This is a genomic window from Arthrobacter sp. SLBN-83 (assembly GCF_006715285.1).
In the GTDB taxonomy this organism is placed as follows: Bacteria; Actinomycetota; Actinomycetes; order Actinomycetales; family Micrococcaceae; genus Arthrobacter.
The window spans coordinates 3,122,081-3,236,945 of the sequence record NZ_VFMX01000001.1 but is presented as its reverse complement, the minus strand read 5'-3'; the positions used below and the strand labels follow the sequence as shown (position 1 = coordinate 3,236,945).

The window sequence follows — 114,865 nt, the reverse complement described above, 5'->3', positions numbered from 1 at the left end:
CCCGTGCTGTGCAGGCGGGACCCGGTATCCCGCAGGCCAACGGCAGTCAGCGCCGCAGCCCGCAGGCTCCGATCCAGCCCCGCACCGGCGCTCCGGCGCAGGCGCAGGGCCAGTCCGGTCAGCGTCTGCAGGCCCCGGCTCCTGCTCCTGCTTCTACCCAGCCCCGTGTCGGTGGCCGGGTTACCGGAGGCACTCAGGGCAGCCAGGGTGTCCAGCCGACTCCACGCAGCGGACGTCGATCGGCACCGGCGGCTCAGGCTCCGAAGGCCCCGGCCCCGAAGCCGTCGCAGCCGGCTCCGGCCCAGCCGCGGCGGACGGCGGATCCGGCTCCGAAGCGCACGGACGGTCCCGTGTCGCGGAGGAAGCCGGCTGAGGACCCGAAGAACTGATCGTTGGTGATGAGGGCGGCGCACTCCGACAAGGGGTGCGCCGCCCTTTGCCTGCCACGGGGGAAAGGATGGAACGGATGAATCTGCGAGGCAAGGCGCGCGACGAGTTTCCGCTGGGCTGGTGGCACTCGGGGCGCTGGTGGCTCGAGGGAGCGCGCGAGCTGGCGGTGAACTGCCTGGCCGCGTTGGCTGCTGTGTTCTTCCTGCGCGAGGCGCTGCGGCTGGTCCGCCATCGCGACAGCCCCGCTGATCTGGCGCGCCGGCGGGTGCCGACGGAGGGTTGGGTGGCCGGGCTCCTGCTCGGGTGCATGGCTTTGGGTAGTTCAACGGCCCTGGCGGCCCTGGCAGCACAGACGGGCTCCTCTGAACGGAGACTGGTCCAGGCTGCGGTCCTCATCGCCATCTTGTGGTGGCTGGCCAACGTGGTCGTTTCAGTAACCGCGCTTGCCGTGCTGGCCAGGTCGCGGGTCCGGCACCGGGACACCTGGGCCGAGATCGATTTCGTCGAGACACATGCGCCAAAGTACGGACGGCCGCCGGAGACGATCGAGGAGTACCGGGCGCTGCGCCTGAAGGGCGGACGGCTGTAGGGCTCATACGGGACTGCCAGCCAGTCAGACACAAGAAGACCCCGTGGACGTGATGTCCACGGGGTCTTCCTTTCCCGTCGGGCGGCAGTCGTACTGCAGCACCGGCCTCAATCCCTCCGGGGGCCCTTGTCGAAGATCCGCGAGATGCGGTCGATTCCCTCGGCGCTGAAGATGTCCGAGACGGCACCGGCGGTCCCGCTGCGCGGCAGCTCCGAGCGCAGGGTGAGCTTGGCGTACCCCCTGGTCGGCCGGGACTCGATGACGTAGACGATCTCGTGCGAAACGAAGGCCGAAGTGGCCGAGTCCGGCTTCTTCTGGTGGGTGAGCACCCGGAAGCCGGCCCGGGTGCCGATGTAGTCGAAGAAGCGTGTGAGTTTCTCCTCCTCGAGCTGCCGCCGCTCCCCCGCGTTGCGGCCGGAGACTTCGATCAGCTGGATGTGCGTGCAGTCCACATCGTCCGTCGGCCGGCGGATGTCGTCGAAATCCCAGGTGGCTCTTGCCGTGCGCAGCTGCTCGTCGCTGGGGTACGCCACCCGCCCCTTGTAGTACCTGATCGGTCCGATGAGCGTCATGCCCGACCTCCTGCATCCTGTCTGGCGCGCGGGCGCATCCCGGGAGAGAAAAGGCAGAGCCCCGCGGACGCGTGGTCCACGGGGCTCCGGTGCTGCAGGTCGATCGGGGCAGTCAAGGGGTCAGCCTCCTCAGCCGCAGTACTTGGTCTTGACGGCCTTGCCCTGCTCGCTGTCGACTGGCACGAGCACGACGTCGTTGACGCCGTTGGAGAAGACGAACTCCATGGTCGACTTGTCCTTGCCGAAGCTGATCGAGCCGGTCTCGGTGGTGCTGCGGCCAGCCTCGGTCCAGTCCACGGAGGACTTGGACTCGTTGATCTTGCCGGTGCCGCGGACGGTGTAGGCGTCCTTGAGCTCGCCCTTCGCCGCGGCCGCCTTCGGGTCGTCGAGGACGGAGTTGATGGAGTGGCAGGCGAGGTCCTGGCGGCTGGCGGTGTCGAAGTAGGTGATCTGGTCACCGTCCACGACGACGATGTCGCCGTTCTGTCCTTCCGAGGTGGCGAAGTACCGCCCGTCCCCGCCGGAGCTGCTGCAGCCGCTGAGCACGAGCGCGGCGCATGCCAGGGCTGCAGCGGTCGCGGCCAGCTTCGTCCGCGTCACGTGTGCGGTCCTGGTGATGTCCATGGTCTTCTCGTCCTTCTGGTCGGTCCTGTCGTCCTGGCTCTGTGTCCAGGCAATGAGTGTTCGGAAGGTCCAGCGTCTCGGCTCCACAGTTCAGAACTGTTTCCCCGAGCCCCCGTTCCCAGGCCATGCCCGGGAGCCGAAGCTGGACTATCCACGCCCGCCTGGACGGACGATCTGCTCAGCCGGGGCTGAGCAGGATTTCCACTCGTATACCTGTTTTCTCTACCAGTATGGCAGACCACGTACCACCTGTACCACCTTGCACATGTCAGTCAGGAGATGACAGGGACAACTCCAGACACAGAGAGCAGCACGCGGATCCCTGCGCGGAGAACGCCTGCAGGACCCCGGCGTCGTGTCCGGTGTGCCACTCGGACCCGTCGGGGCCGGGGGTTACACCGCACGCGGGGAGGAGGTGACCGGGTGTGGAGTAGAGGTGGTGGACGGTGCAGGGGGCAGAAGCAGCTGGCATGTCCCCATTGTCGGACACTGCGCCGCTTTGTGCCGAACCGGCAGCGGACCAGGATCAGTCCGTTCCGGACGTTGTCGGAGCCCTTTTATAGCTTGGTGCCCAGGGGATCGAAAAACAGGACCAAAGGTGATTCCCGGGAGAGAGGCGGCCGGCCGTAGCCGCCATCTTTGTGGGTCGCCTATTCGAATATGTGTTCTAAGGTTGTGTTATGTCCTCCGAAGAGTTCGCCGCTGCACTGCAAGCGCAGTATGCGCGGCGGGCCGGCCCGATCGGGCTGACCGTGGAGGAGCTCGACTTCGAACATTTCCCGGCCAAGAACGGGTATCCCGGAATCCCCGTCAAGGCATGGATCCGGTTCCCGAACTGCGCAGAACTGGTGGACGGCGAGGTCTTCGCCTGGACAGCGAAAGCGGTCGAAGTGACATGGAAGGACGGGCCGGTGACGTACCGGACCTGGGTGTGGAGTTCGGCGGTTACCCGCCGGGAAGAAATGATTAACAGGAATCTTGGAGAGCGGACCCGTGGCAGCAACAGCATCAAATAGCAAACCTCTGGACGCTCCAGTGGAGGTCCGCTTCACGGCGAAGGGGGTTCCCCTGGCCGTCAGGCATGACGGCAGGATCTGGGCCGTGGCCGCGGAACCTGTGCACTGGTTCACCCGTGCCGACTGGTGGAACACCGCCAAGCGGGCACCGGTGGGCAGCGGCGACCTGATCAGCGTCGAACACTGGCAGGTTCAGGTCCGGTTGACGTCCACTTCGGCGCTGCGAACCTTCGAGCTGCGCCGCGACCCTTTGTCCGAGCAGTGGCTGCTGGCCGGGATCAGCGACACCGGGGCTGCCGCGGCCTGAGCCCGCTCCATCTCGTCGACTCATCCCCGAGTGTGACGATTCGACTCGTATCAGATTCCATTCGATTGATCCTCTGACTCATTAGTTGATAGAGTGCCGATAGGCATTCAAAGCACAGCTATCTGAGGCAGGCAGTCATGACAGGACAGGTCACCACCGCTGAACGCGGTGTGGCTTCGTCTGCATCTGCCTCCCCGCGCAGGCCAGTGCAGATCTCGGCGGCAGCTGCAGCCGCGATCGCCGTCCGCCCGATCCCGGTGGAGGCCATCAAGGCCGGAGCCGCCGTGGCGGCCTCGGTGGCCATCCGGCGGGCGGAGGCAGCTGAGGCTGCCAAGCCTGCGCACTTGGGTCGCCGTCGGGCCGCCTAGTCCCCGAGAGTCAGCTCCACGACTGGCGTGAGCCCTTGACCCCGTGCTTGTTGCGGCGGTGGCTGGGCAGCCCGGGCAAAGGGAATTCCTGGCCGCACTCAGGACACGGCACTGGCTGCGGGTGCGCGTAGTTCATGTGGTGGCGCAGGTTGTTCCGGTAGCGGAACGTCCGGGGTTCTTCGCACTTGGGGCACTGGTAGCTGCCGTTCGAGGGCATGAGCGAGTACCCGCCCCCGCGGCGCGGCTCCTGGTCGTCAGCTTCGCCGAGATACCAGAAGCCGATCCGGCTCAGGTTCGTGCCCTGGGAGCCGAACATCCCCTTGACCGACCCGCGCTTTCCGTCGTCGGCGTAGACCACGACCTTGCGGAGGAAGGCCCTGATGATCGACTTCTGCTCCGTCTCGGAGAGCTCGAGGAACTCGGCCCCGCTGATGTCGGGGATCGCCCTCGGTCGCCCCTCGGTCTTCTCCGAGATCCGCATCTCGATCTGGCCCTTGAGGGCCTCCTCCTCACCGATGCGGTTCAGCAGTGCCGACATCGCGCTGGCCGGCGCGGTGTTGATCTGGGCCCGCAGGATCAGGATGGAGTCCCCCAGGGCATCAGCCTGTTCGTGGAGCTCGGACAACTCCGAGCTCGCGCTCCCTTCCGCGGCCTGGTTCAGCCTCTCGGCCTGCAGCTCCATCACCTCGGGGCTGTCGAGCGATCCGGCGACGACGTCGCGGATGAAGCGCTCCAGGGCTTCCCTGTTGATTGCAACGCCGGGGCAGTCAGCGCCGCGCATCCGTCCGTTGCACACGTACGATCCCGACTCACCCATCGACCTGTTGCTGGTCATCTTGGTGCCGCAGCCGGCGCAGTAGACGAGGCCGACCAGGGGAAGGCCTCCGGCGCGGGCCCGGGTCCGCTTGAGCGGTTGGGGCTTCATCAGCAGGCGCAGGGTTTCCCACTCGGCCTCCGTGCAGACCGCCTCATGACTCTTGACCGGACGCCCATCCTTGTCGATGACGATCTTGCGCGTGTCGCGGAAGTCCGGACCTGGGCCGCCGCCGCGTCCATCGGCCTTGGCCGTGAGCGAGTTGTATCCGGCCAGGAGCGGATGGCGCAGTAGCGAGGCGACGGCGCGGTATTGGAACGGCCGGCCCTCGCGGTTGGTCAGACCCTTCTGGTTGAGCTCCCGGACGATCTCGGCGACGGAGAGTCCGTCGAGCCGCCATTCGACGATTCGGCGGACGGTCTTGCTCTCCTCCGGGTGCAGCTTCAGCGTCTTCACGCCGTCGGCGTTGCGCTGCTCGGGCCGCATCCAGCCGTACGGCGCAGGGCCGTTCCAGCCGCCCTTCTGGCGGATGTTCTCGGCGGTGCGCTTCAGCCGCTTGCTCGTGGTCGCCGCCTCGGTCTCCGCCAGGCCGCCGAGGACGGAGATCAGCAGGATGGTGTCGGGCGATCGAGGGGCGAACACGCGGTCATGGGTGTAGATCGTGACGTTGTGGCGGTTGCAGGTGTCGACGATGCGGGCGGTGTCCATCAACCGACGTGCCAGCCGGTCAAGGTCCCGGACGTAGAGCGCCTTGACGTCGCCTTCGGCGAGGACCCCTTCGAGGCGGTCGCGCTCTGGGCGGTGCCGGTCGCGGTAGGCACTGACGACTTCTTCGAAGATGTCGTGCTTGGCGACCGTGTGGTGGTGCTTCCGGCTTTCCGCCATAATCCAGGCACGCTGGTCGACGAGCGACGCGTTGCCCTCGGTGGGATCTTTGGATCTGCGGATATAGGCAACGGCTCGCACCCGTAAAGCATACATTTTTAAGGGTGGTGACCCTCGTGGTCTGTGTATCGGTGTGATGATGGCCTCTGCAAGTGCTGCATTCCGCAAGGCTCGGCTTGGCCGACCACGTGGGTCGGACTCGTCAGCCGCCAAAATATCGCGAAGCGTAGAACGTGCGCCTCGGAACATGGAAGGCATCCTTGTTCCTAACTATCAGCGAGTTTCATCGTTCCTTTGCAGGTCGGGTACCCGGTGCAGCCGAAGAACCGGCCGTAGCGCCCTTTGCGTTCCCTCATCGTGTGTTTCTTGCATTTCGGGCAGACCACGGGGGTGATGTCGTCGCCTGTCGCGGATCGGATCTTGACGACACGATCTCCGACCAACTCGAGGAGGAACGCTGATTCCCTACCGGCGCGCGTCACCAAGAGCGCTGAGCGCTTGGCACGGGTCAGTGCGACATAGAACAGGCGTCGTTCTTCTGCGTGTGGGTAGGAGTCGGGGGCGGCCATGGCCAGTTGCAGGAGAGCATCATCCTCGACAATGCTGGGGAATCCGTTCCTCTCAAGGCCGAGCACAACGACGTAGTCTGCCTCCTTTCCTTTCGAGGCGTGCACGGTGTTGAACTCGATGGTCAGGTTGGCGTATCTGGCTTCCAGCGCCGAGGTGACATCGTCCTTGGACCGGGAGTACCGGCCGAGCAGCAGCACAGTGGCTGGCTCAGTGAGCTCTGAGTCAAGGGTTGTCAGGTGCTGCCGAACGGCCGATCCGTAGTGGCTGCGCTCCCGTACACTGACGGCGCATACGGTCTCGTCAGCCTCCGGCGCTGAAGATCGGACGTTCTTGGAGATTTGATTGGGGTTTTTCATCACGAATCCACCCGCGACATCGCACAGGGACTGCGGGGACCGGAAGGTGCGGTCCAGCCAGATGGTGGACGCTGTCCCGAACCAATTATCGAAGCGGGTCATCACACTGAGGTCTGAGCCCGCGAACCTGTTGATCGACTGCCAGTCATCACCGACCGCGTAAAGGTAGTTTCCAGGAGTCTTCATCAGCGCCCTCACCAGCGCCGCACGGGCAGAGCTGGTGTCCTGCATCTCGTCGACCATGACGAGCCGGTAAGGGCTCATCCAACGGCCCGACTCGACGTGATCGGTTGCGAGATTCAGCATGTCCTCGAAATCGATCTGGCCCGCGGCTCGGAGCTGACGGTCCCATTCGGCGAGGATGACGCCGTACAGGCGTGTGAAGAGCCTGGCCCGCAAGGTTCGGCTGGCCCGCTGCGTCAGCACGTCAGGGGTGAGGCGGTTGCCCTTCGCGTGGGCCATGAACGACCGCATCAGCGTCATCATGGCTGGTTCGGTGATCGGAGGCTCCCCTACCGCCTCCCGGTAGGGGTCTTCCTCGAGTTGGATTCCGTGTCGGCGGAGCTCCTGTTCGAGGTGCTCGAACCCGGACCCGTCCCGGATGGTTGCCGAGGTTGTCTCGATAAGTCTTGTGCTGTATCGAGTGTGGGTCTGACGCCGCCACGCCACACTCTCGGCATACCCGTCAAAATTTGGCGGCGGGTTGCCGTCTGAACCGAGCGCCCAGTGCTCATGCCAGACGTCGATGTCCGGATAGTAGAAGTCCGGCTGATACTGACGGTGGTGCGCGTCCGCAACGTCGTGCGCGTAGGGTCGCTCGTATTCATATCGGACGCCGTTCAGGAAGAGCCAGTTTGCGATCATCACCTCTTCCTGGCTCTTGACGACCTCCCCTGCGAGAGTGCCGAAGCCGTTAATACCTTTGTTCCTGTCCCACGTCTCAGGCTCGTCTTCGTCCCCGAGGTCCGGCAGTTGCCTGCCGAACACGAGCCGGAAAAGGTCCCAGTCACGCCGGAAGGCCGGGTCCCGGTCACGGAGCCCATCAACGATCGCCGCGAGCCGCCCGATCCCGTTGCCATTGGTGATGTCATCGGGGACTGAAGGTTTTCGACCGGTGGCTTCACCGACGACTCGCAGTCCGAAGGCGTGAAAAGTGCTCGACGCTACCGACGCACCGTCATCGCCGAGGCGAGAGACAAGCCGCTCCGAGAGCTCACCGGCTGCCTTCTTGTTGAATGCGAGGGCAAGGATCTCCGTCGGCTGGGCGATGCCACGCCGGATCGCATACCCGGCGCGGGCTACCATCGTCGACGTCTTCCCGGAGCCCGCGGCCGCGATAACACGCACCCGGTTGTCGAAGCAGACCGTCGCCCTCGTCTGCTCTTCCGTCAACGGCGACTTCTCGACCTTGCGGAAGAAGTCGGCAAGGTCGTTTTTCTCCCACTCCAGGAACGCCTCGTTGCGCTGGGCAGCCCACCTTGACAAGTCAGTGGTGCAGCAGGCGTCGACTGCGGCACGCTGGTCCTCACGTTTGCCCTTGGGAAGCCCGGAGAGCCTCGGATCGCTGTCGGCAGCCAGCCACACAGCGACGTCCGGACGGGAGTCCGCGAGCGCGGCGATCGTGTCCTGGTCCGCCCACCGTAGTCGGTCCATCACATCCCGGACCCGGGACCACCACAGGCTGGCCGCCTCGCCCTGCTCCTCAGCCTTTGAGAGCAGGGCGGCGAGATGCCGTCGCTCATCGAGCTCGGAGTGGTACGAAGCGGCAACCTCACGCACCGCGCGACGAGACAGCCCATTGAGCACCGTCTCCGTCCCGTGGACGAGAGTGACGATGAGCTGCCCTGAGCCTTCATCGACTGCGAGTCCGAGGACGTCGATGACATCAGCGTCCACCTCCCGGGGGATTCCGCAGACGCGCAGGCGGCCCTCACGGATCGACAGCACCCATGACCCGGCACCTCTGAACGCGCGTGCCCACCAACCCGGCTTCCACTCCGTCATGCTTCCCCCGACTCACACACGTCTTCAAAAGGAGACTATTTGCCCTCTTTCCACGGTATCAGCGAGGAATTGTGTGTCGTCGAGTGCGTTCACCGCGTTCGTGCTGATCCGCAGGTACTGGACTCGGCGGGCTTGCCCGTCAACCCTTCGATGGCATGGTGGAGGCGGGCCTCCCCATCATGGAAGGATATGGCAGAGGTCTTGGGAGAAGGAACGGGTTGTGAGCACCACACACGAAGAAGTGAAAGCCGACCACGGGGCGCAAAAGAAACGTCCGCTCGTCCGCGTTGAGCCGCAAAGCCACCGTGACGACGGGTCGCCCATCGCAGGTGAAGGTCAGGCGTATGTGACCCGGTCGGGCAAGCTGTTCCACACTCAATGGTGTGGGATCATGGACGGCCACTGGCGCGCCACCAATGGAGGCATCTACTTGACCATGCTTGCGGATGTGGGCCTGCGGGGACGTTGCCCGCAATGCGACCAGGACCCTGAAGAGAAGAAGCGCTCCAAATTGGAGCGTGCGGAGAAGCGGGCAGAGAGGCTGCGACTCAAAGAAGAAGCGAAAGCTGAGCACCGGGCAAAGGAACGGCCGCTCGTTCGCGTTGAGGCGCAAAGCCACCGTGACGACGGGTCACCTGTGGCAGGTTACGGACAGGTGTACGTCACACGAACCGGGAAACTGTTCCACACTCAGTGGTGCTCGATCATGGATGGTCAGTGGCGATCCGGCCAAAGAGGCATCTATGTGACCATGATGGCTGATGTGGGCCCGAGGGGACGCTGCACGCAATGCGACAGGGACCCTGAAGTGATGAAGCGCTCCAAATTCGAGCAGGCAGAATTGCGGCGACTCAACCAGGAACTGGATCAACTGGGCAGGACCATAGCGCGAACCCTCGTGGTGAAGGGACCGGAGGGGGTCAACACATTGGGCCCTCAAGTGATCCGGTTCAGGGAAACCGAGGCAGAGCTGACTGCATTGTCCGGTCGCGTCGGGGGCTCGTACTCATACGAAGCTCCGAACTCGTAGTTACTCCTTCATCGGACGACATCGGCCGGCTGCGAAGCTGGCGCGGACGGTTGCGAGATTCGACCAAGTTTGTCGTGGCTTCGCTGTGCTTCAGCCGGCGATTCCGAGTTTGCCGGCTCGCCCGCCCTTGATGCCATGGTCCTTGCCGTAGCGCCACAGGATGGCGTCGATGATGCGCAGTTCGGAAATGGGTGTCTGGACCGTAGAAAGCTTGTGAATGCGCCCCAATCGTCCAGCAAGTTCGGGGTCTTCCATGAAGAGGTTGTGCCAATTCAGCCATTGGCCTTCAGAGGTGTCTTTGCCCACGACTGCCCCAATTACTTTGTCCCAGATGGGGATGAGATGCGGTCGCTTCCTCGCCATGATCTTGCTGGCTGTGGTGGCCCCGACATCCCAGCGCGTTTTGGGTGTGCGTCTCAGCTCCTGCCAGAGCAGCCATGGGGGGCTGCCCTCCCCGAGAGTGGCTTCTGCTTCGGCGACCGTGAGGTCGCTCATCTTCACGTCGGTGGGTATATCAGCCAGGAGATCTCGTATTTTCCCCGCCAACAGCTCCTCCTGCAGTCCGATGATGGCCTGGGCCGGCACTTTGACGCTGAGCATGGACACGGCGACGGCGTCGCTGTCGGTGATCCTGTCCCTCACCTTCGGGTTGTCGCCGCGGTTCGCCCATTCATCAAAGTAACTGCCGGTACTGAGCAACCCCGTCTTTGTGGACGGTTCAAGGTAGTAGCGCCGGAGCAGTTCGGCTGCGGCTTCGACGTTATCTTCTTTCAGGATGGCTGGTAGTTCCATGAATCCCCCTATGGCTCCAATGCGCGGACTATGACCCTGACTGACCCTGCGACGTCGCTGGGTAGTCAGTCTGTATGGCGAACCTCAATTCCGGGGTGGTTCTCCATGACCCAGGCGGCCATCCGACGGCTCCGTGCCGAGATGAACTCCAGCGTGGCCTCCCGGTACGTTACGTACTCGTCTTTTGTGGCCGGCATCCCGGAACGCTTGAAGTTGTCGAAGGGCAGGTAGAACCGAACCTCTTCGTAGTCGGGTGTCACGAGGTCTTGAAAGTGGAAGAACTCCACAAACTCCTTGAACCCGTCGAAGAGCGCAAAGAAGTCCGCGTACGCGTTGATGACATCGGCCAGAGGGCTCTCCGGCTCTCCTGCGTAATGACGCCGGATGCACTCCAGGGTCAGATCCATCCGGTCGGCGATGAGCGACCTGAACCCCCGGGCCTGGTTCATCGTGGGTCGGTCCTTCTTCCTGACGGGCCAGATCATCGCGCTGCCGATGGTATACGGCGGATTCAGGTAGCGGGACCGCTCGTCTTCGTTCAGCGAGGCGATGGCGTTCGCCAGAGACCTCGTACGTGCCCGGTCGGTGTAGGAGTGCGTGATGGCATCACTGCCGTACCAATGCCTCGCCTCGGAGGGGTCAGTGAAGATGAGGTAGCCGTCCCCACGCTTCGGCGGCGCGGTCGGTTCGAAGACGACGCCGGGTCGCAGCTCCTTGGTCCACAGCAGCTCGTGGTCCGCCCGGAGATTCGGACTGCCACTGTCCGGGTCAGTCCCTGGAGGGGTGTCGGTCATGTAATTGAACGAAGTATCGAAGACGCGCGGCTGTTGCTGCTGCGGGTATTCCGGATCACTCAAGGTTCCCCCAAAGACCAGAGTTATAAGACGAACGAACCGGTGGTTGGGTCCGCAAATGTCTCGGCCATCGGCTCTGTCCCAGACTAGGTGTCACTTCCTGATATTGAAACCCCAAGTGGCCGACTGACTCTCGGCAACGCCCATGTTCCCTGGGGTTCTGATTGTGTGCCCATGCAGCACTGCACTTTCAGGGAATTCTTCCCATGTCCTGTACGTTGCAGGATCGGTAATACCCCCTCAACAGAGAAGAGATGCACCTCCGTGGCAACCGATTACGATGAGCTGCGCACCGACGTCAAGGAATCCCAGGAAAACTCCCTGGAGGCCCTGAAGTCCGCCAAAGCCCCGGATGCGAAATCCGTGGTTCAGGAGCTCGACGAGGCTGACGCCCTGGACGGCCTGACCCCTGGCGGGGAGTTCATTGCCGAAGAGCTGGTCGTCCAGGTCATTCCGCAGGCTGATGATGAGTTCACTTGCTGGTCCTGCTTCCTGGTCCGCCACCGTTCGCAGAAGGCCCGCGAGAAGGACGGCCATGCCTACTGCGTCGAATGCGAAGACTGAGCGGTTTTGGCCGGCTGTCCCGGAGCATATCTGGAACAGCATCCGCGAAGAATTCACCCTGCCGACAGCGGCAGACCTGGAGACGCATTTCCAATCCCTCGGCGACCCGGAGGCCATGCGCCGGGCAGTTCGGGTATTCATCGGCGAGGGAACCTTCTGCCCGGGCTTCCAGCTCAAAGATGGGCTCTTCCACGAAGCGGTGCTGCGCCTCTTTGACCAGGCGATGAGCCTGAAGATTCCTCATAACGTGTTCGCCGCCTGGATGGTCAGCCCACTGCCGGCAGAAACCCGTTCCCGGCCAGTGGACATACTGGGCAGCATGACGCTGCTCCAGAGCTCCTTGGTCGCCTTTGGTGACAGGTACCGGCCGGCCGAAAAGCGTAACTAGCGGCTTGGCTCTGCCGTATCCTAAGTCAGATGGCTTCGTGGAGGGCATGAATAAATGGCTGCACATGTACCCGACCTAGCGGGCATCCTGCCCGCGGTCCAGAATCTGACGAACCTCGCGAAAAGCTTCGAAACGGCGGTTGGCACGGGCTTCCCGAACTGTGACGACGTCGAGGGGGCCCATGCTTCATCATGGGAGCCTGGGCAGGCGGCCGGACTGCAAATTCACTACCGATCGATGCCTGACTCGTTCCCGCAAGCTATCCCCTCGGTGTGGTTCCGAGCGGCCTGGAACGTGGGCACCTGACTCAAGCAGGTTTAAACCGGGAGGCAACCGTCTCACGCATCCTCGCCACCGCAACGTCGCCGGCTGGCTCTTCTACAAGCACTTTGGCCAGCCGTTTCGGCCAGAGTACATGAATGCCATGGGTCGAGAATGCGCCTCCGATCAAGGGCCAGTCGGCTTCAACAAAGCACAGCGCCCCGGTGACCGGAACATCCCCGACGAGGTCTCGCACGACGTCGACCTGTTTGAGCACCCCATCGACCAATTTCGTGCAATCCCGTCGGCCGACGAGGAGCTTCTCGACGCGGGGGCGAAGGATGCCACCCTCGATCTTCAGTTCAGGCCGTCCCTTGTAGCGTTTGGCGTCGATGACCCAGATTCCACTGGAAGTGATGGCTATGTGGTCGATGTTGGCCTTAGATCCGGGGATGCGTCGGTCGTGAAGGACGGCCAGGCCATCGGCGGCTAGGGCATCCAGCCGAGCGCCGAGGCGTTCCTCGCCAATCGCGCCTCGATCCCAGGCCTTGGTGCTTTGGCGTTCGTCGGAGACGGCGACTGCGATGCCGCCGAATGGCCCCCACTTCTCGCGGAGCTTTTCCTCGTCTTTCGCTTGGCGACGCTCATACTCGCGTCGGGCTGACGAGCCAGCGATTCCGGACTCAGTGGACAACGAGTTATCACCAACTCGTTCCAGGTGGGGGGTTGTTTCCGGGGTCTCGGTGGCACACTCCAAGCATCGGACGGTCTTCGTCTCGCTCTCGTAGATCGCTTCCGTCCCGGCCGGAAGAGATGCACCGCACAGCCGACACGCTCCGGCGTACCGGAGCCGCATCTTCTTCATGAGGACACAGGGTGGAGCATCGACACGGACCCAATCTGCTTGTAGATCACGGCGGTTAAAATGCGGATACGTTTACCATGGCTCAATCCTCGCCCACCGCATGTCAATTCCCTGCAAACCGTCCCAGGAGCTGAGTGGAAATCTTGACCGCCGGCCTTCCGGCGAGCTGTGATGACCTCGGGTGAACGCCCCGTAGGTCACTACGTTGTCTGCTGGCTGTCTGTATCCGGGAATTCACGGAGTGTGGCCGCTATGGCTCTGACTGCCGCCGGGTCCTCGGTCCAGTGCCGGGCCGTACGTGTGCAGGCGTGGAAGTTTTTCACTTTCGATGCCTTGGCGGCCTCAGTTAGTTCTGCCCACGCTTCCCGCAGTTCCGCTTGGAGCTCAGGTGACATGGGCGCGCCGGGGACGCGTTCCGCCGCCACGACTGGACTTATGGGTGCCGCGGTTGCGCCTCTTCGCCGAAAAAGACTTCTAAGACCCATTTCTGTTCCCCCTTTCCCCTCTGCCCAGAGTATCAATGTCCTCTCAATGCGTCCGGGACACTACGACCGAGCGCCCAGCCCCATGGCCAAGCGGATAGCAGCAGCCGAACAGACGCGTTATTCCCGTGCGGCGGGCGGCGTTTCCAACGCCGGAAACAACCCCGATCCATGCCCCAGACAAAGAGAAGAACGACAACTAGGAACTCGTTCGTTTGACCTCTTAGTCCAGTCGATGTTCCATGCGCTCTGCTGTACCGTGGCGGCTGAAGGCCTGCCGGTCCCCCATCGGTGGGCCTTCTTTTTCCCTCACTGCGGGGCACGATGGGCGAATTCGTGGCCGAAGTTGCCCCTGAAGTCGCTAAGAGACTGACGAAGCAGCCGCTGGATATCAGTCCGCAGGGGTACGGAGCTTGGCGGCGCTGAATTCCTCGTCAGAGAGTGCACCCTTCGCGTGGAGTTCTGCAAGGAGAGCCAGTTCTGCCGCCAGGGACCTTCTGCCCCGCATTTTGCCAAGTAACATCCGATGCCCGCCCGTGCGGGCTTGGGCTGCCGCTGGTTCCTGCGTCTGCCGTCGTGATGAACCTTTGATGCCAAATGCGATGAGTAGGGTTATCGCGAGGACGCCTAGCGCGATTCCCAAGGGGGCTCGGAACGGCTCCGTTGCGTTTGCCACGACGGCGATAACCACCCCAGCAACTGAAAACGTCCCAGCTATCCGAAGCCACCCTCGGCTGAGGCTGAACGCAAATATGTATTGGCCTGGTTCGGTCGGTACTGCATGTTGGTTCATCTGCCGAGGATAGCCCTACGAATACTCATAGAACATCCCCTGATGTGAACGCGATGAACTGCCGAACGCTGAACTCGTCATAGGCGTCCTTGGTCCACTTCCCGTTCCCATCGGGGGAGTAATTCTTGCGACCCTTCCCAAAATACGAAGTCAAGATCGCGTCGTTGTGAATTCAAGCGTTGCCTGGGTTGTCGAGTTGCTTGCGCAGCCGCTGGACTTCAGCCTCCGCCGCGGCGAGTCGAGCCTCGATCTTCTCCCGATCGAGGTTCGTCGACGGACGCGGTGCCGGCCTCGTCCTCGTCCTCGTAACGAGCCAGCCGATCCGCTGATAGCCAGTGATCCGCCGCACCTGCGTACACGTGAAGCAGTCCCTCTCGGGCTCAGGGCGCGGCCAGCGCAGATCGATCATCTTCCGGATGTGGTCTCGCTCGAAACCCTTTTCAGGCCATCCAGGGTTATCCGCTGCCGCCCAGCTTTCCTCGAAATCACGGCGGATTTCCACGATGCGCTCCTCGGACACCAGCTTGGGCCCGTCCTCGGGCTTCCAATCCACATCAGTGCAGACTTGCTCATAGTGCCCGCAGGAGAGCTTGACCCGCCAGAACGCCGACGAGTGTGGCTTGGGTTTCCGGATCTTCGCCCAGTCCTCGGCGTCCATCCAGTCGTATTCCGGCTCCACAGGGTCCGCCGGGAACTCCGTGACCTTGCGATCGACCCACTCGACGATGTCCCGATACGGCTTCTGAGCAGGTCCGTGGTCAGTCGTACACCAGAACTCCCCGGAGGGAAGCCTGCACTGACTGATGAGGTCGGGGAAGCGGCGATCGTCCGGATACTTGTCCTCTCCGTGCGTGTAGACCTCGTGCGTACATCCGCACTCCAACTCGACGCGCCAGCGAAACATGTTCTTGGCTTCCGGGACGAAGAGCGGCCAGAATACCGGGTCGTAATGCTGACGCAACTGGGCGACACCCTCCTCGAACTCCCGGAGGGCCTCCTTCTGAGGCCGCGCCCGCCCAGGTACTCGCTTCAGCAGTCTTGCGGATTCACGTGTCTGGTCATCGACCGGGGCAGTGTCGGCGGCGCTCACTATTCAATGCTCGTCCACAGCGTCACCCAAGTCTAGGAACAAGACGGACATCATCCCGAAAACGTAGCTTTGAACAAAAGCCAGGTCCTGCGCAGTTCCAGCTGATGGTTTCTCGTTCGGCTAATTGTTGGCACCAATCTGCTAGGAGACAGCAGCCTGGTGTGGACGGATAATGAGCGGCTATGGAACCAAATGCTGAGGTTTCCCGTGGTCCCTGCCCGGGGGAAGAGTGGGCCTACAGGCTGCGTGACGATGCGCGGTCCGAGCGGGTGCACATCGTGGCGGTGCACCAGGAGGGTCGAAGATTCCGGGTCGACATCCGTCACATGCACGGCCATCCACCGGGCAGGGAAGAGAACGTCCCTCGTTCCCGGCTCAAGGTACCGTGGGAAGACGTAGTCCCGTACGATGCCGCAATGGATGGCTGGAGGCGGCTCAAGGCCGAGGCCATCGACGAACATGAGGCGTCGGCCCTTTGGGCGGCCCTTGAGCTGCTTGTACCTTCGGAGGTCGCCGAGCTGTCTGTCGCTTCAAGCGACGATACGTTGACGGTCCACGATCACGTCTCCTTCGAAGCGCTCACCGGACAGACCGTGGCTGCCTTCCAAGCCCGATTTTCCTGGCTGGTTCACGACGGCGAGGTGTTCCTATCGCCGCGTGCGGCGCTGGCTGTCGTGGAGCTGGCCTGTCGCAGGAACCCGGCCCCGGTCCTGGACCTCGTCATGGCCGAGGAAGCGGTGGCTCGAGAAAAATCCAAGCGGGGCGGAACAATTGAAAACTGGGAAACCCGAGAACCGGTAACGACTTCAGCCGAGTTTGAATACGACTATTACCTGCGCCGCCAAAAGCCCGTTCATGAGATCCTCCGCCAATGGTGTGGTTATGGCTCGGTGACGGCCCATGAACGGCTCTTGGCTGCAGAAGCGGAAGTCAATCGCCTCGACGTCCTCCTGGCCTGGGCAGTGGACCACATCCGCAGGACTGACAAGAGCGCCGCAGAATTGATCGAGAGGGAGCACGAGGAGGACCGCATCACCCCTTATACCATCCGCCCGGTTCCCCAACGTCCACTGAAACCTCACGAAATCCCGCGGATTGAAGTCCCCACCCGCCGCGGCTGGTACCGCTGACACGTACCCACTAACCGCAGACGACGTGGACACTGCTTGCGTCTGCGGATCCCGACTCACTTCTGGAGCCAAGCGGGATACAGCACATGAAGACTTCCATCAAGCCATGGCTCGACAAGAGGAACCAGGCCTTCACCGCCGGAGCGAGGAGCGCAGAGCATGTCGACCCGTGGAGACATGCTCTGGGCCGGCAGCCCGAGTTGGGAGCGGCATTAGGCTCCGGTTCGCATGTAAGTGATGGGTACCGTAATAAGGCTTAAGCGGACTGAGCGGTCCGGGTCACTGGTCGAGCGAAGCACGTAGTCTGGTTCGTCCGGATGCTCCAGATTCTCTCGCAGGTTAAGGAAGAGTTTGTGCTCACGAATCGCTGTCTGCGCCTTCGCCATAGCCTCGGACATGTACTTCCTGTCACGGATGAAGATGATCAGGGCTGCTCTGGTGTTCCGCCAGACCACGTAACGGCCCATGAGCTGGTCGATCGCTGCCTGTAGCCCTTTTTCCCCTTCCCAGAGCTTGCACTCGGCGATGAAAGCGTCCCTATCTTTCCATCTCAGGAGGATGTCGCTCTTCCCGATGCCGATGAAGGTCTCGCCCGTGGCGGTACCGTCCCAGTTGGCATTGAGAATGAACAGCAGAAAATCACGGAGTGTCTGCTCGTCGCTTGTCAGCAGCGCGTCGGCTGATTCAGGGAGCCGTTCCAGCGCTGTTGCGAAGGAGCGAATGGTTCCCAGTAATTGCGCCGCTATCTTCTCCTGGAGCTCATATTCGGGTACGCCGCTGGCTGCCGATCGGTCCACGTGGCTAAGGGTCAGCGATGCCGGTCGAAGAGCTATCTCGATTCCACCTTCCACAGGGACCAAGTTAATTCCGGCCCTCCGCATCGATTGTCGAACCATTCGCGAGGCGCGTTGCTTGTGCTCCAGGATGGAGGAGAGCTGGGCTCGCATTCGTTCCTGGTGCTCCATGATCACATTGTTGGCCTTCCCAACAGCCTCGTTGACCTTCTCCACCCACTGCCGCTTCAAGTTGGCTATGGTTTCATCGAATTGCTGCTGGGTGACTTGGTCCAGCCCTTTGCTGGTCAGCGTCAGATGGATTTCATATCGTTCGCCCCGCAAACCAGTGTTTCCGCAGCTGCCGATCACCCCCGGATCGGAGACACGGATCAAAAGATCTGCCGCGCCCGTACATGGAATGGTGAGCTGCACCTGCACGACCCTTTCCCCTGGCGGCGGGATCTCAGCCATCGTGGTCTTAGGCCAGGATGGGGTTGCGTGCATCCTATCGACATGGATTTCAATGGGTAAGGCCGCCCACATCTTGACGATCTCACCAATCACAACGTCGACGTCCGTGTCCTCGAGTGTCTCGTCGTCGACGAGCTCGGCCGTTTTCCTGGCACCGTCTTCCCGGAAACCGAAGTCCGACTCAAACTCTCGTTTCGTGTTGCGAGGAGGCTGTTGCATTAATCTTTGTCTCCAAAAGGGCGCGAGGAAAATCCAAAGGGATAAGGCTGTTGAAGCCCAGCCTACGGCACGCAAGAGCGCCTTCCGCGGCACACCGCTCCGCGTCGAGGACTATGGATGAAGAGGCGACGGGGGCTTCCTTGCACTGACGGCATTCTGTAGTCTCTGGAGCTTCGGACCAACCCCGCGCCTTGAGGAGGACAGAACGCGGCGACCCCTGATGACGTCCAAGGCGGTCTGCATTGGTGGTCTCCGTCCAGACGTTGTGGAGTCGTTGGTACGATCCGTTCATGGTCGATTGGCTGGAGGACCCTCGAAACCTCGAGCTCCTCATGAATGCTTCTGCCGTGGTGCTGAGCGTGCTCGGGATACACCTGACAGCCCGCGGCGCGGCCAGGATATTGTGGGACCTCATCCGGAAGCGGACGGTTGTGTCCCCCGCCGGGATTCCCTCCGGCGCGAGGCTTGGCGACGCATCCATTATCAGGGATACAGTGTCGGCTGAGCTGACAAGCCCCGAGCTCGAGCGCCGATTGGAAATCCTCGAGCAACAGATGCATGACTCGTACAAGCAGATTCAAAACCTGCAGTCCGTCCAGAACCTCATTCGGACAGCGCTGGACGAGCTTCGCAGAAGCCACGCCGAGCTGAGTGCAGACATCACGCGGAAGATCGATCGCGCATCCCAGGAAAGCATCGAGATCAACGCGATCGGGATCCCGTTCGTCGTCGCTGGGATCGTGCTCGGGACATGGCCGTCTCTGTGGATGAATCCTTGGGCCGTGCTGGTCATGATCCTCGTCGCCGCGCTGATCCCGACGGCGATCTGGAGGAGGGACCGGAAGCTCCGGGCCAGGCGAGCGAGCAGTTAGAGGCGGCCACAGCCGGGTTCCCGCCCTTGCCGCGGGAACCGCCGGGCGGCGCGGCGGGGTCGTAGTGGCTCTCCTCGTGAAGAGACATCTTACCCATCCTCTGGTGTGGGGTGGTCTGCCATGCGGCGAGCGCATCGTCAACGTCCAGGCGGGCCTCGTCCGCGAGCGACTGGACACCATGGTCGACCTGTTCTAAGCGTCTCGGGGATGCAAGCGCGGCAGGCCCGTACAGCGGGGCTTTTATCGGATGAAGGTGGCGGCACGGGTCGATTCATAGGTGGAGAAGAGCGATCTGATCAGCACCAATACAGCCCGAACACCTAGGGTTCTGGGGCACGGTGAGTCAGGAAAGATGATCCGTACGAGCCACGCCGGCACTGCACCACCGAGATGTCGTTGGTGGCCTCTAGAGTCTGCCTATGACTCAGTACATCTATGCGACATCTGGCCAGGCCGTGGGCTTCGTTCGAGGCCGATATATCCACTCGCTCCACGGCGCTGCCATCGGTCAACTCCATGGAACCCATGTCCATCGGCTTAGCGGTCAGTACGTCGGAGAGCTCCACGACGACCAAGTCGTGGACAAACATCTCGGCAATTTAGGTAATATCGGCAATCCAGGAAATCCGGGGAACCCTGGCAATCCAGGAAACCCCGGTAATCGAGGCAACCGGGGCTGCCCCTACCCCGATGTCTTCCAAAAGCTCCTTTAGCTGCCGAATGGCAAACCTGTGACATAGCGGCACGCACGCCCGGAATGATGGAACGGTCGAGCGACCGGCACGGGCTTGCTGACGGTCGATGGGTGGTTCGCCTCCGCGATCTCGAGGCTCAACGAGAAGCTCTCCGCGGTTGACCACATCTGATCGCCCGAAGTGTTCGGAGTGCCCGTTGCTGACCACTAGCGCGTGATAAATGCGCACTCACCTCTCGACAGGCTGGTCGTTCTGGCCGAACTCCCGAGCCTCATCTTGCCAGCCCTTCAGGACTTCAAAGTTGTGCAGTACGAGGTTGGGGGCGTAGTCATAGGTCACCAGCAGCCGCGACATCCGCTCGAGCACCTCCTCGTCGTTCAACTGGGCCAACCACGCCGCGATCTGCGGGCTGCTCGGGGACCCGCCCATCTGGCCGATCATGTCGACCAGATCAACCCGTGCCGATGCCGCAACGAGGCGCTGCTTGTGGCGTTCCCCTGCGGACGTCGCCGATCCCACCGAGATCGCTCGACGCTCGTCCCCATGCCCGACGGCGATCTCGTAGCGCGTCGGAAGCGCAGGCTCGGGCGGTTCTGTCCCCGTGATCAGGCGCGGCACCGCCTGCGTGCGGACCCAATGGGCGATCTCATCGAGTTCCTGCGTCAGGACCGGCCACCGGTCCGTGTCTGGTCGGTTGATCCCGACCGTAGGAAACATGGTGACAGGGACCCTGGTGCCCATCGGGGTCTCCGCGATGATGTCGCCAACGCGCAGCGGTTCCTCGGGCCGGGGAGCAAGGTCGCGCACTGAGCGAGGCATCTGGTCGTCCTGGTACATGGCAGCCAGACGCACCGCCGTGATCGCCGGCGTCCTGTGCTTGGCGTGGTTCGTGTGAAGCACAAGCCGGGCCAAAGGGTGTAATTGAGGCTCGTTCCGACGGTGGAATGGCTGCAGGCCGTCGATCCGTCGTACGAGCTCACTGCCGGCACGCAGTGACGGCGGGCCATTGCGTGCTCGCTTCTTCTTCCACTCCTCGAACTTCTCGTAGCTGTCTGACGCGGGCATCTCAACCAGCTTGGCGGCCTTCTCGTCGAGTGGCGCGCCGTCCACGAACTCGACCTCGGCAAAGAGCGTGTGCTCGAGTGCGGCCCGGAGCGCCACGAGCGCGTCGGCAACGAGCAGCGGCACCTTGCGCGGGATCGGATCTACGCGCTCTACAACGGTTCGGCTGAACCTGCCCGCAGGCACCTCGCGCAGGCCGATCACGCCGTCTGGCTGCGTCTGGTAGTCGAAGAGGAGATCCGCGACCTGCCCGATCAGCTCGTCGGCGTGGGAAATTGTCGCGGCGACGCCGAGATGGCGCTCAGGGAGCCAGGTATACGTCTGATCGGTCATGACGATACTCTAGGGGTCGCTGCCCGTAAGCCGGCTTATCGTCACCGTGGGTCACATGATGTGGTCGTGCTCATGAGGGTCGAGCCATTCGCTTAGTTTCCGGGTGAGAGCTGACGACGAATTGTGGAGCGTGTTTCGGCATTGAGCGTGCTATCCGCGGCGACCAGCAGGCCGGTATCATTTTCGTTCGAGCAATCCGGCCACCCGTCACAAACAGCGATCACGAAAGCGCACTGGGATGCGCTGACTGGACGCAGCGTTTTCTCGGAAGAAGGAATCCTGCTGCGCTCGATGCACACGTCCGCCGCTCATCTGCTGCGGGGTGTCTGTGCGATGTATGTCCCTACTTCCACTAACCCCAACCGTCAATGATCTTCTGTTCCTCAGGAGTCGGACGAGGAGCTGCGGGTATGTGCCCGGACCACCATCGATTGACCACACGGACGGGTGCATCGTGCTGGCCCTCCCATCTTCGCGGCGTCCAGAATCGAAATAGGGATTCGTCCGAATTGGGTAAGTCGATCAGCTGAGACCGGATGCTGACCGGCTGCGAGGGAAGGTATAGCCTCTCCGCAATGCTGTCTCCCGCGCAAGCGATCGCGAAGCTATGCGCATTCGCGAGGATCGAACTGTTTAGGTCGATCGCTTCGCTCGTCGTTAGCATCGAACCAGGCTCCAAGGGAGGCTCCAGATCACGTCGGTACATAGCAAGCACAGAATAGGGGCCCAGAGGGAAGGCCAAAATCGGAGCGCCCCACACCCCACCCCCTATCGCGGGATTGGCCATGTACTCATGTAGCTCGATGACAGGCTCATCACAAGTAATTAGCGCCCTTCGAGTCCCATAAAGCGTTACATGGCGTGTCATGAGGATGCCGGCGATATGTGTCGCTGCTTTTGCTGAAGACTCCAGGTCTTCTTTCCGTGGGAGCGGCAGTTGCGACGGATCGGTGCGGAAACGTTCGACATCCGCAACAAGCTTTTCGAGGTCCTCGGAGGCGAACGACTGGTCACCGGCGGACAATTCGCGAGCTAGTTCGCCAGGTCCGCCGATCTCCAGGACCCGGGCCATCTGCTCGGCAATCATTGCACGCCGCCGCAGACGCGCAGAGCGGCTGCGCGTCATCTGCACAGCCAGAAAGAGACATAGCCACTGATGTGCTTCGTCGTCCATGGCCCCCGGGCCGGCAGCATCGATGCGTGCGATCGATGCCGCGGCCTTCCTCTCGACCTCCGAAAGCCACGCTTCCCAATAGACCGGCGACGTCTCATCGTCCGGCTCATCAAGTCGATAGAAGTCAGTCTCCAACGCGGCCTGGGCCGGAGAGAGTTCGTAGGCGTTCCGCCCGCGCAGTAGGTCAACGACTCTTACTCGCCCATCGACAGCCCAGCGATCGATGTAGAACCGGGGGACGAGATGATGGCGTCTTGGCTCCTGCCCCGCCGCTGTCATTGCAGCAGCCCGCGCAGCTGCCGTAGCCCATAGGTCATACGTAAGTTCCGCTCCCATCTCAGGAGCGTATCCAAAGAGGACAGCATTGGCGGAACTGTGTCTGGCCACGCGTCATTCCTTAACCTGCGCAAACCTTCGGAACCGGGACTCCCCATTGCGGAACCAGAGGCTCGTTTCGGTCGAGCCCGACTGCAAGGCTGACTTGATGGCGGCCGTGGTAGCGCCACATGCTCATGCTGTCGCCGTCAGATAAGGCGGAAAGCACAAATGAAAGCCGCGATCTCTCCCTTACTTCGGGAATGTATCTTTCCAACCCCTCGACTTCCGTCGGCAGCGCTGCCCGCTGATCCTCAAAATGCTTTCGAAGCTGATCCTGACACACAGTAGTTCGTTCGTATCTTTCATGAACGCCGCCGAACCGCCCACAGCTCGTTCTTCGTAAGGATATTCATCAAGGCGGCACCATCGGTGCAGTGCCCAACCAGTGCCGGCGCATTCTTCTCATGCCCCGAGCCCACGCTGCTCATGGTGTTGGGCGTTCACGCTTCGCCGGGAGCATCAGCCAACACGAGCCAGCGGAAGCAGCTCGGAGTCCGACTCAACATTCGGCTGGGTCTGCACCATCTTGAAGAATATGTCTGACTGCGCTGCGGTCAGATACTGGAAGCTCTGCGGGGGACGAAGGGTCGTGCCCAGTTCAGACAGGGGGACTGGTTCAAGGAATCGGCCAGCGGTCTCGACAAGGATCCCTGTTCCGTGCTCCCGCTGGTCGTAGTAGTCAAAGAACCTGCTCTTTGAGATCCCACCAACTGCACGGAATGTGGACCAGAGCCTCTTCGGGGACATGGTCTTCTGCCCGCGGACAGCAAACCACCCAAGAAGTGAGCCAACAGGCATGGTGGCATAGATCAGAACGTGGCTGACGTCATCGGCGACGGGCCGCTTGCGGAACTCCACAATCTTCTCGCCGGCGAGAATCGCATTGGCAAACTCCGGCCTGATAGACATCAGGGCTACCCTTCCTGGAGTGTTCTTGCCCACTGAATTCCTCCCTCTGATTTGATTTGGGCGATGGATTGCGGGGACTCTTCCATGACTCCCAGCATTTTGAGGTTTTCGCGCGACACTGGCGCGTCGAGCACTTGGTCAAGCCTGAATTTGACCGCCAGTACTTCCTTTGCGCACATCTTCTGGAGTTCCTCGGCACGGTATACGGTGCGTGCTCCGGCGAAACTCAGCACGTCGGCCAGGACGCTGGTGCGTCGTGTTTCTTCAACGACGCCAACAGCGTGCACAGCCCGCCTTTCGTGCGTCCGGAGAAAGAAAAGAGTGTCGCCCGGCTCCAACGTTTTTATACCCGAGTGGCAGATGTATACCTTACGGATTGCGTTTCCATAGGTCGAATCGAAGAAAGACTGCTGTGGTTCGGACGCAGGGAAGAGCATGCTGTGGAATACCGGAATGATAGGGACGAGGAATGCCCTGTTCACACGTCGCTTTCCAGGGCCGTAGCGCCTGTTGTACTCGAGGGGGTGCTCAGGCGGCTCTTGGTCGACGCTGGGCTCCAGGATCTTGCCAAGCATAATTTGTCCGGACGCCCCCGGTTTGGGCCCCAAATCGAAGAAGCCGAATTCCTTCAGCATCGCGAGCAACGGCTCTTTGTCCAAAGAAGCCTCGATGAAGCAGGTGTCAGCCCGCATCGACCGGATGCGGGCTATGACGGCTTCCAGCAGTGTCTCTCCCAGTTTCTTGCCCTGGTTGGCTTCGGCAATCTTGAATGTACAGATCTTCACGCTGTTTCCGGTCAATCCGGACACTTCCGGTTCCTGACGATCGAGGACCGCCAGGCCACGGATGTCCCTGCCGCCCCCTATGACCAGACAGGCCCGTCTTTCGGCAACCACTTTCTCCCACCAGCTGGAAAAGTCCCCATAATCAGCTCGGAGTGAATCAAAGAACGGTTGGACTGGATCTATGGTGTGAGGCTGGACGTCATCGACAGAATAATGAACTGGCAGCTGCCCCGACAGTGCCGTCAACACCCCTTGGGCGTCATCGAGCATCATCACGCGGTCTTGAAGTCCCGCATGACGGGCATGCGCGTGGAGCTTCCGGTCCTCAGTTATCAGCCAGGTGGCGGCGTTACGTTGCAGTGCAAGAAGCAGCGCGGCGTCCACGCCATCGTTACTGCGGGCCCCAAGATCCGGTGCATAACGTGCCTCATTCAGGAACCCTGTGGTGAGTTCAACACGTCCCAACCGCGGATACTTCTCCAACTGACGGCGCCGGCGGTCCCTTAGGTGGCGATCCTGAATCCGCGAGATGTCGTCAAATTGATTCTCCATGATGGAGATCTTGCCGCCGGTGTCCAGAACAAGGCGATAAACATTCGACGCCGACTGGTGGTTGACGTGATCTGCATCCTCATCACCCTCGATGGCGAGAACAATATTTGTGTCCATCAGGACTCGCAGGTCCCCCATATGCCCCGCGTGGCTTCCCATTTTCTCCCCAAGCTCTCGAATGCGGCAGACCATCCGCGTTGTCCCTGCTGCCTACGCTACCGACCTGAGCTCACGCTGGCCCTTTGCCACGGCGGCGGTGCAGAAAGTGACTCTAGAAGCCGCCGGCGGCCAGCTGGGCCGCCTTAGGGCCGAAGACAAGACCTATGAACTGGCCAAAGCAGCCTCCGAAGCCATGACCCCCGAGGGCTCGAAGGCAATCGCGATCCGGCCTGCCTTCCGCACAAGACCCTGCCACTGGATATTCAAAGTGAGCTACGCATCAGATACTCACTGAGCAGCCTGATAAGACGAGGACCAAGGTGTCGAGTGAAGTCGTCGACAACGCTACGGTCATCAAAGCTGTCCAACACGCCCCCGTACCGCCGGATGACCTGCTCTCGACGAGGCGTCGGAGCGAAGAGCGCACCGTAGAAGGCTCGTTCCGCTCCGCGGGAGGAGCTGTCGCGGCACCGCGCCGGGCGAGGTCGAACAGGTGAATGCGCTCGAAGTCCCTCAGCCGCACCCAGCCGAGCGCGACGTTCGTCTTCGAGAACTGCGCGCTGCATGGCAGGCGGTCCCAAGACCACTCATGAGCACCCAGACTCCGAGGGCGACGGCCGCTGATCACTCGTTCCAGGACGTCTCCGGCGACCGTGTCGACACCAGATAAGCCTGGTATACGAGTGCATCATCATATCTATGGTTAAGAGCAATGACCCGGAGGTGCAGGAAAGCGTAAAGACCATGTGTGCGCGCCCTGCTGACACCGAAATTCTGGCTGATTTGTGGACGGTAGCCAGGATCGGTCCGACCAACTCTGGGGTTCTCGTGGGTACCTGAAGACCTACAAATTCCGATGGCATGTCCTCCAGAATGGGGATACACCAGGGCTAGGCTGGCGGAACAAAGTCGGATTGGGGGATCCCCTGAAGCGCAGAACCGGGTTGTTAGCGGCCAGGAAAACTGCCCATAGGGGCGGGGAAGCCCGGGCCAACCGCCGCTTCGAAGCGTTCCGCGAGGTCCGCCGGCTATTGAACGGTGACCCGGTGGTATCTAGGCGAGGCTCTAGCTGCGCTTTTCGAGCGGACGATACCTGTCACCAAGCATGCGCGCCCCGGCACCGGGGCGCGCATGCTGTACCTTCTCGTCGCCGGAGACAGTCCCTGTCCGGGTCCGCCTAATGAATTCCGGCCGCAGCGGGGGCGTTGGCCTGTGCCGCGGTTCGGGAAGGCAAGGTAGCTGCAGCCAGTATTCCTGCAGCCACCAGCAGCCCAGCCGCGACGGCAAGTGCGCTGCCGTATCCGGCGACCAGTTGGCCTGCCTCGGTGACGGCCGAATGCTGGCTGCTGTTGCTGACCGTTGCAGCAACGCCTGCCAAAACGGCCAGTCCGAGGGCAACGCCGATTTGCTGGGCCGAGTTCAGCAGCGCAGAGGCAATTCCGGCCTCCGTTTCCTTCGTGTAATATACGGCGGCCTGGGTCAGGGCGATAATGCCGAGGCCGAACCCAAGGGCGAGGATGAACATGGCCGGTGCCAGGTACAGCCAGTAGTTCGTGTTTACCTGGATGAAGGAGAACCAGAAGGCAGCCCCGGCACTGAGCAGTGCCCCCGCTGCTGCGATGAGGCGCGCGGCCATCTTCAGCAGCAGCTTAGGCGCGGCCCCTGCCCCGAGCACCAGCCCTGCCGCGAACGGCAGCCAGCTGGCACCGGTCCGCAGAGGGCTGTAATGCTGAACCTGCTGGAGATAAAGGGTGATCACGTAGAAGCTGCCCATGGGACCAATGGCGAGCAGCAGCATGGAGGCGTATGCGCCAGCGCGGCCACGGTCCCGGAACAGCCCCAGTGGGACCAGCGGCGTGCTGCTGCGGGATTGCAGGGCGATAAAGGCAGCCAGCAGCAGGGCTGCAGCGGCTACCAGACCAAGGCCCAGAGGATCCGCGAAACCCTCCTCGCCAAAGCGGGTAATTGCGTACACCAGGGCGACCATGCCGCTGGTTCCCAATACGGCGCCCCTGACATCGAGACTCCCGGCGCGCCGTCCTGCGCTCACCAAGGTCCGGCTGCCCAGGAGCACGAGGATGGCGATGGGTACGTTGATGAAAAAGACCCACCGCCAGCCGAGGGTGTCGGTCAGGACGCCACCAAGAAGCAATCCCACCACAATTCCGAGAGCGGACATCGCGCCGTACAGCGACAGGGCTGCATCACGGGTCTTGCGTTCGGAGAAGGTTGTCGCAATGAGGGCCAGGGCGTTGGGCGCAACCAGTGCTGCTCCCAGTCCCTGAATCGCGCGAGCAGCGATGAGCGTATCGCTGTTGGGACTGAGGCCACCGGCCAGGGAAGCCACAACAAAGAGGGTGAGGCCTGCCTGCAGGATGCGGCGCCGGCCGTAGAGGTCGCCAAGCCGGCCGCCCAGGAGCAGCAGAGCGCCAAATGCGAGGATATATGCATTCACAATCCAGGGCAGATGCACGGCGCTCACCCGGAGTTCCTGCTGGATGCTTGGCAACGCGATGTTCACAATGGAGTCATCGAGCACCAACATCAGCTGGGCGGTCGCGATCACCAGCAGCGGTACCAATCCGCGCTGCTGGCCTGGCTTTCCGGTCATAACATCTCCTCTTAGATTGGCGGGCAGCGGCCCGCAGAAGCTTTGGAAACCCCGAGGGGGCATCACTCTGTTGAATTTGGGGCGTCGCCAACAGGACCCCGCGAAAGTCGAATCCTCCCCGTTGCCGGTTCAGTCCGTTTGTGGTGGACCTGCCGGGGGAATCGTTCGCTGCTGGCTGCACGTGCCCTTCCTCGCGTCTCCTTTTTCGGGAGGGGCGCCGGATTTGAGTGCAACCAGCAGGGGCTCGGGAAGTTGCAGGGGCTCAGTCGCCTACAACTGTGTAATCGGCGGACATGACGGCCTGACGCACAGCGGCTCCGGCGGCCTTACCACCTACAAGGAGGTGGGAAGGGCCGCCGGGAACGAGCTCAATAGCCACAGACTCCACGCCCTCAAGGGCTGAGACGGCCTTCTCAACAGTGCGGGCGCAGTGCCCGCAGGTTAGGCCCTCGAGAGTGAGCTCAGCAGCAGCCGGGGTGAAGGCGGGTGGCGAAAAGGGTTCTGATGAGCAGCAACTGCACGCCGCGCCCGATGGGGCCAGGAGCAGTTGAGTGCGGTTTGCAGATTCAAACATGCCAGTTTCCATTCCTTGACGAAGCATCAATGGCGCTGGGGTTGACGGGCTGTGAGGGGCGGTGCAGGGCACACGCCGGGACATACCATGTCACTGACAACAGTTGAAAGCATACCCCCCAGGGGTATAGGAAGCAAAGTGTGGCCCGGCTGGAACGGCCCTCCGTAACGACGCCAACAGAGGCTCGGTCAGCGTCGCCACAGCGCCAATCTTCGCTTTGTGTCATGGTCCACCGTGTGCACGATGGACAACCTTCGGATGGTCCGCCGGTCAGGCCTCGATGAGAGATGGTTTTACGGATCTTTCGGGTGCCGGCACGATTCCTCAACACACCGGTTATGACGAAGCGCCCGGCTGGCTTTCCCAGCCGGGCGCTTGCCCATTCCTTAGTTCATCGAAGAAGGTCCCCCTGCTTCGGCACATCTGACCCGATGCGGGGGCCAGTCATAAGGACAGTGTCACCGTACTTTCTTCACGGGGAGGATCGTCAGTGCCCCCAACAGGGCGATCCCGGCCGCTACGGCGAGCAGGAGGTCGTAACGGCCACCACCCATGGTAACCAGGGCTGCCGAGACCGCCGGGGCGAGTGTCTGCGGACCTGTCATGGCGATGTTGAATACGCCGAGGTCCTTCGCTGTGTCATCAGGATTCGGAAGGACATCGATGACGAGGGCGAGGTCAACAGCGATGTAGATGCCAAAGCCAATGCCGATGACCAGTTCCGCCCAGTAGAACCCACTGGTGGAGTCGGCCGCAGTGAGCATCCAGGTGCCGATGCCGAAGATTATGGCCGAGGTCCAAATGAAGACTTTCCGCCGCCCTAGCCTGTCGGAGATCCATCCGGCAATCTGGCCGGCCGTAACCAAGGCGAGCGTGTAGATGAGAACGCCGGTTGCCAGTGCGCCGGCCGCATCCTGTTTGGACAGGCCCAGATCCTGCTGTAGGTACAGGAGGCGGAAGGTGACGAACATAAACATCGCCAGGACGACGAGGAAGCGGGAGACCCAGGCGAACGCGAAGTCGGGGTTCTTGCGGGGGTTTACCCAGAAGGTCTTCAGGGCGGTCCGCAACCCGCCTTCTGAGGCAGGGCGGCGCTCCATTGGCCGGTCCGGCAGTACGAAGGCGAAGACAAGGACCAGCACCAGGGCGAGGACGCCGGGGACCAGGAAGAGTAGGAGCATGTTCTGCCCGAAAAGGCTTGCCGAATAGGCTGCGCCGAGGGAGGCTGCCTGGGAAGCAATGCCGATCATGCCGCTTACTTTGCCTCGCTGCCACTGGGGTACCTGGTCTGCCAGGGTCGCCGTATGTGCAGCGACCGCCGCGTTGCCGAGAGCCTGCGCGAAGAACCAGCCGATGCCCAGCACTACGGCATTCGGGGCCGTGGCGATGACGGCCAGGCATGCCAGGAGTCCCAAAGCTCCGGCAACCAGCCAGGGACGGCGGCGGCCGAAACGTCCGACGGTGCGGTCGCTAAGGCGGCCAAAAACGGGGTCGAAGAGGAGGGCTGCGAACGCGCCCATGGAGATGACGGTGCCCAGTGTGGCGGCAACGTCCGGTCCCGGAACCAGAGACTGCACCTTGAGTGTCATGCCGGCGACGATGGGCATAAAAAGGGCAATCATCAGTCCCAGCCGCGCGAGCACCATCGTTGTGATGACACTGGCCTGGGCCTTTTCGACGGGGACGGGAGCGTAGGACAACGAGTTGGGCGCTTCGGGTCCTGCAGCAGAATCAGACACAACCATGGGTCTCATTGCTTTCTATTGGGAGAGGGGAGGCGGGCCAGACGTAGCCCGTGTGATAGGAACCACAGTACCGCAGACCGACCGAGTATGCGGTCGGTTTATCAAATCGTTACTTTTTCGTCGCGCAAAGCTTGTGTTACCGACCGTGTAGTCGGTCGGCGTGCTATCGTTGTGATTCGAAGCACAACAGAAGGGGCACCAGTCCCGAAATTCGCCACTTTCCTGACGAAGGAGTCTTCCGATGAGCGTTCCTGCCACTGATCTTCCTGTCGTGTCCGGCGTGCAGTCGGACTTCATAGATGAAGCGGTGCAGTCCCTTGACCTGACAGGAAAGATCCGGCTGCTTTCCGGTGCAAAGATGTTCAGCCTCTGGGGTGATGCTTCCATTGGCTTGGACGAGATTGTCATGTCTGATGGCCCGACCGGTGTGCGTGGTGAAGAAGTTGTCGGTGGTCGCGAGAGCTGCCTGCTGCCGAACGCCACACTGCTGGCGCAGACGTGGAACTCTGGCGTGCTCGACGAGGTCGGCGCACTTCTGGCAGAGGAAGCCATGGACCAGCAGACCCACATCGTCCTGGGCCCCACGATCAACCTCCACCGCACTCCCCTGGGTGGTCGCCTCTTCGAGTGCTTCAGTGAGGACCCGTACCTCACCGGTGTCCTCGCGGCCGCCTATGTCCGCTCCCTCCAGAGCCGGGGCATCGGAGCGTCCCCGAAACATTTCCTCGCCAACGAATCCGAAATACAGCGCACCACTGTTGACTGCGTCGTTGACGAACAGACCTTGCGGGAGCTTTACCTGCTGCCGTTCGAAATCGTGAATCACGACGCGCAGCCGTGGACCGTGATGGCCTCCTACAACGGCGTAAACGGCGTCACCGCCACGGAGCACGATGAGCTCCTCAATGACATTCTGAAAAAAGAGTGGGGCTTTGACGGGCTTGTCATGTCCGACTGGTTCGCCACAAAGACGGCCGCGGAAAGCGCGAACGCCGGCCTGGACCTGGTGATGCCCGGGCCCGAAACGGTCTGGAGCACATCCCTGGAGAAAGCCGTGCGTTCCGGCGACGTCCCCGAAGAAGCCATCGATGACCACGTTCGCCGGTTACTGATTCTTGCCGCCCGGGTCGGCGCCTTCGGCACACGGCGTGACTGGCCCGCTGACATTGCCCGGCCCGACAGCGGAGTCCGCCGCGAACAGCTGCGAAGGATCGCTGCCCAGGGCATGGCAGTGCTCAAGAATGACAACGCCACCCTTCCGCTCGCCAACGAAACGGGGACCGTGGCCGTGATCGGTCGCCACGCTACTGACACCGTCGCCCAGGGCGGCGGCTCCGCCCGGGTCCGCCCGCCGCACATTGTGAGCATCGCAGATGGCCTTACGTCCGCGCTCGGCCCGGGGGCCACGATCGTGGACGGGGTGGAAACCAGGACGCGAATGGTGGCCGCGCCTGCCTCGACTGTGCGCGATCCCGAAAACGGCACTCCCGGGATGCGGGTCCGCGCTCTCGACGAGCAGGGCAACGTCATTGAGTCCCGCCACTTTGACGTAGCCGAACTTGAAGTAGCTGACGATGGTTGGCTCGCAAATGCGGTCAGGATCGAGCTCTCGGCCGACGTCGCCATGTCGTCACCGGCCCGGATGCGCGTCGGCGTGATCGGACCCGGCCAATGGACCGTGACGGCGCCCGGCCACCACGAGACGTTCGCCGTAACCCCGCATGATGGTCCCGGCGGCGGCCTTCACCGGCCCAAGAGCCACGTCGCAGTGGTGCCCTTGGAAGCCGGCGCCAGGATTACCGCCACCACCGGGCCCCACTTCGAAATGAGAATCATCGGGCTCGTCGTCACAGCGGCCGCCCGCCCCGCCGCCGCCGCGATCCGTGAGGCCGTGGTGGCAGCGGCATCGGCTGACACTGCCATTGTCGTCGTCGGCAACACCCAGGAACAGGAAACCGAAGGCCAGGACAAGAAAACGCTGGCATTGCCCGGCGACCAGGACGCCCTCGTGGCCGCCGTCGCCGCCGTCGCACGGCGTACTGTCGTCATCGTGAACGCCGCCACACCGGTCCTCATGCCCTGGCTTGATAATGTCGACGCCGTGCTCTTCGCCGGGCTCCCCGGGCAGGAAGCAGGAGACGCAGTCGCTGCAGCGCTGACCGGTGACATCGAACCGTCGGGGCGACTCGTTACCACCTTCCCCGCCCGTGACGGCGAAGGGCCGGCCTGGGGGACCATGCCCACCGACGGGCGTCTCGAGTACGCGGAAGGGCCGCGAGTAGGCTACCGAGGATGGCACCAATCCGGGACACAGCCCTTGTTCTGGTTCGGCCACGGCCTCGGCTACACTTCCTGGGACTACACCTCAGCGCACATCACCGGGCAGGACGGGACGGGGGTTAAAGCCGTTGCCGTGGCCCTGACCAACACAGGTCAGCGTTCCGGCAGGGAAACCGTGCAGGTCTACCGCGTCCCCGCCGGCGAGGATCAGCCTGCACGTCTTATCGGATGGGCACAGGTTTCCCTCGATCCCGGGCAGAGCGCTACTGTTCAGGTTGAGTGTGATCTCCGAACCCAGCGGATCTGGGACGTGGAAGAACACATATGGCTGCCGCTCTCCGGCGGTTCAATCGTGATTGCGCGTGGCCTCGGCGATCCCCGCATCACGGTTCCGCTCGAAAACGGACAGGAGTCCTAAGGCATGTCTTACCCACCCGGCTACCGCATTGAACGCGAGCGGAACCGCACGGAAAAGGCCGGCGACATCGCCCGGGCCAAGGCCATCCAGGCGGCGATTGAGCTGTTCTCGACCAGCGGGTACAACAAGTCCTCCATCGCCGAGGTAGCACTCCGGACCGGGCTGTCCCAGTCAGGCCTCCTCCACCATTTCCCCAACAAGACCGCCCTGCTCACTGCGGTGCTCGAACAGCGGGAAAAGGAAGACAGCGAATTCCTCTTCGGAGAAGGCGCGGCACCCATGGGATGGGCGGCCTTCGACTCGCTCGTCGCCCTCGTTGCCCGCAACTCCACCCGGCCGGAGTGGATCGGCCTGTTCGTCCGGATCTCGGCAGAAGCCACCGAAGCCAAACACCCGGCAAACCAATGGATGCTCGATCACTACCGCAGCACCCGGGAATGGCTCACCCAAGCCATCGAGGACGGCAAGCGAACGGGCGAGATCCTCCCGGACGCCCCCGTTGAAGCCATCGTCCGCAACACCATCGCCGTGCTTGACGGGCTCCAGCAGCAATGGGTGGCCGAACCGCACAGCATGTCAATGGTCGCGGAGCTCCGGGTGTACCTTGACCAGCTTCGTGCTACCTGGGGAAACTCTCAGCAGTAACCACAGCACCTGCCAGGCCCAGTTGCCCGCCGCGCGTACCAGTCGAGCGTGCGGGGCATTCTGGCGTACCCGTTCCCACCCTGAAAGGCGCCCCCTCATGCCCGCTCTCCCCCAGCACATGTACGACTTCATCTCCCAACCCAATCCTGCAGTCATGTCCACGGTCGCCTCCGACGGGCGCCCTGTCAGCGTCCAGATCGTCTATCTCGCCGAAGATGCCGGGCACATCCTCCTGAGCATCGCTTCCGGAAATTCCCGCGGCGGCCGGCTCCAGCACCTGCGAGAAGACCCCCGCATGTCCCTCACCGTGCTCAAGAACGACGACTGGACAGAGGCCGTCACCGTTCTGGGAACCGCCGTTGAATTCTTCGACGACAAGGACCTCCAGATCATCGATGCCATGACCACCCACTACTTCGGTGCGCCCTACGCGATCCGCAACCCGCGCACGGCAGTGAGGGTCCGCATCGACGAATGGACCGAACACTCCAACGCGATGTTCCGCATCAACAAAGCCGGAGAAGGCGAGACAGTTGGCTGAGCTCAATCGCTTTCCCAAAAGAGTCTTCAGCCAGGGAGATGAACCGGACCCACGGTTCAGCCTCGCTAATGAACGCACCTTCCTGGCGTGGATCCGCACCGCACTGGCTTTACTCGCCGGCGGGGTCGCTCTCGAGGCACTGGGCCTCGGCATCCATCCCGGGTACCGGCTCTCTGCGTCCATCCTGCTGATCCTCAGCGGGATCATGTCGGCCATCCAGGCCTGGGGCGGGTGGACGAGGACGGAACAGGCCCTGCGGAAGAGTTCACCCCTTCCCCCGACGATCCTCTCGCTCCCCCTGACTGTTCTGCTGGTAGCGGTTGCGGTCCTGGTTCTGATTGGAATCGTTCTGAAGTGACCGGGCTCTTCGATCCCGGTCTCCAACCGGAGCGCACGGGTCTGGCCTGGCAACGGACCTGTCTTGCGTTCCTCGCAGGCTCCCTCGTCGCCATGAAGGTCCTTCCGCCCATCCTGGGGCCCTGGTCACTGCTGTTGGGTGTGGCGGGCGTTCTGGAGTCCGTGCTCTTACTGTTTGTGGTCCGTCGGCGATACCTCCAGCACCATCAAATTCTCACAGCCCCGGACGGGCCACCTGCCCGGGCCGCCGACGGCTTCCTTCCGGCCGCTCTTGGCGCCTCGACATTGGTTGCAGGGTTTGTTTCGCTGGCTCTGGTCCTGACAATCCGGCTTTAGGGACGTCGTCGGATATTCCGCCCTGGAGAGGGCAACTGCGTGGAACAGTGTGTTCAGTATCGGGGGCGGTACAGCTTTCGTACTTGTCCGGTCTACAGAGCAGGGCGCTGAATTGAAGCAAGGCGTCACCGCTGACGCCTTAAACCACGAAGGAGTAGACGAAGAACTATGACTACAGACCTCTCGCGCATGCAGAAGGCCAATTTTGTCGACGAGGACAATTACGAACTCATCACTATCGGGCGGATCACGAAGAGGATGGTGACCCTTGACGGGGCCAGCGCCGTTCTCGTCCGCTTTCCGGTGGGGGCATCAGTGACGGAGGATGCGGTCAAGACCGGAATTCTCGACACGGATATGTGTCCTATGCCGCATGTCGCCTACATCCTGGAAGGCAGTTTGGGGGTGCGCCAGCGTACCGGATCCGAGGAGGAATTCTCAGCCGGAGATCTTATGATGCTGCCGCCGGAGCATGAAGCATGGACCGTCGGGGACAGGGACTGCGTCTTTATCGAATTCATGCGTGGGACCAGTGACGTCTACGACTACTGGCCGGAGCACTGAGCGGGCGCGTAGGCGCCATGTGAAGTGCGGGCATGCCACGTCTCCCGTTGGGCAAGTCGCCGCGCCTAACGGGAGGCGTGCCAGAAGTCATCATCTAACTGTTCGCCGGCTTCGTCCCAGAGGGGATGGCGGCGCTGTAACATCGAGGGTGTTGACGACAGCCAGGCTGCCTACTTCCGTCGCCGGCGGTCTGCCTGTTCGACCAGTTCCGTAATCCATGGCCGATGTCCGCGTCGAAATTCCATCCACTCAGGCAGGCCCTGAATAGAGGGGCCGGACCTATCGATGTCGATGGTGATCCGGCCGCCACCAACAGGTGCGTTGGTGATGTGCAGATCACCATAGGCTTCCGGAAGCACAGGATCCATCCACAGTCCCCGACGGGAGACATGAACGTCGTACCGCATCAGGTTCGTCACCAGGAGGATCGGGGCCGTTGCTGCCCAAGCCTGGGGCGAACACGCCGTTGGATAAGGTACGGGTTCGGCGAACTGATCACGGCTGAAGCCGCAGAAGAGCTCGGGCAAGCGCCCGCCCGAGAATTCGGCGGCTTCCAATATCGCAGTGGTAATGCGCTGTGCTTCCGCCACGAAGCCGTATCGCAACAGACCGGCAGCGATGATTGCATTGTCGTGGGGCCATACCGAGCCGTTGTGATAGCTGGCCGGGTTATATGCGCCCATGTTGCTGGCCAAGGTCCGTATACCCCAGCCGCTGAACATCTCCGGAGACATAAGCCGCTCGGCAACCTGCGGAGCCTTGTCCTCGTCTACGAGTCCGTAGACCAGACAGTGGCCCATGTTGGAAGCACACGCGTCCACCTGTCGCTTCCTGCCGTCGAGTGCGATTGCATAGTACCCCCGGTCCGGCATCCAGAACTGCTCGTTAAATCTCCGCTTCAGTTCCGCCGCCCGATCGGCGAGATCATCTCCCCGTGCCGTGTCGCCCGCGTCGTATGCCATCCAGGCACGCGCGGTATACGCAGCATAGACATAGGCCTGGACTTCACAGAGCGCGATCGGGGGCTCCGCAAGTGTTCCATCGGCAAAATTGATGCCGTCCCAGGAGTCTTTCCAGCCTTGGTTTATCAGGCCCTGGTCGTTGAGCCGTTCATACTCGACGAAACCGTCGCCGTCCTTGTCCCCGTAGTGACGTATCCATTCCAGGGCGCGGTCCGCGTGGGGCAGCAAACCGGCGATAATATCCGCACCGAATCCCCACCGGCTGACGGCTCCGAGCACATCCACAAATAACGGAGTCGCGTCGACGCTCCCGTAGTAGGCTGATTTGCCTCCAAGGGCCAAACCGGCATTGAGGCTAAGCCTTACTTCGTGCAGGATCTTGCCGGGCTCCTCCTCCGTCAGTGGGTCCACGACGCTTCCTTGCCGGTCCGCCAGCGTCTGCAGCGTCCCCAAAGCCAGTGAGGGATCCACCGGTAACGCCATTTCCGAGGCCCACAGGGAATCCCGGCCAAAGAGCGTCATGAACCACGGCGCACCTGCCGCCACCACAACGCGTTCGGGATGATCCGGATCCTCGATCCGGAGGGCACCCAAGTCGTCGTAGCTCCGCCGTAACGTCCGCTCAATGGATCGGTTACCCATGCGAACGACGGGAATCCTGGCAACCCATTCCTTGCGGCGCCGGTCACTGGGGGACAACTCCTCCCCCTCAGGGTGGACAAGGGTGGCGCTCCGGCCAGAGCCTTCAACCTCAACCCGGGCACTGACGACAGCGCTCCAGTCCCCTTGCGGTGGGACAGATACCAGAAAGGTGACCCCCTCCGGCTTCACCTCTGCTCCCGGAGCCTGAATAACCACCCGTTTTCGCATGCCTTGCCAGACACCGGAAATGGTCAGCTGGTCCCCATCCACGTACCGGGTTGCGTCCCACGCACGCTGGATCCGGGCTTCCTTCACTTCAAAAAGGTCCGCGAAGTCAGCTTCAACCTCGAGGGAAATCGCGCATTCGACGGGTTTGGTTGAATAATTGCGTACGGTAAGTCGCTCCTGAATACCCGCGCCGACTTCCCGCAGGCGCTCCACGATCAGCGGGCTGTCCGCATATCCGTCGGAACGGGGAACGCGACCTGCAAACAGGGCCCGGAACGGCTCGCGCGTCTCGGCAGCCAGGGACTCAAGCGGATGACTGTTAACTGTCAGGTTCCAGCGGGACAGGAATCGGGTGTCCCGCACGAACAGGCCATGCGGGTGCTCGGGATGAATGTCGCCATTGGGCAAAGAAATGCAGAACGAGGTTTCCTCGACCAGGGTGACGGTCCCTGCCCCTACTGGGCCGGCAGCCGTGTCAGCATTCCATCCAGCCATCCTGGTTCCTCCAAGAAAGCAGCGCCGGCACAACGTGGTCTCTTAGACACGCTTGGGCGACGGCACCTCTGTTTACTTGACCCTACTCTCCCCCGGCTAAGGGGTGTAGACCCTGTTTCAAATCCCTGCATGGCATCCAGAAACAGGACCCAGTGCAACGTACCTGTATAGCAGGAAGCCGGGAAAAGGCGGGCCTGTCAACCGCGGGGCACCGTATGGTGGGCGCTGACCGTTAGGAAGCTGCCCGAGGGGCGAACCAGCCGGAGAAGTCCGCAGCCCACTCTTGCGGGCCAACAAACCCGATGGAGCCCAGCTGCCGCGCCTCCTCACAGCGGCGCAGACCCCACCAGAGGTCGTAGAGCACCCGCGGGGCGACATGAACCTGAAGATCCGGGACACGTTCTGCGCGGCCGATGCTCGCGGTTGTCTTGCTGTTCTCTGTGCAGATCCAGCCATGAAGGGGAGCTCCCCTGACGTTGTCGAACTCGAACCCCAGGACAATCGACTTCCTGGGCAGGGAATCTGTCACAAGGCCGCGGCCCATGTGTTCGAGCAGCGTGCCAAGCCCTGTCCGCAGGTCATTCTCAAAGGGCGCATGCCAATGACTCGCCCAGAGGCCCAGCGACTCCAAGGTCTGCCGCAGCGCGTAGCCGACCGGCGTCAGTCTGTAGCGTCGTGAGCCGCGGGGGCCGGTTTCATCGTTGCGAACGACAAGCTCCAGCTGGACCAGGCGCTTGAGCCGCTGGGAAAGCAGTGTCCGCGAAAGGTCAGGCAGGGCCCGGGACATATCGTTGAACCCCATTTCACCGCAGAGGAGTTCGCGCACGATCAATAGGGACCAGCGGTCACCCAGCAGCCGCAGCCCTTGTGATATCGACCAATAATCGGCACTCGGGCGCCCTGCTGTTTTCGCCAGGTCGTCTTGTTCCCGGGTGAACTGCTCCGCAATGGTCGTCATCGTCCCTGAACTCCAAGCGATCCGTGAGTTGTGCTGCCACCATTCTTCCCGACCCTTCGAGGTGCTGTGTGTGCGCCACGCACATAAGTTGATGCCCGCCTGTCCGTCGCAGGCCTTCACCGGTTCTGCCTTTAAGCAAGAATCGAAGGTTGGCCGATAACCGTCCAACCTTCGATTCTGCGGTCCGTTTGCTAGAGCCGGATGTCTGCAGACTCCCCCGGTTTCAAGGCGATGAGGAGTTCGCTGAGCCCGGCATCTGCGAAAAGCTTGCTGATCTGGTCAGCATTCTGGCTGAAATGTTCCCACGAATCCTCGTGCACTGGAACGACCTTCTTGACACCCATGATCTTGGCCGCCTCCAGGGCCCGGTCATTGCTGAGGGTGATGTACGCGCCATCTGCGATCACATCGAATTTTGCGCCGCCGACGAAGAGCACAGCGATATCAATGGCTGGAAAACGATCCGCAATTTCGCGCACGATATCCAGCTCGGAGTTATCACCGCTGATGTAAATCGTCGGCATGCCCTCTGCTTCGAGGACAAAGCCAATAACGGGCCCGAGTGCGTCCCACACGCCCTCCGGGCCATGATGCGCCGGCACTGCCGTGATTTTCATCTGCCTGCCATCGGGAAGCGTAACGGTATGAGTCTCGTAGTCGCTGGTCCCGCGGACGTTGGGGCCGAAGTTCTTCGCAGCCTCCGTCGTGGTGAGGGCAAGCGGCACCATCGTCAGAAAACCCCGGCCGGCCACGTCCAGATTGTCGATGTGCTCGTGGGAGGCGAGTGCCAGGTCAACGTGGCCAAGCTCCTCGGGGGTGGCGCTGGGGGCGAGCTTCTTGATGACGGGTCCGGCGATTGGGTGGTGGTAGACCTGGGGGGAATCGAAGGTGGGGTCAGTGATCATCCGGTAGCCGGCGATCTCGAGGAGCAGGGTCGGTCCTCCAATGAGGGTTACTTTGACGTCGTCCATAATTTCAGTCCTTATCGGGTCGGTGGGGGCCGGGGTTCAGCTCTTGCTCGTCATTTGAGCCGTGATGTCTTCCGCCCCGTGCAGGACATAGACGAGCTTGCCGTCACCATCGAAAGCCGGAGCGTTCAGGGGCTGGAACCACCGGGGCTCGAAAATCCCGTCTGAGTTCTCGATGTCATACCGAACAGGCGGAAGAATATCGATCTTGCCGGTTTCGACAACACGCTCGATGGAGCTGCGCAGAATCTCTGTTCCCTTGGCGTCAGGGTTGTCCGGGTTGTCCGGAAAAGCCTCGAGGATGTCCATGCCGACGATTCCCTCGCGGCTCTTTCCCGTAGATGCAAGGAACGAGTCAGTGGCAGCGACGATCGTTCTGTCGGGGGTGACGATGATGTATTGGTTCGGCAGACTTTCGAAGATTTTCTGAAAGTCGGGGTTACGTGCATCTGAGGATGACACTTCGACTCCTTTCCCTGATGAGCGACTCTTTCGCGTCTCGTATTGCCATTGCAGCAGGTGGGGCCGTCCCCCACTAGTGCAATACATGGACTGGAAGGAGTCAGCGTCCCTGCTGTTTCGCCGACCAGGGCCTGCCGCAGATGCCGGGAAAAACGGGGATGCCCTTTGGCTTGGGCCATCGGCGGCATTTGTCCCAGATCCCTAGAGTCCGAAGGCGGTTCCGTGGCCATGCTCGAACACGAGGTTGGTCTGGGTGCCTGCGACGGCAGGATTCGATGACAGATGGTCCAGTACGAATTGACGGATGTGCTCGGTATTCCTGGCCGTGATGTGGATCAGGAAATCATCTGCACCGCCAAGAACGAAGAATTGCTTGATCTCGGGCAGGTCCCGCAACTCATTTCCGAAGGCATTCATCAGGTGCCGGGCCCCAGGCCTAAGCCGCACGCTGACCAGGGCCTGGAGGGGCAGGCCCATTGCTTCGGGTGCGACTTCGACGGTGAACCGCTTGATTACCCCCGACTCTTTGAGCGCCTTGAGGCGGGCAAGACAGGTTGACGGCGCAAGTCCGAGGGCCTCCGACAACGACTGATTGGTACGCCTTGAATTATTGGACAGCAGGCCTAGAAGCTTGTGGTCCACTTCGTCCAATGGCACCTGTTGCAGTTTCTGCGAGTCCGACACTCTGTAACGCTCCTCACAATGCAGGAATTAATCAGCTGCTTCCATTCTGCCGCAGATCCTGCGAGCAACGCGCAGCTCTCCGCATTTTCTGTCATTCTCTTCCCCACAAGCATCAATCTCGTCAGAAAGCATGAGTCATGATCATCTCCGTCCCCAAGGAAATCAAGAACAACGAGTTCCGCGTCGCCATCACGGCCGCCGGCGTGTATGAATTCAAAGCAAACGGCCACGACGTGCTCGTGGAAACCGGTGCCGGCGCTGGTTCCGGCATCAGCGATCAGGTGTACGCACTCGCCGGAGCCGAGATCGTACAGAGTGCAGAAGAGGCCTGGGCGCGGGCCGACATGGTGATGAAGGTCAAGGAACCCGTGGCATCCGAATACCGCCACTTCCGCGAGGGCCTGCTACTTTTCACCTACCTTCACCTCGCAGCGGAACCCGCACTGACCCAGGCGCTTGTCGACTCCGGCGTCACGGCCATCGCCTACGAGACCGTCCAGGAAGGCCGAACGCTGCCGCTGCTCGCACCCATGTCCGAGGTGGCCGGCAGGCTCTCCGTCCAGGTCGGTGCGACCTCGCTCATGGCGCCGGCAGGGGGCAAGGGTGTGCTGCTCGGTGGCGTTCCGGGCGTCCGTCCCGCCAAGGTTGTCGTCCTCGGTGCAGGTGTCGCAGGCACCAACGCCGCGGCCATGGCGCTCGGCCTCGGCGCCGACGTCACCATCCTGGACATCAACATCAACCGGCTGCGCGAACTCGACGCCCAGTACCAGGGCCGGCTCAAGACCGTGGCGTCGAACTCGTACGAGATCGAAAAGTCAGTTATCGATGCAGATCTCGTCATCGGCTCCGTCCTGATTCCGGGAGCGAAGGCACCCAAGCTCGTCACCAACGACCTCGTGGCCCGGATGAAGCCCGGCTCGGTCCTGGTGGACATCGCGGTGGACCAGGGCGGCTGCTTCGAGGACACGCACCCCACCACGCATCAGGAACCCACGTACAAGGTTCACGAGACGATCTTCTACTGCGTGGCCAACATGCCCGGCGCTGTCCCGAACACCTCCACCTACGCGCTGACCAACGTCACGCTCCGCTACGCGGTGGCTTTGGCCAACTACGGCGTCAAAGGTGCTTTCGACCGGCTCCCCGCTCTGGCCGGCGGTCTGAACGTGGCGGCGGGAAAGGTCACTCACAAGTCTGTCAGCGATGCCCATGGACATAACCTCGCCGACTGGCAGGACCTCGTAACGGTTTAGGACATCGGCTGTGCCTGCCCGATAGAAGGCAGGCACAGCCCGCTCCATAGGAAGGGCACGGCATCAAATGGCATTTCATCTGCAACCCAAATGGCAGCCGCTGGTCGGTCAACTGGTCATCGTGAAACTTCTGGATAAGGAGATCCGCCGCGGAGTTGTCGATGCAGTCACCGATGATGATCAAATCCTATGGCTCGACAGTCACGGCGCCGAGCCCCGCCGTCTCTTTCACCGGGCAGACGGTTTCAAGGTGTGGGTCGACTATAGATGGGAAACCGACAGGTCCAGCCTCTGCCCTGGCTTCCAGCATGCTGCTGCACCATGACGTGCCAACACTCCGCTGCCCCTGGACGCGTACAGCTTCTGGAACAGCTGCATGATGATAATGAGTTAGCAAGAGCCATTACCCGACTGCGCTCTGAAACAGTCCCGGATGAAGCGTCAGGCGTTCTTGTCACCTGGTACGGCCCTTGGTCCTACACCCTTGAACTCAGCCATCAGATTCCTCCTGGTCTCGTCTACGAGTGCGTCGCCCCTGAACAACTGAACTTCTCAGACTGATTCAGGACCGCCGGTCTGACTGGTCGAGCCCATCAGCGCCCCTCCCTCCAACGGCGGCGCGCTGGCGGCGCCCTTCCAGCAGGCTGTCGACCTCACGAGCCGACCGCGGGTCCACCGTCCTCACGGATAGGCACCAGGCACACAGCCGATGCGAACGCTGTGCCCGCAGTACATATCGATCATCTGAGCCGGCACGAAAATAGTCGAATATGAAGAGTCGGTAAGCCACTCCCATTCCTGGTGAGTCGGGAGCGGGAGCCCCACCGGCCGTGTGCAACCTGGCAACGAGAAGGAACCCTGATGTCCGAACTTCCTGTGGAAAGAGCAGATCTCGGCATGGCCTGGGCGGTGAAAGAGAGCTTTGTACAGTACGTGCAGTCTATGCGCGATGGACGCATACTCCTGCGCGAGGGTGCTGCCGTGACAAATACCCGACAGTTCTATTTCCCGTTCAGAAGCCTGGATCAATCCGACGGGAACAACTTTGTGCTCCAGTTCGGTGGAGAGGCCCGCTTCCTCGCCCATCACGGGCTAATGTCGGTCTCAATTTGCAACCCAAGAATTAAAGTCGGGCCCGACGGGGCATGCCTGTCCATCGAACAAGGAAACGAGATCGTGCACCTCGCCCATCTCAACTTGCCGGCGGTGTCGGTGGAAGAAGGCATCAATATGTGGGCAAATGTCCCGGTAGCTCTGACCAGCGCAGGAGCGGCTGTTTTCGCAGATAGCTACTCAGCCGGAGAAACACTGGCTCCACTGACCGTGAGAGCACCATCCATTGTGGAAGTATCCTGACCGCGTTCTGCGGGGGACTGGCGGCACCACTTGGGACACGGTGCTGGGCCAGGCATGAACACGCCGTGCCTTGCCCCGCTCCCGACGACTCGGTGGATCCGGGCACGAGAGACTGGCAAGGACCTGTTCCTGCCCGCAGACTCAATGGGTCCAGAGGCAGGAATCGCTGCATCGACTAGTGTGTCCAACCCGCGGCCGCAGCACCACCACGCACTGTTGGTTACTGAGTAGCCACTGTTGCGGTCGTTCGGACCAGGTGGGCGAAGCGTCGCGCCATCGCCTCGGTATGCTCCCTCACGATCTGGTCTTGATTCTCGAATGCTTTCATTCCGCGGCCGGCCCGCTCTACGGCATCCGTGTCATTCTCCTTGACCAGGGACAACCACTGGCGGTAGACCACCGGCGAGATTTCCGGGTGAAACTGAACTCCCCATGACATCTCGCCTACTCGAAAAGCTTGGTGCGGATACTGGGCCGTCATCCCGAGCCATACCGCTGACGGCGGGAGTTGTTCGATCATGTCCCCATGCATGGCGCCTGCGAAGAATGGACCCGGCAATCCGGCCATCAAGGGATCCTTGGCAGCATCGGGCCGTAATGCCACCTCTACGACCCCCGCCTCGAGGCCCTGGTCTCCCCTAGCCACGGTCCCGCCGAACGTCTGTGCCATCAGCTGAGCTCCAAGGCAGATCCCTAGCGTGGGCTTTCTATGTCTGTCGGCGGCCGCCATAAGGCGCCGGATGTCGGAAAGCCAGTGATAGGCATCGTCGTCCAAGGAGCTCATGTCTCCACCAAGAACCACCAAGGCGTCCTCCTGGATCACGTCCGGGATCACGTCGCCAATGAAAGGCTGGATAATTCTGGTGGTTATTCCCTCGTCATGCAGCCAAACACCGAGACGGTCCAGCGGGCAGTGGAAATCTGGCTGTATGACGAGTGCCTGCAGGGTACCGGTACCTCGGGGCAGGTTTGGCTGATTGGTCATGCTCGAATTCCTTATCGGGCGATCGGGGTTTCAGCGTTCGAAACCCCCGGTTGTGAAGGGACGGTGGCATCCCGTGCGGTTAACCCGGACACCAAGGCCCCATGGCCTTTAATCCCCGACCCCCGCGGACAACTTCAACGTAGCGAACAGCATCGCCGGGACCGCAGTGCCGTTTGCACATTAAGATCCAAATGTGTGTGCCACACCCTGGTGCTCTTGGGATCACGCGAATATTCCTCAGCGAACTCCGGCCGCTGTTGCCGTCATTGAAGAACCGCGCGGTGGCCTTCGCGCATCGCCAGTCGCGCTGCAATGCCCGTGGGAAGCCAGTCGCCGGCTTCTTCGAATGAATGACCGATGAGCTGCTCTACACGCTGGAGCCGTTGCCGGAGTGTGTTGCGGTGGATGTGCAGTTTTGAGACCGTGTCGGCAATGGATCCTTTGTTGGATAGGAGCATGGCGACTGTTTCGGCCAGCTGGGTTCCATTTTCCGCGTCGTAGTGCGTGAGGGACCTGAGTTCCGCGAGCACGTCCCTGATCTCCGCAGACATCCCTTCCCCAACAAGCGGCAGTTCCTGCAGGTGTTCTATGTCGCTGAAAGAGGTTACCCGTCTCCCGGATGTCCTGCCGACCAGTTCTGTCCATGCCAGTGCGGTTTCGGCGTCTGAAAGCGCTGGCTGCAGAGAGGCGACGTCCCGCGCCAGTGGACCTACGCCGGCGAAAGCTGAGACGCCACGGTGTTCGTCGAGGTCAGAAAGAGTTGTCTCCAACTTCGCCTTGATCTCTTCTCCGGAGCCGGAGGCGGTATCGATAAAGAGCAGGCTGAGGGGGCCTTCAGTGAAGACCAGGGATCGGGAGCCAGCCAGCTCCTGAAGATAGGGGGCGATGCGCCTGGACACCGCGTCAGAGTCGAATTTCAGCCGTTTCACTCGCACCAGAACCGGCAGAGTGCGGCCCTTGGACCAACCTGACTCCTCGAGAATCCGGGCGAATGTGCTCGTGCCGACGCTTCGGAGCAAGCGTGAAGCATGGGATGAACCGACGGACTCCAGTTCTACTGCTTCAAACAGAGCGGCCAGCTGAGAGCAAATGGCGCTCAGCCGATCGAGCTCTCTGGCGGAATAGCGGCGTGGACGATAGCACGTGACAATGCCCCGGGTGCTCGTCAGGCCAAAGGAGACAGATATCCGCTCGTGTCCAGCGACGTTGGATTCAATGAACTCGGACGTTGCCGTTCGTGAATGAGTGGTTCGAACCATGATTCCGCTCCGCTCGCCCTTGTCCATTGCAATGGCGGTGGGCGGCGACGTGGCTGGACCACGCCCGAAATATTCAATGACGCAGGCGTCCGAGCTCATGTGCTTAAGAATCGACCGGGCGGCCACCTGGGCGCACTGCAGGACGGAAGTGGCGGAGTTGATCGGGAAATCGACAAGGAAATGCGCTGCTGCGGATTGGCGCCGCAAGTCATCAACAGTCTCAGCCTGCAGCAGGCCGCTGGCAAGCAGCACGCCCACCTCGTCAGCAATCAGCTTCGACTCCCAGGTGAAGGTTTCCTCCTCATATGACCAGAGGCTAAACACGCCTAGCAGGGTCCCGGTCGGTGCCACGATCGGGACAACCAGCATCGAATTGAAATCTTCTTCTTGCAGTTCGCTGATGCTGACGAACCGCGGGTCCTGCTGAATGTTCTTGTTAAGGACAACCGACTGCCTAGTAAGCCCTACCCAGCCAGTTACACCTTCGCCGAGGCGAAGGGTGACTCTTCCCACTTGCTGGCTTTGCACTCCAGCGGTGCCTGCGCGCATGACAAGGACTTGTTCCTGTTCATCCCACAGGTAGACGAAAACCCCTGCTGAGTTTGTTGCCCTGGCTACCAAGTCCACTGCTCTTTGAGCAAGCGCGAGTGGATCCGGTCCTTCCATCATTAGCTGCGTGAGCTCGGACAAGGTATCTGCGCGAAGCTCTGCTATTTGGAGTTTATGGCGATAGTCAGCGGGCAGGGCCTCATTCGGTTGCGAGGCCGCGGGCTCAGCAGGGGGTTTCATGGTTTCAGCTTAGAAGGCTCATGCCCATGGACGCCCGGCTGAACTGCCGTGGCGCGTTGACGCCTATCCAAGCCACGTCCTCCTCCGCAGATCCAATCCGGTACAAGGCGGCGTTGCGTTCCTCTGCAGCGTATACCTGTACGAGTTCGCCTGCCGACGGAAGCATTCCGTGTACCTGTACCTTTCGGCCGAACTGCTCCGTCCACCCGTACGGAGCCTGTTCCAGTTCCGTGGAGTCGAAACCGGCAAAGTATTCAGCCAGGGCTGCGCCATGCCGTTGGGCCTGGGTCCAACTCTCGAACCGCCGAAAGGTTCCGTCCTCCGCCTGCCGGGCCGAAACGTCTCCGATAGCGAAGATCCCGTCGGCGATTTCACCGCTGGCCCGCAGGGCTTTCCCGTCCGCAGTGCAACGGACTCCGTTGGAAACGTCAAGCTCGCTATAGGTCAGCCATTCGGTATTGGGCCGCGCACCGATAGCGCTGATAACCAGGTCGGCGTGCAGGTCCAGGCCGCTGACCCGGACCGTCCAGTGCGCATTCGTTTTCTGAATGGATTCCACAGCAACCCCAAAATGAGTGACAACACCGGCCTGGTGCATCCATGCCTTCGCTTCCTCCCCAAGATGCCCCGAAAAGAAGCGCTGCATTGGTTGCGGAGCCAAATCCACTACCGTGACGGCAAGCCCACGTTGGGCGAGAGTAGACGCCAGTTCCGCACCAATGGTTCCGGCGCCGATGATGATCGCACTGGCAGCTCCTGCATCCACAGCGTTGCGCAGGGCCAGGGCGTCCTGGGCGGTTCTTAGGCTTAGAACGCCCGCTGGCTCGTTCGGCAGCCGGATTGAACCGGCTCCTGTTGAGATGACGACCGCGTCAGCAGCTACCTCTCCGAGCTTGTCCAGCAGGACAGTTCGCTTGTCGGTGAGCAGCCCGATCGCCTTTGCGTTGAGGATCGGTGTAGCCTCCGGCCACCACTCGGCCGGTTCAACGGGACCAGTGCCTAGAAGGAATTGCTTGGACAGCGGGGGCCTGTCGTAGGGCGCGTTCGGGTCTGAATCAATGACGATAAATTCGCCTGCAAAGCCCAGCTCGCGACTGCGTTCAATCAGCATTGCTGATGCAACCGAAGCGCCAATGACCGCAACCCGCTCTGGCAGATGTGTCACGACGCCGAAACCTCTGATGCTTTCTCGCTGGCCTCGTTCGTTTCCCGTTCCAGGATTGCCCGTTCGGGGCAGTTCCGGATGGCCTTTCGGACGTTGGGTTCATCGCCGCTGTTTTCGCGGCCAGGAATGACGTGCGCGTAGCCTTCCTCGTCGATCTCAAAGGTTTCGGGTGCCAGAGCCCAGCACCGGGCGTGGCCTTGGCAGCGCCCTCCGTCGACCCAAAGTTCTCCCATGGTGATCAAGCTCCAATCTTGAGGGTAAGCGGGCCGACGCCGTGCCACGGTTCGTCGTCATTCGCCCGTTCGAAGTGAGGGACAGCCTTCAGGAATTCCTCCATGGCGATAACCATTTCGGCGCGGCCAAGGTTCGAGCCAAGGCACCGGTGGATCCCTCCGCCGAAGGCCAGGTGGCGGTTGTCTTCGCGGTCAATCTTGATGTCATTGGGTTCTTCGTAGACCTCTGGGTCACGGTTGCCCGCGCCGAAGACGAGCACGACGCGTTCACCGGCCTTGATCTCCTGGCCCCGGACGACTGTGTCCTTCTTCGCGGTGCGGGCCATGGCCTGGACCGGGGAAAGCGTCCGCAGGAATTCTTCTGCAGCTGTGGGGATCAGGTCGGGGTTTTCACGCAACTGCTGCTGGGCCTGCGGGTTGCCGGCCAGGTACCAAAGGGCGGAACGGATCGCCCAGGCGGTCGTGTCCAGCCCGGCCAAGAAGAGCAGGTAGCAGTACGACAGCAGCTCTTCACGCGTGAGCTTCCGGCCTTTCACTTCCGCTTTCAGAAGCTGGGTGATCAGGTCATTGCCGGCTTCTGCTTCCGGTCCGGCCTTTTCCCGTTCGTCGAGAAGACGGTCGAAGTAGTCGTTGAGCTCGCGTCCGGCCGCGTATGCCTTTTCCGGATGAGCGGTCCGCTCATAGATGATCTCGTCAATCCACCGGTCGAAGATTGGCCAGTCCTGTTCCGGATATCCGGCCAGGCGGCTGAAGATAATGGTCGGCATCGGGCGGGCAAGCTTCGCCGAAACATCAACGACGTCGCCGGCTGCAAGGACTTCCTGGCACAGCTGCTTAGCGGTCTCCCGCATGCCGGGTGTCAGCTTTGAGATGTTCATGGGTGTGAACATCGGTAGCAGGATTTTGCGGAAGTCAGCGTGGGTCGGCGGATCGATGTCGATCGGAATCAGGGGGACGTCAGTGCCGAACGCCGGGAGGAGCATTGAGGGACCGACAGCGAAGGTGTCGGGGTCCTGCTCGGCGTTGAAGATATCCTCGCTTTTGGTGATGTACCAAAAGCCTCCATACTTGTTGCTGTGTCCAACAGGGCCGTTGGCCAGTATGTCCTGGTATTCGTCGAAAATGTTGTCGAGCGACCGTCCGTGGAAGTCAAAGTCTGACTTGTTGTGGCTGAGTCCCCGCTCAGTTTCTGTGCTCATGAGAATTGCTCCTGAAGTGGTTTCTGTGACTGTGCGTACGCTGCGGCCTTCTCCACGAGATCAACGAAGAGGGCCTTCTGGGCTTCGTGATAGTCGACCATGTGCTCGGGATGCCATTGGACTCCGATGAGGCGGGCATCATCGGCTTCAATTGCTTCGATGACGTCGCCTTCCCGTCCCACGACACGAAGACCTGTTCCGAGCTTTCCCAAGCCCTGATGGTGGTAGCTGTTCACGGGAATGCTCAGGCCTTTGGCGATCCGGGCAAGTTCGGAACCGGGCTCCAGCTGTACCTTGTGCCATGGTTCGTGTGAGGGGTGGTCCTGCCAGTGCCCCCTGTCCGGGCTCACTTCCTGGACGAGGTTTCCGCCGCGGATGACGTTGACAAGCTGCATCCCCCGGCAAGTGGCCAGGATGGGCAGGCCGCGAAGCATGGCCTCGTTGTAAAGTTCTATTTCGAAGTCGTCCCTGATGTCGCAGACGTCATAGACCGTGTCGATCGGGTCCTCGCCGTACAGCCGGGGGCTGATGTCGCCGCCGCCGGTGAGGAGGAGCCCGTCAAATCCTTCAAGAGCCGCATCCGGGATTGTTGCCGTGGACGGAAGAATGGCGGGACGGCCGCCCGCGGCAAGAACGCCGTTGGCGTAGGCCATGTTCTGGACCGTTGAAGGCATCGGGCCGAAGGCGGTATCGACGGTTTGCCGGGCCGCGGAAATGGCAATAAGGGGCGCCCGCATGTCAGTAAACCAGCCAACCACCGTCGACGTGGATGGTGGTACCGGTCACCCAGCTGGCCTCGTCGCTGGCCAGGAACGCGACGGCGTTGGCAACGTCAGAGGGCCGTCCGATTCGTCCGAGCGGCGTACGGTCGAGGAGGAACTTCACGGCCTCCTGGTTTTCCAGCACGGACTTGGTGAATGGGGTCTCGATGAAGCCGGGGGCGACAGCGTTGACGCGGATTTTGGAAGCTGCGGTTTCGATGGCCAAAGCCTTCGTGAACATAAGGAGTGCACCCTTGGATGCGTTGTAGTGGACCTGGGGGTGTCCGCTGCTGGCGATGACGATGTGGGCCTCGACAGAGGTGATGTTGACGATGGCACTGGTTGAATCGTCGCCCCGGGCGGCAGCGCCCTTCTCCAGCAGCGGCCGTGCGGCCTGGCTGACCAGGAACGGTCCGGTGGAGTTCACGGCGAAGACCTGGTCCCATTCCGCTACGCTCACGTCGTCGAAGTTGCTGCCCTTGACGATGCCTGCGTTGTTGACGAGGGTGTCGAGCCGGCCGAATTTTGCGTCGATCTCGGCCATGCCGCTGCGGACCGAGGCTTCGTCGGCGACGTCCATAACAACAGGCACCATTTCCGGGTGCTGGGCAATCAGACGCTCGAGCGCGGCCTCGTCACGGTCCAGGGCTACGACGGTGGCGCCCTCCTTGAGCAGCTTTTCTGCGATGGCAAGGCCGTTTCCGGACGCGGCTCCGGTGACTGCAGCGATCTTTCCGGGGTGAGTAGTCATTGGGTGCTTCTTTCTGAGTATTGAAAAATGGAAATGGAGCTCTTAGCGCGGTGTTGGGCGCTAGATTCGTTCCAGGTAACGTGCGATTTCGAAGTCGGTGACACTGGTCTGAAGCTTGCGGAGCTCCCAGCGCCTCGTCTGGACGTAGTGGGTAACGAACGTTTCGCCGAAGTACGCCTTGGCGACCTCGCTTTTCTCGAACTGTTCGATGGCCTGGTCGAGTGTTCCGGGCAGCTGCTTTACCTGGTGTCCTTCCTCCAGGGCGTAAGCGTTTCCTACCACCCGCTCCGGGGCAGTCAGTTCCTGCTCCACGCCGTGCAGGCCGGCGGCGATGCTTGCGGCGATGACCAGGTAGGGATTGGCGTCAGCGCCCGGTACCCGGTTTTCGATGCGTGCAGCACTGCCCTTTGACGGAATGGACCTGATTGCGACCGTACGGTTGTCGAGCCCCCAGGTGGCGCTGGATCCGGCCCACTGACCACCTTCGGTCCGCTTGTAAGAGTTGATGGTGGGCAGGTAGACGGCCGTGAGCTCCGGCGCCGTCTCGACGACGCCCGCCAGGTAGTTGTACCCGATGGCGCTCAGTTCGCCGGGCTCGTCGGCATTGGCGAAAGCTGACTTGCCAGATTCCGGATCCCAAAGGCTCTGGTGCATGTGTCCGGAAGAACCGGCCCACTCCGGGTTGATCTTGGCCATGAACGATGCCGTGTAGCCGGCTTCAGCTGCAGCCTCCTTGACGGTGGCTTTAAGCCGGAGGGCGTTGTCCGCGGCTGCGAGAGCATCCGAATAGTGGATGTTCATCTCGAACTGGCCTGGACCGTTTTCACTGTTGCTGGCCTCGATGAAAATGCCCTGCTCAGACAGGCGGCGTCGGATCTCACCGATGAGGAACTCGGTGCCTGTGTCCCTGACAAGGCTGTAGGTATGGCTGCCCGCCGTGATGGGGGTCAGGTCGCGCCAGTCCTTGGCGGCCAGGTCCGTCGGAGTGCCTTTGAGCAGGTAGAACTCGAACTCGTAGGCGCAGACTGGCGAGTATCCAAGGTCTTCGGCTTTCTGCACGACCCGCTTGAGAATGCTCCGGGGACAGATTGCCGCAGGCTCGCCCGACATCTCGTAAGCGTCGCAGATGACGGAAGCCACGCCGGGTTCCCCGGGAACGACCTTCAGGGTACTGAGATCGGGGAGGAGCGTCACGTCAGGGTAACCCGTGTCCCACCCCGTGTAGCTGAGATCAGAAATGATTTCGTCCTGAATGTCCCAGCCGAAGATGATGTTGCAGATATTCGTTCCGCTCTCAGCGACACTTTCCAGGAAGTACCTGGCAGGGATGCGCTTGCCGCGCCAAACACCGTCGAGGTCCACCACGCCCACTTTGAACGTTTTGATGTCGTTGTCGGAGACGAACTTTTGCAGTTCGTCATGCGCTGACGCCGCTGCGGATTGATCCTGCATGTCGATTGCCTCGAGTTCTTGGAGATCCTCCGGGACCTGTGTGATGGGATTCACTGTGTACCTCTTATCCTCATTGATATTGCTTACTAAAAACACTAAGAGCGGGATCCTATTGGCGTATGTGCAAGCTGCACATCATGATTGCCGGCTACATGCATGCGGTAAGGCAGATCACATCCAGAGCCGTACGTAGGCCAAGACTTTTTTCGAGTCCTGCCGAGTATCCGGGACACGAAAGCCCTGGTACTGGGCAGGGTTCAGATGGGGCCTAGTAGACGTCCTTGACGTAACGGCCCTCAGTCTTCATGGACTGCACGTAGTCGTACGCCTTTTCGCGGGTCATTGCGCCGTGGCTGCCCAGCACCGCCAATAGGGCTTCGTCGATATCAGGTGCTATCTGTTTCCCACCGCACACATAGACGGAAGCTCCGTCCGATAGCCAGGCAAAGATGTCTTCACCTTCTTCGCGGATCCGGTCCTGGACGTAGACCTTGCCCTGTTGATCCCGGGAGAAAGCCAGGCTGAGGCGGTCCAGCACACCGTTGCTCTGCAGTTCTTCCATTTCCGCCTGATAGAGCCAGGAAGGCCTTTCATGGCGGTCCCCGAAGAACAGCCAGTTCCGGCCCCGGGCTTGTGAGACTTCACGGTCACGGAGGAATCCGCGGAACGGGGCAACTCCGACACCTGGACCGATCATGATCACATCAGCTGAGCTGTCCTTGGGCAGGTGGAACTCGTGCGCGGGCAGCGGGAACACTTTCATAGCTTTTTTGGTGCGTGCGGCGGACTGGAGGAAAGCGCTGCACGCCCCCGAGTGCCGGCGCCCGGCGGTCTCGTATCGCACAGAGGAGACCGTCAAGTGGACGCGGTTGCCGTCGGCGAGGGGACTGGAGGCGATGGAGTACGACCGGTGCTGCAGAGGCCTCAGCTTTGAGAGGAACTCGCCGGGGTCGACATCTGTTGTCCGGGTTTCCTGCAGCACGTCCAGCATGTCCCGTCCCCACAGCCAGTTCTCCAGCGCGTTCCGGTCACCGGACTCGACCAGGTTCCGCACGGGATGATCCGGTGCGAGATCTTCAACGAGCCAGGCAACGATGCCCAGGTGGGGCAGCCGAAGCTCATAGTCGTTTTGAAGCGTCTCGCGTACAGTCTTGCCGTCCTCACCGAACGCCTCGCTGCCCTCGAGGCCAAGGAATTCGAGGAGGTTTTCCACGAGCTCGATGGAGTTGGTGGGGATTACGGCAAGTGAGTCACCTGGCCGGTAGTTGCGGCTGTCGCCGCTGACCTCAAGCTCATAGTGCCAGACCTCTTTTTCGGACTCTGGAGCGCTTAGGAGGCGGGCCTCGACGACGGTGGCAGTGTCAGGTTCCCGGCGTGTGCTTTTGGGCTGCTCGGCGGGGTTTGCTCCTGGAACAGTGGAGTCTTGCGGGCTGTTGTCCCGCTTCTTGGGAACAACTGTCGTGAAGGTCTCGAGCATGCCCTTGATCCACTTGCCTGACGTCAGGTCATAGTCGACATCGCAGTCGAGGCGGTCGAGGATTCTCTTGCCGCCGAGTTCGCCAAGGCGCTCGTCAAGGTCGATGCCGGCTTTGCAGAAGTCTTCGTACATGGAGTCGCCAATGGCAAGGACTGCGAAGGGAACGTCCCTGAAGAGGTCTGAGCCGGCGCTTTGAAGCTGATCCCAAAACGGTTGCGCGTTGTCCGGCATGTGGCCGTTGTCGTGTGTGGCGGTAACGATCAACAGGCGGTCCTTGCGTGCCGCATCTTGCGGGGTCAGCATGTCCAGGCTCATAAGCTCGGCTGAGTAACCCTGGCCGTTTGCCTTGTCCACGATCTTGGACGCAAGGAACTCAGCGTTCCCGGTCTGGCTGCCGTAGAGGACGCTGAGGGTCTGCACGGCGGTGTCTGTCTCACTGGATACTCCGGATGAGGTGCCTTGGTTGGTCCGAACCAGCTCCCCTGTGTCAGTTGTCACGGTTCTGTCCTTACAAATACGGTCTTGAGTTCTGTGTATGCCTCGATGGCAGCTTGGCCCAGTCCGCGGCCGATGCCTGACTGTTTGAAGCCGCCATAAGGTGTCTGGATTCGAATTGATGAGTTTGAGTTGACCGAGAGAGTCCCGGACTCGAGTGCCCGCGCCGTCCGCAGGGCCTGGCCGACGTCGTTGGTCCAGATGGAGCCGCTCAGGCCGTAGATTGAGCTGTTGGACAGCGCGATGGCTTCCTCTTCGGTGTCGAAGGGAATCACCGAGGCGATGGGGCCGAAAATTTCCTCGGTTGCCACCCGGCTCTTGGGGTCGGGGGCGATGACGATTCTGGGTGCCATCCAGAAGCCGGGGCCATCCGGTGCTTCACCGGCGGTGACGACGTTGAGCCCGTTTTCGAGGAAGCTGGAAACGGTGTCGCGGTGGGCAGCCGATACCAGAGGTCCGAGGTTGGTCTTGTCGTCCAGCGGGTTACCGATTTTCAGTGCCCGCGTAGTTTCGATGAATCCCTCAACGAACTCGTCGAAGATTCCCCGCTGCACGAGAAAGCGGCTGCGTGCACAGCAGTCCTGGCCCGTGTTGTCGAAGACCGACATCGGGGCTGCCCGCAGACACTTGGCGAGGTCGACGTCGTTGTAGACAATACTGGCGGACTTCCCGCCGAGCTCAAGAGAGACTCTTTTCATCGTCGTTGAAGCCGCTTGGACGATGGACCGGCCGACCTCGGTGGAACCAGTAAAACTTACTTTGTTAACATCCGGGTGTTCAGCGAGGGCATTGCCGATCCGGGCGCCCGAACCTGTGAGAACCTGAAGCGCGTCTCCGACGACGCCCAGTTCCTTCACGATTTCACCAAATCGGACAGTTGACAGGGGGGTAAGGGCGGCGGGTTTCACAATCACGGAATTGCCGCTGGCCAGTGCCGGCGCGATACTCCAGGATGCGATAGGCAGAGGGAAGTTCCAGGGGGCAATTACGGCCACCACGCCCAGCGGCTCGCGGAAAGTCATGCTGACGCCGCCGTCGACGGGAATGGTGTCTCCGAGGATCTTGTCCACCGTTCCGGCGTAGTACTTGAAGCACTCGGCGACACCAAGAACTTCCTGTCGGGCCGCCGCCAATGGCTTACCAACGTCGGTGGATTCGAGTAAGGCCAGTTCGTCGCTGTGAGCGATGACAGCATCGGCAATAGCCCAGAGGGCATCACGGCGTTCAGCCAGTGGCTTGCGGACCCAGGCGCGCTGGGCGGCCCGTGCGCGTTCGACCGCTGCATTCACGTCCGGCAGGTCGTAGGCGGGCACCTCGCCTATCTGTTCTTCTGTAGCGGGGTTGTAGACCGAAATAACGCTGCTCATAATCGGGTGCTCCTTCAGGAGAAGTGGGTTTTGTCGAAAATTTCCTAGTCCCGTGTGGAGTCTGGGAAGCTCCGTTAGTTCCGACAATGCCTGAGGAAACTGCGGCCAGCGAGTGCTGGGAGCACCACGATAACTAGCTGTATGTGCGTGGTGCACATTCCAGAAACTCTTCGGTCATCGGACCGCGTCCATTCTTTTGCCAGCCGGTAGCTGTGCATCAAGACCATGCGCAGGACGGATGTATGTGCAGGCTCAACACCGCAAACCCTGGGGTAACTCCTACGCTGTAATCCAATTCACAGTGACGTTCGGCAAGGGGGCCGGCCCCACTTGTGGGTTCCGCGATGCCGTTCAATTCCGCCTTGTCGAAGGCATCGCGATGACACTCAGCTTCTACGTCCAGGAGGGACGAATGGCAATTAAAGATGTTAAATTTGAGCCGGTGGATGCGGGACCGAACAGCATATTGAGCCCGGACCGATTGCTCAGCAGGGGCCTTGGAGTCCGGTCGATCGTGTTCATGGTTGTGGCGGGAGCTGCGCCCATGACAGCTGTCGTGGCTGGTTGGCCTGTTGTCGTTTCTGCATCGGGAAGCACGGGCGGTCCGCTGTTCTTCCTTATCGCGACCGCTATTCTGTTTCTGTTTGCCGTTGGCTTTACGAGGATGACGCCCTTTGTAAAAAATGCTGGAGCGTTCTATTCCTACATCCAAACGGGGCTGGGCCGGGGTGTTGGCATGGGGGCTGCCACTTTTGCGCTCGGAACATACTTGCTGCTGTTTCTTGCGTTGTGTTCATACCTGGGATCAGCGGCCCAGACCACGGTTCACGATCTGGGCGGTCCGGATCTTCCCTGGTGGCTGTGCAGTCTGGTGCTGATGGCAACCTGCGGTGCTCTTGCTTACCGGGACGTCGAGCTCTCCGCCAAGGTGCTGGGCGTGGTCCTGGTCATCGAAACAGTCGTTCTGCTGGCAGTAAACATCGGGGTGATTGTCCACGGCGGCGCGGAAGGTTTGAGTGGTGACTCGCTGTCCCCCGCGCGTTTGGGCGAAGGTGTCCCGCCTCTGGGCGTCATGTTTGCCTTCTTCTCGTTCATCGGTTTTGAGGCCACCGCCGTCTTCCGGAACGAAGCACGTGACCCCGATCGCACTATCCCTCGGGCAACCTACATCGCCGTTATCGGCGTCGGCATTTTCTACACTTTCACTGCCTGGGCCTTGCAGGCGGGAGTCGGAAGCAGCCAGATCGTCGAAGCCGCGACGAATGATCCCACCAGCATTGTGGTAGGGCTCGCGGGACAGTACGTGTCCCCGCTCCTTGCCACCCTGCTCCAGGTTTTCCTCATCACCAGCCTTTTCGCCTGTATCCTCACCTTCCAGAACGTACTGACCCGGTACCTCTTTACCCTTGGTACTCAAGGTGTTCTTCCGTCTGGACTTGGTGCAATCCACCCACGTCACCACGCTCCGTCCAGGGCAGCCTTGATCGTCTCGGTAGTTGCGATAGCACTGCTTGGTGTCGAGGCGATCATCGGGCTCGACCCGGTAACGCAGGCCTACACCTGGTTCTCAGGCTCGGCCACATTGGGCATCGTTGTTCTGATGGCTCTCACGTCACTCGCGGTGATCGTGTTCTTCCGGAGGAATGCACACAACAAGAAGGTCTGGGGCACGTTGCTGGCCCCCGCGCTTGCCCTTCTCGGACTCGGGGGAATTGTCTTTCTGGTCCTTCAGAACTTCGGGCTTCTCGTCGGCGGCGACTTGGCGGCGGGAATACTGTTGGCGCTCATGGCCGCACTCTTCCTGGGAGGCGTGACTACCGCGCTGGTTATGCGATCCAAGCGGCCGGCGACGTATGCCGCACTGATTCCGGCAAGTTCCAGCAGCGAGGAAAGATCTACAGCGAGCTAAGAAAAGAAGATCTATCTCCGTAGCTTCCGTCGCACAGGTCTTCTTGGGGCGATCGTAACGGTGTCCGGTCGCGCAAAGCGCGGCCGGACACTCGCGCCCATGGACAAAAGGATCTTCCAGAGATTTCTCTACCCGTCACTGCATTTAGTGAGCTGCTAGAGCAGCTGCCGATATTTAGGAGCTTCCCATTTCCGACAGCGCACTGTTAAAGCAAATCATCGACAGGAAGTACCCGACAGTTGCCTACGGCGAAGGCGTCTTCCTGTATGACACGGAAGGGCGCCAGTATCTGGATGGTTCAAGCGGCGCCATGACCGCCAGCATTGGCCACGGTGTGGAGGAGATTGCTGAGGCGGTGAAAGAACAGTGCCGCCGCGTGGCTTTTACGTATAGAACCCAGTTCACCAACCTGCCCGCTGAAGAACTTGCCCGCCGGCTCACCGACATTGCTCCCGGGGACCTCGATATGGCTTTTTTCGTCAATAGCGGGTCAGAAGCATCCGAATACGCCATCCGCACCGCAGTGAGCTACTGGCGCGAAAGGGGGCTCCCAGGCAAAGTCAAAATCCTTGGCAGGACCATCAGCTATCACGGCATGACAATGGGCGCCCTGTCGATGTCCGGGCATGCAGCACGTCGCCCCGACTACGGATCCTTGCTGCATGCGTTCTCCTTCGCCCCGCCGGCCTACGCATACCGCTTCGCCCTGCCAGGCGAGAGCGAGGAAGCGTACGCTGCGCGGGCTGCGAAAGCCTTCGAAGATGCCATTCAGAAGGAGGACCCCGGCACAGTCGCGGCAGTCATCGTCGAACCAATCGTAGGAGCCGCCGGCGGAGTCCTCACACCTCCAGCGGGCTACTTCGCCCGGCTTCGGGAAATCTGTGATCGGCTGGACGTGCTGATGATCATCGATGAGGTCATTACCGGAATGGGGCGCACGGGCGACTGGTTCGCGAGTTCCTACGAGGACGTCGTGCCGGACCTTCTTCTTATCGGCAAAGGAATGAGTGCCGGTTACTCCCCTGTTGCTGCCGTCTTGCTGCGGAGCCACATCGTTGAGTCGTTCAGAGAGGGCAGCGGCGTCGCGCCGTTCGGCCACACCTTCTCGGGGAACCCCCTGGGGGCAGCAACCTGCCTGGCGGTCCTGGACTTTATGGAACGCGAGGATATCCTCGCGAACGTCCGGCAACGGGGGAAGCAGCTCGAGGAGGGTCTGCTCTCCCTGGCAACAAGGTACCGCTGCATGGCAGATGTCCGTGGGCGGGGCCTGCTCTGGGGCTTCGAGTTCGTTATGGACCAGGAAAGCAAGCAGGCACCCGATCCTGCGCTGGGAGCGGCCAACGCATTCGTGCAGGAATGCCTGGCCCAAGGGCTCATTGTCTATCCGGCCGGTATCGCCCCGCTGAACAACGCCGTGATCCTGTCCCCGCCCTTGGTGATCACCGAAGAGGAGACACGCGTACTGCTGGCGAAGCTGGAGAAAGCCCTCCGCGCCATGGAACGCCACGTTAAGCGCTGGGCAACCGTGGGTGACGACCGGCATGGATCCCGAGTTGGAACCGGAAGCTGACTCTCATCCCGGCCGTTCCACAGTGGAGCCGGAGGTCAGGTTGCACATAGTGGTCGTAAAGGCTGTTCCCTCCACACACTTTTGAAACTCGACCAGGGCTGAAGATGGTCGAAGCGACCCATCTGCCAGCACCTCAACCATCAAGGAAGCCAAGTGACTACACCGATTCTTGCCGCCGTGCTGGAAAAGCCCGGAGCCCCTCTTCAGATCCGCGAACTGCTGCTTGACGATCCGGAGGACAATGAGGTTCTCATCCGGACTGAGCGAGTGGGCCTTTGCCACAGCGATCTGCACTATATAAAGGGGTCGCTGGATATCTCCCTGCCGGTAGTCCTCGGGCATGAAGTCGCAGGCATTGTCGAGCGCGTCGGTTCTGCGGTCACAAGAATTAAGACCGGTGACCGGGTCGTGGCAACGGTCACCCCCTCCTGTGGGGCATGCCGCAACTGCATAAGCGGACGCCCGACCCAGTGCGAACGGGTCGACTCGATGCGTGAGCGGCATCGACCCAGGCTGCTCGCACCTGATGGATCAAGCGTTGAGTCGCTCGGCGGTATCGGCGCATTTGCAGAAGCCTTCCTTGTGAAGGAGGCATCCGTTGCAGTGGTCGGCTCGTATCTGCCTCCCCAGGTGGCGTGTCTTCTCGGTTGCTGCATTAGTACAGGAGTAGGCGCGGTTATTCACGGCGCAAAGGTAGGGCCAGAGGATACTGTTGCCGTAATCGGTTGCGGCGGTGTCGGCATAGCAGCCATTCAAGGTGCCAGGTTGGCTGGGGCACGACGAATCATTGCCATTGACGCCGTGCCGGCGAAGCTGGAGCTCGCCCGCAACTTCGGTGCCACGGACACTGTTGTCTCATCACCCGACCCGACAGAAACACTCATCCAGGTCCGATCACTACTTCCCCAAGGTGTCAGCCATGCAATCGAGGCCGTGGGCCGCAGCCAGACAGCGGAACTCGCCTTTTCGCTCCTGAGCCCGAACGGAACCGCCACCATCCTCGGTCTCATGCCCACAGGGTCCGAACTGCGTATCCCCGCAGATGCACTCGTCTACGGCGACCGACACCTGCAAGGCGCCTACATGGGCGCGAACAGGTTCCTCAGCGACGTCGACATGTTCACGGACCACTACCTGAACAACCGACTGGATCTCGATGCAATGGTCACCAAGGAACTGCCCTTCGAACGTATCAACGAGGGATTCGAAGCGATGGCAGAAGCCTCGACGATCCGAGTTGTGCTGAACATGACCGACAGGCAATCGTGATCCGGGCAACCTGAAGACCATTCAACAGCTGACTATTACGCCGATCATGATCTGATTTTCCGCCACGGCCAGCGTCGGAACGAAAGCTGCGCAACATGGCGCTGCAAATCCTCCCGAACATAAACGGTCAACGTCAAGGCTCAGCCCCTGCCGTCGCTGGTCCCGGACGACAAAGACAACAACGAAAACCAGAGGAGCACCTTGAATGACTGCTGAAGGACTAACACAACTGACCGCTATCACCCCCGACCTTGTCGAGCAACGCTCCTTTGTCGATGGCGCATGGCTGCAGCTCGACGAAAACGGCCGCTACCTTACCAACCCAAATACGGGCGAACCTCGGCAGCCGATGCGAAAGACCGGAAAGGCTGACGTCGAGTGCGCACTCGCCGCAGCGGCGACACTGCACGAGTCCGGGACGCTTGAAGACATCAAACTCCGGGACCGTCTTAAGCTCCTGACGAAGGTAGCCGCATCTCTCGATGCTCAGAGCGAAGAAATCGCGCTGCAGGACAGCATCAACACGGGAGTCCCTATCCGGACCACTCGCCTGATTGCCGGTGCACTCGGGGACAGAGTCCGGGGTACTATCGCTGAAGCGGAGCAGCTTGGCGAGTCGGAGACCCTGGACGGCGGTGACCGGTCTGTGGTCATCCTGCGCAAGCCCCTCGGCCCGGCCCTCATCGTTGGCCCCTGGAATGCTCCAACCTTCACCGTGGTAGGCAAGGTGGCGGCAGCAATGGCGGCTGGCTGCCCGGTCATCCTCAAACCCTCCGAGAACGCCCCCGGAGGTTGCCAGCTCTTCGCCGAATCGATCGTCGCCGCCATGACCGAACTCGATTACCCGAGCGCCGCGTTTCAACTGGTTCATGGGAATTCGGAGACAGGATCACTGCTGACTTCGGATCCCCGCATCGAGGCTCTTTCGTTTACCGGCGGCGATTCGGCAGGCCGCACAGTCGCGCAGGCTGCAGCGTCCAATCTCGCTGTCATGCAGATGGAGCTCGGATCCAACAATCCCGTGATCATTCTGGATGATGCCGATGTCAGCTCAGCGGCACAGTCCATTGTGCAGGGCATGACCCGTCTCAATGGCCAGTGGTGCGAGGCGCCCGGCAAGGTACTGGTTGACGGGTCGATTCACGACCGTTTCGTTGAAGCTATGAAGTTCGAACTCAGTAAGCTTCGGGTAGGAAATGCCTTGGATGAGACAACGCAAGTGGGTCCCCTGGCGTTTGAGCGGCAGCGTGATGGTTTGAAAGCCGCAGTGAATCGACTCCTCGAACTGGGGGGAACGCTGGTCACTGGCGGCGACCTACCGGATCTAGACGGCTGGTTCCTGGCACCGGGGATGATTGTCGGATGTCCCGCCGGAGCCGCCACGGAAGAACTCTTCGGGCCGCTGGTCACGGTACATTCCGTGCATTCCGTTGAAGAGGCGCTTAGCCATGCAAACGGACCGGCAACCGGTCTTGATGCCTACGTATTCGGTGGCGACGAAACACGGGCCATCGACGTTGCATCCCGTATCCGTGCCGGGGAGGTCCGCATCAACGGCACGTTCATGAGCGACCTGGCCGGCAATTCGCGCCAGAGTTTCTGGGGTACCAGCGGTATCGGAGGCCACGGTCCCCAGTACGGCGTACGCTTCTTCACCGGCGACCGCGTGGTTGGCGTGGACAGGACGGATTTCCCGCTCTAGGGGCCATATCCGACCCCAAAAGCGTAGGCGAGGCTGCACTGGGCCTGGGACAAAGATTCCGGGAACGTGACGCGTGGCTCAGACGGGGGCTCCGCGTCCTCTCGGGAAAGCAGCAGGCCAAGGCCTTGGCAACATGAGACGAGAAAGTCCTTCAATGACAGATACTTCAACGACAGATACGGTGCGGCTTTCAACGCTGAGCTTCCTTGAGGGCGCCGCAGCGGCGATCCCGGCCTTTGAAACCGACCTGGTCGATTTCCGTAGGGAAATGCACGCCGATCCTGAAGTCGGCCTGTATCTGCCCCGCAGCCAAGCCCGGGTCCTTGAGGCACTCAAGGGACTCGATCTCGAAATAAGCCTGGGAAAAGCAGCCTCGTCCGTGGTAGCGGTACTACGTGGCGGGGCCACCCAGGCCCCCGTCGGGAGCCGCCCCACTGTACTACTCAGAGGCGACATGGACGCCCTTCCTCTGGCTGAAAAGACGGGGATATCCTTTGCCTCGACCAATGGAGCGATGCATGCCTGCGGCCATGACCTGCATACAGCGGGCCTGATTGGTGCCGCCCGCCTGCTCTCGTCCGTACGTGACAGCCTGACCGGCGACATCATCTTCATGTTCCAACCGGGGGAGGAAGGACATGACGGGGCCCGCATCATGCTGGAGGAAGGCGTTCTTAACGCAGCCGGGAGGCGGCCGGATGCTGCCTACGCCCTGCATGTCGTTTCGGACATCCCGTCAGGCGTGTTCACGACCCGGGCCGGCTCCTACATGGCAGCCTTCGGAGATCTGTCCGTCAAGGTTATCGGGCGTGGTGGGCACGGTTCGCGCCCCTTCCAAGCTCTGGATCCCATACAGGTAGCTGCTGAAATGCTTGGCGCGCTACAAACGTACATCACCCGGCGATTCAACGTTTTTGATCCCGTGGTACTGTCCGTGGGCCAATTCCATGGCGGTTCCGCCTCTAATGTCATACCTGATTCGGCGGAATTCAGGGCCAGCGTCAGGTCTTTCAGCCCCGGTGTCGAAGCGCGGCTCGCACAGGAGTTGCCGGATCTTATCCGGCAACTGGCGACCGCTCATCAGCTGACAGCCGAGGCAACGTTCACTCCGGTTATGCCGGCCACCGTCAATCACGACAGTGACGCCGAACTCTGGGGCAGGACCGCACGGACGTTCTTCGGAGAGCACCGGTTCGTGCCCAGCCCGTCCCCCAGGACCGGCTCTGACGATTTCTCCCGTGTCCTCGTGGAGGTCCCAGGAGCGTACGGGCACCTCGGAGCTGGGTCTCCAGATATCGACCCCATGGAGTGGGCTCCCATGCACTCGCCCAGGGCAGTGTTTGACGACAGTATCCTCGTCGACCAGACACAATTTATGGCGGGCGTGGCGCTTGGAAAGCTCCAGGAGTTGGAGGTCCTGGGGTAGCGCAGTACCGGTCTCGAAGCCCCGAATGGATGGCAGTTCAACCACTATCAGATTGGCGTACAACCCAACCGGACGTCAGACGATCCGCAAAAAATGCGTCAAGATGGGCTCAAAGTGCTCTTCCTTGACACCCAGCGGCTGAATTCTGAGATCTCAATCTGACACCTAGTGGTGGGCAGCACCGCTGTTCTTGTCGGACCTCCTGGTTAGCGTTAAGCCCGACGACACAATTAGGGGGACACATGTTTGACCGAGACACCGACTACCCAACAGCCGTAGCGAGCTACGACGACGAGGGCGTCAGCGCGGCGATCGACTGGTGCGTCGAACACATGCAGACGGATGACACGCTCTCTGTCTGGACGGCACTACAGTCGAACCTCAGCAACTGCGACGCTTTGGAGCGCCTCGTGCAGCGACACAGCAATGTGTCGCATATCACCGGTCGTGGTGGCGGTACGCCACAAGGTACCGGTCCGGTGCTGATGGCTTGGCCGGACATGGACGACATCGGGAAGCTGGTGCGCTACGGCCACGGGATCCGCGCCATCTGCGTCATCACCTGGAACGCCGACCGAATCCGCTCGTGGGTCACGGCGATGAAACCGGACATTCTTGGCGACGGCTCAGACTGGAAGACTCCCTCCGCCGAACTCGACCCGATCATTATGGAGGCTCTGAGAAGCCTGACGCTTACGGTGAACCACAACAACACGATATCGGCCGGCTTTGAGAAGGATCAGGTCGTCGGCGTACTCCTGGCGCTGCGCGACGCCAGAATCCCGATGGACGCCGACGCCATGCAGGGCTGGGCCCTTGCTCACGGGTGGGCCGGCAAGAATCCGGAGCGGCTGGCGCAGTACGTCCGGGACATCAACGGCGGGAAGCGCCCGCGAGCCCGGCACGTGCTCCGTACGGACTATATCGACTACCTGCGGCAGAAGCTGGCATCGGGTGACGATCCTGACGCTGAGGATTAGGAATCGCAGTCGGGTAGTTTCACTACCCCATCTTCTGGCTCCTCTGCGAGTCCGAAGAGCACGGCGATGTCGCTGAGTCGTCATCCCAGCTTTCGTGCATGACGGGCAGGAGCTCGGAAAGGGCTCTGTCTACCCGAGGAGCACCGCTCCGCATGGTGAGAAATGCCCGTCATTACAGGGAACACATCACATCATTACTTAAGGACATACCCCCGGCGGCCCAGTGAGAAGCAGATGGTGGGCCCCTGCGGCTGCAACTTCCAACGCCCTGCGGGCATCGCCCTGGCCGGAGACATCTGCCATGTCCGGACACGGCCCAGGCTGCGGAGCCCCCTCCGCGTCATCGTCGGCGTCCTCCGGTTCGAAATCGAGGGCGAGCTCCTGGGGATCGGCCCCAAAGTCGAGGGCCAGCCGGGCAAGTGTCCGGTAGCCGCGCACCTTGGCGCCCGGGACAAGGGAAGCCTCGGCAAAATTTGCTTGTGCCACCACGATCTCCGGGTAGCCGGCCTGGACCGACGCCATGACTGCAGGCAGGATGCCCCGGACGGGGCGCAGCCTTCCATCAAGTCCAAGCTCGGCGATGAAGACAGTGCGTCCGGTGGGCTTGATGTCATTCGCCGCCCGGAGCACGGCCATGGTCACGGCGAGGTCGAACCCGGAACCGCGCTTGGGCAGCGAGGCGGGAATGAGGTTGGCGGTGATCTTCCTGCGGCTGAGCGGGATGCCGGAGTTCTTTGCCGCTGAACGGATGCGCTCCTTGGCCTCATTCAGCGAAGCATCGGGCAGGCCCAGGATGACAAAGGCAGGCAGGGTCTGGCCGATGTCGGCCTCGACCTCGACCATGTAGCCGTTCAGTCCTACCAGGGCGATGGAGTAGGTGCGGCCGAGCGCCATCACCCCACCCCCTTGAGGTGCTCCACCACAGGTTCGCCGCCGCCGTCGTCCACTACGGCGATAACGTCCACGCGGCGCAGCGGCATCCGCAGTTCCCGGTCCCGGCACCAGGCACCGCCCAGGCGGTGCAGCCGAGCCAGCTTTTCCGGACCCACCGCCTCGAAGGGGTGGCCGTAGTCCAGGGAGCGGCGGGTCTTTACCTCGGCGATGACCAGGGCGTCGCCGTCCAGGGCAACGATGTCGATCTCGCCCTCAGGGCACCGCCAGTTGCGTTCCACCACCAGCATGCCCAAAGCTTCAAGGAAGCTGGCGGCGAGGTCCTCGCCGCGCCTGCCCAACAGGTCTTTTGATTTCATGTCTACCTCCGCAAACCAGCCTGGCGGCGAAGGTATGCGGAGGACAGAAGGACCCTGCCGTATGTGGACAGGGCCGGGTGTTGAGGGGAAGTGGGGCTCCCCTGATGGGTCCTAGTTGCCCAGGTCCACGTCCTTGGGCAGGGCCAGTTCCTCGTTGCGGGGCAGTTCCTCGACGTTGACGTCCTTGAAGGTCAGGACCCTGACGCTCTTGACGAACCGGGCCGAGCGGTAGACATCCCAGACCCAGGCATCCTGGAGGGTCAGGTCGAAGTAGACCTCGCCGTCGGCGCTGCGGGCCTGGAGGTCCACGTGGTTGGCAAGGTAGAAGCGGCGCTCGGTCTCGACAACGTAGCTGAACAGGCCGACGACGTCGCGGTATTCACGGTAGAGCTGAAGCTCCATGTCGGTTTCATAGTTCTCAAGATCCTCAGCACTCATGCTTCCATCTTGCACCATGTCCGGCACCCCTGGCGCCGGGCGCAGGACTCAGTCCTCGTACGGCTCTTCCCCGTCAGGGACGTCCGCAGCCTGCAGCTCCGTGCCCAGCAACCGCCAGCTGACGCGGTGGTAGGGCGTGGGGCCGGCAGCGCGGAGCACATTCCGATGGGCAGCGGTGGCGTAGCCCTTATTGATGTCCCAGCCGTAATCGGGATACTCAACGTGCAGTTCCCGCATCATCCGGTCCCGCTCCACCTTGGCGATGACACTGGCGGCCGCCACGCTGAGGCACTGCATGTCCGCCTTGACCTTGGTGTGGACGGGAGCCTCGCACCCCACCTCCAGCACGGGCTGGTCGAACAGGGACAGCTGCTCCGCCGGGGAAAGCCAGTTGTGGCTTCCATCAAGGAGCACCGCCTCCGGGAGGATGCCGACGCCCAGGATCGTCCCCCATGCCCGGGTTCCGGCCAGCCGCAGGGCGGCAATGATCCCCAGCGAATCGATCTCGGCCGCGCTGGCATGTCCCACCGCCGAGGCGACGCTCCATCGCCGCACCAGGGGATCCAGCCGTTCCCGCTCCGCCGGACTGAGCAGTTTGCTGTCCCGTACTCCTGCCAGAGGCTTCTGGCGTTCCAGGTCAACGACGGCGATTCCCACGCTGACAGGGCCAGCGAGGGCCCCGCGGCCCACCTCATCCACTCCGGCCAGGAACCGCACCCCCTGCGCCTTGAAGGTCCGTTCATGCCGCAGGGTGGGGGCCTTGCCGCGTGCCGCCGGCTTGGAGACTGCACGCGCCTTCGCTGCCGGAGCAGCAGGCACTGGCGGTGCGTCATGCACTGCCGGAGCGGGCTGCACCGCTGGAGAAACCTGCACTGCCGGAGGCATGGTCAGCGCGCCGCCGGGACGCTCTTGAAGACGTCCGGGTAGTTGTCCAGGGTCTTGATCCTGTTCAGCGGCCACGCGATCACCGCAGCCTTGCCTTCCAGGTCTTTGAGGTCGATAAATCCGCCGTCGGTCTCCATGTGCGCCCGCGAATCAGCGGAGTGGTTGCGGTTGTCACCCATGACCCACACCTTGCCTTCCGGGACGGTGACGTCAAAGTTGCGGACCTGCGGCACTTCGGCGGGGTTGATGTAGGTCTCGTCGATGGAGGTTCCGTTAATGGTCAGTTTACCGCCGGCGTCACAGCAGACCACGTGGTCGCCCGGCAGCCCGATGACACGCTTGACCAGGTGCTGGTCGGTGTTGTCGGGCAGGAGGCCAACGAACGTCAGGCCGTCCTGGACCCAGGTGAACGGGCCCTGTGCCTTGGGCGGTGCCGGGGGCAGCCAGCCCTTGGTGTCGCGGAACACCACAACGTCCCCGCGGCTCAGCGCAAACGGTTCCGGGACCAGGAGGTTGACGAAAATCCGGTCGTCCACGTCCAGGGTGTTCACCATGGATTCGGAGGGGATGAAGAATGCCCGGAAGAGGAAGGTCTTGATGAGGAAGGACAGCACCACGGCGATGACCACCACCGTGGCGATTTCCTTCAGCCACCCGAGGAAGGGGTTGCCGGTGGACTTGCCGGCAGCCTTGGACGCTCCCCGCTTCCGCCGGTGGGCGGAGGCGGACGCATCGGGGCCCTCCCCCGAAGCCGACGTGGAGGGGGCCTGGACGGCCGGCGTTTCTGAAGCGCCGTCGTGGCGCGGTTCAGGTTTCCGCGCGTGGTTCTCGGGCATTTACCGTCCGTTCTGTGTTGTTGGCCCCGTTGCGGGCGGCCGTGCTACAGGAGCAAATCTATCAAGCGGCCAAAGGATCTGGACCGGCCGGCCGATCACCCGGTCCAGCGGCACCAGCCCGCCGCCCGGGGCACCGAGCAGGCTGCGGGAGTCAGCGGAGACAGAGCGGTGGTCCCCCATCAGCCACAGCCTGCCTTCGGGAACCACGGTGCTGAATTTCTGGGTGCTGGGCACGTCCCCTGGGAAGACGTAGGGCTCGTCGAGGGGCACGCCGTTGACGGTAACCTTCCCGGCGGCGTCGCAGCAGACCACTGTGTCGCCTGGGACGCCGATGGCCCTTTTGACGTAGGTGGTGTCGCTGCCGGCGATGCCGAGCCATTGAAGGGCGGAGGCAGCTGCATCTGCCAAGGGGCCCTTGCCGCTGTTCAGCGGGGCGAAACTGCCCCGGCCGTCAAAGACCACCACCTCCCCGCGCCGGATGGGTTCGGACTGGAAGTCCGTGCGCGACACCAGGATGCGGTCCCCGCCCTGCAGGAGCGGCTCCATGGACTCCGAGGGGATGAAGTAGACGTCCAGCCACAGTGACCGGACCAGCCCGCTGATGGCGAAGGCAAGGAGCAGCGCCACCACAACGACAAAACGCCAGCCCTTTTTACGGGGCTGGCGTTTTGTCTGGTGCATGGTCCGTATCCTGGCGCTGGTGCATTGCTCCGGCGCTTGCCGGCTACGGCCGCGCTCCGGCCTGGCAATAAGTCCGGGCAGGACTTACTTGGCGGAGCTGAAGTCGCGCTTTTCCTTGATCTTGGCGGCCTTACCGCGCAGTGCACGCATGTAGTACAGCTTGGCGCGGCGGACGTCACCCTTGGTGACAACCTCGATCTTTTCGATGATCGGGGAGTGCACCGGGAAGGTACGCTCCACGCCGACACCGAAGGAAACCTTGCGGACGGTGAAGGTCTCGCGCACGCCGTCGCCCTGGCGGCCCAGGACGAAGCCCTGGAAGACCTGGACACGGGTGTTCTTGCCTTCGATGATGTTCACGTGCACCTTGAGGGTGTCGCCCGCGCGGAACTCGGGAACATCATTGCGCAGCGAGGCTGCATCGACGGAGTCGAGAATATGCATGATTGCACTCCTGGTGAACGCCACAGGTCATTCACTTTGGGTCACGGCAGGCAAGTCGGCCCGCTGGAAAGCGCGCCGGGCATCACCGCCCAAGTAAAGTGGTCCGGCCGCTTCAAGGGTTGATGGGGCCGGTTGTCAGGCTGTTGGCCGCGCTACCCCCTGTGGCAGGTGCGGACCCAGCAGACACAAGGGTTAATTTTGCCACAGCAGCAGGGTTACGCCAATTCCGCCGGGGTTAGTCCTCCTGTGCGGCGCCCGGTTCCGGGCGGCGGACCAGGCGGCCGTCCACGACGTCGTAGCCCAGGTTGTGCAATTCGGTGCGGTCGGCACGCGGGAGGCTGCCGGCGTCGAACCCCTGCAGGAGGTCCGGGCGGCGGTCCGCCGTCCGGCGGTACTGCTCGTGGCGGCGCCACTGCGCGATCCTGCCGTGGTTGCCGCTGAGGAGCACGCGCGGCACCTCGCGGTCCCGCCACACGGAAGGCTTGGTGTAGACCGGATATTCCAGGAGCCCATCGGAGTGGGATTCCTCCACCAGGGACTCGGGGTTGCCCACGACGCCGGGGAGCAGGCGGCCGATGGCCTCCACCATGGCAAGGACGGCAACTTCCCCTCCGTTGAGCACGTAGTCGCCCAGGCTGACGGGCCGGACGGTGAAGTGTTCCTGTGCCCATTCGATGACGCGTTCATCGATGCCTTCGTACCGCCCGCACGCAAATGCCAGGTGCTGCTCCTCCGCCAGTTCATAGGCGAGGGCCTGCGTGAACCGTTCGCCCGCAGGGGACGGAACGATGAGCACGGGCTTGTGCTGCGGATCCGGGCGCCCTTCCGCCACGGCGGCGAGGGCCTGCGCCCAGGGTTCGGGCTTCATGACCATTCCGGCACCGCCACCATAGGGAGTGTCGTCCACGGAACGGTGCTTGTCGGTGGTGAAGCTGCGCAGGTCGTGGACGTGCAGGTCCAGGATTCCGTCCTGGCGGGCCTTGCCGATCAGGGACAGTTCCAGCGGGGCAAGGTATTCGGGAAAGATGCTGACGACGTCGATCCGCATCTAGTCCGTGCCTTCCGTTCCGGGGGCAGCGGCGTCGTCCGAGTTGAGTTCGAAGAGTCCGTCCGGCGGGGTGAGGAGGATGTAGCCTTCCCCAACGTTGACCTCGGGCACGATCTGCTCCACGAACGGGATGAGGATTTCTTCACCGCCGGGGGTGGTGACCATGAGGAGGTCCTGCACGGGCATGGTGTTCAGCGCCGTCACCTTGCCCACCACCTGTGAACCGACCCGGGCCTCAAGGCCGACGAGTTCGTGCTCGTACCAGCCCTCGTCGTCGTCCTCGTCAAGCTCATCGGTTTCGATGAACAGCTTGGCGCCGCGGAGCGTTTCCGCCCGGTTGCGGTCCGCCACCTCCTCGAAGCCCAGCAGCAGGATGTCCTTGTTCCAGCGGGCACTGCTGACGGTCAGGGGTCCGGACGCGGCAGGTTCAACCACGAACTCCGTGCCGGGGACAAACCTGTCCTCCGGGGCGTCGGTCAGCACCTGGACGGTGACTTCCCCGCGAATGCCGTGCGGCTTGCCGATCCGCGCCACCTGAAGCTGCATCTGTTCCTCTGTTCCGGGTTGTGGTGTTTCTGGTGAAAGAACTGTGTTGTTGAAAGCAAACCGGCCCCTCCACCTGGTGGTGGAGGGGCCGGAGCAGGAACTGAAAGTTGCCGAGCGCTCAGCGGCGGCGGTCGGTGTCGACGACGTCGACGCGGACCGGTTCGCCGCCGGCCAGTGCTGCCACCACGGTGCGCAATGCGCGGGCCGTGCGGCCCTGGCGGCCAATCACCCGTCCAAGGTCGTCCTGGTGAACGCGCACCTCGAGGGTGTCCCCGCGGCGGTTGCTCTTCGAACTGACCTTGACGTCATCCGGGGAATCGACGATTCCGCGGACCAGGTGCTCCAGCGCTTCTGCCAGCAATCTACTCAGCCTCGGTGGTCTCAGCTTCGGCGTCGGCCGGGGCCTCGGCAGCGTCAGACTTGGAGGCCTTCTTGGTGATGGCTTCCGGGATGATGACCGAGCCCTTCTCCGGGGCAACGAAGGATTCCTTCTCGACCTTGGTCTTGAGGGTGCCTTCCTGGCCCGGCAGGCCCTTGAACTTCTGCCAGTCACCGGTGATCTTCAGGATCGCGGCAACCTGCTCGGACGGCTGGGCACCGACGGACAGCCAGTACTGTGCACGCTCGGAGTTGACCTCGATGAATGAGGGCTCTTCGGTGGGGTGGTACTTGCCGATTTCCTCGATGGCACGGCCATCACGCTTGGTGCGTGAGTCCGCAACGACGATGCGGTAGTACGGGGCGCGCATCTTGCCGAAGCGCTTAAGGCGAATCTTTACGGCCACTTTTGTGGTCACTCCTGTTTCAGAAAAGGGGTGAACCCGGCTTTCTGCACCCGTGGGGCGGGCCGTACTTGCGGGCTCGAAGGACAGGATCCGGACGCGGAGAGAGGGGCCACGCAGATCGAGTACCTGTCCATTGTGCCAGATGAGCGCGGTTATTTCGACTTGGCGCAGGTGCGGCGGACGTGCCGGCTGCACAAGGAGCGTCGGAGGGTTACAGGACCCGGATCAGGCGGACCAGACGTAGAGTCCAGTCCGTTCGGAATCGTCGATGCCGGCGGCAAGTTGGGCCAGTTGCTGCACATAGGTCCGGGCCTGGCCGGCGTCGAACGGCATGTCCTCCTGGGCGGCCCACTGTTCGGCCACGTCGTCGAGGACGTTGCCTTCGCCTTCGGTTTCGTAGGTGAGCAGGTCCGCGAGGGCGCGGACCATGGCCGGCGGAACGGCGAGGAGCGAATCGCTGGAGACATCCACCATGGTCAGCTCGTAGTCGGCCCCACCCGCGTGGACGGCCGTGCCCGCCAGATCACCCAGCTGCTCGACCTCAAAGTCGCTGATTCCTTGGATCCGCACCGCCTGGCCGGCAGGGCCGCCAGCCGCTGCGGAGCTGCTTCCTTCATCGAGGATGCCGGCGCGTTTCAGCGCGGCGTCATGGGTGGCGACAAAGATCTCGGTGAAGCCCATGGCGGTTGCCCTTCTTCCGTTGGCGGAACAGCGCGCCGGACGCAGGTGCAGCCCGGCCGTACGGCATCAGCCTAGTAGTTGCCCGTGCGCCGGCGCACACCGGTGCCCTTTTCTCCCGCCGTGCGGGCAAACGCACGCCCGCCCGTCAGCGGACGGCGACCCGGATCCGGTTGCGCCACGGGTCCTCGAAGCGCAGTTCGGCGCCGGTGTGGTGCGAGGCTACTCCGGCAACCTTGAGGCGGTCGGCCAACGCCCCGACGTCGTCCCCTGAAGGAACCTCGATCAGTACTTCCCCGAGCCCAAGGGTGTCCTTGCGGGGCCCGGCACCGCGGCTGTTCCAGACGTTCATTGCCATGTGGTGGTGGTACCGGCCAGCGGATACGAACAAGGCCTGCCCGTGCCAGCCCGCCGTCTTTTCGAAGCCGAGGGTTCCCACGTAGAAGTCCCGGGCAGTCTGGACGTCGCCCACTTGGAGATGCACGTGCCCGACACCGGCTGATGTCTGCCGCTGGCCTTCCAGGGACTGCTCCGTGAGGTACTGCTCCAGGTACCGCTGCGGCGGCAGGGCAAGGCTGTCCATGACCACGTCCGTCCCGTTCCAGGACCAGTTGCTGCGCGGGCGGTCCCAGTACAGCTCGATGCCGTTGCCCTCGGGATCGGTGAAGTAGAAGGCCTCGCTCACCAGGTGGTCGGCGCTGCCGGTGAAGGACCTCGGCTGGTACTGGGCGGCGGTGGCGACGGTGGCGGCCAGGGAGGCCTGGTCCTCGAACAGCAGGGCCGTGTGGAACAGGCCCGCCTCTCCCCTGCCGGGAAGGTGCAGCCCGGGCGCCGGTGCCAGGTGGACCAAAGGGGTGCCGAGGCGGCCAAGGTAAAGCCCGCCGTCCTGCTCAGACACCACCTCAAGCCCCAGGGCGCGCTGGTAATAGTCGGTCATGAGCTTCATGTCGCCCACCTTGAGCATCACGGTACCCATGGCGAGGTCGGCAGGAAGAAGATCCTGGCTGCTGGCTGCTGCGGTCATTGAAGGCTCCTTGTGTTGGAGGCCGTCCCGATGGCGGCCTGTCACATAGTAAAATTACTTGAAGCTTCAATTTATTCCAAGTTTCTGGTGCCTCCGCTCAGCGGACGATGCGACCGCCCAACACTACGTGTTCCAGGTCCTTGATAGTTTCCGCTGCGGCCCGCGGGTCTTCCCGGCACACCACCACGTCGGCCCGTGCCCCTTCCGCCAGGCTGTCCGCCCCCAGCCAGGCGCGGGCTGCCCAGCAGGCGGCGTCCAGTGCTGCTGTCATCGGCAGGCCGGCCTGGTGCAGGGACAGGATCTCGTCTGCGATCCTGCCGTGCCGGATCGTGCTGCCGGCATCGGTACCGGCAAAGATGCGGACGCCAGCCCCATAGGCCTCCGCCACCCGTTCCAGCCTGCGTTCCCAAAGTGCACGCATGTGTGCAGCGTAGCGGGGGAATTTCGCGTCCGCTTGGGCGGCGATGTCCGGAAAGGTGGCGATGTTGATGAGAGTGGGCACAATTGGCACTCCCTGTTCAGCGAACCGGGGCAGGTGGCGGGGCAGCAGGCCCGTGGCATGTTCAATGCAATCGATGCCGGCATCCAGCATCTGGTCCAGGGTGTCCTCGGCGAAGCAGTGCGCCGTTACCCGGGCACCTTCCTCATGGGCTGCCTGGATGGCGTCACGGACGACGGCGGCAGGAAAGGAAGGCGCCAGGTCACCGGCGCCGCGGTCAATCCAGTCCCCCACCAGCTTGACCCAGCCGTCGCCGTCGCGCGCCTGCTTGCGGACCGCCTCCACAAGGCCTTCCGGCTCCACCTCCTCAGCGAAGCCGCGCAAATAGCGGCGCGTCCGCGCCACATGGCGCCCGGCACGGATCAGCACGGGGAAGTCCCGGCCGCCCTGCATCCAGCGGGTATCGGCCGGCGAGCCGGCGTCGCGGACCAGCAGGGTTCCTGCGTTGAGGTCGGCCAGGGCCTGGTCCTCAGCCGTTGCGGCGTCAACGGGGCCGCCCGGGCCCAGCCCGATGTGGCAGTGGGCGTCAACGAACCCGGGCAGTACCCAGCCGTCAAGGACCCTCACGGGCTCCGTCGCGGGCCGGGTGAAGGTGAGGGTCCCGTCCACGGACCAAAGCCCGTACCTAACGCTGTCCGGTCCAGTCAGGACGGGTCCGCTGAATTCAATGATTTCCGGCATCAGGACTTCCTTTCGCTGCCCGGACAGGCTAGCACCGGGGAATGTGACAAGGCAGTTCCAGGGGCCTGTGGTAGCTTCGTTCCTGACCACACGGGTGCCCTTGCAGGGGCTGAGATCGGGCTGACGCGGCCTGCGACCGTTGAACCTGTCCGGGTAATGCCGGCGAAGGAAGTGAGTATTCCCTTGAGTACACAAAACACCCAGTTGAACCCTGCCCAAATCCAGGCCGAAGCAGCGGCAGACGATGGGTCAACCCTCCAGGTGACCCAATCCTTGAAGTCGCATTCGCTGGCCTTCATTGAAGATGCCGGCGCCGGGATCCGGGTGCCGGTAACGGAAATATCCCTTGAGCCGTCCCCCAACGGCCGGCCCAACGAACCGTTCCGGACCTACCGGACGGCGGGACCCGGCAGCGACCCCGTCCGCGGCCTTCAGCCTTTCCGTGCAGAGTGGATTGAGGCGCGCGGGGACACCGAGGCGTACACGGGCAGGGAGCGCAACCTGCTCGACGACGGCCGCTCGGCTGTCCGCCGCGGTGCCGCCTCTTCAGAGTGGCAGGGCGGGCAGCCGGTGCCCCGCCGCGCCGTCGACGGCCGCACAGTGACGCAGATGTACTACGCCCGGCAGGGAATCATCACCCAGGAAATGCGCTTCGTGGCGCTGCGCGAAAACTGCGACGTGGAGCTGGTGCGGAGTGAGCTCGCGGCGGGCCGGGCGATCATCCCCAGCAACATCAACCACCCTGAGTCCGAGCCGATGATCATCGGCAAGGCCTTCCTGGTGAAGATCAACGCCAACATCGGCAACTCCGCAGTCACCAGCTCCATCGCAGAGGAGGTGGACAAGCTGCAGTGGGCCACCCAGTGGGGCGCGGACACCGTCATGGACCTGTCCACCGGTGACGACATCCACACCACCAGGGAATGGATCATCCGCAACTCCCCCGTCCCGATCGGCACCGTGCCCATCTACCAGGCACTGGAAAAGGTCAACGGCGAGGCCAACGCCCTGACCTGGGAAATCTTCCGGGACACGGTGATCGAGCAGTGTGAACAGGGTGTGGACTACATGACCATCCACGCCGGCGTGCTGCTGCGCTACGTCCCGCTGACTGCCAACCGGGTGACGGGCATTGTCTCGCGCGGCGGTTCCATCATGGCCGGTTGGTGCCTGGCCCACCACCAGGAGAACTTCCTGTACACCCACTTCGATGAACTGTGCGAAATCTTCGCCAAGTACGACGTCTCCTTCTCCCTGGGTGACGGCCTCCGCCCCGGTTCGACGGCGGACGCCAACGACGCGGCCCAGTTCGCGGAGCTGGACACGCTCGCCGAACTGACGCAGCGCGCCTGGGAGTACGACGTGCAGGTAATGGTGGAAGGGCCGGGCCACGTGCCGTTCCATCTGGTCCGTGAGAACGTGGAACGGCAGCAGGAGCTGTGCAAGGGCGCCCCGTTCTATACCCTGGGGCCGCTGGTGACTGACGTTGCCCCGGGCTATGACCACATCACCTCGGCCATCGGCGCCACCGAGATTGCCCGGTACGGGACCGCGATGCTCTGCTACGTCACCCCGAAGGAACATCTGGGCCTGCCCAACAAGGACGACGTGAAGACCGGCGTGATCACCTACAAAATCGCCGCGCATGCGGCAGACCTCGCCAAGGGCCACCCGGGGGCGCACGAACGGGACGACGCACTGTCCAAGGCCCGCTTCGAGTTCCGCTGGCGGGACCAGTTCGCGCTGTCGCTGGATCCCGTCACCGCCGAGGCCTTCCACGACGAGACCCTGCCGGCGGAGCCTGCCAAGACGGCGCACTTCTGTTCCATGTGCGGGCCGAAGTTCTGTTCCATGCGGATCAGCCAGGACATTCGTGACGATTTCGGCTCAGCGGAAGCCCAGGCTGCGCTTGCCAGCGTGACGTCGGGGATGCGGGAAAAGAGCGAGGAGTTCCTGGCTGCGGGCGGCAGGGTGTACCTGCCGGAGCTGCGGGTGCCCGCGGAAAACTGACCGGCCACGGCGCCGGATGCCAGTCTCGCCCGGGTCAGGACGCCCGGGCCGGCTGGCTCCGGCTGACCTGCCGGATGAACTGGCGGATGGCCCGGTCCCCTTCCGGGGAGTCCTGGGGCCGGTGCCCTCCCGCTGCAACGTGGTGCAGGGCGCCGGTCTCGCGGAGGTATCCGGCAATCTCCTCATACAGCGGTTCCCAGCCGCCGGTGAGGACCAGCGTGGGCACGCCGGGAACGATATGCAGCGGCGCCTCCCATGACGGCGACTGGAGACGGAGTCTGCGGGCGGACCGTTTCTCCTCCGTGGTGGCAGGCTGCTGGAGGTCGGTGGCGTAGACTCGGCGGACGAATTCGCGCTGGAAGTCTTCGTCGCTGAGTTGGTGGCGCACGTCGAAGAGGGGCTGCATCAGGCTGATGTGGGCAGCCGTGGCCGGCAGTTCCGCGGTCAGTGAGAGGCACGCCGGTTCCACCAGGGTCAATGAAAAGACCAGGTCGGGGCGTTCCACCGCGGCCATCATGGCTGCGATTGCCCCCTGGGAATGCGCCACCACGTGCCCGCCCGCGGCGCCGCGCCCATCGTCCGCCAAGGACTGCAGGACAATGGCGGTGTCTTCGGTGAAGGAGGACTCCACCGGATCCGCGACGGCGTCGTAGCCGTGCCGCCGGAGGAACAGGGCGTCATAGGACAGTGCCATGCCGTGCTGGCGCGGCCACGCGGCGGCGCCAAAGTTTCCGGCGCCGTGCACGAACACTACCCTCTGCTTGAACATGTCCCAACCCTATTCCACGCTGCCGGCATCCCCACCGAAAAGCGCCAGGTGTCGTCTTGAGCGATCAAAACGACACCTGGCGCTGCGCGATGGTGGTGAACTGCTACTTGCCCAGGAACTTGTCGAAGCCCTTGGGGAGGTTCAGCTGGGACGGGTCGAAGTCGCCGCCCTGCTGGCCGAAGGCGGCTCCGGTGGGCAGTGCCTTGGCAGCATTGGCGCGCCGGGCTTCGGCTTCCTTGCGCTCCTGGGCAGCCTTGGCCGGGTTGCCGGACTTGGGCTTCTTCTTGGGCGCGTTCTTGGCGTTCTTCCGCGCGCCACCGCCGGCTCCAGGCAGGCCGGGCATCCCGGGCATTCCCGGCATGCCGCCCTGGGCCATCTTCTTCATCATCTTCTGGGCCTGCGCAAACCGTTCCAGCAGGCCGTTGACCTCGGACACGTGGACGCCGGAACCGCGGGCGATGCGGGCGCGCCGCGAACCGTTGATGATCTTCGGGGCAAGCCGCTCGTGGGGGGTCATGGACCGGACGATCGCCTCTACACGGTCGATCTCCCGCTCGTCGAACTGCTCCAGCTGCTGCCGGATGTTCTGCGCGCCCGGCATCATCATGAGCATCTTCTTCATGGAGCCCATGTTGCGGATCTGCTGCATCTGGGCCAGGAAGTCCTCAAGGGTGAAGTCCTCCTGGTCGGCGAACTTCTTCGCCATCCGGGCGGCTTCATCCTTGTCCCAGGCCTTTTCAGCCTGTTCGATGAGGGTGAGGATGTCGCCCATGTCCAGGATGCGTGAAGCCATCCGGTCCGGGTGGAAGAGCTCAAAGTCGTCCAGGCCTTCGCCCGTGGATGCGAACATGACCGGCTTGCCGGTGACCGACGCGACGGAAAGCGCAGCACCGCCGCGGGCATCGCCGTCGAGCTTGGACAGCACGATGCCGGTAAAGTTCACGCCTTCGTCGAAGGCGAGGGCCGTGTTTACGGCGTCCTGGCCGATCATGGAGTCGATCACGAAGAGGACTTCGTTGGGGACGATGGCGCGGCGGATCTGGCGGGCCTGTTCCATCATGTCCGCGTCCACGCCAAGGCGGCCGGCGGTGTCGACGATCACCACATCGTGCAGCTTCTGGCGCGCTTCCTCCACGCCGGCGCGGGCGACGGCGACCGGGTCACCAGCCGGCTGGTCCAGCTCCGTGGAGGTGGCACCCGGGTGCGGCGCGAAGACGGGGACGTTTGCGCGCTGGCCCACCACCTGAAGCTGGGTGACGGCGTTGGGGCGTTGGAGGTCGCAGGCCACCAGCATGGGGCTGTGGCCCTGGGCCTTCAGCCACTTGGACAGCTTGCCCGCGAGGGTGGTTTTGCCTGCACCCTGGAGGCCGGCAAGCATGATGATGGTGGGGCCGTTCTTGGCCAGGCGGATCCGTCGGGTCTCGCCGCCAAGGATCTCCTGGAGTTCCTCGTTGACGATCTTGACGATCTGCTGGCTGGGGTTCAGCGCGGCAGAAACCTCCGCACCCAGAGCGCGTTCGCGGACCCGTCCCGTGAATTCGCGGACCACCGGTACGGCGACGTCGGCGTCCAGGAGGGCACGGCGGATCTCGCGGACGGTGGCATCAACATCGGCCTCCGTAAGGCGGCCCTTGCCGCGGAGATTCTTGAAGGTTGCTGTCAACCGGTCAGAGAGTGAATTGAACACGCGCCGTGAACTTCTTTCAGGAGATGATCGGGACTCGACTATCTAGGGTATCAAGTCCGGCACCTAAGGTGGCATGCTGGCCAAATGACGAGCCAAACATCTGTCAAGACCTTGCTCATCCTCGGCGCCTCGGGCGACCTTACCGGCCGGCTCCTCCTGCCGGGCCTGGCTCGGCTTGTTGCCGCAGGCCGGGCAGACGGGCTCAGCCTGGTGGGAGCTGGTTCGGACCCGTGGACACCGGAACAATGGCGTGACCGCGTCCGGTCCTCGTTTGGCGCGGCAGCGGCCGCAGCGGATGAGCCAGGCAGGGAAGCCCTTGAACTGCTGCAGAAGGAGACGGCTTACCACCAGGTGGACGTCACCGCCGAGGGCGCCCTGGCTGCCTTGCTGAAGACCCTGGAAGGCCCGGTGGCCGTGTACTTCGCCCTGCCGCCCCGGATTAGCCAGCTGGCCTGCGAGACCCTGCAGCCCGCGGAAGTTCCGGAGGGCACCCGCCTGGTGATGGAGAAGCCGTTCGGCTCAAGTGAGGAGTCGGCCCGCTCCCTCAACCAGACGCTGGCGCGGCTGGTTCCCGAGGACCACATCCACCGGGTGGACCACTTCCTGGGCAAGGCAACCGTCCTCAACATCCTGGGCCTGCGGTTTGCGAACAACTTCCTGGAGCCGGTGTGGAACCGGCAGCACGTGGAGAAGGTGGAGATCTTCTTCGACGAGGACCTGGCCCTGGAGGGGCGCGCCCGCTACTACGACGGCGCCGGCGCCCTGCGGGACATGATCCAGAGCCACCTGCTGCAGGTCATGGCCGTGATGGCCATCGAGCCTCCGGCCACCATCGGCGAGCGCGACCTGCGCGACGCGGTCTCCACGGTCCTTCGCGCCAGCAGCGTCAGCGCACCCTTCACCGATTCAACGCGCAGGGCGCGCTACACGGCCGGCACTGTGGCAGGCAAGGAGGTCCCCGACTACGCCAGGGAGGAAGGCGTGGACGCCGGCCGGGAAACGGAAACACTGGCCGAAATCCAGGTGGGCATCGACAACTGGCGCTGGCGCGGCGTTCCGTTCATCCTGCGCTCGGGCAAGGCGCTGGGCGACAAGCGCAAGGAGGCCGTGGTCACCTTCCTTCCCGTACCCCACCTCCCCCAGGGCTTCACCGGGGTGGACTCCCCCAACCAGCTGCGGATCGGTTTCGGTCCGGACACGCTGGAGTTCGACGTCGACGTCAACGGTCCCGGAAACATCTTCAGCCTGGGCCGGGTCACCCTGGAAGCGGAACTGAGTGCCTCCGACCTGTTGCCCTACGGCGAGGTGCTGGAAGGCGTGCTGTCCGGTGACCCGCTGCTCTCCGTCCGGAGCGACACGGCGGAGGATTGCTGGCGGATCGTCGAACCGGTGCTCAAGGCATGGGAAAAGGGTGAGGTCCCGTTGGAGGAGTACGACGCCGGATCGGCCGGCCCTGCGTCCTGGCCCACCAACCGGCATCAGGACTGAGCCGTCCACCGTAACGTGGGCGCGCCACGTTAAACGGCAGCAGGACGGGCGGGAACCTTCCGGTTCCCGCCCGTCCTGCTCTGTTTCCAGTTACTGCCCGTCCGCTGGGTCCGCGGTGGTCCGCCCTAGATGGCAGCCACCCCGCGTTCCCCTGTGCGGACCCGCACTGCTTCATGGACGTCCATGGTCCAGACCTTGCCGTCCCCGGCCATGCCGGTGTTGGAGCTGGCAATGATCACGTCCAGGATGTCATCGGCCTGTTCGTCCGTGGCAAGGACTTCCACCCGGATCTTGGGCAGGAGGTCCACGTTGTATTCCGCCCCGCGGTATACCTCGGTGTAACCCCGCTGCCGGCCGTAGCCGCTGGCCGCGCTGACCGTGAGGCCCTGGACGCCGTAGGCTTCCAGCCCTTCCCTGATGGCTTCGAGCTTTTCCGGCCTGACGATTGCAGTGATCAGTTTCATGCCCCCACACTTTCCTTACCTGTTGCTGGCTGTGCCTTCTGCGCTTCCAATGCCTGCGCGGCTTCAGGGGACACGCCCTTGCCGGTGATCAGGTCGTGCAGCGGCTGGAAGCTTCCGCCGTGGCCGCTAAGGCCAAACTCGTAGGCAGTCTCGGCGTGCAGGCTGAGGTCCACACCCACCGTTTCCTGTTCCTGCGAGACGCGGAAGCCCATGGTCTTGTGGATGGCCAGGGCGATGATGGTGGTGAGGATCGCGGAGTAGGCGATGGCGATGCCGGCCGCCGCGAGCTGTGCCCACAGCTGGGTGAGCCCGCCGCCGTAGAAGAGGCCGCCGCCAACACCGTCGGTGGGCAGTGCAATGAAGCCCAGGGCCACGGTGCCGATAATGCCGGAGACCAGGTGCACGCCCACGACGTCGAGCGAGTCATCGAAGCCCCAGCGGAACTTCAGGCCAACGGCCAGGGCGGAGGCCACACCGGCGACGACACCCAGGCCCAGGGCACCCACCGGGCTGACATTGGCGCAGGCCGGAGTGATGGCAACAAGGCCTGCCACGACACCGGATGCGGCACCAAGGGAAGTGGGGTGTCCGTCGCGGATGCGCTCGGTGACCAGCCAGCCGAGCATGGCAGCTGCCGGGGCTGCGAGGGTGTTGACCCAGATCAGGCCGCCCTGTTCCGCAGTGGTGGCTGCACCGCCATTGAACCCGAACCAGCCGAACCAGAGGATGGCCGCGCCGAGCATGACGAACGGGATATTGTGCGGGCGGTGGTTGGGGTCCTTGCCGAAGCCCTTGCGGTTGCCGATGATCAGGACCAGGATGAGCGCGGCCACACCTGCGTTGATGTGGACCACCGTGCCGCCGGCGAAGTCGATGGCGGGGCCGAGGGCCTTGCCGATGGCGCCGTCGGGGCCGAAGAGGCCGCCGCCCCACACCATGTAGGCAAGCGGGCAGTACACCAGGGTGACCCACACCGGGACGAACACGGACCAGGCGCCGAACTTGGCACGGTCCGCAATGGCGCCGCTGATCAGTGCCACCGTGATGATGGCGAACGTGGCGGCGTAGCCCACCTTGATCAGCCCGTCGGGGGTGTTGATTCCCTCAAGGCCGAACGTGGCGAACGGGTTGCCGACGATCTCCATGAACCCTTCCCCGGAGCTCATGGAGGCACCCCACAGGACCCAGACAACGCCCACCATGCCGATGGAGATGAAGCTCATCATCATCATGTTCAGGGCTGCCTTGGCGCGGGTCATGCCGCCGTAGAAGAATGCCAGACCGGGTGTCATGAACAGCACAAGCGCTGCTGCCACCATGACCCAAACGTGACCTGCGGTAAGTTCCATGGTGCACGTCCTCTCTCATCGAATCTTGCGGAAGTACTCCGCCTGCCAACGCCTTTTGCGTCCTGTAAAGAGTTTGTGGGTGGCGTGTTTCGCCCGCAGAGGATTTAGATTGCCGGCCTGTTACAACAACCTCTAGGAAGTAAATGGTGCATATCCGCCTTGTTACGGTTATGTTTCCGCATTCGCGCAGCCACCCGGCTCCCTTTCCAGCAAGGACTTCCCCAGCATGACGGCACCACCCCGCGCCAGCGGCGCTACCTCACGGTTTTGGGCCCGGCTGCGGCCGCAGCGGGAGAAGCTCCCCCGCGACATCAAGGTGATGCTGGCCGCGGCCTTCCTCATCGCGCTTGGATTCGGGCTTGTTGCGCCAGTATTGCCGCAGTTCGCCACAACCTTCGGGGTGGGGAACACCGAGGCTGCCGTTATTGTTGCGATCTTCGCGTTCATGCGCCTGGCGTTTGCCCCGGCCGGCGGCGCCCTGATTGGCAGGCGGGGAGAACGCCCCATCTACGTCGCGGGGCTGTTAATCGTGGCATTGTCCACCGCCGCGTGCGCCTTCGCCCAGGACTACTGGCAGCTGCTGCTGTTCCGCGGCCTTGGCGGGGCGGGGTCTGTGATGTTTACCGTGGCGTCGATGGCCCTGGTGGTCCGGCTGGCGCCGCCTAAAAGCAGGGGAAGGGTCTCCGGAGCCTACGCGTCGGCATTCCTGATCGGGAACGTGTGCGGGCCCATTGTGGGCGGGCTCCTGGCCGGGCTGGGCCTTCGCGTGCCGTTCCTCGCCTACGCCGCGGCCCTGCTGGTTGCCGCTTTCGTGGTGCAGACCCAGCTCAGCCATCAGCGCAGGGACGGCGGAGACGCACAGACGCGGGCACCGGACATGCGCTTCGGTGAAGCACTTGGCGCAGGCACATACCGGTCGGCCCTCACCTCCAGCTTCGCCAACGGCTGGGCCACCTTTGGCGTGCGGATGGCAACGGTGCCGCTGTTCGCCGCGGCCGCTTTCGGGGCAGGACCCCAGGCAGCCGGCCTGGCCCTGGCCGTGTTCGCTGCCGGCAACGCCGCCGCGCTCACTTTCTCGGGGCGCCTGGCCGACTCGGTGGGGCGCAAACCCATGATGATTGTGGGTTTGCTGGTGGCAGCCCTGGCAACCGCGGCGATCGGGATCACCACCGACCTGCCCTGGTTTCTTGCAGCGTCGACGCTCGCCGGCGTGGGATCCGGCCTCTTCGGCCCCGCCCAGCAGGCTGCAGTGGCAGACGTCATTGGCAACGGCCGCTCCGGCGGCAAGGTGCTGGCCGTCTACCAGATGATGTCCGACGTCGGCGCGATCGTCGGGCCGGTCGTGGCAGGGCTGCTGGCGGACCGGCTGGGCTTCGGCTGGGCCTTCGGGGTGACCGGCGGCATCATGCTCCTGGCCGCCGCCGCCTGGCTCCCCACCCGCGAGACGCTCCGTGCGGCCGGGTCGTAGCAAGCGGTGCAGGCAGGGAACCAGGCCAGTTCGGCGGTCAGCTAGTTCAGCAGGGCGTCGACGAAGCCTTCGGTGTCGAACGGAGCCAGGTCGTCGGCGCCTTCGCCCAGCCCGATGAGCTTGACGGGCACGCCCAGTGTCTTCTGGATGGCGACGACGATGCCGCCCTTGGCGGTCCCGTCCAGCTTGGTCAGGACGATGCCGGTGATGTTGACCACCTCGGAGAAGACGCGGGCCTGGTTCAGGCCGTTCTGGCCGGTGGTGGCGTCAAGGACCAACAGGACCTCGTCCACCTCTGCAAGTTTCTCCACCACGCGCTTGACCTTGCCCAGTTCGTCCATGAGGCCCACCTTGTTCTGCAGGCGTCCGGCCGTGTCGATCATGACAACGTCGACTTCCTGCTCGATGCCTGCCTTCACGGCCTCGTAGGCAACCGAGGCGGGGTCGGCGCCGTCGATGTCCGACTTCACGGTGGGGACGCCGACGCGCTGGCCCCACGTGGCCAGCTGCTCGGCGGCGGCGGCGCGGAAGGTGTCCGCGGCACCGAGCAGGACGTCCTTGTCCTCGGCGACCAGCACGCGGGCGAGCTTGCCCACGGTGGTGGTCTTGCCTACGCCGTTCACGCCCACCACCATCATTACGGCCGGCTTCTCGGCGTGGCGCTGGACGTTGAGGCTGCGGTCCATGGTGGGATCCACGAGCTTGATGAGTTCTTCCCGCAGCATGGTCTTGACGTGTTCCGGGGTACGCGTACCAAGAACCTTGACCCGCTCCCGCAGGGAGTCCACGAGCTGCATGGTGGGCTCGGTTCCCAGGTCAGCCAGCAGGAGGGTTTCCTCCACCTCATCCCAGACACTCTCGTCGATCCGGTCGCTGGACAGCAGCGCCAGCAGGCCCTTGCCCATGATGTTGTTGGAGCGGACCAGCCGTTCGCGCAGGCGGGTGAGGCGCCCTGCGACAGGGAGCGGTGTTTCGACGGGAATGGTTTCCAGCCCGGCCGCAGTGTCCGGAACGGTCGTGGTGTCCAGGCCCTCGAGGTCGACGCCCTCGGGGGCCTTGCGTTCAATGGTGCCATCGCGGTCCGCCACCGCCGTGCTGCCGCCGGAACGGATCTCGGGATCGTTCGCGTCCCGTGTACCGGGGTACCGGGTGATGTTCCTTCGCGTCTTGAGCAGGACCGGAATCAGCGCGCCGATGACCACCAGCGCAGCAAGAATGGACAGGACAATGGGAAGGATGTCATTCACTCCCCTAGCTTCTCACAAACGGCATGCCCCAATCCGGCGCCTGCCACGCAGCTGACCTGCCCCTTCGCACCGTTCTCCGCGCTGCTATACCTCCGCGCCGAGGCGCTGGCTGATCACGGTGGAGACGCCGTCGCCCCTCATGGTTACGCCGTACAACGCGTCCGCCACTTCCATGGTGCGCTTCTGGTGGGTGATGACGATGAGCTGGCTGGATTCCCGGAGTTCCTCAAAGATGGTGATCAGCCGGCCAAGATTGGTGTCGTCCAGCGCCGCTTCCACCTCGTCCATGACATAGAACGGTGAGGGCCGCGCCTTGAAGATGGCCACCAGCAGCGCCACCGCGGTCAGGGACCGCTCGCCGCCGGAGAGCAGCGACAGCCGTTTGATCTTCTTGCCCGCGGGACGGGCCTCCACCTCGATGCCGGTAGTCAGCATGTCTGCGGGCTCGGTCAGGACCAGCCGGCCTTCGCCGCCGGGAAAAAGGCGGTCGAACACCCTGGTGAATTGCGCCTGGGTGTCCTCGAAGGCTTCGGCGAAGACGCGCTGGACGCGGTCGTCCACTTCCTTGATGATGTCCAGCAGGTCCCGGCGGCTGGCCTTGAGGTCCTCCAGCTGGGTGCTGAGGAACTGGTGCCGCTCCTCCAGCGCCGCGAACTCCTCGAGGGCCAGGGGGTTGACCTTGCCCAGGCTGGCCAGGTCCCGCTCCGCCTTCCGCAGGCGCTTCTCCTGTTCCTGCCGGACGTAGGGCTTTCCCTCCACGATCTCCTGGCCTCCCGCATCAACGGGGGCGCGGAGGGCTGCCCACTTGTCGCCGGACTCCTCCGCCGGAACGGGAACGGGGACGTGCGGGCCAAACTCCTCCACCAGCGCCTCGGGGGTGATGCCCAGCTCGTCCACGGAGCGGGTCTCCACCGCCTCGATCCTTGCCCGTTGCTGGGCCCGGGCCAGCTCATCACGGTGCACGTTGTCGGTGAGCTGGGCCAGTTCCCGGGCCAGGGCATCGTTCGCTTCCCGGATGTCACGCAGTCCGCGGTCACGCAGCTCGCGGTTCTCCTCGGCCAGGTCCCGTTCGTGCCGGGCAAGGTCCACGGAAACATCAACAAAGCCGAGTGCCAGTTCCACACCCGTGGAGACAGCGGCTGCCCGCTTGGCCTGGAGCCGGCGGCGACGGGCGCGCTCCGCGGCTTCCTCGCGGGCACGCCGCTCGGTGGCGGCGGCGCGTTCCAGCGATGCCACCCTGTTGCGGGTGGCCGTGAGCTGCTCTTCGGCACTGCGCAGGGACAGCCGTGCCTCAACTTCTGCCGCACGCGCGGCGGATGCGGTACGCGCCAGGGCATCCCGCTGTTCCGTGGAGGGTTCCTCTTCAACGGGTGCTTCCTGGGCTGCCGCCAGGCGGGCGGTGACGGCCGTGAGGGCTTCCTGCTCGGCGGCGACATTTTCTTCCGCCCGCGCCAGGGACGCGGCCATCCGTTCGCTCTCCCCCACGGCACTGCGCAGGACTGAGTTCAGGTGGCCCAGGCGCTCAGCGACCGCGGCGAGGCGGGCGTCGGACTCATGCAGCTTGTCCAGCGCAGCATCCGCTTCCTCCTGGGCACTTGCGCGCCGTGCCTCGGCGCCGGCCAGGGCGAACCTGTTTCGCTCCAGGTCCGCGGTGACCGCAGAAAGGCTGCGGCCGGCGTCGTCCACCGCCGCCTGCACTTCGAGCAGCGACGGTGCCTTTGCCGAACCGCCGGCCGCCGTTAATGCCGTAAAGACGTCCCCCTCAGGGGTGACCACCGTGAGTCCGGGCACCGAGTCCACAAGCGTGGCCGCGGCGTCGATCCCGGGTACGACGGCGGTTCGGGCCAGCAGGTGCCGGACCAAGGCGAGGTGCTCCGCGGGTCCGTCCACGAGGCCTGCAGCCCACTGCGCACCTTCGGGCAGCGGGCTGGTGCGGTCCTCATCCTGGTGGACCGCTGCGGCCGAGGCGAGGAGCAACGACGCCCGCCCGGCGTCGTCGTCCTTGAGCCGCCGCAGCACCTCAACGGCCGTGTCCTTGTCCTGGACCAGCACTGCTTCCGATGCCTGCCCCAGCGCGGCGGCAATGGCCGCTTCATAGCCGGCCTGCACGGTGATCGTGGCGGCGACGCTTCCCTGCACCCCCGGAAGACCGGACTCCAGCACGTGCCGGGCGCCGTCCTTGCGGTCAAGGCCCAGCTTGAGGGCGTCGAGCCGCGCGGCCAGGGCATCCCGTTTGCGGACCCCTTCGTTGACGGCGGCCTTGAGGTCCGCGATCTCCTGGAGCACAGCGTCCAGGGCCTCGCTGGCAGCCTCATAGTCGGCGTCAAGGGATTCTTCCCCCTCCTCCACGCCCGCCACCTGGTTCTCCAGCGCCGTGAACTCGGCCTGGGCACGGGCGCGGCGTTCCGTTCCGGCGGTAAGGGATTCGCGCAGCCGTCCCAGTTCCGCCTGCGCGGACTCCACCCGGGACCTGGCGGCCGCCACCTGGCCGGCCAGCCGCGCCAGTCCTTCGCGGCGGTCGGCGGCAGCGCGGAGCTGGGCGGTGAGCCGCTGGTCCTCGGCCAGGGCCGCCTGCTCCGCTTCGGCCTTTGCGGCGCTGGCCGTCTCCAGGGCACTGCGCCTTGTGTCGATGTCCTGTTCAAGCTCGGCCAGCTCCTGCCGCACCCGGGCGGCCTGGCGTTCGAGCTGTTCGGGGTCCCGGCCTGGGGCGGGGGCGGCATCTTCGGAACCCAGCAGGCGGCTGCGTTCAGTGGCCAGCGAGCCGAGCGACCTCAGCCGCTCCCGTGCCGTGGAAAGCCGGTACCAGGTGTCACGGGCGGCGTTCAGGCGCGGCGTGGCCTCTGCCGCAAGTTGCTCCAGCGCTGCCTGCTGCCTGCGGCCCGCTTCGAGTTCCTGTTCGACGGCGGTCCGCCGGGCTTTGAGCGCGGCTTCGTCCGCCACGTCCTGCTCCAGTGCCAGCTGCAGCTGGACGAGGTCGTCGGCGAGCAGCCGGGCGCGGGCGTCCCTGACGTCGAACTGGACGCGCTGGGCACGGCGTGCCACCTCCGCCTGCTTGCCCAGGGGCGTGAGCTGGCGCCTGATTTCCCCGGTGAGGTCGGTGAGGCGCTGGAGGTTGGCCTGCATGGCTTCCAGTTTCCGCACCGTGCGTTCCTTGCGCCGGCGGTGCTTTAGGATCCCTGCTGCCTCCTCGATGAAGCCGCGGCGGTCCTCGGGGGTGGCGTGCAGCACGCGGTCCAGTTGGCCCTGGCCCACGATGACGTGCATCTCCCGGCCCAGCCCGGAGTCGGAGAGCAGTTCCTGGATATCCAGCAGCCGGCAGCCGGCACCGTTGATGGCGTACTCGGAGCCGCCCGTACGGAACAGCGTCCGGGAAATGGTGACTTCGCTGTATTCGATGGGAAGGGCGCCGTCGGTGTTGTCGATGGTGAGCGAAACGTGGGCCCGGCCCAGGGGTGGCCGTCCGGACGTCCCGGCGAAGATGACGTCCTCCATCTTGCCGCCGCGGAGGGTTTTGGCGCCTTGTTCGCCCATGACCCAGGCCAGGGCGTCCACCACGTTGGACTTCCCGGATCCATTGGGACCCACCACGGCGGTGACGCCGGGTTCGAAGTCGAAGGTGGTGGCAGACGCAAAGGACTTGAACCCCCGGACGGTCAGGCTTTTGAGGTGCAAGGCTTTTCTGGTCTCCTGGAGCGGGTAGGGCATGATTGCGGGAACCGGCTCACTACAATCTACTGCGCAGGACCGACATTTCCCCGCAGCAGCGCCCGGAAGCCAACGCCTGGGCCATGGGTGAATATGCATGATTTGGGCAGGCAAAGGCATAGTTAAGCTCTTGAGCCTGCGTTTTTGTGGGTACAGTCACCGCAGGAATGCGGGACGGAAACGAAGAGGGGCTTGAAATTGGCAGGTAATGCAACCTTCCGCCACAGCAATACCGCGCTGCTCTCGGTCAGCAGCGTTGAAGCTCCGAGGATTGTGAGCTCCACCGACTTTGACAGGCGCCTGGCGTCAACCCTGCAGCGGCTGAAGTTCCCGCCGCGACTGCTGGAACGCGTCGCAGGCATCACGCACCGCCGCTGGTGGGCCGCCGGCACGTCGTTCGATGACGCTGCGGTGGAAGCCGGTGCCAAGGCCCTGGCCGAGGCAGGCATCGAAGCATCCGAGATCGGCCTGCTGATCAACACCTCGGTGACCAGGCGCAACCTGGAACCGTCCGTAGCGGTGAAGATCCATCACGGACTCAGCCTGCCGTCGTCGGCCATGAACTTCGACCTTGCCAACGCCTGTCTGGGGTTCGTCAACGCCCTGACCCTGGCAGCCAACATGATCGACTCGGGCCAGATCAGGTACGCCGTCATTGTCAATGGCGAGGATGCCCAGCTGACCCAGGAGGCCACCCTGGAGCGCCTCCAGCGGCCCGAAACCACACGGGCCGATTTCAACCGCGAGTTCGCCACGCTGACGCTCGGCTCCGGAGCGGCCGCCGCAGTGCTGGGACCCGCGGACGAGCACCCGGGCGCCCACCGGGTGGTGGGCGGGGTCATGCGCGCCGGCACCGAGCACCACGAACTGTGCGTGGGCGGCATCGACGGCATGCACACCGACACAAAGGGACTGCTCGACGGCGGCCTGCAGCTCGTCGTCGACGCCTGGCATGAGGCCCAGCCGGAGTGGGACTGGGCAACCATGGACCGCTACGTCACCCACCAGGTCAGCAACGCGTACACGCAGGCCATCATCGAAGCGATCGACCTGGACGCCGACAAGGTGCCCATCACGTTCCCGCACTGGGGCAATGTGGGGCCCGCCTCCCTCCCCATGACGCTTGCAGCCGAGTCGCAGTCGCTGGCAAGCGGTGACCGCGTCCTGTGCATGGGCGTGGGGTCCGGCCTGAACACCGCCATGCTGGAAATCGTTTGGTGATGGCGGACTGGCCCGGCGTCAACGCCGAATGGTCACGCGAACTCGATGTCCCCTCCACCTCCGGCGTTGATACGCCGGGCTCCGTGCACCGCTGGCACCTGCTGGATAACGGCGCAGAACTGGCCCGCCGCGGCCTGACTCCGTTGGGGACGCTGCTGTGCGTGCACGGCAACCCCACCTGGTCCTACCTGTGGCGGAGCCTGCTGGCTGCGGGCTCCGACGCCGCGCATCCGTGGCGTGTGCTGGCCGTGGACCAGCTGGACATGGGGTTCTCCGAGCGGACCGGGACGTTCCGGCGGCTGGCCGACAGGATCAACGACCTGGGCGATCTTACGGACGTGCTGGGCCTGGAGGGGCCTGTTGTGTCGGTGGGCCATGACTGGGGCGGCGCCATCAGCCTTGGATGGGCACTGGCGCACGAAGACCAGTTGGCCGGCGTGGTCCTGACCAACACCGCCGTGCACCAGCCTGAAGGCAGCCCCATCCCGACGGCGTTGCGGCTTGCCCTGCATCCTGCCGTCCACAAGTGGGGAACCACCACCTCTGACACCTTCCTGCGGGTGACACATTCGCTGGCGCACCCGCCGCTGCCTGCAGAGGTCCGCAATGCTTACATGGCCCCTTACCGCGGAGCATCCCGGCGTGCCGGGGTGGGCAACTTTGTGGCGGACATTCCTGTTGACGCGTCGCATCCCAGTTTTGCTGCCCTCACCGGGGTGGCGGAAGGCGTGCGCGGCCTGGACGTTCCAGCCCTGATGCTGTGGGGGCCGCGCGACCCCATCTTCTCCGACCGCTACCTGAAGGACCTCATCGGCAGGCTTCCGCATGCGGACGTCCACCGCTACGAGGGCGCGGGGCACCTGGTGGCGGAGGACCGGGACATTGCCGCGCCGGTCTTCGACTGGCTTGCGGGGCGCGTCACCGGCGGTGGCATCCGTTCTGCCCACACCCCCGGCACCGTACGGGGCAGCGAAGGATTTGAACCCCTGTGGGCACCCCTTGCCGAACTGGCGGCGGGACCAGCAGGCGACGGGAGGGCCGTCGTCGAAATGGCACCTGACGGCACCGTGGCCCGCTTCCTGACGTGGAAGCAGCTGGAGGCGGGTGTTGACCACCTCGCCGCGGGTCTGCAGGAGGCAGGCATTGGGCCCGGCAGCCGGGTGAGCCTGATGGTTCCGCCCGGGGTGGACCTCACCGTGGCCCTGTACGCCTGCCTGCGGCTCGGCGCGGTGGTGGTCGTCGCCGATGCCGGGCTGGGCACCAGGGGCCTGAGCCGGGCAGTCAAGGGCGCAACTCCTGACGTCCTCATCGGGATCGACAAAGCCCTCGCCGCCGCCCGGGTCCTCGGATGGGCGGCCCGGCGCATCAGCGTGCACGAGCTTCCGGCAGGGCGCCGCCGGCTCCTTGGGGTGGAAACCTCCCTTGTTGCCCTGGCCAGGGCAGGTTCAGAACGGGCCGGGGCGGCGGGCAGTGCCGCGACGCCCCTGCCGGGCCCGGACTCCCCCGCCGCCGTCCTCTTCACCTCCGGTTCCACTGGTCCCGCCAAGGGTGTGCTCTATACCCACGGGCAGCTTGCCGCCATGCGGGACACCCTGGCCCAAACCTTTGGGATCCGTCCCGGGCAGCGCCTGGTGGCAGGTTTCGCGCCCTTTGCCCTGCTGGGGCCCGCGCTGGGGGCCGTCTCGGTGACGCCGGCCATGGATGTCACCGCACCCCGCACCCTGACTGCACGCGCCCTCGCCGATGCCGCGGCGGCCATCGATGCCACGGTGGTCTTCGCGTCGCCCGCAGCCCTGCGCAACGTCGTCGCCACCCGTGGCGGACTGACTCCGGAGGGCACCGCAGCACTCGGACGCGTTGACCTGCTCCTCTCCGCCGGCGCACCTGTTCCGGAAGCGCTTCTCGCGGAAGTACAGCAACTGGTGCCCCGCGCCTCGCTGCACACCCCCTATGGGATGACGGAGGCGCTGCCCGTCACCGACATCAGCCTCGAACAAATCCAGGCCGCCGCCGCTGATGCCGACGCCGGAACGATGACGGGCGCGGGCAACGGCGTCTGCGTAGGCTGGCCCGTCCACGGCACCCGCGTAGCCGTCATCCCCCTGGCACCCGATGGCACAGCACCCGGCTCCGTGCCCGTCACCGATGCGGGCATCACGGGAGAAATCCTGGTCAGTGCGCCACACGTCAAAGACGCCTATGACCGCCTCTGGCTGACGCAGGAGCTGAGCAGCGGCCCCGCCGGATGGCACCGCACCGGGGACGTAGGCCACTTCGACGTCCAGGGACGGCTGTGGGTGGAAGGCCGCCTTGCACACGCGGTCACGGCACCTGGCGGAGTAGTGACCCCGGTGGGCCCGGAACAGGCCATCGAAGGCGTGGACGGCGTCCGCATGGCAGCGGTGGTGGGTGTGGGACCGGCAGGCACGCAAGCCGTTGCCGCCGTCGTCGAAACTGTCCCGCCGGCCTCCAAAGCCGGCCTTGCCGGGGCTGATTTGGCGGGCAAGGTACGGGCCGCTGCCCGCAGTGCAGGCGTGTCCGTCGCTGCCGTCCTGGTTGTCCCCGCGCAGCCCACCGACATCCGCCACAACGCGAAAATCGACAGGACGCGGCTGTCCAGCTGGGCCTCGTCCGTGCTGGCCGGCGGCCGTCCGTGGACGCCATGAGGGTGCTGGTCACCGGCGCCAGCGGGCTGCTGGGCCGGGAGGTGGCAGGCCTGTTGGTGCGGAAAGGACATGCGGTCACCACTTTCCAGCGGCGCCCATCAGGGGTCGACGGCGTGACAGACCACAGTGGCTCCCTTACCGATGCTGCAGCGGTTGCGGCAGCGGTCCAGGGCGTTGAAGGTGTCATCCACCTGGGCGCCAAGGTTTCCTTCACCGGCCGTGCGCAGGAGTTCAACGAAGTGAACGTCCAGGGCACCCGGCGGCTGCTCCGGGCAGCACGCGAAGCGGGGGTGGGGGACTTCGTCTTCGTGTCCTCGCCCTCCGTGGCCAACTCGGGCGCCGCCATTGCAGGGCTGGGCGCAGAAAGGGCTGACCCGGCGCATGCCCACGGCGACTACTCACGCACCAAGGCGGAGGCGGAACTGCTGGCCCTTGCCGGGGACGCACCGGACTTCCGTGTCGCCGCGGTGCGCCCGCACGTGGTGTGGGGCCCCGGCGACACCCAACTCGTGGAACGCGTGCTGGCACGGGCGGCTCGGAAGCGGTTGCCGCTGCTGGACGCCGGCGCTGCCCTGATCGACACCACGTATGTGGACAACGCGGCGGCCGCCATCGTTGCCGCGCTGGAGCGCATGGGGCACATCCACGGCCGGGCGTTGGTGGTCACCAACGGCGAGCCCCGGCCTGTGGGCGAACTCATCGCAGGCATCTGTGCTGCCGGCGGCGTGCCCGCGCCGGCGTGGTCCGTTCCGGGCCCTGTAGCCCGGCTGGCAGGATCGGTAGTGGAGCGGGCGTGGCTTCGGCTTGGCAAGCAGGACGAACCGCCCATGACCAGGTTCCTCGCCGAACAGTTGTCCACGGCGCACTGGTTCGACCAGCGGGAAACCCACAAGCTCCTCGCCTGGACCCCCGCTGTATCCATCGATGAAGGCTTGGCGCGGCTGGCGGAGTACTACGGTTCCCGTTAGGCGGGCCCGCTGCCAGGCGGCTGGGTAGGCCGCTACCAGCGGCCGTTGCGGGGCCGCGGTTGGCACACGGGGCAGGTATGGGATGAACGGTTCATGAACTGGTCACGGCGGATGGTCGCATTGATACCCGCTGCGGCGCACCGCTTGCACGGCTCCCCCTGCCGGCCATAGGCATTGAGGGACCGGTCAAAGTAGCCTGAGGCACCGTTGACGTTGACGTACAGCGAATCGAAGCTGGTCCCGCCTGCTGCCAGGGCATCGAGCATCACCTCGCGGGCGCTGTCGAGGACGCGCTGGGCTTCACTGCGGCGCAGGGTGTCGGTGGCCCGGGCGAAGTGCAGGCGGGCGCGCCACAGTGCTTCGTCGGCGTAGATGTTGCCGATCCCGGACACCAGTCCCTGGTCCAGCAGCGCCCGCTTCAGTCCCGTTTTGCGCTTCCGGAGGCGCTGGTAGAAGAGGTCGAAGGAGAAGGCAGGATCGAGGGGGTCCCGGGCGATGTGTGCTGCTTCCTCCGCTATCAGGGGAAGGGGCGATTCCGCCAGGCCGCCCGGAGCGCCGTCGTCCGTGGGGACGAGCGTGGTGACGAAGAGGCCGCCGAAGATCCGCTGGTCCACGAACCGCAGTTGCTCCGGCATCCCTTCCCGCGGGCTGAGCCGGAACCGGACCTTGAGGTGCTTCTCATCGGCGACGGCTGAGTCCTGCATCAGCAGCTGCCCGCTCATGCCCAGGTGCGCCATCAAGGCAATTCCGGGCAGGCCACCGCTTTCCCGGTTCTCCGATCCGGCAGCAGTGCTGTCCACCAGGGGCATCCAGAGGAACTTTCCCCGGCGCACGACGTCGGACACAGTGGCACCTTCGAGGTTGCCGATGAAGTCCTCAACGCCAAGGGCGTGGCGGCGGATGGAACGCGGATCAAGGACTTCGACGGCACGGATCGTCCTGCCGCGGACCCAGTTCACCAGGCCACGGCGGACAACCTCCACCTCGGGCAGTTCCGGCATGGACGCTACTGGGCGGCCACGGAGCTTGCGCCGGTACTGGACGCCCCGGTGCCGGAAAGCACCCGCCACGCGTCTGCCGCGGCTTCCTGTTCCGCTTCCTTCTTGGAATGCCCCGAACCCTTGCCGTAGGCGGTTCCGCCGATATTCAGGACAGCTGTAAAGGTGCGGGCGTGGTCCGGCCCGGACCCCTCCACGGCGTAGTGGATGCTGCCCAGCTGCCGGCTGGCTGCGAGTTCCTGGATGCTGGTCTTCCAGTCGGTGCCGGCGCCCAGGACGGCGGCATCCTTCAGCAGCGGACCGATCAGCCGCATGACCAGTTGGCGCGCCGTCTCGATGTCGTTGGAGACATAGGTGGCCCCGATCAGGGCTTCCATGGTGTCCGCCAGGATGGAGGCCTTGTTCTTGCCATGCGTGAGCTTCTCGCCCTGGCCAAGGTAGATGTATTCCCCGATGCCCAGGCTGCGGCCGATGCCGGCAAGTGCGCGGGTACTGACGACGGCGGACCGGCGCTTGGCAAGTTCGCCTTCGGGCAGGTCCGGGTTGTCCCGATAGAGGGCGTCGGTAACGGAGAACCCCAGGATGGAGTCGCCCAGGAACTCGAGCCGCTCGTTGGTGGGGATGCCGCCATTCTCGTAGGCGTACGAACGGTGGGTGAGCGCAAGACGAAGCGTCCCGGCGTCAATAGAGACACCGAGACGCTTCAGAAGCTCTTCAGTTGAAGACATCAGTCAGCCTGTTGGGCCGATTAGACGTCCGCGACCTTGCGGCCCTTGTACTCAAGGAACAGCGCGGTGCCAGCAGAGTCGGTAACGACCTTTGCCTGGTGCGGCAGGCTGTAGGTGACCTGGCCGTTCTCAACGGTCTTCACCAGGTGGGGGGCGGTCGCCTTCCACTGCGAGCGGCGGGCGCGGGTATTCGAGCGAGACATTTTCCGCTTGGGAACAGCCACGGCTAACTCATTTCTCTCTAGACAAACACGTACAAATCAATTTTGCCGGTCAGGCTTAGCCATATCAGCTAGGGCAGCCCAGCGAGGATCCAGGACCTCGTGGTGGTGCCCCGGCTCGTCTTCCAGGCGAACTCCGCATTCGGAGCAAAGGCCCTGGCAGTCTTCCCGGCACACCGGCTGGAACGGCAGATTGGTGACAACCGCGTCCCGCAACACCGGTTCAAGATCGATTACATCGTGCTCGACTCGACGTTGCTCTTCATCTTCTTCTCCGTCCGAGAGCTCAGCGCCCTCGTAGAAGAAAAGTTCTTGCACATTGACCTCAAGGTCATACGCAAGGGGATCCAGGCATCGGCCGCACTCGCCGGTTACTTCGGCGACAACGGTTCCTGATACCAGAATTCCTTCGTGTACGGCCTCAAGCCTCAGGTCGAGCTCGACATCCGAGCCTTCCTGAACACCAATGAGCGCCACACCAAGATCACCCGGTGCGGGTACATGTTCCTTCAGCGTCCGCATGCTTCCCGGGCTGCGCCCGAGGTCCTTGACGTCGAACGCCAGGGGCGAACCAGCATCTCTGTTAATGAGAACTCCTGTTGAACATATGACCGACGTACCATCTTAGCCTGAAGAGCCATGGTGACTCAAACCGGCAGCAGGCAGCGCCGAAGTACCGATCCAGCCTACCGCCTTGGCTGCTGATCGGGCGAAGGCTCGCCGGCAACCATGCGGCGGTGCACGGACCGGGGCACGTAGTCCGAGACGCTGCCGCCCAGGACCGCCACCTCTTTGATCAGGGTGGACGATAGGTGGACGTAGCTTGCCTCGGCCGGGAGGAAGACAGTCTCCACGCCGCTTAGCTGGCGGTTCATGGTGGCCATCGGAAGCTCGTAGTCGAAGTCCGACGATGACCTGAGTCCCTTGACGATGGCGGACACACCCCGCTGGCGGCAATATTCCGCCAGGAGGCCCTCGCCCACCGGTTCCACCACGATGCCCTTGAGCGATGCGAGGGTTTCCCGTGCCATTTCCAGCCGTTCCTCAAGGCTGAACATGTACTTCTTGGCGTAGTTGGTGGAGATGGCCACGATGACCTCGTCGAAAAGACCGGCGGCCCGCGCAATGACTTCGAGATGGCCGTTGTGGATGGGGTCGAAGGATCCGGGGCACACAGCGCGTCTCATGGTTTGAACCTACCCCATGGAAAGGCCGGGATAACATGGCTGGATGCATCCACCACGGGAACTTTCCACCCCCCTGGCACCTGCTCCCTGGCAGCGGACCGCACTCGGAGCCAACCTCCTCGCTCCGGACGGCGGCCTGGGTGTCACCATCTTCGAGGAGATGACCACCCTGGCAGTCCAGACCGGAGCCATCAACCTGGGACAGGGTTTCCCCGATGAGGACGGGCCGGCGGAAATCAGGGAGGCCGCCCGTGCGGCCATCGCTGCAGGGGCCAACCAGTACGCGCCCGGCAAGGGACTGCCCCAGCTCCGGGAGGCGGTGGCCGCGCACCAGGAACGTTTCTATGGGCTGGCACCGGACCCTGCAACCGAAGTCATCATCACCACCGGGGCCACCGAAGGGATCGCTGCCTCCCTCCTGGCGTTTGCCGGACCGGGCGATGAGGTCCTGACCTTCGAACCCTTCTACGACTCCTACGGCGCCGTCATCGGCCTCTCGGGCGCCACGCACGCCACCGTGCCCCTGGCCGCCCCGGACTTCCTGCCCGACCCCGCGGCACTGGAGGCTGCCTTCAACGAGCGGACGCGGGTGGTCCTCCTGAACAATCCGCACAATCCCACGGGCGCCGTGTTTCCTCCGGAGATCCTGCAGCGCGTGGTGGACCTTGCGGAAAAGCACGACAGCATCATCATCACCGACGAGGTGTACGAGCACCTCACCTTCGGCGTCCGCCATACCCCGGTGGCGACACTGCCGGGAGCCGCCGGCCGGACCATCACCATTTCCTCCGCCGGCAAGACCTTTTCCCTGACCGGTTGGAAGATCGGCTGGTTGAGCGGCCCCGAGGACCTGGTGGCGGCCGTCCGCACCGTGAAGCAGTTCCTCACCTACAGTTCGGGAACTCCGTTCCAGGCTGCGATCGCCACAGGGCTGGCCCTGCCGGACGACTTCTATACCGGCATCGCAGCCGCCCTGGAACAGAAGCGCGACATCCTCAGCGCCGGGCTCCGGGCCGCGGGCTTTGACGTCTTCACCCCAAGAGGAACCTACTTCGTCAATGTGGACACCGCACCGCTGGGCATCACCGACGCGCTGGACCTCGCCCGGCGGCTGCCCGCGCTGGTAGGGGTGGCAGCCATCCCCGTTCCGGTGTTCTGCCATCCAGAGGGAGCCGAACGCACCCGCAGCCTGCTCCGGTTTGCCTTCTGCAAGAAGCGAGAAGTCCTGGAGGAGGCTGCCGCGCGGCTGGCAAACCTGCGCGGCAGGCTCTGATGTCCGGCGGCAGCAGCGGGGCCGCCAGCCGCTTCCTCCGGACAACAGGCCAGCACGCCACAATCGAGCCCGATGCGTTCACCGATGGCAGTTTTGTACTCACTATCGGCGGAGCCGAACAGTCCCATGTGAACCTGGACCACCCGGCGGAGATCTTCTACGAGTACCTGCGCAGGATCGGGCATCTGGTGGATCTCGCCGCACCGCCCGGAGAACCCATTAGGGCCCTGCACCTCGGAGCAGGGGCGCTGACCCTGGCGCGGTACATCCAGGCCACCCGCCCCGGCTCCATCCAGTATGCCGTGGAGCTGGAACGGGAACTGCTCGACTTTGTCCTCCGGCACCTTCCCATGCCTGGGGGAACGGACCTGACCACGATCATCGGCGACGCCCGCGAGGCACTCGGCGCGCTTGCTCCTGACCTCGCGTTCGACGTCGTCATTCTGGACATCTTTTCCGGACCTGAAGCACCCGGGCACATCGCCACCAGCGGCTTCTACCAAGAGGCCCGGGAACGCTTGCGCCCGGAAGGGCTGCTGATCGTCAACGTCGGCGACGAAGCGGCCCTCACGCTGGTCAGGAGCCAGGTGGCCGCGATGCGCGAAGCCATGGGCGATGTTGGCGCCTTCGCGGAAGCGGGGATGTTCGAGGGCCGGTACCCGGGCAACATCATCCTGGCCGGAACCCAGGGCCCTTGGCCGGAAGCCTGGACAGCCGAACTGACCGCGCGGGGCCCGCACCCGGCGCGGGTCCTGGCCGGGGTGGACCTGGACCCCTTCTCGGGCTAGCCCCGCAAGGACCCCGGCCCTTCCGCATCCGGCACGGCATCCCCAGCCCCTGCACCGTCAGGCACGTCATCGGCGGAGATGGCGTCGGGAACGAACGGCTCGGCGAACCACAGCCGGGTTTCCCCGTACTTCTTCTCCGCGAACCGCGTCAGCCCGCCAGGCCATCCCGGTTCCGGCGAGCGGGAGGACCGTTCCACCACCACCACCGCACCGGGGGCCAGGTGCGCGGCAAGTTTCTCCAGCACCGCGGACAGCCCAGCCTCCTCCAGGGGGTACGGCGGATCAAGGAACACCAGGTCCCAAGCCGCGTCTTCCGCGGCCCGGTCCAGGAAGGGATCCGCTTTGGTGCGGTGCACGGTGACGGCTTTCCGGCCCAGCACGCCGTTAATCAGGTCCGCGTTGCGCTGGCACACGGCGCTGGCCTTGGCGTCGGATTCCACCAGCTCCACGGTCCGCGCTCCCCTGCTGCCACTTTCCACGCCCAGGGCACCCGAGCCGGCGTACAGGTCCAGCACGCGGGCCCCCGCAATCACGTCAAAGGCATCAAGTCGGGAGAACAGCGCTTCCTTCACCCGGTCCGTGGTGGGCCTGGTCAAGGAGCCCGGGACGGCTGTCAGTGGAGTACCGCCAGCGGCGCCGGCAATGATCCGGGTCACCGCGCCCACCGCAATCCCGCGCCCGCCGGGCTTTCATTGCTAACCGCGTTCAAGGAACGCCTCCTTCTCGGGGTTCAGGTACTTTTCGATGGCATCGGCAAGTTCGGGATGCCCGGACAGCAACGGATCGGTGCCGACTATTGCCTGGGCATCTTCCCTGGCCCGGGCAATAACGTCTTCATGCTCAAGGACCCTCAGCAGCTTCAGGGCCGACCGTCCGCCGGACTGCGATGCGCCCAGGATGTCGCCTTCACGCCGTAGCTTGAGGTCCTCCTGCGACAGGACAAAACCATCCGTGGTCGCAGCCACGGCTTCCAGCCGCCGCCGGCTGGGGTGGCCCGGTTCCAAGGCAGTGACCAGCAGGCAGGTTCCGGGCAGGCCGCCGCGGCCCACGCGGCCGCGGAGCTGGTGCAGCTGGGAGATCCCGAACCTGTCGGCATCCAGGATGACCATCAAGGTGGCGTTGTGCACGTCCACGCCCACCTCGATCACGGTAGTGGAAACCAGCAGCTTGATCCGGTTGGCGGTAAACCCGGCCATGGTGTCCGTTTTCAGCTCCGGATCCTGGCGCCCATGGAGCGGGGCCAGGCGAACCCCTGCCAACGAGGGCTCGGCCAGCAGGTAATCCACGACGGCGGTGACAGACGCGAGCTCCCGGCCCTCCTCCGCCTCCGCCCCCGGTGGCGCCGCTTCCCCCGGACTGAAGTCGCCGTCGTCGTCCGTTCCAATCTTGGGGCAGACCACATACACCTGGTGTCCGGCGTTAATTTCCTCCCGCGCACGGGCCCAGATCCGCCCGGCCCAGGCGGGGTTCTCGGCAAGGCCGACAAGGTGCGTGGTGATCGGGCCCCTGCCTTTAGGCAGCTCGTCGAGGGTGGAAGTTTCGAGGTCGCCAAACACGGTCATGGCAACGGTGCGGGGAATGGGAGTGGCAGTCATCACCAGGAGGTGCGGCGGCTTCCGGGCCTTCGCACGCAGGGCGTCGCGCTGTTCCACACCGAAACGGTGCTGTTCGTCCACCACGATCAGGCCGAGGTCGTAAAAGGACACGTTGTCGCTGAGCAGGGCGTGGGTGCCGATGATGATTCCCGCCGTGCCGGAGGCTGCATCCAGCAGGGCCTGCTTCCGGGCGGCAGTGGGCATGGACCCCGTCAGCAGCGTGACCTGGACCGAGGACCCGCTACCGGCCAGTCCGCCCAGGAGTCCGTCGCTGGACAGCGGCCCAAGGGTGCGCCGGATGGAGTCGTAGTGCTGGGCGGCCAGCACCTCGGTGGGGGCCAGCAGCGCGGCCTGTCCCCCGGCGTCCACAACCTGGAGCATGGCCCGCAGCGCCACGAGCGTCTTGCCCGAACCGACCTCGCCCTGCAGCAGCCGGTTCATGGGAGTGTCCTGCGCAAGTTCCGTTGCAAGGGTCTTCCCGACGGCGGCCTGGCCGGCTGTGAGGGTGAAGGGCAGGTTTTGGTCGAACGCGGACAGGATGCCTTCGCTGGCTGGGCGCCGCGCGGTGGCCTCCTCCGCGGCGAGTTGCGCACGGCGGCGGGCAAGCGCGGACTGCAGCACCAAGGCTTCCTGGTAGCGGAGCCGGTCCCTGGCGCGTTGCCAGTCAGCCGCCGTTTCAGGCGCATGGATGAGCCGGTAGGCGTCCGCTATGGGAAGGAAGCCCTCCCGGGCTGCCACTGCCTGCGGAAGCGGGTCCGCCAACGAGCCAAGATCCGCGGTTTCCAGCAGTGTGGCGATCACCTTCTGGATCTTCCAGCTGGGTAGCTTGGCCGTGGCCGGATACACCGGAATGGGCATGGCTGCCAGTTTCTCCGCATCGCCACTGCCCGGCGCGAAAGGATCCTCGTCCAGGATGAGGAAATCCGGGTTGGTGAGGCCCAGCTGACCTTTGAAACGCGTGACCTTTCCGGAAAACAGCGCGCGCCGGCCCTGCAGGAGTTCTGTCTTTGCCTTATAGCCGTTGAAGAAACTGATCTTCAGCGTCCCGGGGACCTTGCCGCGGTAGTCCTGGCCTCCCACCAGCCGCAGCCCCTGCTGCCCGTCGTCGTCGGAAACAATGACGTCCGTGATGGTTCCGCGGCGTGCCTGCATATGCCGGGTGGTGCTGGACAGCACCCGGGCAATCAGGGTGACTTCCTCGTCGAGCGGAAGCTCGCTGATGGGGGTCAGTTCACCGCGGGTCAGGTAACGGCGGGGAAAGTAATTAAGCAGGCCTTCGACGGTGGTGATGCCGAGGTGTTTCTCGATGACCGCGGCGGACCTTTTTCCGATCCGCCGTTCAAGGGCCAGGTCCAGCTCAGCGTTCATGCCCGCCGGTATTCACCGCATCCACGGCCGGGTCCCGGGGAAGCGCCAGCTCACTGATGCTGATCTGGGACGGCTCGCCGAGGGACCGGATGATGCCCACCGCCGGGTCCGGGTCCCGGACGTGCACGTGGACCCGCCACCGGTAGTTGCCGTCAGGGTCCGGGCCACTGCCCACCTGGCTCATGATCACGGACTCGCCGATCTCGTCGAGCCGCTGCCGCAGGGTGGCCGCATTCAGGGGTGAGAGGGTGATGGTGCACATGACCTCCACGCCGTCGTCGTCCGGCATGGAAGCGTGGATGTGCGGATCTGAAACGTCGTAGCCATGCAGCCCGTCGAGGAGCTCGTCCTGGAGTTCCTGGCCCATCACGGCGGACCGGAGGCAGTCGAGGATCAGCAGCATGCCCACGCCGCCCGCGTCCACCACCCGGGCCGTCTGCAGCGCATCGAGCTGCTCCTCGGTGTGGACCACCGCGGCCAGCGCTCCCTCCACGGCGGCATCGAGGGTGAGCCCCAGGGCATGGTTGCTGTCATCGCCGTCCTGGCCGGCGTCCACGGCGGCTGCCGCACGGGCTGCCGCTTCCATGACGGACAGCATGGTTCCGGGAACGGGATCGCTCAGGGCGGACCAAGCGCGGATCTGGGCACGGTTGAGGGCTGCGGCGAGGAGCGTGGACGTCATCCGGGTGTGTCCGGCCAATGGCTCGGCCGCAGCGCAGAGGAACACCGAGAAAAGCGTTCCGGAGTTTCCGCGGGCCTCCTCCATGGCTGCCTGCCCGGCGGTGGCCAGGACTTCCCCGACGTCGACCGGGGCGGGCTGGTCTTCGCCAAGCACCAGGGAACGGGCCGCAGCGCGGACGGTGAGGTACAGGTTGGTACCCGTATCGCCGTCGGCTACCGGGAAGATGTTGATGGCGTTCAGCCGGTCGCTGTGGTTTCCCAGGGCAGTTTCAGCCTTGCCCAGCCACCTCTTCATCGCCAGCGCGTTGGCGGCAACCTTAGTGTGCAAAGTGATCCCATCCCCCGCTGTCCGCGGCCCGGCCCGCTGTCAGGACGCCCGGGCCATCGTCGGTACCGAGTGCATGTATCGAGCCTAGCGCAGTGAATCCGGGTGGCAGCTGAACATCGGCGGGGAATGTGGCCAACAGCCCGTGGTCCTCACCGCCGCCCAGCACCCACTGTTCCGGATCGGCACCCAGCAGGGCGGCCGCAGGGGCCAGGACCTCCGCCAGTTCGGCGAGGCGCGCCGGGTCGAGGGCGACGGTGACATTGCTGGCGGCAGCCAGCCTCCTGCCGTCACGCAGGAGCCCATCCGAGATGTCGAGCATTGCCGTGGCCCCTGCGGCCCGCGCTGCCGGACCCGCCGCCAGCGGCGGACGGGGACGGCACTGCAGGTCCAGGAAGACACGCTCGGCCGGGCCCAGCGTGTCCGCGGGGACATCCGCTTCGAGCAGGGCCAGCCCCGCCGCAGCATGGCCCACCGTGCCGGCCAGCGCCAGGATGTCCCCGGCCTGGGCGCCGGAGCGGAGGACCGGCCGGCCGCCGTCGAGCGTTCCCAGCACCGCCACCGTCACCGAAATCTCCCGCCCGCGGCCCAGGTCCCCGCCGGCCACCGAACAGCGGACAGCCCCCAGCTCCCGGATTCCGGCCGTGAGCCCGTCCGCCAGGTCCTCCACCCAGCTCACGGGCGTGTCAACGGGAAGCGTGAGGCTGACCACCATGGACGTTGCCTGTGCCCCCATGGCATTGATGTCGCTAAGGTTCTGCGCGGCCGCTTTCCAGCCGACGTCGAATCCGGTGGTGCGGTAGCCGTTGGGCCACTGGAGCCGGAAATCCTGGTCCTGGACCTGGGTGTCGATGCTGATGACCGTTCTTCCGTCCGGGGCGGCGACGACGGCGGCGTCATCCCCGGGTCCCAGCAGCGTGCTGGCGGCGTGCCCGGCCTCCATCTGGAGGCGCGGAAAGATCCGGGCCAGCAGGTCGGCTTCGGAAAGGCCGGCGACGGTGGGCTGGCGGTCAACGCGGTTACGGAGGTCTTCAGGCACGCCACTACGCTACCGCGCCGGACTGACATTGTGTCCGGGCGGGGACGGAGGCGGCGATAGGCTGGAAGCATGCACCAGCCCCACCTGCCCCTGTCCGCCCGCGCCGCCAGGATGGCGGTGGTGGGGGCAGTCGCGGCCCTTTCCCTGACCGCCTGCTCACCCGCAGTGGACGTCACAGCCGCCAAGGACGCCGCCAACCCGGCCTGTGCGCCGATGATGCTGGCACTGCCCGATTCCATCGGCGATTCAAAGCTGCGGAAGACCAACAGCCAGGGCACCGCGGCCTGGGGCGATCCCTCGCTGGTCATCCTGCGCTGCGGCGTCAACGTGCCAGGGCCCACCACCGACCGCTGCGTCACCGTCAACGGGGTCGACTGGGTCATCAAGGAAGGCGATCCGGTCTGGACGCTGACCACCTACGGCCGGGAACCCGCCACGGAAATCCTGATGGACCCGGACAAGATCAGTTCAGCAACAGTGCTGGCGGACCTGGCCGCAGCGGCGGCGAAGGTTCCATCCGTCCGGAACTGCGTGGGCCAGGAGGACCTGCAGAACCTGCCGAAGAGCCAGTAGGTTCCGACAGGCTCAACCGCCGGCTGGGTGGGCCCACGCGGGCAGGGTCCCCTGGCCGAAGCGAAGCGAGGTTAGGGTGCCCGTGGGGATTAGCGGAGGCCGGTTTTGCGGTTCAACGCCAAGTAGATGAGCTCGTCGATCAGCTCCGCGTATTCCAGCCCGGAGGCTGCCCACATCTGCGGGTACATGCTCTTGGGCGTGAAGCCGGGCATGGTGTTGATCTCGTTGATGATCAGCTCACCCTCGGGCGTATAGAAGAAGTCCACGCGGCTCAGACCCTCGGCTCCCACGGCGTCGAACGCGGTGGCCGCCAGTTCCCGGACCCGGGAGATGGCCTCGGCCGGGATGTCCGCCGGGCAGCTCAGGGACGCGGCATCATCCTCGACGTACTTGGCGTTGAAGTCGTAAAACTCATGGTTTCCGCCGGATACCGCGATTTCGCCCGGCATGGAAGTCCGGGGCGCGTCGGTGCCCCTGCCTTCCAGTACTGCGCATTCGATCTCGCGTCCCACAATCCCGGCTTCGATCACCAGTTTGAGGTCGTGCCGGCGGGCTTCTTCGATGGCGGCGTCCAACTCCTCCAGGGAGTCCACCTTTGAGATGCCCATCGAGGAGCCTGCGCGGGCCGGCTTGACGAACACGGGGAACCCCAGCCGGTCCACCTGCTTCCGCACGGACTCGGGGTCCTTGCGCCACTGCCGGTCCGTCACGACCACATAGGGACCGACGCGGAGCCCGGCAGCTTCGAAAACAACCTTCATGTAGTGCTTGTCCATACCGACAGCGGAGGCCAGGACTCCCGCGCCAACGTACCGGGTGTCCGACAATTCCAGGAGCCCCTGGATGGTGCCGTCCTCGCCGAACGGGCCGTGCAGCAGCGGGAAGACAACGTCCACGGCGCCCAGTTCCTGCGGAACCTGGTTGGGCGACGCCACAATCAGCTGGTGTTCCCCGCCGATCTCTGCCAGGGTGACGGTCTCCGAGGACGGCACCACCTCGGGGAGGGCTGATGCCGCGAGGGACCACTCGGCCGTTTCCGCCGGGGCAAGGACCCACTGGCCGGTCTTGGCGATCCCAATGGGGATCACCTCGTACTTGTCCTTGTTGATCGCGCCCAGGACACCGGCGGCGGTCACGCAGCTCACGGCATGCTCGCTGGAGCGTCCGCCGAAGAGCACGGCAACGCGCGGTTTCCTGCTGGAGGCCGTTTCCCCGTGGGTGTTTGTGTCTTGGGACATGGTCAGTAATCGCCTTCAGGTTTCAATTCCCGGGACAGCAGAACCGGCCCCAGTTGGTCAACGGACAGCTTGCCTGCCAGCACCGCCACAACGGCGGCAGTAATGGGCATCTCGACGCCGAGCTTGCCGGCGAGTTCATGGACGGCCTGGCCTGACTTGATGCCTTCGGCGGTCTGGGTCATTTTGCGGCCCACCTCCTCCAGCGTCAGGCCCTGGCCCAGCAGCCTGCCGGCGGTATGGTTCCGGGACAGCGCGGACGAACAGGTTGCCACGAGATCGCCCAGGCCGGCGAGTCCGGCCATGGTTTTGGCCTCGCCGCCCAGCGCCAGCGCGAGGCGGGACGTTTCCGCGAGCCCCCGGGTAATCACCGAGGCCTTGGTGTTGTCCCCCATCTCCTTGCCCTCGCAGATTCCCACGGCCAGCGCGATCACGTTCTTGACGATGCCGCCGATTTCGACGCCAACGACGTCCGTGGTGGTGTACGGCCGGAAATAGGGGGCGGTGCAGGTCCTGGCAAGCCAGCCGGCCGTGGCGGAGTCCGTGCAGGCCACCACGGATGCCGTGGGCTCCTCGCGGGCAATTTCCATGGCGAGGTTGGGTCCGGAGACGACGGCGATGCGTTCCAGCGGCAGTCCCAGTTCCTGGCTGATCACCTCGCTCATCCGGGCGTCCGTTCCCAGCTCCAGGCCTTTCATAAGGGAGACGACGACGGCGCCGGGGGCGATCATGTCCTTCCACTCCCGCAACTGGGGGCGCAGTGACTGGGCCGGAACGGCAACCACCACAAGTTCGGCCCCTGCCAGCACCTGGCGGACGTCGGTGGACGCCGTGATGCTCTCCGGCAGGACGATGTCCTTGAGGTAGTCGCTGTTGCGGTGGCTGGTGTTGATCTCCTCCACCACCTCGGCGCGCCTGCCCCACAGCTTGATGGCACGCTGCGTCCCGGTGGCGATGGCTGCGTCCGCGAGGATCTTCGCGAAGGTGGTCCCCCATGATCCGGCACCAAGTACGGCCACCGTGCGGGCCGCTCCCGGCTTTGCGTCAGTGGTCACGGAGCTTCCGTTCCCGCACCGGGCTGCTGTCCGCGTTCCACGAAACGCCCATGCTTGGCCTGATGTTGCTTGGCCGGGTCCCAGCGTTCCGCCGGCGGCTGCTCACCGCGCAGGCCGGCAAGAAGCGCCGTGATTGCGTCCATGATCACGTCCGTGGCCTCCGTCAGCGTTGCCTTGTCCAGGGGACGGCCGCTGAACGCGCTCAGGTCCACCGGATCCCCCACCACGACCCGAGAACGCTTCCGCGGGAACAGGTGGAAACGCTTGCCGTACCGGGGGAACACCTCGTGCGCACCCCAGTGGGCGATGGGCACCACCGGAATTCCACCTTCGAGGGCGAGCCGGGCAGCGCCCGTGTGTCCTTTCATCGGCCACAGGTCAGGATCGCGGGTCAGCGTGCCCTCGGGGTAGATGATGATGGCACCACCCTCAGCCACGATCTCCTGTGCCACCTGCAGCGACCGGTTCGCTCCCGCTGTCGAACGCTCCACCGGCACCTGCTTGGTGGCTTTCAGGAGCGGGCCAAGGCCGGGCACCTTGAACAGCGATGCCTTGGCGAGGAAATGCGGCGCACGCCTCTGGTTGTAGAGCATGTGGCCCACCACCAGCGGGTCGATTTCGGTGCAGTGGTTGGGCGCGGCGATGAAGCCGCTGGCGGGAAGTTTGTCGGTGCCCTCCCACGTCTTGGACATCATCAGGTTCAACAAGGGCCGGGCGATGCCGGCGATGAACACAAACGTGGCCCTGCTCTTGGCAGATTCCTTCACAGTCCCGCTCTACTTCGTGGTGGTGATGTCGAAATCGGCACCGAGTCCAGCGAGCTTCTCGGTGAAACGCTCGTAACCGCGGTTGATGATGTCGATGCCGGTGACCCGTGAGGTTCCGGTGGCGGCCAGGGCGGCGATCAGGTGGCTGAAGCCGCCGCGCAGGTCCGGAACGTCGATGTCGGTTCCCTTGAGCTGGGTAGGGCCCGAAATCACGGCTGAGTGCAGGAAGTTCCGCTGGCCGAACCGGCACGGAACACTGCCCAGGCACTCCCGGTGGACCTGGATGCTGGCGCCCATGCGGATCAGGGCGTCGGTGAAGCCGAACCGGTTCTCGTACACCGTTTCGTGGACGATCGAGACGCCCTCGGCCTGGGTGAGTGCCACCACGAGCGGCTGCTGCCAGTCCGTCATGAAGCCGGGGTGGACGTCCGTTTCAAGGACCAGCGGGTTGAGCTTTCCGCCCTTGTGGTAGAACCGGATGCCGTCCTCGCCGATGTCCATGCCGCCGCCCACCTTGCGGTAGGTGTTCAGGAACGTCATCATGTCGCGCTGGGATGCACCCTCGACGAAGATGTCGCCGCGGGTCACCAGCGCAGCTGATGCCCAGGAAGCCGACTCGTTGCGGTCCGAGAGGGCACGGTGGTTGTAGCCGCCAAGGTCGCGGACGCCCTCAATGCGGATGGTGCGGTCCGTCTGGACGCTGATGATGGCACCCATCTTCTGCAGTACCGCAATGAGGTCGACGATTTCCGGCTCGGTGGCTGCGCCGGACAGTTCGGTGATGCCCTCGGCGCGGGTGGCGCTCAGCAGGACCTGCTCGGTGGCGCCCACGGACGGGTACGGCAGCGAGATCTTGGCTCCGTGCAGTCCCTTGGGCGCGGAGATGTGGATGCCGCCCGGGCGTTTCTCCACCACGGCGCCGAACTGGCGCAGGACGTCCAGGTGGTAGTCGATGGGGCGGTCGCCGATCTTGCAGCCGCCCAGGTCGGGGATGAAGGCTTCGCCGATCGCGTGGATCAGCGGCCCGCACAGCAGGATGGGGATGCGCGAGTCTCCGGCGTGCGCGTCGATGGCCGTGCTGGGCGCCGTCTTGGCCGCCTTGGGGTCGAGGGTGAGATCACCGTTGATCGGGTCTTTCTCCACAGTCACGCCGTGCAGCTGGAGTAGGGAGGTGACCACCTCCACGTCCTTGATTTCCGGCACGTTCCGCAACACCGAAGGTTCGTTGCCCAGCAACGCCGCAACCATTGCCTTGGGGACAAGATTCTTTGCCCCACGGACGCTGACGCGGCCTGTAAGCGGGACACCGCCGCGGATTGTCAGAACACTACTCATATACCGGTTTCCTCACGATCACTAGCCCCCAAAACCTTGCAAAGGCTCCAACCAAGCATAGGAGGTCGCGTTACCGAACCGAAATAAGGGGGCACCGGCGGCGGGGCGTGGCGGACGCGCCCCGCCGCGGGAATGGTGCCGGGAGGCTAGGACAGCTTTGCCGGCAGGGTCTTGGGCTTGAACGCCGGTCGCGTCGCCTCGTAGGCGGTGATGTCGGCCTCATGCTGGAGGGTCAACCCGATGTCGTCGAGGCCTTCCAGGAGGCGCCAGCGGGTGTAGTCGTCGATCTCGAACGGCGCCACGATGTTGCCGCACACCACGGTCTTGGACTCGAGGTCCACCGTCACCTGGGTGCCCGGTGCGTTCTCGAGTTCCTTCCAGATCAGCTCGATGTCGTCCTGGGCCACCTGCGCGGCCAGCAGCCCCTGCTTGCCCGAGTTGCCGCGGAAGATGTCCGCGAAGCGGGAGGACAGCACGGCCTTGAAGCCGTAGTCCTTGAGCGCCCACACCGCATGCTCGCGGGAGGAACCGGTGCCAAAGTCCGGGCCGGCCACCAGCACGGAGCCGGCATTGTAGGGCTCCTGGTTGAGGATGAAGGAGGGGTCCTTGCGCCAGGCGGAGAACAGCGCGTCCTCGAAACCGGTCCGGGTGATGCGCTTGAGGTACACCGCGGGAATGATCTGGTCGGTGTCAACATTGCTCTGGCGCAACGGGACGCCGATGCCGGTGTGCTTGGTGAACTTTTCCATGGTGTCTGTCCTAGGCTGCGTCGATGCGGATGGCGGCGGGTTCGGGTGCCGGTGCAAGGTCCGACGGCGAGCTGAGCGTGCCGCGCACCGCCGTGGCTGCAGCCACCACCGGGGAGACCAGGTGCGTGCGGCCGCCCTTGCCCTGGCGTCCTTCAAAGTTGCGGTTGGACGTGGAGGCGCACCGCTCCCCCGGCTCCAATTGGTCCGGGTTCATACCCAGGCACATGGAGCAACCGGCGAACCGCCATTCGGCGCCGAAGTCCTTGAAAACGCGGTCCAGGCCCTCGGCCTCGGCTTCGAGGCGGACACGGGCCGAACCCGGAACCACCAGCATCCGGACGTTCGGGTCCTTTTCGCGGCCGCGGATGATGTCCGCCGCGGCGCGCAGGTCCTCGATGCGCGAGTTGGTGCAGGAGCCCAGGAAGACGGTGTCCACGCGGATGTCCTTCATGGGCGTGCCGGCTTCCAGGCCCATGTACTGCAGGGCGCGTTCGGCGGCCGCCTTGGCGTTTTCGTCACCGAAGTCTGCCGGGTTCGGTACGGCCTGGGACAGGGACACGCCCTGCCCGGGGTTGGTGCCCCAGGTGACGAACGGCTCCAGGGTGTCGGCATCCAGGTCCACTTCGACGTCGAAGGTGGCGTCGTCGTCGGTCTTCAGCGTGTTCCAATATTCGACGGCGGCGTCCCACTCAGCGCCTGCAGGCGCGTGCGGGCGGCCCAACATGTACGCATACGTGGTTTCATCCGGGGCCACCATGCCGGCCCGGGCGCCGGCTTCGATGGACATGTTGCAGATGGTCATCCGCGCTTCCATGGACAGGGCGCGGATGGCGGAGCCGCGGTATTCCAGGACGTAGCCCTGCCCGCCGCCCGTGCCGATCTTGGCAATGACGGCCAGGATAATGTCCTTGGCCGTGACGCCGGGACGCAGCGTTCCCTCGACGTTGATGGCCATGGTCTTGAAAGGCTTCAGCGACAGGGTCTGGGTGGCCATGACATGCTCCACCTCGGAGGTGCCGATGCCCATGGCCAGCGCACCGAAGGCGCCATGGGTGGAGGTGTGCGAGTCCCCGCAGACGACGGTCATGCCCGGCTGGGTGAGGCCCAGCTGCGGGCCCACCACGTGGACGATGCCCTGTTCGGCGTCGCCCAGGCTGTGCAGCCGGACACCGAACTCCGCGCAGTTATGGCGCAGGGTCTCGATCTGGGTGCGGCTGGTGAGATCGGCGATGGGCTTGTCGATGTCCAGCGTGGGGGTGTTGTGGTCCTCGGTGGCAATGGTCAGGTCCGGGCGGCGCAGCTTGCGGCCGGCCAGGCGCAGGCCTTCAAACGCCTGCGGGGACGTGACTTCATGGACAAGGTGGAGGTCGATGAACAGAAGGTCGGGCTGGGCGTTGGCACCTTCGCCGTCACCTTTGCGCACCACGTGTGCGTCCCAGACTTTCTCGGCCAATGTCTTTGCCATGGCCATCTCCCTTCACTGCTGTTTGGCTGATTAGTCCAACTGAATCAGGACGGCTCCGCGCTGCGCCAGCCGAAAGATTTGCATCTCAGATATTGAGACGGCAATATCATTACATGGACAATTCTAGTGGAGTCGGTGTCATTGATAAAGCGGCCCAGGTGCTCGACGCACTCGAGGCAGGACCCACCACGCTGGCGCAGCTGGTGGCCGCTACCGGACTGGCCCGCCCCACCGTCCACCGCCTCGCTTTGGCACTGGTGCACCACCGGCTGGTCAGCCGCGACATCCAAGGCCGGTTCGTCCTTGGCAGCCGGCTCGTGGAGCTCGCCTCGGCCGCGGGCGAGGACCGCCTGATCGCCTCCGCGGGCCCCGTGCTGATGCAGTTGCGCGATGCCACGGGTGAGAGCGCCCAGATCTTCCGGCGGCAGGGCGACTGGCGCGTCTGCGTCGCCTCCGCCGAACGCCCCATTGGGCTGCGCGACACCATCCCCGTCGGCACCCAATTGTCCATGAAAGCAGGCTCCGCCGCCCAGGTCCTGCTCGCCTGGGAGGACCATGACAGGCTTCTGGAGGGCCTGCAGTCCGCGCGCTTCACGCCCACCGTCCTGGCAGGCGTACGACGGCGGGGCTGGGGACAGAGCCTTGGCGAACGCGAGCCCGGGGTCGCCTCCGTCTCGGCCCCCGTCCGCGGTCCGTCCGGCAGGGTGATTGCCGCCGTCTCCATTTCCGGACCCATCGAGCGGCTGACCCGCCAGCCTGGGCGCCTGCACGCCGAAGTGGTATGCAACGCCGGCCGGATCCTCACCGAGGCATTGCGGAAAAACAACGACTAACACCCTCCACTCCCCCGGCCGTTCCCGCCGCTAGGCTGTGGCCATGGGCAGCTATGCAGTGTTCCTCCGCGGCATCAATGTGGGCGGAATCAATATCAGGATGGCCGATCTACGGGACGCATTGAAGAAGAGCGGCTTCCCCGACGCCAAGACGCTTTTGGCCAGCGGAAACGTGGTTCTCTCCAGCAAGCTGGACGCAGCCGCCGTCAAGCACGAATGCGAGCGGTGCCTGCGTGCAGCCTTTGGTTACGAAGCATGGGTTGTGGTGCTGGATGCCGGGAAGGTGGCCCAGTTGGTGGAAGCTTGCCCCTACCCAGAGGACGACAAGTCCACGCACACCTACATAACCATCTCATCGGACACCGCTGTCCTGGATGAGCTGGAAGCAGCGGGATCGTTGCTGGAGGAGCATGACCAGCAGCGGCTGGGGCCGGAGGCCCTTGCCTGGCTCGCCCCGGTGGGCGGAACCCTGGACAGTCCCTTCAGCAAGATCAGCTCAAAGGCGAAGTTCAAGGCGGCCACCACCACCCGGAACCTGCGCACCTTAATAAAGGTCCGCGACGCCGCGGCCGCCCTCGACGCCGGACAGGCAACAAGCTCCTAGCCTGGCCCTGCCTTCTTCAGCGCTTTGTTGAAGGCAGCCAGCCGGGCAATTTCCGCCTCCACTGGGGCAACCACCAGCTCCCCAGCCGCACCTGCAACGGCACTGTTGAGCCGGCGTCGGGCCCTTGCGGCACGCGCCCGTGCAGCCCCTGCCGCAATAAAGCGACCGGTAATGGCCAGGAAGATCCCCAACACCACGCCCAGCGCAATCATCAAGGTGGGCACCGGCCATCCCTCCACACGCGGTACCTCCGGCACCGGCAACTGCAGGTAGGCCAGCCCGGCCAGGACGCCCAGCCAGCCCAGGCCGCCCACGACCGTCAGCAGCGCCAGCCACTGCACGATGTTGAAGACTCCCCACCACCAGGCTGTGCGGTTGGCTCCGAGGTCTGTTCCGGCGATGGCCTGGTCCAGCGCGTCGGGCAGCCTGTCCCTTCCGGCCCTTGCCGTCCCCCGGATCGCCGCCCGCCAGGGTCCCGGCGCTCCCGCACTGGCTGAATCCGCAAATTCCCTGACCGCCGCATCCGTCCTTGCCCGTTCCGGGGCGCCGGCGGGCGGCAGCGATGTCCTGTTCAGTTCGGAAGGCGTATCGCGCCGCAGGTTGAGCCGCCGCAGCGGGTCGGGCCGGAAGCGGGAGAGCCAGCGGGTTACCGGCCAGCCTGTCCTGCGCACGGACTCCAGGCGGTAGGACTGCCCCACGGCGCGCACCACGGCGGGGACGTTCGCTGCCTGTGCCAGTTCCTCAGCCAGCCTCGTCTTTGCCCCGGCGCGCACCCCCGCAGCCTCCCCTTCACCGGAGGCGCGCCGCATGTCCTCCGCCGCCTTGGTCACATCGGCGTCCAACCGCCGGGACTGGGCCTCGCGCTGGACAACGACCTTGCGGATGGCAGCACGCACTTCAGGGATTCCCACTCCGGTCGTTGCCGACGAGGCAAGCACCCGTACCTGTTCCAGCCCCTCCCCTGCAAGGATCGCGTGCAGCGAGTCGAGCACCGGCCGCACGTCATGCGCAGGCAGCCGGTCCACCTGGTTCAGGACCACGAGCGTGACGGCGCCGTGGGTTGCAAGGGGCGCCAGGAATCCGTTGTGGAGGGCGGCGTCGGCATATTTTTGCGGGTCGAGCACCCAGACCAGGACGTCCACCATCCCCACCATCCGCTGCACGATCTCGCGGTTGGCCGCCCGGGTGGAGTCGAAGTCAGGCAGGTCCAGCAGGATCAGTCCGGTCTGTTCATCGGCGAAGCCGTCCACCGGGGCGGCGTGGTGCCGGTTTCCCACCTCCAGCCAGTCCAAAAGCGCCTCGCTCTCCCTTGCTCCCCAGACCCCCGCCAATGGTTCCGAGGTGGTGGGACGGCGCGCCGCCGCCGTCGCGATTTCCGCGCCGCTGACGGCGTTAAACAGGGAGGACTTGCCACTGCCCGTCGCGCCGAAAAAGCCCACCACGGTGTGGTCGGCGGACAATGAGCGGCGGGAACTGGCGCGCTCGAGCACATCGAATGCTTCCTGCAGCGCCTCGTCCGCAACCACCCCCTCGCCCAATTCGCGGGCGTCCTGGAGGGCCTGGAGCCGGTTGTCCAGCCGCGTGGACCCCCGCGCCCCGCTGTGGCGGCTCACGCCTTCTCCGCCAGCCGTGCAAGTTCCCCGGCCTGGGCAGCAAGCCGCTGCACAAGGCCGGGATTTTCCTCCGGCAGGCGCTGCAGGAACTTCTGCTGTTCATCCTCCAGCAGTTGTTGGCAGCGCGCCGCCAGGTCCTCACGGGCCTTGTCCGCCATGCGGCGCACCGCATCCTCGCCGAATACGGCCTCCAGCAGGCGCTGGCCCACGACGGCGGTGCCGCCCGCGACGCCGATCTCAAGACCCGTCAGTCCGGCTGTCATGGAGAACACCACGATCATCAGCGCGGCACCGAGTCCGTTGATGCCAAAGGACAACCAGCGGGCCTGGGTGCGCTTGCCCTGCCCTTCCGTGCGGATCAGCTCCATCAATGCTTCCTGCCAGGCCCGGATTTCGGCGGCCGCCCGGTCGGCGAAGTCCGGCGTGGTACCGGACAAATCGTCCCGGCCCAGCAACTGGCGGCCAGCCGGATCCGACCGCCACCGCCGGTCAGTGTCCTCGGCAGCGTTGGCTGCTTCGTCGACGATCACCGCCTGCAGCCCGGTCTCGATGGCCGCCTCAACCCGGACCGCCGGAGCCGGCTCACCCCGGAAGAAAGCGCCCAGGCGGTCCCTGAACCGCCCCACGTTCTGCTCAAGCGTCCGGAAAAACTCGCCGGTGCCCACGAAGTCCTGCCAGCGCGCCAGGACCTCGCCGCGCAGCAGCGCGCCGTCCCGGGTGGCGTCGAGGATCCTGGTGGCCGCGTCACCGTAGGCGGCCACGGCATCCGCTTCGAGCCGTGCAGCTGCCCTTTCCTGTTCACGGACGGCGTCCGTGATGTCCGTGATGCGCTGGGCCAGTGCGCGGACGGCGCCGTTCAGGGTCCGGCGCGCGACGTCGGCCCTGCCGGCGGCGTCGGCTGCCAGCGACGACAGCCACCCGCGCAGCTCGTCCACGGTTCCTGCAGGCAGCATCCCGCCTTGGTCCAGGACGGTTTCCTGGATCACGAAGAGGCGGCTTGCAGAGAGTCCTTCACGGTCGAGAAGTCCCCTAAGGTCCTGGCTCACCTCGGCCTCGGCGCCCAGCGGTACACGGTCCAGCACCACCGCCACGGTGATGTCGCGGGAAGCGGCGTCCAGAAGGAGCTTCCAGGGAACGGCGTCCGCATACCGGTTGGCCGTGGTGACAAACACCCACAGGTCGGCCGCGGCCAGCAGCTGCCCGGCCAGCAGGCGGTTCTGGTCTGAAATGGAGTCGACGTCGGGGGCGTCGAGGAGGGCGATTCCTACAGGCACGGCAGGGTCGGCCAGCAGCACCAGCGAGTCGATGGCCGTCTTCGCCAAGCCGGTCTGGGCCGCGGGTACCGGACTGGCCGCCAGGGTTCCGCGGATCCGGTTCAGTCCGGGCAGGACGCGCTGGCCTTCGAACCAGCTCGCCTCAGCGGGATTGTGCAGCAGGATGGGCTGGCGGGTGGTGGGGCGGATGGCGCCGGCGCGGGTCACGGGATGCCCTATCAGTCCGTTCACCAGGGTGGATTTTCCCGCGCCTGTGGAACCGCCGACGACGGCGAGCAGCGGGGCGTCCAGGCTGCGGTACCGGGGAAGGATGTAGTCATCAAGT

106 protein-coding genes, 1 pseudogene and 1 riboswitch (2 of these 108 cut by a window edge) are annotated in these 114,865 nt (G+C 64.0%); of the genes and pseudogenes, 38 read left to right on the top strand and 69 right to left on the bottom strand.

Features of this window, described 5'->3' with window-relative positions; genetic code table 11:
• Together FBY30_RS15095 and FBY30_RS15090 are read left to right on the top strand one after the other, a co-directional pair.
• On the top strand, positions 1-389 hold the end of the coding sequence (locus tag FBY30_RS15095) for a hypothetical protein (RefSeq protein ID WP_056387683.1). It extends 3,148 nt beyond the left edge of the window; only the last 389 of its 3,537 coding nucleotides appear in the window; its start codon lies off the left edge, out of view; its stop codon occupies positions 387-389.
• Positions 390-466: 77 nt separating this feature from the next.
• Positions 467-979: a hypothetical protein gene (locus FBY30_RS15090; protein ID WP_056387685.1), complete on the top strand. Its 513-nt coding sequence runs from the start codon at positions 467-469 to the stop codon at positions 977-979.
• Positions 980-1,086: 107 nt separating this feature from the next.
• Here the strand turns inward: FBY30_RS15090 and FBY30_RS15085 are convergent, their stop codons facing one another.
• Positions 1,087-1,551, bottom strand: coding sequence for a hypothetical protein (locus tag FBY30_RS15085; protein ID WP_056387689.1), 465 nt, complete (start codon positions 1,549-1,551; stop codon positions 1,087-1,089).
• Between the two features lie 129 nt (positions 1,552-1,680).
• Positions 1,681-2,175: a hypothetical protein gene (locus tag FBY30_RS15080; RefSeq protein WP_056387692.1), complete on the bottom strand. Its 495-nt coding sequence runs from the start codon at positions 2,173-2,175 to the stop codon at positions 1,681-1,683.
• A 680-nt stretch (positions 2,176-2,855) separates the two neighbouring features.
• Here FBY30_RS15080 and FBY30_RS15075 point away from each other — a divergent pair.
• The 3 genes from FBY30_RS15075 to FBY30_RS15065 all read left to right on the top strand — a co-directional run bounded on the left by FBY30_RS15075 (position 2,856) and on the right by FBY30_RS15065 (position 3,866).
• A complete protein-coding gene (locus FBY30_RS15075; protein ID WP_056387696.1) occupies positions 2,856-3,191 on the top strand; it encodes a hypothetical protein in 336 nt (111 codons plus the stop codon).
• Positions 3,169-3,498 (top strand): hypothetical protein, encoded by a 330-nt coding sequence (locus tag FBY30_RS15070; RefSeq protein WP_374111515.1) that lies wholly within the window; start codon positions 3,169-3,171, stop codon positions 3,496-3,498. Before FBY30_RS15075 ends, FBY30_RS15070 begins: the two co-directional genes overlap by 23 nt.
• 137 nt (positions 3,499-3,635) lie before the next feature.
• A complete protein-coding gene (locus FBY30_RS15065) occupies positions 3,636-3,866 on the top strand; it encodes a hypothetical protein (RefSeq protein ID WP_056387702.1) in 231 nt (76 codons plus the stop codon).
• Between the two features lie 10 nt (positions 3,867-3,876).
• Here FBY30_RS15065 and FBY30_RS15060 read toward each other — a convergent pair whose 3' ends face one another.
• Together FBY30_RS15060 and FBY30_RS15055 are read right to left on the bottom strand one after the other, a co-directional pair.
• Positions 3,877-5,646, bottom strand: a complete 1,770-nt coding sequence (locus FBY30_RS15060; RefSeq protein ID WP_160141484.1) for a recombinase family protein — start codon at positions 5,644-5,646, stop codon at positions 3,877-3,879.
• Between the two features lie 185 nt (positions 5,647-5,831).
• Complete coding sequence (locus FBY30_RS15055; protein WP_056387706.1) at positions 5,832-8,495, bottom strand: UvrD-helicase domain-containing protein; 2,664 nt, start codon at positions 8,493-8,495, stop codon at positions 5,832-5,834.
• A gap of 220 nt (positions 8,496-8,715) precedes the next feature.
• Here FBY30_RS15055 and FBY30_RS15050 point away from each other — a divergent pair, with 220 nt between their 5' ends.
• The gene (locus FBY30_RS15050) at positions 8,716-9,525 is read left to right on the top strand and encodes a hypothetical protein (RefSeq protein ID WP_056387708.1); all 810 of its coding nucleotides are present in this window, start codon (positions 8,716-8,718) and stop codon (positions 9,523-9,525) included.
• A gap of 90 nt (positions 9,526-9,615) precedes the next feature.
• Here FBY30_RS15050 and FBY30_RS15045 read toward each other — a convergent pair whose 3' ends face one another.
• Positions 9,616-10,317: a DUF6308 family protein gene (locus FBY30_RS15045; RefSeq protein ID WP_142133546.1), complete on the bottom strand. Its 702-nt coding sequence runs from the start codon at positions 10,315-10,317 to the stop codon at positions 9,616-9,618.
• A gap of 65 nt (positions 10,318-10,382) precedes the next feature.
• A complete protein-coding gene (locus FBY30_RS15040) occupies positions 10,383-11,174 on the bottom strand; it encodes a DUF6994 family protein (protein WP_395858335.1) in 792 nt (263 codons plus the stop codon).
• A gap of 261 nt (positions 11,175-11,435) precedes the next feature.
• On the opposite strand from FBY30_RS15040, the gene FBY30_RS15035 reads away from it, so the two are divergent.
• Positions 11,436-11,735, top strand: coding sequence for a DUF4193 domain-containing protein (locus FBY30_RS15035; protein WP_056387717.1), 300 nt, complete (start codon positions 11,436-11,438; stop codon positions 11,733-11,735).
• On the top strand, positions 11,707-12,123 hold the full coding sequence (locus tag FBY30_RS15030) for a hypothetical protein (RefSeq protein WP_142133544.1): 417 nt from the start codon (positions 11,707-11,709) through the stop codon (positions 12,121-12,123). The genes FBY30_RS15035 and FBY30_RS15030 overlap by 29 nt, the downstream gene beginning before the upstream one ends.
• Positions 12,124-12,430: 307 nt before the next feature.
• Here the strand turns inward: FBY30_RS15030 and FBY30_RS15025 are convergent, their stop codons facing one another.
• The 3 genes from FBY30_RS15025 to FBY30_RS15010 all read right to left on the bottom strand — a co-directional run bounded on the left by FBY30_RS15025 (position 12,431) and on the right by FBY30_RS15010 (position 15,614).
• Entirely contained in the window at positions 12,431-13,249 is an 819-nt protein-coding gene (locus FBY30_RS15025) for a nuclease-related domain-containing protein (protein ID WP_235009457.1), read from the bottom strand.
• Positions 13,250-14,122: 873 nt separating this feature from the next.
• Complete coding sequence (locus FBY30_RS21255; RefSeq protein ID WP_160141483.1) at positions 14,123-14,239, bottom strand: SHOCT domain-containing protein; 117 nt, start codon at positions 14,237-14,239, stop codon at positions 14,123-14,125.
• Positions 14,240-14,696: 457 nt separating this feature from the next.
• Positions 14,697-15,614, bottom strand: coding sequence for a hypothetical protein (locus FBY30_RS15010; protein ID WP_056387723.1), 918 nt, complete (start codon positions 15,612-15,614; stop codon positions 14,697-14,699).
• A gap of 416 nt (positions 15,615-16,030) precedes the next feature.
• On the opposite strand from FBY30_RS15010, the gene FBY30_RS15005 reads away from it, so the two are divergent.
• A complete protein-coding gene (locus tag FBY30_RS15005) occupies positions 16,031-16,744 on the top strand; it encodes a hypothetical protein (protein WP_142133542.1) in 714 nt (237 codons plus the stop codon).
• A gap of 212 nt (positions 16,745-16,956) precedes the next feature.
• Here the strand turns inward: FBY30_RS15005 and FBY30_RS15000 are convergent, their stop codons facing one another.
• On the bottom strand, positions 16,957-18,210 hold the full coding sequence (locus tag FBY30_RS15000) for a hypothetical protein (RefSeq protein ID WP_056387729.1): 1,254 nt from the start codon (positions 18,208-18,210) through the stop codon (positions 16,957-16,959).
• A gap of 290 nt (positions 18,211-18,500) precedes the next feature.
• On the opposite strand from FBY30_RS15000, the gene FBY30_RS14995 reads away from it, so the two are divergent.
• Both FBY30_RS14995 and FBY30_RS21250 read left to right on the top strand, forming a co-directional pair.
• Positions 18,501-19,082 (top strand): hypothetical protein, encoded by a 582-nt coding sequence (locus tag FBY30_RS14995; protein WP_142133541.1) that lies wholly within the window; start codon positions 18,501-18,503, stop codon positions 19,080-19,082.
• A gap of 419 nt (positions 19,083-19,501) precedes the next feature.
• The gene (locus FBY30_RS21250) at positions 19,502-19,795 is read left to right on the top strand and encodes a 4-fold beta flower protein (RefSeq protein WP_082581626.1); all 294 of its coding nucleotides are present in this window, start codon (positions 19,502-19,504) and stop codon (positions 19,793-19,795) included.
• Between the two features lie 210 nt (positions 19,796-20,005).
• Here FBY30_RS21250 and FBY30_RS14985 read toward each other — a convergent pair whose 3' ends face one another.
• The 4 genes from FBY30_RS14985 to FBY30_RS14970 all read right to left on the bottom strand — a co-directional run bounded on the left by FBY30_RS14985 (position 20,006) and on the right by FBY30_RS14970 (position 25,087).
• Positions 20,006-21,172, bottom strand: coding sequence for a hypothetical protein (locus FBY30_RS14985; protein ID WP_056387737.1), 1,167 nt, complete (start codon positions 21,170-21,172; stop codon positions 20,006-20,008).
• A 352-nt stretch (positions 21,173-21,524) separates the two neighbouring features.
• A complete protein-coding gene (locus FBY30_RS14980) occupies positions 21,525-22,625 on the bottom strand; it encodes a DUF4238 domain-containing protein (protein WP_160141482.1) in 1,101 nt (366 codons plus the stop codon).
• Between the two features lie 558 nt (positions 22,626-23,183).
• Complete coding sequence (locus FBY30_RS14975) at positions 23,184-23,666, bottom strand: hypothetical protein (RefSeq protein WP_200830697.1); 483 nt, start codon at positions 23,664-23,666, stop codon at positions 23,184-23,186.
• Positions 23,639-25,087 carry a hypothetical protein gene (locus tag FBY30_RS14970; RefSeq protein ID WP_142133539.1) on the bottom strand — a complete coding sequence of 483 codons (1,449 nt, stop codon included), beginning with the start codon at positions 25,085-25,087 and terminating at the stop codon, positions 23,639-23,641. The genes FBY30_RS14975 and FBY30_RS14970 overlap by 28 nt, the downstream gene beginning before the upstream one ends.
• 61 nt (positions 25,088-25,148) lie before the next feature.
• Here FBY30_RS14970 and FBY30_RS14965 point away from each other — a divergent pair, with 61 nt between their 5' ends.
• Positions 25,149-25,424, top strand: a complete 276-nt coding sequence (locus FBY30_RS14965) for a hypothetical protein (RefSeq protein ID WP_142133538.1) — start codon at positions 25,149-25,151, stop codon at positions 25,422-25,424.
• An 882-nt stretch (positions 25,425-26,306) separates the two neighbouring features.
• Here the strand turns inward: FBY30_RS14965 and FBY30_RS14960 are convergent.
• The 3 genes from FBY30_RS14960 to FBY30_RS14950 all read right to left on the bottom strand — a co-directional run bounded on the left by FBY30_RS14960 (position 26,307) and on the right by FBY30_RS14950 (position 30,059).
• Complete coding sequence (locus tag FBY30_RS14960) at positions 26,307-27,740, bottom strand: MFS transporter (RefSeq protein ID WP_056387751.1); 1,434 nt, start codon at positions 27,738-27,740, stop codon at positions 26,307-26,309.
• Positions 27,741-28,002: 262 nt separating this feature from the next.
• Positions 28,003-28,314 carry a heavy-metal-associated domain-containing protein gene (locus FBY30_RS21245; protein ID WP_082581627.1) on the bottom strand — a complete coding sequence of 104 codons (312 nt, stop codon included), beginning with the start codon at positions 28,312-28,314 and terminating at the stop codon, positions 28,003-28,005.
• 458 nt (positions 28,315-28,772) lie between these two features.
• Entirely contained in the window at positions 28,773-30,059 is a 1,287-nt protein-coding gene (locus FBY30_RS14950; RefSeq protein WP_056387753.1) for an MFS transporter, read from the bottom strand.
• A gap of 241 nt (positions 30,060-30,300) precedes the next feature.
• Here FBY30_RS14950 and FBY30_RS14945 point away from each other — a divergent pair, with 241 nt between their 5' ends.
• The 6 genes from FBY30_RS14945 (at position 30,301) to FBY30_RS14920 (ending at position 35,200) form a co-directional block, all read left to right on the top strand.
• The gene (locus tag FBY30_RS14945; protein ID WP_056387762.1) at positions 30,301-32,757 is read left to right on the top strand and encodes a glycoside hydrolase family 3 C-terminal domain-containing protein; all 2,457 of its coding nucleotides are present in this window, start codon (positions 30,301-30,303) and stop codon (positions 32,755-32,757) included.
• Positions 32,758-32,760: 3 nt separating this feature from the next.
• Entirely contained in the window at positions 32,761-33,402 is a 642-nt protein-coding gene (locus tag FBY30_RS14940; RefSeq protein ID WP_056387765.1) for a TetR/AcrR family transcriptional regulator, read from the top strand.
• A 97-nt stretch (positions 33,403-33,499) separates the two neighbouring features.
• Positions 33,500-33,943 (top strand): pyridoxamine 5'-phosphate oxidase family protein, encoded by a 444-nt coding sequence (locus FBY30_RS14935; RefSeq protein ID WP_082581628.1) that lies wholly within the window; start codon positions 33,500-33,502, stop codon positions 33,941-33,943.
• Entirely contained in the window at positions 33,936-34,301 is a 366-nt protein-coding gene (locus tag FBY30_RS14930) for a YidH family protein (protein WP_056387771.1), read from the top strand. The genes FBY30_RS14935 and FBY30_RS14930 overlap by 8 nt, the downstream gene beginning before the upstream one ends.
• On the top strand, positions 34,298-34,636 hold the full coding sequence (locus FBY30_RS14925) for a DUF202 domain-containing protein (protein ID WP_056387774.1): 339 nt from the start codon (positions 34,298-34,300) through the stop codon (positions 34,634-34,636). The genes FBY30_RS14930 and FBY30_RS14925 overlap by 4 nt, the downstream gene beginning before the upstream one ends.
• 168 nt (positions 34,637-34,804) lie before the next feature.
• Entirely contained in the window at positions 34,805-35,200 is a 396-nt protein-coding gene (locus FBY30_RS14920; protein WP_056387777.1) for a hypothetical protein, read from the top strand.
• 170 nt (positions 35,201-35,370) lie between these two features.
• Here the strand turns inward: FBY30_RS14920 and FBY30_RS14915 are convergent, their stop codons facing one another.
• The 5 genes from FBY30_RS14915 to FBY30_RS14895 form a co-directional block, all read right to left on the bottom strand.
• Positions 35,371-37,527 carry an amylo-alpha-1,6-glucosidase gene (locus tag FBY30_RS14915; protein WP_142133537.1) on the bottom strand — a complete coding sequence of 719 codons (2,157 nt, stop codon included), beginning with the start codon at positions 37,525-37,527 and terminating at the stop codon, positions 35,371-35,373.
• A gap of 232 nt (positions 37,528-37,759) precedes the next feature.
• Positions 37,760-38,485 carry a winged helix-turn-helix transcriptional regulator gene (locus tag FBY30_RS14910; RefSeq protein ID WP_056387782.1) on the bottom strand — a complete coding sequence of 242 codons (726 nt, stop codon included), beginning with the start codon at positions 38,483-38,485 and terminating at the stop codon, positions 37,760-37,762.
• A 191-nt stretch (positions 38,486-38,676) separates the two neighbouring features.
• Complete coding sequence (locus FBY30_RS14905) at positions 38,677-39,456, bottom strand: MBL fold metallo-hydrolase (protein WP_110504009.1); 780 nt, start codon at positions 39,454-39,456, stop codon at positions 38,677-38,679.
• A 36-nt stretch (positions 39,457-39,492) separates the two neighbouring features.
• A complete protein-coding gene (locus tag FBY30_RS14900) occupies positions 39,493-39,915 on the bottom strand; it encodes a PAS domain S-box protein (protein ID WP_056387787.1) in 423 nt (140 codons plus the stop codon).
• 201 nt (positions 39,916-40,116) lie between these two features.
• Positions 40,117-40,599 (bottom strand): Lrp/AsnC family transcriptional regulator, encoded by a 483-nt coding sequence (locus FBY30_RS14895; RefSeq protein WP_056387789.1) that lies wholly within the window; start codon positions 40,597-40,599, stop codon positions 40,117-40,119.
• 137 nt (positions 40,600-40,736) lie between these two features.
• Here FBY30_RS14895 and ald point away from each other — a divergent pair, with 137 nt between their 5' ends.
• The 3 genes from ald (at position 40,737) to FBY30_RS14880 (ending at position 43,208) form a co-directional block, all read left to right on the top strand.
• The gene (gene ald, locus FBY30_RS14890; RefSeq protein ID WP_110504007.1) at positions 40,737-41,852 is read left to right on the top strand and encodes an alanine dehydrogenase; all 1,116 of its coding nucleotides are present in this window, start codon (positions 40,737-40,739) and stop codon (positions 41,850-41,852) included.
• 67 nt (positions 41,853-41,919) lie between these two features.
• Positions 41,920-42,177: a hypothetical protein gene (locus FBY30_RS14885; protein WP_110504006.1), complete on the top strand. Its 258-nt coding sequence runs from the start codon at positions 41,920-41,922 to the stop codon at positions 42,175-42,177.
• 536 nt (positions 42,178-42,713) lie between these two features.
• Entirely contained in the window at positions 42,714-43,208 is a 495-nt protein-coding gene (locus tag FBY30_RS14880) for an HtaA domain-containing protein (RefSeq protein ID WP_235009456.1), read from the top strand.
• 220 nt (positions 43,209-43,428) lie between these two features.
• On the opposite strand, the gene FBY30_RS14875 is transcribed toward FBY30_RS14880, so the two are convergent.
• From FBY30_RS14875 to FBY30_RS14830, 10 genes are all read right to left on the bottom strand, one after another.
• Positions 43,429-44,193 carry a type 1 glutamine amidotransferase gene (locus tag FBY30_RS14875; RefSeq protein ID WP_056387794.1) on the bottom strand — a complete coding sequence of 255 codons (765 nt, stop codon included), beginning with the start codon at positions 44,191-44,193 and terminating at the stop codon, positions 43,429-43,431.
• 263 nt (positions 44,194-44,456) lie between these two features.
• Positions 44,457-46,241 (bottom strand): helix-turn-helix domain-containing protein, encoded by a 1,785-nt coding sequence (locus tag FBY30_RS14870; RefSeq protein WP_082581629.1) that lies wholly within the window; start codon positions 46,239-46,241, stop codon positions 44,457-44,459.
• 4 nt (positions 46,242-46,245) lie between these two features.
• Positions 46,246-47,406, bottom strand: a complete 1,161-nt coding sequence (locus FBY30_RS14865; protein ID WP_235009455.1) for an NAD(P)/FAD-dependent oxidoreductase — start codon at positions 47,404-47,406, stop codon at positions 46,246-46,248.
• Complete coding sequence (locus tag FBY30_RS14860; RefSeq protein WP_056332056.1) at positions 47,403-47,639, bottom strand: ferredoxin; 237 nt, start codon at positions 47,637-47,639, stop codon at positions 47,403-47,405. Before FBY30_RS14860 ends, FBY30_RS14865 begins: the two co-directional genes overlap by 4 nt.
• 5 nt (positions 47,640-47,644) lie before the next feature.
• Positions 47,645-48,838, bottom strand: coding sequence for a cytochrome P450 (locus tag FBY30_RS14855; protein ID WP_056387803.1), 1,194 nt, complete (start codon positions 48,836-48,838; stop codon positions 47,645-47,647).
• Entirely contained in the window at positions 48,835-49,575 is a 741-nt protein-coding gene (locus tag FBY30_RS14850) for a gamma-glutamyl-gamma-aminobutyrate hydrolase family protein (protein WP_056387806.1), read from the bottom strand. The genes FBY30_RS14855 and FBY30_RS14850 overlap by 4 nt, the downstream gene beginning before the upstream one ends.
• 1 nt (position 49,576) lies before the next feature.
• On the bottom strand, positions 49,577-50,350 hold the full coding sequence (locus tag FBY30_RS14845; protein WP_056387811.1) for an SDR family NAD(P)-dependent oxidoreductase: 774 nt from the start codon (positions 50,348-50,350) through the stop codon (positions 49,577-49,579).
• A gap of 60 nt (positions 50,351-50,410) precedes the next feature.
• Positions 50,411-51,856 carry a glutamine synthetase family protein gene (locus FBY30_RS14840; protein WP_235009454.1) on the bottom strand — a complete coding sequence of 482 codons (1,446 nt, stop codon included), beginning with the start codon at positions 51,854-51,856 and terminating at the stop codon, positions 50,411-50,413.
• A 214-nt stretch (positions 51,857-52,070) separates the two neighbouring features.
• Positions 52,071-53,777, bottom strand: a complete 1,707-nt coding sequence (locus FBY30_RS14835; protein WP_056387815.1) for a diflavin oxidoreductase — start codon at positions 53,775-53,777, stop codon at positions 52,071-52,073.
• Positions 53,774-55,141, bottom strand: coding sequence for an aldehyde dehydrogenase family protein (locus tag FBY30_RS14830; protein WP_110504005.1), 1,368 nt, complete (start codon positions 55,139-55,141; stop codon positions 53,774-53,776). Before FBY30_RS14830 ends, FBY30_RS14835 begins: the two co-directional genes overlap by 4 nt.
• Positions 55,142-55,442: 301 nt before the next feature.
• On the opposite strand from FBY30_RS14830, the gene FBY30_RS14825 reads away from it, so the two are divergent.
• From FBY30_RS14825 to FBY30_RS20835, 6 genes are all read left to right on the top strand, one after another.
• Positions 55,443-57,050 (top strand): APC family permease, encoded by a 1,608-nt coding sequence (locus tag FBY30_RS14825; protein WP_235009453.1) that lies wholly within the window; start codon positions 55,443-55,445, stop codon positions 57,048-57,050.
• Positions 57,051-57,237: 187 nt separating this feature from the next.
• On the top strand, positions 57,238-58,620 hold the full coding sequence (locus FBY30_RS14820) for an aminotransferase class III-fold pyridoxal phosphate-dependent enzyme (RefSeq protein ID WP_181423267.1): 1,383 nt from the start codon (positions 57,238-57,240) through the stop codon (positions 58,618-58,620).
• 153 nt (positions 58,621-58,773) lie between these two features.
• Positions 58,774-59,889 (top strand): Zn-dependent alcohol dehydrogenase, encoded by a 1,116-nt coding sequence (locus tag FBY30_RS14815; RefSeq protein ID WP_235009452.1) that lies wholly within the window; start codon positions 58,774-58,776, stop codon positions 59,887-59,889.
• 205 nt (positions 59,890-60,094) lie between these two features.
• Entirely contained in the window at positions 60,095-61,591 is a 1,497-nt protein-coding gene (locus FBY30_RS14810; protein ID WP_056387826.1) for an aldehyde dehydrogenase family protein, read from the top strand.
• 154 nt (positions 61,592-61,745) lie between these two features.
• The gene (locus FBY30_RS14805) at positions 61,746-63,017 is read left to right on the top strand and encodes a M20 metallopeptidase family protein (protein ID WP_056387828.1); all 1,272 of its coding nucleotides are present in this window, start codon (positions 61,746-61,748) and stop codon (positions 63,015-63,017) included.
• A gap of 242 nt (positions 63,018-63,259) precedes the next feature.
• Entirely contained in the window at positions 63,260-63,997 is a 738-nt protein-coding gene (locus FBY30_RS20835) for a hypothetical protein (protein ID WP_056387831.1), read from the top strand.
• Between the two features lie 210 nt (positions 63,998-64,207).
• Here FBY30_RS20835 and FBY30_RS14795 read toward each other — a convergent pair.
• From FBY30_RS14795 to FBY30_RS14730, 14 genes and pseudogenes are all read right to left on the bottom strand, one after another.
• Positions 64,208-64,891, bottom strand: a pseudogene (locus FBY30_RS14795) (magnesium chelatase domain-containing protein); the annotation flags it as partial.
• A complete protein-coding gene (locus FBY30_RS14790) occupies positions 64,891-65,247 on the bottom strand; it encodes a YraN family protein (protein WP_142133536.1) in 357 nt (118 codons plus the stop codon). The pseudogene FBY30_RS14795 and the gene FBY30_RS14790, both read right to left, overlap by 1 nt.
• A gap of 111 nt (positions 65,248-65,358) precedes the next feature.
• Positions 65,359-65,685, bottom strand: a complete 327-nt coding sequence (locus FBY30_RS14785) for a DUF2469 domain-containing protein (protein ID WP_056335405.1) — start codon at positions 65,683-65,685, stop codon at positions 65,359-65,361.
• A 48-nt stretch (positions 65,686-65,733) separates the two neighbouring features.
• Positions 65,734-66,504 carry a ribonuclease HII gene (locus tag FBY30_RS14780; RefSeq protein ID WP_142135311.1) on the bottom strand — a complete coding sequence of 257 codons (771 nt, stop codon included), beginning with the start codon at positions 66,502-66,504 and terminating at the stop codon, positions 65,734-65,736.
• A 68-nt stretch (positions 66,505-66,572) separates the two neighbouring features.
• Positions 66,573-67,406 carry a signal peptidase I gene (lepB, locus tag FBY30_RS14775; protein ID WP_142133535.1) on the bottom strand — a complete coding sequence of 278 codons (834 nt, stop codon included), beginning with the start codon at positions 67,404-67,406 and terminating at the stop codon, positions 66,573-66,575.
• Complete coding sequence (lepB, locus tag FBY30_RS14770) at positions 67,407-68,087, bottom strand: signal peptidase I (protein WP_142133534.1); 681 nt, start codon at positions 68,085-68,087, stop codon at positions 67,407-67,409.
• An 84-nt stretch (positions 68,088-68,171) separates the two neighbouring features.
• Positions 68,172-68,531 (bottom strand): 50S ribosomal protein L19, encoded by a 360-nt coding sequence (rplS, locus tag FBY30_RS14765; protein ID WP_018768283.1) that lies wholly within the window; start codon positions 68,529-68,531, stop codon positions 68,172-68,174.
• Positions 68,532-68,766: 235 nt separating this feature from the next.
• Complete coding sequence (gene trmD / locus FBY30_RS14760; RefSeq protein ID WP_142133533.1) at positions 68,767-69,579, bottom strand: tRNA (guanosine(37)-N1)-methyltransferase TrmD; 813 nt, start codon at positions 69,577-69,579, stop codon at positions 68,767-68,769.
• Positions 69,580-70,125, bottom strand: coding sequence for a ribosome maturation factor RimM (gene rimM / locus FBY30_RS14755; protein WP_142133532.1), 546 nt, complete (start codon positions 70,123-70,125; stop codon positions 69,580-69,582).
• Positions 70,126-70,243: 118 nt separating this feature from the next.
• Positions 70,244-70,486, bottom strand: a complete 243-nt coding sequence (locus tag FBY30_RS14750; RefSeq protein ID WP_013601399.1) for an RNA-binding protein — start codon at positions 70,484-70,486, stop codon at positions 70,244-70,246.
• Between the two features lies 1 nt (position 70,487).
• The gene (rpsP, locus tag FBY30_RS14745; RefSeq protein ID WP_110542049.1) at positions 70,488-70,910 is read right to left on the bottom strand and encodes a 30S ribosomal protein S16; all 423 of its coding nucleotides are present in this window, start codon (positions 70,908-70,910) and stop codon (positions 70,488-70,490) included.
• A gap of 225 nt (positions 70,911-71,135) precedes the next feature.
• On the bottom strand, positions 71,136-71,591 hold the full coding sequence (locus tag FBY30_RS14740) for a hypothetical protein (RefSeq protein ID WP_142133531.1): 456 nt from the start codon (positions 71,589-71,591) through the stop codon (positions 71,136-71,138).
• Between the two features lie 145 nt (positions 71,592-71,736).
• On the bottom strand, positions 71,737-72,612 hold the full coding sequence (locus tag FBY30_RS14735) for a VOC family protein (protein ID WP_142133530.1): 876 nt from the start codon (positions 72,610-72,612) through the stop codon (positions 71,737-71,739).
• Between the two features lie 97 nt (positions 72,613-72,709).
• Positions 72,710-73,792, bottom strand: coding sequence for an amidohydrolase family protein (locus FBY30_RS14730; RefSeq protein WP_142133529.1), 1,083 nt, complete (start codon positions 73,790-73,792; stop codon positions 72,710-72,712).
• A gap of 80 nt (positions 73,793-73,872) precedes the next feature.
• Positions 73,873-73,980: riboswitch (TPP riboswitch) on the top strand.
• Between FBY30_RS14730 and thiC the strand changes: the two genes are divergently transcribed.
• A complete protein-coding gene (thiC, locus tag FBY30_RS14725) occupies positions 73,976-75,802 on the top strand; it encodes a phosphomethylpyrimidine synthase ThiC (RefSeq protein WP_142133528.1) in 1,827 nt (608 codons plus the stop codon). It overlaps the preceding riboswitch by 5 nt.
• Before the next feature lie 34 nt (positions 75,803-75,836).
• Here the strand turns inward: thiC and FBY30_RS14720 are convergent, their stop codons facing one another.
• Positions 75,837-76,571, bottom strand: coding sequence for an alpha/beta hydrolase (locus FBY30_RS14720; RefSeq protein ID WP_142133527.1), 735 nt, complete (start codon positions 76,569-76,571; stop codon positions 75,837-75,839).
• A gap of 103 nt (positions 76,572-76,674) precedes the next feature.
• On the bottom strand, positions 76,675-78,258 hold the full coding sequence (gene ffh / locus FBY30_RS14715) for a signal recognition particle protein (protein ID WP_142133526.1): 1,584 nt from the start codon (positions 78,256-78,258) through the stop codon (positions 76,675-76,677).
• A gap of 84 nt (positions 78,259-78,342) precedes the next feature.
• Here ffh and FBY30_RS14710 point away from each other — a divergent pair, with 84 nt between their 5' ends.
• Positions 78,343-79,746, top strand: a complete 1,404-nt coding sequence (locus tag FBY30_RS14710; RefSeq protein WP_142133525.1) for a glucose-6-phosphate dehydrogenase — start codon at positions 78,343-78,345, stop codon at positions 79,744-79,746.
• Positions 79,747-79,871: 125 nt separating this feature from the next.
• Here the strand turns inward: FBY30_RS14710 and FBY30_RS14705 are convergent, their stop codons facing one another.
• Together FBY30_RS14705 and FBY30_RS14700 are read right to left on the bottom strand one after the other, a co-directional pair.
• Positions 79,872-80,210: a P-II family nitrogen regulator gene (locus tag FBY30_RS14705; RefSeq protein ID WP_142133524.1), complete on the bottom strand. Its 339-nt coding sequence runs from the start codon at positions 80,208-80,210 to the stop codon at positions 79,872-79,874.
• On the bottom strand, positions 80,207-81,559 hold the full coding sequence (locus FBY30_RS14700) for an ammonium transporter (protein ID WP_142133523.1): 1,353 nt from the start codon (positions 81,557-81,559) through the stop codon (positions 80,207-80,209). The genes FBY30_RS14705 and FBY30_RS14700 overlap by 4 nt, the downstream gene beginning before the upstream one ends.
• A 226-nt stretch (positions 81,560-81,785) precedes the next feature.
• On the opposite strand from FBY30_RS14700, the gene FBY30_RS14695 reads away from it, so the two are divergent.
• Positions 81,786-83,027, top strand: a complete 1,242-nt coding sequence (locus FBY30_RS14695) for an MFS transporter (protein WP_142133522.1) — start codon at positions 81,786-81,788, stop codon at positions 83,025-83,027.
• Between the two features lie 41 nt (positions 83,028-83,068).
• Here the strand turns inward: FBY30_RS14695 and ftsY are convergent, their stop codons facing one another.
• Together ftsY and smc are read right to left on the bottom strand one after the other, a co-directional pair.
• The gene (ftsY, locus tag FBY30_RS14690; RefSeq protein WP_142133521.1) at positions 83,069-84,274 is read right to left on the bottom strand and encodes a signal recognition particle-docking protein FtsY; all 1,206 of its coding nucleotides are present in this window, start codon (positions 84,272-84,274) and stop codon (positions 83,069-83,071) included.
• 84 nt (positions 84,275-84,358) lie between these two features.
• A complete protein-coding gene (gene smc, locus FBY30_RS14685) occupies positions 84,359-87,946 on the bottom strand; it encodes a chromosome segregation protein SMC (protein WP_200830696.1) in 3,588 nt (1,195 codons plus the stop codon).
• A gap of 231 nt (positions 87,947-88,177) precedes the next feature.
• Here smc and FBY30_RS14680 point away from each other — a divergent pair, with 231 nt between their 5' ends.
• The 3 genes from FBY30_RS14680 to FBY30_RS14670 are packed head-to-tail and all read left to right on the top strand — an operon-like array spanning position 88,178 to position 92,834.
• Positions 88,178-89,200 (top strand): 3-oxoacyl-ACP synthase III, encoded by a 1,023-nt coding sequence (locus FBY30_RS14680; protein WP_142133519.1) that lies wholly within the window; start codon positions 88,178-88,180, stop codon positions 89,198-89,200.
• A complete protein-coding gene (locus FBY30_RS14675) occupies positions 89,194-91,866 on the top strand; it encodes an alpha/beta fold hydrolase (protein WP_142133518.1) in 2,673 nt (890 codons plus the stop codon). Before FBY30_RS14680 ends, FBY30_RS14675 begins: the two co-directional genes overlap by 7 nt.
• Positions 91,863-92,834 carry an NAD-dependent epimerase/dehydratase family protein gene (locus tag FBY30_RS14670; RefSeq protein WP_142135308.1) on the top strand — a complete coding sequence of 324 codons (972 nt, stop codon included), beginning with the start codon at positions 91,863-91,865 and terminating at the stop codon, positions 92,832-92,834. Before FBY30_RS14675 ends, FBY30_RS14670 begins: the two co-directional genes overlap by 4 nt.
• 32 nt (positions 92,835-92,866) lie before the next feature.
• On the opposite strand, the gene mutM is transcribed toward FBY30_RS14670, so the two are convergent.
• The 5 genes from mutM to coaD form a co-directional block, all read right to left on the bottom strand.
• Complete coding sequence (gene mutM / locus FBY30_RS14665) at positions 92,867-93,835, bottom strand: bifunctional DNA-formamidopyrimidine glycosylase/DNA-(apurinic or apyrimidinic site) lyase (protein ID WP_142133517.1); 969 nt, start codon at positions 93,833-93,835, stop codon at positions 92,867-92,869.
• Between the two features lie 5 nt (positions 93,836-93,840).
• Entirely contained in the window at positions 93,841-94,560 is a 720-nt protein-coding gene (rnc, locus tag FBY30_RS14660) for a ribonuclease III (protein ID WP_142133516.1), read from the bottom strand.
• Between the two features lie 20 nt (positions 94,561-94,580).
• Entirely contained in the window at positions 94,581-94,784 is a 204-nt protein-coding gene (gene rpmF / locus FBY30_RS14655; protein WP_009356569.1) for a 50S ribosomal protein L32, read from the bottom strand.
• Positions 94,785-94,820: 36 nt separating this feature from the next.
• The gene (locus FBY30_RS14650) at positions 94,821-95,345 is read right to left on the bottom strand and encodes a YceD family protein (protein WP_082007076.1); all 525 of its coding nucleotides are present in this window, start codon (positions 95,343-95,345) and stop codon (positions 94,821-94,823) included.
• 122 nt (positions 95,346-95,467) lie between these two features.
• A complete protein-coding gene (gene coaD, locus FBY30_RS14645) occupies positions 95,468-95,968 on the bottom strand; it encodes a pantetheine-phosphate adenylyltransferase (RefSeq protein ID WP_142133515.1) in 501 nt (166 codons plus the stop codon).
• Between the two features lie 43 nt (positions 95,969-96,011).
• On the opposite strand from coaD, the gene FBY30_RS14640 reads away from it, so the two are divergent.
• Together FBY30_RS14640 and FBY30_RS14635 are read left to right on the top strand one after the other, a co-directional pair.
• Positions 96,012-97,241, top strand: a complete 1,230-nt coding sequence (locus tag FBY30_RS14640) for an aminotransferase class I/II-fold pyridoxal phosphate-dependent enzyme (protein WP_142133514.1) — start codon at positions 96,012-96,014, stop codon at positions 97,239-97,241.
• Positions 97,241-98,029: a spermidine synthase gene (locus FBY30_RS14635; RefSeq protein WP_142133513.1), complete on the top strand. Its 789-nt coding sequence runs from the start codon at positions 97,241-97,243 to the stop codon at positions 98,027-98,029. Before FBY30_RS14640 ends, FBY30_RS14635 begins: the two co-directional genes overlap by 1 nt.
• Here FBY30_RS14635 and rsmD read toward each other — a convergent pair.
• From rsmD to thiL, 4 genes are read right to left on the bottom strand one after another with little or no spacing between them, the layout of a single operon-like run.
• A complete protein-coding gene (rsmD, locus tag FBY30_RS14630) occupies positions 98,026-98,685 on the bottom strand; it encodes a 16S rRNA (guanine(966)-N(2))-methyltransferase RsmD (RefSeq protein WP_142133512.1) in 660 nt (219 codons plus the stop codon). The genes FBY30_RS14635 and rsmD overlap by 4 nt on opposite strands.
• 39 nt (positions 98,686-98,724) lie before the next feature.
• Positions 98,725-100,992 (bottom strand): ATP-dependent DNA helicase RecG, encoded by a 2,268-nt coding sequence (locus FBY30_RS14625; protein WP_142133511.1) that lies wholly within the window; start codon positions 100,990-100,992, stop codon positions 98,725-98,727.
• Positions 100,982-101,968, bottom strand: a complete 987-nt coding sequence (locus FBY30_RS14620) for a DAK2 domain-containing protein (protein WP_142135305.1) — start codon at positions 101,966-101,968, stop codon at positions 100,982-100,984. Before FBY30_RS14620 ends, FBY30_RS14625 begins: the two co-directional genes overlap by 11 nt.
• Positions 101,969-101,990: 22 nt before the next feature.
• On the bottom strand, positions 101,991-103,037 hold the full coding sequence (gene thiL / locus FBY30_RS14615; RefSeq protein WP_142133510.1) for a thiamine-phosphate kinase: 1,047 nt from the start codon (positions 103,035-103,037) through the stop codon (positions 101,991-101,993).
• A 69-nt stretch (positions 103,038-103,106) separates the two neighbouring features.
• Between thiL and FBY30_RS14610 the strand changes: the two genes are divergently transcribed.
• Positions 103,107-103,610, top strand: coding sequence for a DUF3515 domain-containing protein (locus tag FBY30_RS14610; RefSeq protein WP_142133509.1), 504 nt, complete (start codon positions 103,107-103,109; stop codon positions 103,608-103,610).
• 89 nt (positions 103,611-103,699) lie between these two features.
• On the opposite strand, the gene FBY30_RS14605 is transcribed toward FBY30_RS14610, so the two are convergent.
• The 6 genes from FBY30_RS14605 to leuC form a co-directional block, all read right to left on the bottom strand.
• Positions 103,700-104,848, bottom strand: a complete 1,149-nt coding sequence (locus FBY30_RS14605; RefSeq protein WP_142133508.1) for a D-alanine--D-alanine ligase family protein — start codon at positions 104,846-104,848, stop codon at positions 103,700-103,702.
• 2 nt (positions 104,849-104,850) lie between these two features.
• Positions 104,851-105,900, bottom strand: a complete 1,050-nt coding sequence (locus FBY30_RS14600) for an NAD(P)H-dependent glycerol-3-phosphate dehydrogenase (RefSeq protein WP_142133507.1) — start codon at positions 105,898-105,900, stop codon at positions 104,851-104,853.
• Positions 105,897-106,667, bottom strand: a complete 771-nt coding sequence (locus FBY30_RS14595) for a lysophospholipid acyltransferase family protein (protein ID WP_142133506.1) — start codon at positions 106,665-106,667, stop codon at positions 105,897-105,899. Before FBY30_RS14595 ends, FBY30_RS14600 begins: the two co-directional genes overlap by 4 nt.
• Before the next feature lie 9 nt (positions 106,668-106,676).
• The gene (gene murA / locus FBY30_RS14590; RefSeq protein WP_142133505.1) at positions 106,677-108,002 is read right to left on the bottom strand and encodes a UDP-N-acetylglucosamine 1-carboxyvinyltransferase; all 1,326 of its coding nucleotides are present in this window, start codon (positions 108,000-108,002) and stop codon (positions 106,677-106,679) included.
• Between the two features lie 146 nt (positions 108,003-108,148).
• Positions 108,149-108,751 carry a 3-isopropylmalate dehydratase small subunit gene (gene leuD / locus FBY30_RS14585; RefSeq protein WP_142133504.1) on the bottom strand — a complete coding sequence of 201 codons (603 nt, stop codon included), beginning with the start codon at positions 108,749-108,751 and terminating at the stop codon, positions 108,149-108,151.
• A 10-nt stretch (positions 108,752-108,761) separates the two neighbouring features.
• Complete coding sequence (leuC, locus tag FBY30_RS14580) at positions 108,762-110,216, bottom strand: 3-isopropylmalate dehydratase large subunit (protein ID WP_142133503.1); 1,455 nt, start codon at positions 110,214-110,216, stop codon at positions 108,762-108,764.
• Between the two features lie 113 nt (positions 110,217-110,329).
• On the opposite strand from leuC, the gene FBY30_RS14575 reads away from it, so the two are divergent.
• Positions 110,330-111,049: an IclR family transcriptional regulator gene (locus FBY30_RS14575; protein WP_009356552.1), complete on the top strand. Its 720-nt coding sequence runs from the start codon at positions 110,330-110,332 to the stop codon at positions 111,047-111,049.
• A gap of 43 nt (positions 111,050-111,092) precedes the next feature.
• Complete coding sequence (locus tag FBY30_RS14570) at positions 111,093-111,653, top strand: DUF1697 domain-containing protein (protein ID WP_142133502.1); 561 nt, start codon at positions 111,093-111,095, stop codon at positions 111,651-111,653.
• Here the strand turns inward: FBY30_RS14570 and FBY30_RS14565 are convergent.
• Together FBY30_RS14565 and FBY30_RS14560 are read right to left on the bottom strand one after the other, a co-directional pair.
• Positions 111,650-113,266, bottom strand: coding sequence for a GTPase (locus tag FBY30_RS14565; RefSeq protein WP_142133501.1), 1,617 nt, complete (start codon positions 113,264-113,266; stop codon positions 111,650-111,652). The genes FBY30_RS14570 and FBY30_RS14565 overlap by 4 nt on opposite strands.
• Positions 113,263-114,865: the 3' portion of a dynamin family protein gene (locus FBY30_RS14560; RefSeq protein WP_200830695.1), read on the bottom strand. 167 nt of this gene lie beyond the right edge of the window; the window shows 1,603 of its 1,770 coding nt (coding positions 168-1,770); the start codon falls outside the window, past its right edge; the stop codon is at positions 113,263-113,265. The genes FBY30_RS14565 and FBY30_RS14560 overlap by 4 nt, the downstream gene beginning before the upstream one ends.

Excerpts from the sequence above, each read along its gene's own strand:
- FBY30_RS15090 (WP_056387685.1), top strand. The coding sequence starts at position 467 with ATGAATCTGCGAGGCAAGGCGCGCGACGAGTTTCCGCTGGGCTGGTGG.
- FBY30_RS15085 (WP_056387689.1), bottom strand. The coding sequence starts at position 1,551 with ATGACGCTCATCGGACCGATCAGGTACTACAAGGGGCGGGTGGCGTAC.
- FBY30_RS15080 (WP_056387692.1), bottom strand. The coding sequence starts at position 2,175 with ATGGACATCACCAGGACCGCACACGTGACGCGGACGAAGCTGGCCGCG.
- FBY30_RS15075 (WP_056387696.1), top strand. The coding sequence starts at position 2,856 with ATGTCCTCCGAAGAGTTCGCCGCTGCACTGCAAGCGCAGTATGCGCGG.
- FBY30_RS15065 (WP_056387702.1), top strand. The coding sequence starts at position 3,636 with ATGACAGGACAGGTCACCACCGCTGAACGCGGTGTGGCTTCGTCTGCA.
- FBY30_RS15055 (WP_056387706.1), bottom strand. The coding sequence starts at position 8,495 with ATGACGGAGTGGAAGCCGGGTTGGTGGGCACGCGCGTTCAGAGGTGCC.
- FBY30_RS15045 (WP_142133546.1), bottom strand. The coding sequence starts at position 10,317 with ATGGAACTACCAGCCATCCTGAAAGAAGATAACGTCGAAGCCGCAGCC.
- FBY30_RS15030 (WP_142133544.1), top strand. The coding sequence starts at position 11,707 with ATGCCTACTGCGTCGAATGCGAAGACTGAGCGGTTTTGGCCGGCTGTC.
- FBY30_RS15025 (WP_235009457.1), bottom strand. The coding sequence starts at position 13,249 with ATGAAGAAGATGCGGCTCCGGTACGCCGGAGCGTGTCGGCTGTGCGGT.
- FBY30_RS21255 (WP_160141483.1), bottom strand. The coding sequence starts at position 14,239 with ATGCGGGGCAGAAGGTCCCTGGCGGCAGAACTGGCTCTCCTTGCAGAA.
- FBY30_RS15005 (WP_142133542.1), top strand. The coding sequence starts at position 16,031 with ATGGATGGCTGGAGGCGGCTCAAGGCCGAGGCCATCGACGAACATGAG.
- FBY30_RS15000 (WP_056387729.1), bottom strand. The coding sequence starts at position 18,210 with ATGCAACAGCCTCCTCGCAACACGAAACGAGAGTTTGAGTCGGACTTC.
- FBY30_RS14995 (WP_142133541.1), top strand. The coding sequence starts at position 18,501 with ATGGTCGATTGGCTGGAGGACCCTCGAAACCTCGAGCTCCTCATGAAT.
- FBY30_RS21250 (WP_082581626.1), top strand. The coding sequence starts at position 19,502 with ATGACTCAGTACATCTATGCGACATCTGGCCAGGCCGTGGGCTTCGTT.
- FBY30_RS14985 (WP_056387737.1), bottom strand. The coding sequence starts at position 21,172 with ATGACCGATCAGACGTATACCTGGCTCCCTGAGCGCCATCTCGGCGTC.
- FBY30_RS14980 (WP_160141482.1), bottom strand. The coding sequence starts at position 22,625 with ATGACAGCGGCGGGGCAGGAGCCAAGACGCCATCATCTCGTCCCCCGG.
- FBY30_RS14970 (WP_142133539.1), bottom strand. The coding sequence starts at position 25,087 with ATGGACACAAATATTGTTCTCGCCATCGAGGGTGATGAGGATGCAGAT.
- FBY30_RS14965 (WP_142133538.1), top strand. The coding sequence starts at position 25,149 with ATGCGGCAGACCATCCGCGTTGTCCCTGCTGCCTACGCTACCGACCTG.
- FBY30_RS14960 (WP_056387751.1), bottom strand. The coding sequence starts at position 27,740 with ATGACCGGAAAGCCAGGCCAGCAGCGCGGATTGGTACCGCTGCTGGTG.
- FBY30_RS21245 (WP_082581627.1), bottom strand. The coding sequence starts at position 28,314 with ATGTTTGAATCTGCAAACCGCACTCAACTGCTCCTGGCCCCATCGGGC.
- FBY30_RS14950 (WP_056387753.1), bottom strand. The coding sequence starts at position 30,059 with ATGGTTGTGTCTGATTCTGCTGCAGGACCCGAAGCGCCCAACTCGTTG.
- FBY30_RS14945 (WP_056387762.1), top strand. The coding sequence starts at position 30,301 with ATGAGCGTTCCTGCCACTGATCTTCCTGTCGTGTCCGGCGTGCAGTCG.
- FBY30_RS14940 (WP_056387765.1), top strand. The coding sequence starts at position 32,761 with ATGTCTTACCCACCCGGCTACCGCATTGAACGCGAGCGGAACCGCACG.
- FBY30_RS14935 (WP_082581628.1), top strand. The coding sequence starts at position 33,500 with ATGCCCGCTCTCCCCCAGCACATGTACGACTTCATCTCCCAACCCAAT.
- FBY30_RS14920 (WP_056387777.1), top strand. The coding sequence starts at position 34,805 with ATGACTACAGACCTCTCGCGCATGCAGAAGGCCAATTTTGTCGACGAG.
- FBY30_RS14915 (WP_142133537.1), bottom strand. The coding sequence starts at position 37,527 with ATGGCTGGATGGAATGCTGACACGGCTGCCGGCCCAGTAGGGGCAGGG.
- FBY30_RS14910 (WP_056387782.1), bottom strand. The coding sequence starts at position 38,485 with ATGACGACCATTGCGGAGCAGTTCACCCGGGAACAAGACGACCTGGCG.
- FBY30_RS14905 (WP_110504009.1), bottom strand. The coding sequence starts at position 39,456 with ATGGACGACGTCAAAGTAACCCTCATTGGAGGACCGACCCTGCTCCTC.
- ald (WP_110504007.1), top strand. The coding sequence starts at position 40,737 with ATGATCATCTCCGTCCCCAAGGAAATCAAGAACAACGAGTTCCGCGTC.
- FBY30_RS14885 (WP_110504006.1), top strand. The coding sequence starts at position 41,920 with ATGGCATTTCATCTGCAACCCAAATGGCAGCCGCTGGTCGGTCAACTG.
- FBY30_RS14880 (WP_235009456.1), top strand. The coding sequence starts at position 42,714 with ATGTCCGAACTTCCTGTGGAAAGAGCAGATCTCGGCATGGCCTGGGCG.
- FBY30_RS14875 (WP_056387794.1), bottom strand. The coding sequence starts at position 44,193 with ATGACCAATCAGCCAAACCTGCCCCGAGGTACCGGTACCCTGCAGGCA.
- FBY30_RS14870 (WP_082581629.1), bottom strand. The coding sequence starts at position 46,241 with ATGAAACCCCCTGCTGAGCCCGCGGCCTCGCAACCGAATGAGGCCCTG.
- FBY30_RS14860 (WP_056332056.1), bottom strand. The coding sequence starts at position 47,639 with ATGGGAGAACTTTGGGTCGACGGAGGGCGCTGCCAAGGCCACGCCCGG.
- FBY30_RS14855 (WP_056387803.1), bottom strand. The coding sequence starts at position 48,838 with ATGAGCACAGAAACTGAGCGGGGACTCAGCCACAACAAGTCAGACTTT.
- FBY30_RS14850 (WP_056387806.1), bottom strand. The coding sequence starts at position 49,575 with ATGCGGGCGCCCCTTATTGCCATTTCCGCGGCCCGGCAAACCGTCGAT.
- FBY30_RS14845 (WP_056387811.1), bottom strand. The coding sequence starts at position 50,350 with ATGACTACTCACCCCGGAAAGATCGCTGCAGTCACCGGAGCCGCGTCC.
- FBY30_RS14830 (WP_110504005.1), bottom strand. The coding sequence starts at position 55,141 with ATGAGCAGCGTTATTTCGGTCTACAACCCCGCTACAGAAGAACAGATA.
- FBY30_RS14810 (WP_056387826.1), top strand. The coding sequence starts at position 60,095 with ATGACTGCTGAAGGACTAACACAACTGACCGCTATCACCCCCGACCTT.
- FBY30_RS14805 (WP_056387828.1), top strand. The coding sequence starts at position 61,746 with ATGACAGATACTTCAACGACAGATACGGTGCGGCTTTCAACGCTGAGC.
- FBY30_RS20835 (WP_056387831.1), top strand. The coding sequence starts at position 63,260 with ATGTTTGACCGAGACACCGACTACCCAACAGCCGTAGCGAGCTACGAC.
- FBY30_RS14790 (WP_142133536.1), bottom strand. The coding sequence starts at position 65,247 with ATGAAATCAAAAGACCTGTTGGGCAGGCGCGGCGAGGACCTCGCCGCC.
- FBY30_RS14785 (WP_056335405.1), bottom strand. The coding sequence starts at position 65,685 with ATGAGTGCTGAGGATCTTGAGAACTATGAAACCGACATGGAGCTTCAG.
- lepB (WP_142133535.1), bottom strand. The coding sequence starts at position 67,406 with ATGCCCGAGAACCACGCGCGGAAACCTGAACCGCGCCACGACGGCGCT.
- lepB (WP_142133534.1), bottom strand. The coding sequence starts at position 68,087 with ATGCACCAGACAAAACGCCAGCCCCGTAAAAAGGGCTGGCGTTTTGTC.
- rplS (WP_018768283.1), bottom strand. The coding sequence starts at position 68,531 with ATGCATATTCTCGACTCCGTCGATGCAGCCTCGCTGCGCAATGATGTT.
- trmD (WP_142133533.1), bottom strand. The coding sequence starts at position 69,579 with ATGCGGATCGACGTCGTCAGCATCTTTCCCGAATACCTTGCCCCGCTG.
- rimM (WP_142133532.1), bottom strand. The coding sequence starts at position 70,125 with ATGCAGCTTCAGGTGGCGCGGATCGGCAAGCCGCACGGCATTCGCGGG.
- FBY30_RS14740 (WP_142133531.1), bottom strand. The coding sequence starts at position 71,591 with ATGGGCTTCACCGAGATCTTTGTCGCCACCCATGACGCCGCGCTGAAA.
- FBY30_RS14735 (WP_142133530.1), bottom strand. The coding sequence starts at position 72,612 with ATGACCGCAGCAGCCAGCAGCCAGGATCTTCTTCCTGCCGACCTCGCC.
- FBY30_RS14730 (WP_142133529.1), bottom strand. The coding sequence starts at position 73,792 with ATGCCGGAAATCATTGAATTCAGCGGACCCGTCCTGACTGGACCGGAC.
- FBY30_RS14720 (WP_142133527.1), bottom strand. The coding sequence starts at position 76,571 with ATGTTCAAGCAGAGGGTAGTGTTCGTGCACGGCGCCGGAAACTTTGGC.
- FBY30_RS14710 (WP_142133525.1), top strand. The coding sequence starts at position 78,343 with ATGACGAGCCAAACATCTGTCAAGACCTTGCTCATCCTCGGCGCCTCG.
- FBY30_RS14705 (WP_142133524.1), bottom strand. The coding sequence starts at position 80,210 with ATGAAACTGATCACTGCAATCGTCAGGCCGGAAAAGCTCGAAGCCATC.
- FBY30_RS14700 (WP_142133523.1), bottom strand. The coding sequence starts at position 81,559 with ATGGAACTTACCGCAGGTCACGTTTGGGTCATGGTGGCAGCAGCGCTT.
- FBY30_RS14695 (WP_142133522.1), top strand. The coding sequence starts at position 81,786 with ATGACGGCACCACCCCGCGCCAGCGGCGCTACCTCACGGTTTTGGGCC.
- FBY30_RS14670 (WP_142135308.1), top strand. The coding sequence starts at position 91,863 with ATGAGGGTGCTGGTCACCGGCGCCAGCGGGCTGCTGGGCCGGGAGGTG.
- mutM (WP_142133517.1), bottom strand. The coding sequence starts at position 93,835 with ATGCCGGAACTGCCCGAGGTGGAGGTTGTCCGCCGTGGCCTGGTGAAC.
- rnc (WP_142133516.1), bottom strand. The coding sequence starts at position 94,560 with ATGTCTTCAACTGAAGAGCTTCTGAAGCGTCTCGGTGTCTCTATTGAC.
- coaD (WP_142133515.1), bottom strand. The coding sequence starts at position 95,968 with ATGAGACGCGCTGTGTGCCCCGGATCCTTCGACCCCATCCACAACGGC.
- FBY30_RS14640 (WP_142133514.1), top strand. The coding sequence starts at position 96,012 with ATGCATCCACCACGGGAACTTTCCACCCCCCTGGCACCTGCTCCCTGG.
- FBY30_RS14635 (WP_142133513.1), top strand. The coding sequence starts at position 97,241 with ATGTCCGGCGGCAGCAGCGGGGCCGCCAGCCGCTTCCTCCGGACAACA.
- FBY30_RS14625 (WP_142133511.1), bottom strand. The coding sequence starts at position 100,992 with ATGAACGCTGAGCTGGACCTGGCCCTTGAACGGCGGATCGGAAAAAGG.
- FBY30_RS14620 (WP_142135305.1), bottom strand. The coding sequence starts at position 101,968 with ATGAAGAGGTGGCTGGGCAAGGCTGAAACTGCCCTGGGAAACCACAGC.
- FBY30_RS14610 (WP_142133509.1), top strand. The coding sequence starts at position 103,107 with ATGCACCAGCCCCACCTGCCCCTGTCCGCCCGCGCCGCCAGGATGGCG.
- FBY30_RS14605 (WP_142133508.1), bottom strand. The coding sequence starts at position 104,848 with ATGTCCCAAGACACAAACACCCACGGGGAAACGGCCTCCAGCAGGAAA.
- murA (WP_142133505.1), bottom strand. The coding sequence starts at position 108,002 with ATGAGTAGTGTTCTGACAATCCGCGGCGGTGTCCCGCTTACAGGCCGC.
- leuD (WP_142133504.1), bottom strand. The coding sequence starts at position 108,751 with ATGGAAAAGTTCACCAAGCACACCGGCATCGGCGTCCCGTTGCGCCAG.
- leuC (WP_142133503.1), bottom strand. The coding sequence starts at position 110,216 with ATGGCAAAGACATTGGCCGAGAAAGTCTGGGACGCACACGTGGTGCGC.
- FBY30_RS14575 (WP_009356552.1), top strand. The coding sequence starts at position 110,330 with ATGGACAATTCTAGTGGAGTCGGTGTCATTGATAAAGCGGCCCAGGTG.
- FBY30_RS14570 (WP_142133502.1), top strand. The coding sequence starts at position 111,093 with ATGGGCAGCTATGCAGTGTTCCTCCGCGGCATCAATGTGGGCGGAATC.